Below are 115,343 nucleotides of genomic sequence, written 5' to 3' on the forward strand. Positions count from 1 at the left end.
AGCAGTGGCAGTTCCGTTATTCACTGTGCATCCGCTTTGAGTGGAAGTAGCGGTTACGCTCAATGTGTTAACAGAATTTACTGTTACGGTTTGTGTTTGCGTGCAGCCGTTGGCATCGGTAACAGTAATGGAATAATTTCCTGCTACCAATCCTGTGGCGGTTTGTGTGGTTTGCGCGGAAGGATTCCATAAATAAGTATAACCTGTTGTTCCACCCGAAGCATTCGCGGTAGCAGTTCCTGTGTTTGCGCTGCAAGCGGCAGCAGTGGCAGTGGCGGTTGCAGTAAGAAGGGCGGGTTGTGTGATGGTAACAACAGCCGAATCAGCGCTGCCGAGAGAATCAATTACAGTTACCGAATAAGTTCCTGCGCAAAGCCCGGTGGCGATTTGAGTGGTTTGACTGTTACTCCAATTATAAGTATAAGGACTTAGTCCTCCTGATGGCACTACTGTAGCAGTGCCAATGCATTGACCGTTGCAAAGAACATTAGTGGCTGTAACAGTTACACCTAGCGCAGAAGGTCCGCATCTACATGTTCCTGTATCTACTTCAATAGCAGTGATTGTATTATTATAGGAATCTTTAGACCAGAGAGCCAACTTGGGAGCAAAGTTAATATTATCGCAAGCCAAATCTTCATCCCTGCCACCCGGGGTAAAAAAAGAACTAATGAAACTTCCTGTAGTTTTGGTAACCTTTACAATCTGACCGTTTCCATCCTGTCCGAGAAAAAGAACACCATTACCCGCTACCACACCACTTATAGAACTGCCTACAGCCGGGTATAAAACTCCCAAATAAGTTCCATTATCCCGAAAGTGGTCAATGCCCATGTTTACATCGTCACTAACCCAAACAGTACTATCGCTGGGGTCATAAGCAATGCCATCTATAAATCCTATAGGAGAATTAGGGGATGTAAACTGAAAAGTAGACATTCCGGTAGCAGGGTCAATCAAATAAACACTTGCCGGAGAGCCGCTATTATCGGTTCCGGCCCAAAACTTCTGACGGTTATTATCCCAAGAGATAGCGCCAAAAGAAATGGGTGCTCCGCTTGAAACATCCGTCAAAGGCACAGTACCTAATAAAGTTCCATACATATCTATCTTATAAAGAAAAGCCGAGTAAGTGTTTGTGTAATATAAATTTCCATTGCAGTCCACCTCAACCCCGATTCCGCAGCAGGAAGTGCTCAGAACAGGAACGGTGATTTGCGCTAACTGCGTTCCGACTTGTCCAATAACCATAGAACTCGAAAAAAAACAAAAGGCAAAAATTCTATAGCCCAGACAAAAATTTCTAAAAGCGCCAAGAGAAAATTTAAGAGAGTATAGCATTGTAATTTCTTTTATGTTATTTTATGAGAATAAGTTTTGTTACTGTTCGGGTTATTTGTCACTGGAAATATACACATTATTTAAATTAACAAGTGGTTATTACTATTTTATTTAACCATTTGATTATTCCTCATCATGTCCTTTGGACGGTTTTCCGGTCTTCCACATTTTTTCAGTTTCTTTTTCAGCGGTCTTGAGTGAATCAGAAACTTCTTTGGTGAGCAGGCGGTCGAGGTTGGGTTTGCCTGCATTCATCCAGGCGGTGAACCAGAAACTTCCCACATCAATGATTGACTGGCGCATTCTTCGCTCCACCATTCCGTTCAGTTTTTTTTCATACGCATTTGAATATTCTTCGGAATAAACTTTAGTCATCATGTTTCCTTTGTTCTCGAAAGAATATTTTTTATCTGCGCTCCAATACGCGTTGAGATCGGCTTCAAACTTCAGCACCGAATCTTTTTCAGCATTGCTCTCTTTCACGATTTGCCAGATTCTGTCATTTATTTTATCTACAAACTGCGCCTTGCCGGTAAACAAATCCCACTTGTCTGCAAATAATTCCGGAATGCGCGATTCCCAAAAAGCGTGAATGCCTTTTTGATTGGTGAACTGCCCGTTATAGTTTTCCGTTGTGTGAAGCGGCACGTGTGCATCTTCTATATAATGTCCGATATTGGCAGAGAGATAAAGAATCCTGTCCACATTTTCTTCCTTGAATGCTGCCGTGAGGCGATACATCATTGTTTCGACATACCAGGGAACGATGCCATACGCATTGAGCGTATCTTCAGAATATTTTTTCACCGCGTCTTTCCAATGATGTGGAACTGAATCAAAAGGACTTTTTCCGTAATGGTCAATGTCAATGTAATGGCGTGCCGCTTCATCGGGATTGGAATGCCTGCGCCTGTCAGGGTCAACGGCATGGGCTGTGATGTAATCAATATTTTTTTTGTAGAACGTAATCATCTCAGGCGGAAGCGTGAACACCGCCAGCTGATTTATTTTTTTATGGGCGAAGAAACCCCAGGGGGAAGCAGAAGTAGGCAACAGGCAGTAGGCAATTGGCAAAAGGAAATAAAGAAGAAAAAACTTTTTGCGTGACACAGAAAATTATTTTCCGTAAAGATAGAATTACTTCACAACAGCAAGTTGTTTTGTAATTGAGTATTTATCGGAATGAATGCTGAGATAATAAATTCCAGCCGGCTGAGAAGAAAGGTCAATTTGAAAATTTGAGGATGTGCTAATGTGCTGATAAATGCATTCTCCAAATACATTATATATTTTTATTTGCACATTTTGGAATTGTCTCAATTGCATACTAAAGATTCCACTTGATGGATTGGGGAAGATGGAAATACTATTCTCTGCGGAATTATTTTGAACTCCGGTAGGAGGATTTCCTCCAATAGAAGTTTTTAATGATGAACGGCAGCTATTGATAGAATTCCACATAACTGCTTTTTGTCCGGAAGTGAAAAAACATTTATTCCCATCATCACTGAATGTCATATAGTTCAGGCAAAGCAGGAATTGAGCCAACCCGCTGCAAGTATCAATGAATAATGGTGAACAAATGCCATCCGCTGTATAAGTATCTGGAATGCCATCTACATCAACTGCACAGGAATTTCCAACAGTATGAAATAATCCAAACCAATGACCCAGTTCACTGCTTGCTGTTCTGCCATATTGATACGGAGCACAAGTTCCCGGTGAAGTCAAACTTCCTGCAGTGCAGTAATGTATTACCAATGCATCTGTACCAGCAGCTCCGCATGGAAATTGCGCATACCCTAACAATCCTCCGCCAAGGTTGCATACATATATATTAAGGTAACTATCCCTGTCCCAAATGTCGTCTCCGCCAGATGCATTAGACATCATTGCATTGTTAGTTGTGAAAGAAGCAACAGTCGTCTGCTTGTGAATAATTCCATTTGTAGCATTTCCATTCGGGTCTTGCTGTGCTAAAACAAATTGTATTTCTGTATTTATATCCTGCGCATACGTGCCAGCGCAAGTTGTGTCTGAATAATCAGAATTCAATTGCTGAAGCTGCTGTAGAACCTGCGAATTGGAAATATTCTGTGCAGCACTATTGTAAATCACATGAAACACGGTTGGAATTACAATCGGCTGAGAAAATAGTTTCCCGCAGAGAGCAATAAAGAGAAGAGTAAATATTTTTTTCATGTTGATTGAATTATAAAGTCAAAGGTATGTAATAGGATTGTATTCGCCAAATCAGCTTTTTAACTGCTGTTTCAATCCATTAATCCCGCAGGATTCTCCATCCAACGGGATTAATTACTTTTGAACCTCAAAATATTATCTATGAAAAAACTTTTTTTCAGAGCCCATCCTAAATCCTTCCCTAAGGGAAGGACTTTGTATATATTACTTTTACTTTTCTCCCTTCCCTTCGGGAAGGGCTGGGGATGGGCTCTTGCTCAACCCACCTTCGTCAAAGATAGTTTAGATAAATACGTTGAGCGCGAAATGAAACGTTGGAATGTTCCCGGTTCGGCAGTCGCAATTGTGAAAGACGGAAAAGTGGTGGTGATGAAAGGGTATGGAGTGCGTGCAATTAAAGTCTCCTCCAATGAAGGGGATTTAGGGGAAGCTGTAGATGAGAATACGTTGTTCCAGATTGCATCCAACACAAAAGCATTCACTGCTACATCACTTGCTTTGCTTGATGTTCAAAAAAGAATTGCGCTGGATGATAAAGTCACCAAATGGCTTCCCTACTTCAAATTGAACGATGAACTTGCATCACGTGAAGTAACTGTAAAAGATTTGCTCTGCCACCGAATCGGCTTCCAGACATTTCAAAGTGATTTACTGAACTGGAACTGCAATCTCTCCCGCAAGGAACTCATCACGAACATGCGCAACGTGAAACCGGTTTACAGTTTCCGTTCTCATTACGGTTACTGCAATGCCGCATTTCTCACAGCGGGAGAAATAATTCCGGCTGTAACTGATACGAGTTGGGATGATTTTCTGAAATATCATTTCTTCATTCCGCTGAAGATGAATCATACTTCCACTACCTACAAAACAATTATTGCCGATAACAACGCTAGCAAACCTTACACGATTGTTGACGATAAATTAGTGCTTCTCCCCTATGCCAACGTGGATAATCTTGGTCCGGCTGCGAGTATAAATTCCTGCGTGAAGGATTTAGCGAACTGGCTCCTTATGCAATTAGACAGCGGAAAGTTTGAAGGCAAACAAGTTGTTCCGTTTGAAGCCTTGCAAATGACACGCGCTTCCAACTCAATTGTTTCGGATATGAATCCGAGAATGGGTTCTAACTTTCAGATGTATGGGCTTGGATGGTTCACGCTTGATTATTACGGAAAAAAAATCATCCGACATGATGGAGGCGCGGATGGTTTCGTTACAACAACTTGTTTTGTTCCTTCTCTGAATCTTGGAATTGTTGTATTGACCAATACGGATGCAAATGCGTTTTATGCAGCATTGCGCACACAAATTATTGACGCCTTCATGAATCTTCCTTACCAAAATCACAGCGAACGAATTTACAAAGCAGTTTCGGCAAATACAAAACTGGATAATGCGGAAATAAATAAAATGCGTGAGGTCGCTGCTAAAAAACCGAAACCTGCAATAAAAAATGAAGATTACTCAGGGAAATATAGAAATGAGGTGTATGGAGAAATCGAAATTACCTCATCCCCTAACCCTTCTCCTAAAGGAGAAGAGAGTTTAACTGTTCACTTTTCACATCATCCATTTCTCACAGGAAAACTGGAGCCGATGGGAGAGAATGATTTTCTCTGCACTTACAGCGTTGCCACTTATGGAATAAAGAAAATAAATTTTGTTGCCTCACCCTCTTATCCCTCTCCTCATGGAGAGGGAAGTAAACAGCCAGCACAAAAAGTAAAAAGTGTAATCATTCGCGTAAATGATTTTGTGGATATGATGGAGTATGAATTCACAAAAGAATAAGTTCCAAGTATCAAGTCCCAATCCCCAAGTCACAAGAAATCAAGAACGGGTGTATCCTTGGAACTTGGAATTTGGAATTTGGAATTTGGGGCTTTGTTTTTTCTCCCTTTAGGGGTGGGGAACCAGCGCTCCTTCCTTATATATAGGAATAACTCTTGTTTGATTTGGCGTAAGGCAGTAACGCACATCTTCTTTCAAGTTTAATTTTGCAAGACGTTCTTTGTGCGAAGATTCGGTCAGGAATTTATTGGGATTCTTTTTCGCCATTTGCGAAAGATATTTCAGTGCAAGGCACGCATCTCCAAAATCATATTTCTCCGAGCGTTTTGAAATCTCATCCGTTACTGCACCGGCAAAAACAGCGTCTTCCAGATTGAATTTATTTTTCCATCCCGAACAAAGAAGAAGAATATTTCTGTCTTCCGAAATAAGAAAATTACACAGAGCATCAATATTCAGAAAAGAACCAATAACAATTTTGTAAGCGTCTTTTGCAGCTTCAATTGCCTGAGTGCCATTGGTAGTGGTGAGTACAATGGTTTTTCCTTTTATATGTTCGCCCATGTAATGAAACGGAGAATTGCCAAAATCAAAACCATCTACTGGCAATCCGTTTCTTTCCGCTCCAACTAAAAAACCTTTCTGCTTATATGCTTTTGCTTCTTCAAGTCTTGCGACAGGAATAATTTTTTCCGCACCATTCTCAAAAGCTGTACAGATGGCTGAAGTTGCACGAAGGACATCAATGATAACAACTATATTTTCTTCGTCCTTGTAAACAGGATAGAGATAAGGAGAAAAACAGGCATCTATTTTCAATTTCTTTTCTTCCATTACTTTTTCAAAAACGGAATCTTAATTATTTTTGCTTTAAGATTTTTGTCGCGAATCTTAATAAAGATTTCAGAATCCGGTTTTGAGAATTCTGTTTTCACATAACCCATTCCGATTCCTTTGTTCAGTGAAGGAGATTGGGTACCAGATGTTACTTTTCCAAGAACATTTCCATTAGCATCAGTTATTTCATAATCATGGCGGGGAATTCCGCGGTCAACCATTTCAAAGGCTACAAGTTTTTTTGCAACTCCTTTTTCTTTTTGTTCTTTCAGATTTTTTGAATTGGTGAACTCTTTTGTGAATTTTGTTATCCATCCGAGACCTGCTTCCAAAGGTGAAGTGGTATCATCAATATCATTTCCATAGAGACAAAAGCCCATTTCCAATCTCAATGTATCGCGTGCTCCAAGCCCGATTGGTTTTATTCCGAATTCTTTTCCGGTTTCCATGATTGCATCCCACATTTTTTCAGCGTCCTTGTTCCATACATAAATTTCAAAACCTCCTGCGCCTGTATAACCAGTGTTAGAAATTATCACATCATCGCATCCTGCCATTTTTCCTGTGTCAAAAGCATAATATTCCATCTTAGACAAATCAATGTCCGTTAATTTTTGAAGAGTAGTAATTGCTTTTGGACCCTGCACGGCAAACAAACTCAAATCATCGCTAATGTTTTTCATTTCAACTCCAAATGTATTGTGTTTCGAAATCCAGTTCCAGTCTTTTTCAATGTTCGAAGCATTCACAACCAAATAATATTCGTTCGCATCCCAGCGGTACACGAGCAAATCATCTACCATTCCACCTTTATCATTCGGCAAACACGTATACTGAACTTTTTTATCTGTAAGTTTAGATGCGTCATTGGAAGTTACAAGTTGAATGAGGTCAAGCGCTTTTTCACCTTTGAGCATAAATTCTCCCATGTGGCTTACGTCAAAAATGCCGACAGAGTTTCTCACCGTTAAATGTTCATCGTTCAAACCTGAATAAGAAACCGGCATATTGAAACCTGCAAAGGGAACCATCTTTGCTCCAAGTGAAATATGCCTGTGTGTGATTGCTGTGTTTTTCATTTGCTCTACAAGAGTTTCCATATAAATATGATTAAAAGGTATCTGTGCAAAAGTAAAATTATTCAAGTATATAATCTGTGCGATGTTGCCTATCTTTGAGAAATAATTTTTACAGTTGAAAAAAATATTTCTTCTCCTGTTTCTTGGCTTCATTTCCATTCCTTTTTTTGGGCAGGAAGGTCTTTTAATCCGTAATCTCAAAAACGGAAAAGGATGGATGTATGAAAAAAATTCGCGGGTAACATATATTCTCTTTCACGAACAGGAATACACAACAGGAATATTGAATGCTTTGCTTGATTCTTCAGTTGTTTTCGGAAAAGATACGGTGCGGCTGAAAGACATTGCAGGCATCCGAAAAAAATCTCCGAGTCATAATATCACCCGCATAATAGGTTTGCCGCTTATGCTCATCGGAAGTTTATTTATGGGAGATGGTGTTGCAGGAATGATTTCAAATCCTGATTCTGATGGAGGAACAAAACTTTTTTTACTGGGAGCAGGAGTTTTTGCGCTTGGCTACATTCCTTATATGTTTGAAATGAAAGACCTCACTGTCGGATTTAAAGGAGAATGGTCACTTGAAATATGTAAAGGATGTGTGCTGCGTTAATATCATCGGGCAGGCAAGTTGTTTTTCTTCAACTATTTTTCTGACTATAATAAGTAAATAGGTATATGCACATAAGAATCCCAAGCATGACAGGACTTGTCCAAACTCTGCGGCTCTCTGCGAAAATCTCAGCGTTCTCTGCGGTTAGGTTTCCATCCCTTCGGGAAAAATTTTTAACCGCTGAGTTCACAGAGAAAAATCACGCTGAGAACTTTACCCCGTTGGATTCACCCCGTAGGTCGGACGACCAACGGGGCAAGGAGAAATACAAGAATTAACTATACGGCAACCTAAGTGCATATACCTATAAGTAAATTAACATTATGTTGTTTTCAAATCCCAAATCCTCTTTCTAATTCCTGAATTGAATTGTTCTATCTTTGAACACAAATTACATCTATGCTCCTATTCGAACGAACGGTTCCGCGATGGACAAAACTTCTGGCTGACCTGCTGATTTGCCTTTTCTCCCTCATCCTCGCTTATTTGCTCCGCTTCAACTTTGCCGCCATCCCGCAGGATGAGATAGATAGGTTTCCTGTTATTTTTCCTTTTGTCATTGGAATACGTGCGCTTAGTTTCATTCTTGGAAGAACCTATAAGGGAATTTTCCGCTATACCGGCTCACAAGATGCTCAGCGGATTTTTATTGTAAATGTAATAACAAGTTTTTTTTTCGCTGCGGCAAATGTAGTATCCTACTATTTCATCACAACAACATTTATTGTTCCGTATTCTATTGTTGTGATTGAATTTATGTCCTGCACATTCCTGATGATAAGTCTGCGCCTTGCTTATAAATCCATTTACATGGAATGGAAAAATCCGAGCCGCACCAAAACAAGTGTCATTATTTTTGGAGCAGGCGAATCAGGTATCATTACAAAAAGAACGCTGGACCGCGATGCGGGAATGAAATACAAAGTGCTTGCTTTCATTGATGACGATGAAAATAAATTGGGAAGCAAACTAGAAGGAATTACTATTCATCCGTTCAATAAGATGGAAGAACTACTGCAGAACGGAAATGTGGCGCACATGGTAATTTCCGTTCAGCATATTTCCGCAAAAAGAAAAGAAGCCATCGTGGAAGCATGTTTAAAATATAATACAAAGATCCTGAATGTTCCACCCGTCAGCAGCTGGATAAACGGAGAACTCAGCTTCAAGCAAATCAAAAAAATTCAGATTGAAGAATTACTGGAACGGAGCCAGATACAACTGGATATGGAAAACATAAAAAGACAGACACTTGACAAAGTAATTCTTGTTACAGGTGCAGCCGGCTCCATCGGCAGCGAAATCGTGAAGCAATTGTCAAAATTCAATCCTAGAAAAATAATTCTGGTTGACATTGCCGAATCTCCGCTCTATGAAATGGAAGTGGAACTCAAAAATATTTTTCATCTCCGCTCTTTTGAAATTGTTATTGCTGACATTCGAAATAAAGAACGGATGGAAAGTATCTTTTCAAAATATTCTCCGCAAGTTGTTTATCACGCTGCTGCCTATAAGCACGTGCCAATGATGGAATATCATCCCATTGAAGCGGTTCAAACCAATGTGCTCGGTTCAAAAATCATTGCTGACCTTGCAGTAAAACATGGTACTGAAAAATTTGTGATGATTTCTACTGATAAAGCTGTGAACCCAACAAACGTGATGGGGGCTTCAAAAAGAATTGCGGAAATGTATGTTCAATCATTAGGCAAAGAATCAAAAACAAGATTTGTCACAACAAGATTTGGAAATGTGCTCGGTTCCAACGGCTCAGTGATTCAGTTTTTCCGTCATCAGATTGAAAAAGGCGGACCGATTACCGTAACGCATCCAGACATCACAAGATACTTTATGACAATTCCTGAAGCTTGCCAACTAGTTCTCGAAGCTGGTTCCATGGGGAAAGGCGGAGAAATATTTTTGTTTGATATGGGAGAGTTGGTAAAAATTTCTGACCTGGCAAAAAAAATGGTACAGCTTGCAGGATTAACTTTAGGAAAAGACATTCAGATTATTTACACTGGACTGCGTCCTGGCGAAAAACTCTTTGAAGAACTTCTTGCCACGAAAGAAAATTCCATTCCAACTCATAATCCTCAGATCATGGCAGGAAAAATGAGAGAGTACGATTACAAAGGAATTTCTGAAAAAGCAGACGCACTCATTTCTCTTCTACACAATCAAAACAACAAAGAAATTGTCAGAAAGATGAAAGAAATGATTCCTGAATTCAAAAGTGAGAATTCCGTTTACGAGGAGTTAGACAAAGCTTCAGTTTAATTTATGGAAGGATTCAAACACAAAACTCCGATTCAAATCCGCTTCAAGGATGTGGATATGATGGGACACGTAAACAATGCAAACCATTTCACCTATCTTGAAATTGCGCGAGCGAAATACTTTGACGATGTTGTGGCAGAAGAAGTAAATTGGTCAAAAGAAGGAATTATACTTGCGAAATTGCTTTGCAACTATAAAATGCCGATTTTATTCAAAGACAAAGTTTTTGTCTATACGAAATGCGCCAAAATAGGAAATAAAAGTTTTGAGCTCGATTATAAAATCATCAAAGAAGAAAACTCAAAAGAAATTATTCTGGCCGAAGCTTCTTCTGTTCAGGTTTGTTTTGATTATGAGAAAAAAGAAAATATCCTGATGCCTGAAAAATGGAGAAAAAAAATTGAAGCTTTTGAGAAATGAAAACTCAAATTCTTGCTCTTGGTTTTTCTCCCTGCCCAAACGACTGTTTCATCTTTGACGCACTCCTTCACAAAAAAATTGATACCGAAGGATTAAAGTTCAAACCATTTATTGAAGATGTCGAAACGCTGAACAAAAAAGCTTTCCAAAATAGATTAGATATTTCGAAGCTCAGCTTCTTCACGTTCGCACAAGTTCAAAAAAAATATTCTCTTCTTGATTCGGGCTCGGCTCTGGGTTTTGGCGTTGGCCCGTTGGTTGTTGCCAAACCCAATTTCAAACTCCCTTCCCTTGGGGAAGGGTTGGGGATGGGCTTCAGAATTGCTATCCCCGGGAAAAACACAACCGCCAATCTTCTTTTCTCACTCGCCTACCCTCTTCTTAAAAATAAAACCGAAATTCTTTTCTCAGAAATAGAAAATGCTGTACTGAAAGGAAAGTTTGATTTAGGGCTTATCATTCACGAGAGTCGTTTTACTTACGAGCAACAGGGATTGAAGAAAGTAATTGATCTTGGCGAATGGTGGGAGAAAAAAACAAAACTTCCTATTCCGCTGGGTGGAATTGCTATCAAAAAAACCTTTTCGAAAGAAATTCAGGATAAAGTCAACCGCGTCATTAGGAGAAGCGTTGAGTTTGCTTTTGCGAATCCTGATTCAAGTAAATCATTTGTAAAAAAACACGCGCAGGAAATGGATGATGACGTGATTAAACAGCACATTAATCTTTATGTAAATAAGTTTTCCATCTCACTTGGAAAGAAAGGAAGGGAAGCTGTAAAGATTTTTCTGAAAAAAGCTACTTCTTTAAATGATTCCATCCCTGCGCGGTAAGTTGAGTAAGCATTTCGGTTCCGGTGAGGACTAAATTGGTTCCTTCGGATTGTTCGGTGATGTGCCCTATGACTGTAATATCAAGCCCCCTCCCGACCTCCCACATTAGGGGAGGAGAAATAGATGAAGGTTTAGGCGGGGCTTTTAATTTTTCATAATCATTAATATCAATGGTAAAAAGCAATTCATAATCTTCGCCACCATTCAGCGCGCAAACGGTTGGATTCATATTAAATTCTTTCGCCCGTTGAATAGCAATATCATCAATCGGAATTTTATTTTCATACAATCTGCAACCCACACTTGATTCCGTGCAGAGGTGAAGTGTTTCAGAAGCAAGTCCGTCAGAAATATCAATCATCGCAGTGGGCTTCACACCAATTTCTTTTAACTTCTTTATAATATCTTTTCTTGCTTCAGGTTTTAACTGACGCTCTATCAGGTAATCATTCCCGCTCATGTCAGGCTGAATGTTGGGATTTTCCAAAAATATTTTTTTCTCTCGCTCAAGAATCTGCAAGCCAAGATATGCCGAACCCAAATCTCCCGACACACAAAGCAGATTGGTGGGCTTGGCACCACTTCGATAAACAATTTCATTTTTATCTGCTTCTCCGATAACCGTAATATTTATTACCATTCCTGTTTTTGAAGAACTTGTATCTCCTCCGACTAAATCAACATCAAAACGTTTGCAGGCAAGAAGCATTCCTGCATAAAGTTCTTCAATCGCTTCAAGTGAAAAACGATTGGATATAGCAATGGAAACCAAAATCTGTCTCGGCATTGCGTTCATTGCATAAATATCTGACACATTCACTGAAACTGCTTTGTAACCAAGATGTTTCAGCGGACAATAGGTCAGATCAAAATGTACTCCTTCAATCAGCATATCAGTGCTAACAACCGTTTGCTTCCCCTCAGAATATTTTATCACAGCAGCGTCATCGCCTATGCCGCAAACAGAAGATTCATTATGGAGCAGAACGTGTTTAGAAATATGTTTTATCAGGCCGAATTCTCCAAGTGAAGAAAGTTCAGTACGTATGTCTTTGTTGTCAAACATGATATTCAGCTAAAAATATTTCGAACTTTTATTAAAGAAACGCAAAGATGTAAAAAATTACTTTCTCATGACATTTCTCCATTCACCAGCATTAATTTTGCGAATTAATAATTATTTATGAAAATTGTTATTACCATAGCAACTGCCAGTGTATTATGCTTGGTTTTTTCATTCGGTAAAATTCCGCCTGTTCGCAAAACCTCTACTGCCATTTCTGATTCCCTGATTCAGTATCCTGAAGAAAAACATTTCAAGAATATTCGTCAGTTGACCTTCGGAGGAGATAATGCAGAAGCGTATTTTAGTTTTGACGGCACGCAGATATCGTGGCAGAAAACTAATCCGAAAGAAAATCTTCCATGCGATCAGATCTTTATTTCATCTATCGAAGGATTCCTTTCTCCAAAACTTATCAGCACCGGAAAAGGAAGAACCACCTGCGCCTATTTCATGAAAGGCGACAAAGAAATTTTGTTTGCTTCCACACATCTTGCCGATACCGCATGTCCTCCTGTGCCCGATAGAAAAAAGATTGGCAAATACGTCTGGCCTATCTACCCGAGCTACGATATTTTTGTTGCTGATGTAAACGGAAAAATTAAAAAGCAACTCACCAATTCTCCCGGCTATGACGCAGAGGCAACTGTTTCACTGCAGGGTGATAAAATTGTTTTTACTTCCATGCGCAATGGCGATATTGATCTTTATGTGATGAATACTGACGGTTCAAACGTTAAACAGATTACCAGTTCACTCGGGTACGATGGTGGCGGGAGCTTTTCTCCCGATGGAAAAAAAATTGTGTTCCGCGCTTCTCGTCCAAAAACCGAAGAAGAAATAAAAGAATACAAGGATCTTCTATCGCAAAATCTTGTCGCTCCCACTCACATGGAACTTTTCACCTGCAATGCTGACGGAAGCGATATGAAACAGATCACTACTCTCGGGGGCGCTAACTGGGCTCCTTTCTTTCATCCTTCCGGTAAAAAAATAATCTTCTCATCGAATCATCAATACGAGCGGGGTTTTCCCTTCAACTTATACCTTATAAATACTGACGGGACAGGTCTTGAAAAGGTCACACACGATGGAACTTTTGACGCCTTTCCGATGTTCTCTCCCGATGGGAAAAAATTCATCTTCTCATCCAATCGGAATAATAAAGGAACGCGTGACACCAATCTTTTCATTGCAGATTGGGTGGAGTGATTCGATGGTATTCAGTTCTGAATTATCTCTATCTTTGAATCTAAATTTTATCATCGTTTATTTGTGCAATCATTAGTTTCATTTCCAGACATTAATAAAATTTCGCGCATTGACCAGATTGGTGTTGAAGAACGCGTTGCAAGATTTTGTTCGCGAAGCATTAAGAATGAAAGTAAAATGCAAGGACTGAAACTTGCACTGAGCATGATTGATTTAACAACGCTGGAAGGAAAAGATACCGAAGGAAAAGTAAAACAGATGTGTTACAAAGCAGCTCACCTTCACAATGAAATTGAAAACCTTCCAACTGTTGCGGCAGTTTGTGTTTATCCGACTTTCGTGAAAATTGCGAAACAATCTTTGAAGGGGACAAATATTAAAGTTGCTTCAGTCGCCACAGGTTTTCCAAGTGGACAAACAACAACTGAAATAAAAATCTCCGATACAAAATTTGCTGTTGCAAACGGAGCCGATGAAGTGGATATGGTAATTTCCCGCGGAGAATTTCTTGAAGGAAATTATAATTATGTGTTTAACGAAATCTCTAGAGTGAAAGAAGCCTGCGGAAATGCAAGATTGAAAGTTATTTTGGAAACTGGAGAACTTTCAACACTTGATAACGTCCGCAAGGCAAGTGAAATTGCCATGCATGCGGGAGCAGATTTCATTAAAACCTCTACAGGAAAAATATCTCCTGCTGCTACAATGCCCGTAACTTTAGTTATGCTGGAAGCAATACGTGATTTTTATTATAGTACCGGCAAAATGATCGGCATGAAACCCGCTGGCGGAATTTCCACAGCGAAAAATGCGTTACAGTATTTAGTGATGGTGAAAGAAACTTTAGGAAACGATTGGCTGAGCAACGAATGGTTTCGCTTTGGCGCGAGTAGTTTGGCAAATGATTTATTAATGCAGATTGCAAAGCAAACAACAGGAGTTTATCAGGGCGCAGAATATTTTTCAAAAGATTAAAAAAAGATTACAGTGATTTGAAAAGAGATTACATGATGCCAAAATTTAAAAACGATACTCTTACTGAAAAAATAATTGCTTGTTGTTTTAAAGTTCATACTGAATTAGGCGCTGGGTTTCCAGAGAGAATTTACCACAATGCATTGGCAGATTGTCTTGCAGAATCAGAATTTAAAGTTATATCTGAAAAAGAATTTAATGTATTCTTCAATAAGAAAAAAGTTGGAACTTTCAGATGTGATTTGCTTGTAAACGATAAAGTAATAATTGAAATAAAAGCCGTAAGCGGTAAAACACCAATTATCTTCGAATATCAATTATTATCATATTTGAAAGCTTCAGGAATTAAAACAGGATTATTAGTTAATTTCGGAAATAAGAGTTGTGAACTAAGAAGATTAAATATGTAATCACTGTAATCAGAAAGAAAAAATCATTGTAATCACAGATGAAATTAAAAGAATCAAAACTGAATTTTAAAACGGATTGGGAGTATTCTGCTTCTCCCGAAGGTACTTCGCATGTTAATCTGAAGAAGCAATATGATTTGTTTATCGGAGGAGAATTTGTAAAACCGAATTCAAAAAAATATTTTGATACAATGAATCCGGCAACAGAAGAAAAAATTTCTGAAATAGCTGACGCAGATGAAAAAGATGTGGATAGCGCGGTGAAGTCCGCTCGTAAGGCTTTCAACATATGGAGCAAAATTTCTAAGAAGGAAAGAGGAAAATATATTTACCGAATTGCGCGCATGCTTCAGGAACGTGCGCGCGAATTTGCTGTGATTGAATCAATGGATGGCGGAAAACCCATCCGAGAATCACGCGACATTGATATTCCGCTTGCCGCAAATCATTTTTTCTATTACGCAGGTTGGGCAGATAAACTGGAATATGCTTTTCCAAACAGAAAACAAAAACCGCTCGGTGTTGCCGGACAAATCATTCCTTGGAATTTTCCTTTACTAATGGCTGCGTGGAAAATTGCTCCTGCACTTGCCTGTGGTAATACGGTCGTGCTCAAACCTGCAGAAACTACTTCTCTCACCGCTCTTAAACTTGCTGAACTCATTGCAGATTCAGGATTGCCCGATGGAGTTGTAAATATTATCACCGGTGCCGGAAGAACTGGCGCTGCCATTGTAAATCATCCGGATATAGATAAAATTGCTTTCACCGGTTCAACGGATGTCGGAAAAATAATTCAGAAAGCAATTGCGGGAACAAAAAAGAAAGCAACACTCGAACTCGGAGGAAAAGCTGCTAACATTATTTTTGAAGACGCACCGATTGACCAGGCGGTTGAAGGAATCATCAACGGAATATTTTTTAATCAGGGTCATGTTTGCTGTGCGGGTTCGCGATTGTTTGTTCAGGAAAGCGTGGCTGATGTTGTGATTCGCAAACTGAAAGACAGAATGGAAACTTTGATTGTCGGAAATCCTCTCGACAAAAACACAGACATCGGTGCAATAAATTCTAAATCGCAATTGGAAACAATAAATAAATTTATTGATATCGGAAAAAATGAAGGCGCTGATTTTTATCAGTCATCTTGCACAATTCCTTCAAAAGGATTTTTCTGCAAGCCGACTTTATTTCTGAACGCTTCGCAATCGCACCAAGTTGTGAAGGAAGAAATATTTGGTCCTGTTCTCACAGTTCAGACCTTCAGAACTATTGAAGAAGTGATTGAAAAAGCAAACAACATTCCTTACGGACTTTCAGCAGGAGTGTGGACAGATAAAGGTTCCAAAATTTTTAATCTTACTAGCAAGCTTAGGGCAGGAGTTATCTGGGCAAACACTTACAATAAGTTTGACCCGACTTCTCCTTTTGGCGGATACAAAGAAAGCGGTTTCGGAAGAGAAGGCGGATTGCATGGACTTTCAGCATATTTAAATATTTAGAAGATGGAAAGAATAGACGTACAAAAAACTTACAAGATTTATATCGGAGGGCAATTCCCCAGAACCGAAAGCGGAAGATTTTATCCTCTGAAAAATAAAAAAGGTGAATTGCTTGCGAATATTTGTCTGTCATCAAAAAAAGATTTTCGTAATGCAGTTGTTTCCTCTCGCGGAGCGTTTGCAGGTTGGAGTTCTCGAAATGCTTTCAACCGCTCGCAGATTTTGTACCGAATAGGTGAAATGCTAGAAGGAAGAAAATCACAATTCATTTCCGAAATAATTTTGCAGGGAGGAAACAAAAAAGACGCAGAGAAAGAAGTTTCGCTTTCCATTGACAGATTGGTTTATTATTCCGGCTGGTGTGATAAATATTCCCAGATTTTCTCTTCGGTTAATCCTGTTTCATCTTCACATTTTAATTTTTCTGTTCCCGAGCCGACCGGAGTTGTTTCAATCATCGCTCCGGAAGAAAATTCTTTAATCGGCTTAGTTTCTGTAATTGCTCCTGTAATCGCAAGCGGAAATGCTTGTATTGTTCTTGCTTCAGAAACAAAACCTCTTTGCGCTGTTTCGCTTGCTGAAGTTTTGAATTCTTCGGATGTTCCGGCAGGAGTTGTAAATATTCTTACGGGAAAATCCTCCGAACTTCTTCAAGATTTTTCTTCGCACATGGACGTGAACTCAATTATCTATTGTAGAAAAAATCTTGATGAAATAAAAAAAGCACAGGAAAATTCATCTCTGAATGTGAAACGTTGCTTCATCCGAAATCAAAACTGGATGAGCGAATCTTCACAGAATCCATATTTCATTCTCGATACAACAGAAATAAAAACCACCTGGCACCCGATAGAAAATATCGGCAGTGCAAAAGCTGGTTATTAATTAAACACTATGTCAAAAACTGCACTCATCACAGGAATAACAGGACAAGACGGAGCGTATCTTGCAGATCTTCTTTTGAAAAAAGGATATACCGTTCACGGCATCAAGCGCAGAAGTTCGCTCTTCAACACGCAGCGTGTTGACCATTTGTATGAAGATGTACACGAGAAGGGGGTGAAATTTTTTATGCATTATGGCGATTTAACTGACAGCACGAACCTCATTCGAGTAGTGCAGGAAACACAACCGGATGAAATTTATAATCTCGCAGCTCAGTCACACGTACGTGTTTCATTTGAAACACCAGAGTACACTGCGAACGCTGATGCTATAGGAGCGCTTCGCCTTCTGGAAGCAATTCGTATTTTGAAATTAGAAAAAAAAACTAAATTCTACCAGGCATCCACTTCAGAACTTTATGGTAACGTTTTAGAAATTCCGCAGAAGGAAACAACCCCTTTCAACCCGAGAAGTCCGTATGGCGCTGCTAAAGCATACGCATTCTATATCACAAAAAATTATCGTGAAGCATATGGTATGTTCGCCTGCAATGGCATTCTTTTTAACCACGAAAGTCCTGTTCGTGGAGAAACTTTTGTAACCAGAAAAATTACTCGTGCGGCAGCAAAAATTTCTCTCGGGCTTCAGAAAAAACTTTTCTTAGGAAATTTAGATGCCAAGCGTGACTGGGGACACGCGAAAGATTACGTAGACGGCATGTATTTGATGCTCCAGTATAAAGAAGCTGAAGATTTTGTCCTGGCAACCGGCAAAAAAATATCTGTAAGAAAATTTGCTGAGATGGCTTTTGCTGAAACAGGAATAAAAATTGCATGGAAAGGGAAAGGAGAGAACGAAAAAGGAATAGATGTTTCATCGGGGAAAATAATCATAGAAATTGACAAAAAATATTTCCGTCCTGCTGAGGTGGATTTGCTTGTTGGCGATGCATCCAAAGCAAAAAAACTACTCGGCTGGAAACCAAAATATACTGTCGAGGATTTGGTGAAAGAAATGGCAGCAAGTGATTTAAAACTTTTTGAAAGGGATAAATACCTGATGCAAGGCGGACATAAAATTATGAGCCAGAATGAATGATGGAAAAAAATTCAATAATATATGTAGCAGGTCATCGCGGAATGGTTGGCTCCGCCATTGTAAGAAAACTTCATAAGGAAGGATTTAAAAACATTGTCCAGCGCACATCAAAAGAACTTAACCTCTGCAATCAGCAGGCGGTTAAAGATTTTTTCTCATCTGAAAAACCGGAATATGTTTTCCTTGCGGCCGCACGTGTTGGAGGAATTCACGCTAATAATTCCTTCCGTGCGGAATTTATTTATAGCAATCTAATGGTTCAGAGCAATGTGATTCATTCTGCATACGAAAATAAAACGAAAAAACTTTTGTTCCTCGGCTCATCCTGCATTTATCCGAAACTTGCTCCCCAGCCGCTGAAAGAAGAATATTTACTGACCGGCACTTTGGAAGAAACTAATGAGCCTTACGCGATTGCAAAAATTGCCGGCATTAAAATGTGCGATGCTTACCGCGCGCAGTATGGATGCAATTTTATTTCAGTGATGCCTACCAATCTTTTCGGGCCGAACGATAATTATGATTTGAATACTTCGCATGTGCTTCCTGCCCAGCTCAGAAAATTTCATGAAGCTAAAAAAAATAGCAAACCGTATGTGGAACTATGGGGAACAGGAATACCGAAAAGAGAATTTCTGCATGTTGATGATTGCGCAGAAGCCTGCTTATTTCTTATGGAAAAATACAACGATGCAGGACAAATCAATGTAGGAATGGGCGAGGACATTTCCATTATAGACCTGGCTCGGCTCATAAACAAAATAACAGTATATAAAGGAGAAATGAAATTCGATTCTTCAAAACCCGATGGCACTCCACGTAAACTCATGGATGTTTCAAAAATCCATGCTCTCGGCTGGAAACACAAAATTGGCTTGGAAGAAGGAATAAGAAAAGTGTATGAGGAAGTGAAAACACAATTCTAATCGTCATTGCGAGCGAAGCGAAGCAATCTCACAGAAATGAAAGTCTCAAGTTCCAAGTTCCAAGTTTCAAGTTTCAAGAATTTTATCCTGCTTCCTACTTGCTATTTGCTACTTGCTGCTTCTCTTCAAGCCCAGCAAAAAAATCTGCCGCTGAATAGGGAATGGTCTTTAAAGCCCGAAAGATATTTTATTAAATATGACTCTCTCTCCCTTTCAAGCTTTAAACCTGTTATAGAATCGCAAGGAACTACTATGGATAAATACTATTTTTATAATAATTATGTTCGAGAATCTCCCTATAGAATTACTCATAAATTGTTGAGAAGAAAATTAACGGATGAAAATCTAATAATCATCCATGATAGCACTAACAAATTCCATCTCGCCATTGACCCTCTCTTTAATTTTGAATTCGGAAAAGATTATGCAGATTCATCAAAATCATTTTACAAGAACACCCGTGGAGTTTTAGTGAGAGGAGACATCGGCACAAAATTTTCTTTTGAAACCTCTTTCCTTGAAAACCAGGCGACATTTGTAAAATACATAGATGATTATATCAAAAACACCAACAATCTTTTTTCCAACTCAACAAATTATCCTTACAACGCAATTCCGGGACAAGGGCGGGCAAAATCATTTAAGAAAACAGGATATGATTTCGGATTTTCATCCGGCTATATTTCCTATTCTCCAAGCAAACATTTTAATTTTCAACTCGGTCATGGAAAACATTTCGTGGGTGATGGTTACCGCTCGCTTTTGCTGAGTGACAATGCCTTCAATTACCCGTTTCTTCGAATAACTTCTTCTTTCGGAAAATTTCAGTATACAAATCTTTATACATCATTTATGAATCTTACTGACGGAGGTGTAAAAACTCCACCCGGCACAGAAAGATTATTTCAGAAAAAATCCGGTGCCTTTCAGTTCCTCAGCTGGAATGCGAGCAAAAGAATTCAGTTGGGTCTGTTTCAGGGAATGATATGGAAAGCTTCTGATTCAAAAAACCTTCAGCAACTGGATATGTTTTTCTTCAACCCTGTGATTGGAGTCAGTGCTGTAAAATTTGGTTTTGGCAGTACAAATAATGTTTTGCTTGGTATGACCGGAAAACTAAAAATCACCAACTCGTTCCTGATATACGGTCAATTCATGATGGATGATTATGATAAAGATTTTTTCGGAGGTGGCTCGATCCATAACAAACATGGATTTCAAGCAGGAATAAAGTATTTTGATTTTCTCCGCCTGAAAAATCTGCATCTGCAGTTAGAATATAATGAAACCCACCCTTATTCCTATGCACATAAAAAGCCAGCACAGAGCTATACTCACTACAACCAGCCTCTTGCCCACCCGCTTGGCGCAAATTTTAGCGAAGCCATCGGATTCATAAATTACCGGGTGGGAAATTTTTTTGCTGAAGTGAAATCCAGTTTCGCAATAATTGGAAAAGATTCTTTGGGAAAAAATTACGGAAATACTGTTTTTAATTCGGATAACGATGCGGTTTACGGAATTAATTCAAATGAACATTCATGGCTTCGGGGAATCAAAACAATTTTAACTCACAACAATTTTCATATCGGATATCTCATAAATCCAAGCACAAACCTTAATGTTGTAATTGGCGCGAGTTTGCGAAATGAAAAAAACAGTTACACTTCTTCAAAAACTGAATTTTTTTATGTAGGAATCCGCACGTCATTAAACAATATTTATTACGACTTTTAGCATTAATTACGCAAATTTCAACTAATTGAAATCTCATTGTAACCTTTGGAGACATTTTCCGTAAATTTGTCCAAGATTCAGTAAATGGAACTTCTTCTTCTTACATTTATCACTGCTTTTGGTGTGGTGTTGCTTTCAACACCATCGCTCATCAAAGTTGCCATTCTTAAGCGGCTGTTTGATGAACCGAGTGAAGAAAGAAAACTCCACAAGCGGGTAATTCCAACCATTGGAGGCGTGATTATTTTCGCGGGAACATTTTTTTCTTTTGTTCTTTGGTTTCCTTCCGATAATCTGCTCGACATTGATGTAGGCAGTTCTACTTACCTGAGGAATGCACTCGCGCTGGAAGTCACCAAATCCGCTCTCAACGATTTCAAATATATTCTCGCTACAGTTTTTGTTTTGTTTTTTGTCGGAGTGAAAGATGACATCATCGGAACTTCCCCGATAAAAAGATTAGCCGCACATGTGCTCGTTGCATTGATGATTGTGCTCATGGCAGACATTCGCATCAAAAGCATGTATGGAATTTTTTCCGTGGATGAAATTCCTTTCTGGTCGAGCATATTCATTTCTCTTTTCGCCATTATCGTTATTATCAATGCCGTCAATTTCATAGACGGAATTGACGGGCTTGCAGCCGGAATCGGATTCATCGCCTCCATGATTTTCGGAATTTGGTTTTATATGGCGCATGACATTGTAATGTCTCTTCTTTCATTTTCTCTTGCTGGATCCTTGTTTGCTTTTTTGTTCTTTAATTTTTCTCCCGCACATATTTTCATGGGTGATTCGGGTTCCACTACCATTGGTCTGATGCTTTCTGTACTCGCTATCAAAGCAATTGGAACTCCAAATGCAGACGTAAGCGACTCTATTATTGGAGAAATTCACCGTCCTGTTTTTGTCATGGCGGTTCTCTCCTACCCGCTTATTGATACGCTGCGGATTTTTGTCTACAGAACCGTTAAAGGCGTTTCTCCTTTTGAAGCCGATAAAAATCATATTCATCACGCGTTGCTTGATTCCGGAATGAGCCACCGTATGATTTCTCTTTCTCTTTACGGTGCAAATTTACTCATCATCACTCTTGCCGTTCTGTTAAGGGGAATGACTCCAACCACTTTATTTATCGTAATTTTTTTCTCAGCTGTGGCATTAGCTCAGGTTCCGTTTATGCTAAAAAAGAAAAACCACGCTAAATTAAATGGCGATAACGCAAACGGTCACGGAAAAGTTAGCGATGAAGCAAAGAAAAAATTATTTCACGAAGAAGATTTTTAGGTTACCAATAACTAATCTTTACGAATTTTACGAATGAGAATACACTGCCTACTGCCTACTGCCTACTGCCTACTTTCTTTTTTCTTCTCTTTCTCACAATCCAATCAAAACATTCCTTTATACAGGGAAAAACTTCTTCTTTACGAAAAACAGTTGAACAGCAAAGAATGTACTATTCATACTTCGATTAAGCCATTTAACAATACAAAGGAACTTGATGCCCTAAGTGATTCAATAATCTTTTGCAAGGGACGAGGGGCGAAGGGCGAGGGACGAAAAAAATCATCAAACATTATTTCAGCAAATGGAATTTTTTCTTCTGAGTTTGGATACGAATCCCGAAGGGATGGATACCCACAAGCAACTACAACAGAAAGCAAACTTCATCTGGATGGAGGATTGTCACTGGAAGGAAAAGTAAAAGACAAACTTTCCTTCAATGCGGCTTTTATGTCAGGAAATTCTTCCTTTCCTTCTTATATTGATACATTCATTTCAAAATCCAATGTCGTTCCCGGAATGGGTTCCGCTTATACTTCTCCCGAAGGGATGGATACCCACAAGCAAGGATACTCTTATCACTATTACTCGGGTTATCTTTCTTATTCTCCCAACAAGATTTTCAATTTCCAAATCGGCAAGGACAAACATTTTTGGGGAGACGGCTACCGTTCTCTTTTTCTGAGCGATGTTTCAAATTCATTTCCGTTTCTTAAACTATCAACCACGATTTGGAAATTCAAGTACGTGAATTTATTTGCCTGGATGAAAGACGTGACAAATCCCACAGGTTTTAAAAAAGATTTCCTCAACAAATACGGAACTTTTCATTACCTGAGCTGGAACGCAACCAAGAGAATCAACGTTGCGTTGTTTGAATCCATCATCTGGCAGGGAAGTGATAATAACCGTTCAAGAGGTTTTGATATAAATTATTTAAACCCCATTATTTTTTACCGCCCTGTGGAATATTCTCTCGGCTCATCCGATAATGCTTTTCTTGGTTTTTCTTTCAAACTCAAAGTGGCAAAGAAACAGCAATTCTACGGGCAGATTATTCTTGATGAGTTTTTACTGAAAGAAATAAAAGCAATGAACGGCTGGTGGGGAAACAAGCAGGGATTTCAGTTCGGCTTTAAGAGTTTTGATTTGTTCACCTTGAAAAACCTATCCTTTCAAACAGAAATAAATGCCGTGCGTCCGTACACATATTCTCACGGAAGTGTGCAGCAAAACTATGCAAACTACAATCAGCCCCTTGCACATCCGCTTGGAGCCAACTTTGCCGAATCAGTTTCATTCCTTAATTACCGCTACAAAAAATTTGTCCTTCAAGCAGAATTCCTTTATGCCAATTACGGAAAAGATAAAGACACTTTAAACTATGGGGGGAATATTTTTATATCCTATATCAAAAACAGACCGAATGATTACGGAAACAAATTTTTTCAGGGATTGAAAACTAATTTGCTTTATACCAAATTGAAAGTTTCGTATTACCTTATTCCCTCGGCTGACTTGCTTGCTGAAGCAGGAGTTGCGCTAAGGCAGGAAAAAAACTCCGCATCCGCTCTTAGTTCAAGTTTCTTTTTCATCGGCATTAAAACAGGGATTATGAATCGGTATTCTGATTTTTAAAATCCTCTTTTCTACAGTGTCAAGTTTAGTATATTCGCCCTGCTAAAAAAAAATTGTGTTAAGCAAATCCTCGCAAACCATTTCTAAACAAATTACCATTCCGGGGAAAGTCGCGGATTACGCCATGTTCCTCAAACTGCGCCTCGCAAGTCTGGTAGTTTTTTCTGCCGTGCTTGGATTCATGATTATATCAAAAGGAAATATTGATTGGGTGAAAGCCGCCTGGCTTACGCTTGCCGGATTTCTTGTAACAGGTTCCGCAAACGGTTTCAACCAGATTATTGAAAGAGAGTATGACAAAATAATGAATCGCACCATGATGCGTCCGCTTCCGCAAGAAAGAATGAGCATGCCGGAAGCAATTCTTCTCGCATCAGTTTTAGCAGTCACAGGGCTTATCATTCTCTGGTTTTTTCTGAACCCTCTCAGTTCTCTTCTCAGCGCTTTATCCATAGCTCTTTATGTTCTCGCTTACACACCTCTGAAAAGAAAAACCGCTTTTGCTGTTATGGCGGGTGCGTTCCCTGGCGCGTTTCCTCCTTTGCTCGGTGCCATTGCCGCCACCCAAAATTTCGGGCATGTTCCGTATTTCGGATTGCTTCTCTTTGCCATTCAATTTATGTGGCAGTTTCCGCACTTCTGGGCAATCGCCTGGGTGATGGATGATGATTATAAAAAAGCGGGCTTTCGTTTGCTTCCTTCGGGAGAAAGAAACAAAGCAAGTGCCTTTCAGATTGTGGTGTACACGCTTTTTCTTTTGCTCATGAGCATGGTTCCTGTTTTCTTCGGAATGACGCATACTGTTATTTCTCCGCTTATCATCATTGTTTCCGGACTTTTATTTTTTTATCAGGCAGTGAAATTATATCGCGAATGTTCTGTTAAAACTGCACGCGAAGTAATGTTTGGTTCGTTCGCCTATTTACCAATAGTTCAGCTTGCTATATTATTAGGATAAAAGTATGAATATTTCCGCTGAAGAAAAACAATCCATCAAAAACAAATCAGCCAAGCCCATGCTTTGGCTTGCCATGGTTTCCATGTGCATGATTTTTGGCGGGCTCACCAGTGCCTATGTGGTGCGAAGCGGAGATCCGGGGTGGTTGTCATTTGAACTTCCTCAACTATTTTTTGTAAGCACGGCAGTAATTATCGCCAGCAGTTTCACGCTATTGTTCGCCTATCGGTCAGCACAAAAAGATAATTTTTCAGGAGTGAAGATTGGTACGATGCTTACACTTTTTCTGGGAATCACTTTTATCGTTTGCCAATTTTTGGCGTATGATGCGTTGGTCAAGCAAGGAATTTTTTTAGGAGGGAACAAAAGCAATCCGGCCGGCTCTTTCCTCTATGTTATTTCAGGCGCTCACCTGGCGCATTTTGCAGGCGGAATCGTCATGTTAATAGTTGTTTGCATTAAATCTTTCAACGGATTTTATCATTCAAAAAATTTATTAGGTTTGCAACTCTGTTCAATTTTCTGGCACTTTCTTGATTTGCTTTGGGTATATTTATTTTTGTTTATGCACTTCACGCACTAACGTTAAACTTTAGATTTTAAACTTATATATGTCTTCACACACAGCAGCAAAACCGCAAGGATGGGGAGGAGGAACCTCACCGCTGGGAATCAGTACCGGAAAAATGTTCATGTGGTTCTTCCTTATTTCTGATGCGCTCACCTTTTCAGGACTTCTTGTTGCGCTCGGATTTTTTCGCCACAAATTTGCCGATGTGTGGCCCGTGTCAACCGAGGTATTCACCCACTTTCCAGGCACACATGCCCATTTGCCTCTGGTCTATGTAGGCTGGATGACCTTCGACCTTATTTTAAGTTCCGTCACCATGGTTCTTGCCGTTGAAGCAGGCCATCGCTGCGATAAGAAAGCAGTATTATTATGGATGGGACTTACTATCCTTGGCGGTGCAATATTCCTTGGCTCACAGGTGTGGGAGTGGTGGGTTTTCATCGAAGGTTCTGAAACAGGCGCCATGAGAACGATGTTTGTTGACGGGCAATGGGTGCAACAGGTTTTTCACGGAGCCAATCTTCAGTACAATGAATATTCTGTTACACCCCACTACGCAAATTTCTTTTTTGGAATAACGGGCTTTCATGGTTTCCACGTTTTCAGCGGAGTGGTCATCAACATCATTACATTCCTCATGGCATACAGAGGAGTTTTTGAAAGAAGAGGTCATTACGAATGGATTGAAAAAGTCGGACTATACTGGCACTTTGTAGACTTAGTTTGGGTATTCGTATTTACTTTCTTCTATTTACTGTAATCTGTATTAATAATCAAAGTAATCATTTTATTTATGGAATTTCAAGACAACTTTCCCAACTACGAATTTCTCGCACAGCACAACAACGAAGCGGGAGTAGGTGTAAGAAAAAACCTGATGAAAGTATTCTGGCTTCTGCTCGTGGTCACGCTCATCGAACTCACCATCGGCTGGTTCTGGCATGACATTCACAATTCATTGCACGTTTCCAAAACATACCTCATCATCTTCTTTGTTATGTTCACGCTCGTTAAAGCAGGATATATTGTAATGGCGTTCATGCACCTTGGTGATGAAAACAAATGGATGCGATGGATAGTGCTCGCACCTTACTGTTTTTTCATTGTATACCTTATCTATATGACTGCTGTTACTGAAGGCAGTTACTCAAAAGGTTTCCGCAACCCCATTGACCCTGTTTCTAAAACGCAGACCGAAATTCCTTCCCATCACGAATAATAGTTTCAGGTTTCAGGTTGTTCACCTTTCAATTGTTCAATAGGAGGTTAAATAAAAAAAATATGAATCTTCTTCAACTTGATGCTTGCTGAGAATCAGAAGATGAAATCTCTTCCAGTTTTTTCTTGTCAAGAATTTTTATTCTTCTTCCTTGCACTTCAATGATGCCTTCTTTTTCAAAAACAGTGAGTGTGCGGCTTACGCTGGAAGCTGTCATTCCGGCAAGCGCGGCAAGATCATCTCTTCTCAACAATGTGTGAATGCTGACTTCATCGTTTTTGTTCACGCCATATAAATTGCAATACTCAAGAAGAGCTTCAGCAAGGCGGGCATCCAGATTTTTTTGAGTGAGCGATATTATTTTGTTCTGCATTCTGGACAGTTCTTCTGCGAAATACAGATTGATGCGAGAAGCAAATGCATTGTTTCCGCCAAGCACTTTGAAAAAATCATTTTGGTCAATGACACAAACTGCCGAATCCTCCAGTGCAACTGCGTTTGTTTCATATCTTTTATGGGTAAGCAGCTCTGTGAACCCGATAAAATCAACGGGCTTCTTTAATTCCACAATCAGTTCTTTACCGTCATCATGACTTCGCTTCGTAATCTTTGCTTTGCCTTTGCTGAGGCAGAGCAATCCATGCGGTAAAAGTCCTTCTTTATAAATGGTTTCTCCTGCATGATAAGATACTACCGTTCGTTTTTCCTCAAGTAATGCCAATTCATTGTCATTCAGCCCTTCAAGAAGAGATAAACATTTTTTTCCGCAGGTAACGCAATTACTTCCCCCTTTGTTCACTATAAATAAATTATTTATGACAAAAGTATTGCCTGTCGGCAGAATAAATTATGATATGAAACATATTTTTTTATGATTCAAGTCATTGCTCAGAAACAAGAACATACTTTTCTTTACATAAAATTTGATGAAGCGCAGAAAAATTTCTGACCAATAACAAAAATAAATACTAATATCTTTAAAAGTATGAAAATCCGTAGTAAAATTTTCCTCTCCTTGGTTGGCATCGCTGCAATGAGCGTGCTGAGTAATTGTACTCAGAGCGGAGGTAATAATGACAGCGCAGCAACCGCAACAGAATCTGACCCGATGAAGGATAAAGGAATTGGTCCGGTAACGAGTTTGACTCTTGGTGTGATTGATACAACGATGGCTGCCGAAGGAAAAACTATTTACAACTCTAAATGCACTGCCTGCCACAACCCCACTCAAAAACTGATTGGACCTCCGCAAAAAGGAGTGTTGGACAGGCGAACTCCTGAATGGACAATGAATATGATTCTGAACCCGCAGGAAATGTTAGACAAAGATCCAATCGCGCAAAAGCTGCTGAAGGAGTTTAATAATGTTCCGATGACAAATCAGAATTTATCGCAGGAGGATGCAAGAAAAGTTCTTGAATATTTGAGGTTACTATAAAAACCAATAAACAGCAGGCAGGATGAAATCAGCAACCAATACGTATGAGAAAATAACTAACGGGATTCGGCACGAAGGACTCTCAGATAAGTTTCATTATACTCTTTCGGAGCAAAGTATCTTTTGCTTTTTGTTGCTCACAGGGAGTTCCTGTAACACAAAGGATGGCTTCTATACAACTAATGATACCTTCTATATGACTAAGAATGGCTTCTATAACACCAACCATGGCTCCAGGGTTGGTCATCTAAGAGCCAGGGTTGGTTATCCAAGAGCCAGGGTTGAGCATCCAAGAGCCAGGGTTGGTCATCTGAGAGCCAGGGTTGAGCATCTAAGAGTCAGGGTTGAGCATCTAAATTGAATTTTTGAACTAAAAACAACAAAAATAACAAAAAAAAGAAAAAAATGGCACAAAGAAACGTTAGCGTAGAAATACCCATCGAAAGTCCTGATGACATGGAAACATTAACCGATGCCGCATTAACAAGGCATGCTGTTCTTGGAGCAGGCAGCCCGCTCACAGGAGAAGTGGACATGGTTTTGCTGGCAACCAAGCATGGCATAACGGTTGCCAAAAGAGCGCAGGGCAATGCCGCGCAAGCAAATTCGGAAGCCGACATGCTGGAAGCAAACACGGCAATGGGAACCGCGCCCGGGCAAAATGTGGATACTGCCGGCACGGTGTATCACTTAACCGCTATGATACGCGACCGCCTGCTGTTTGTTCATGCCGATTTAGAAGAAGAACTTGAAAAATACGGTTTCAATGTGGTCATCAGCAATGCGGGCGGAATAAAAAACGTATCGGTTGAAATACCCATCTTCGAATATCAGAAAATGGAAAAGTTAGCCAAGAATATTCTTGACCGCCACGCTGCGCTGGGTGCAGGCAGCCCGCTCACCGGGCAGGTGGATATGACCTTGTATTCAACCCAGCTTGCCACCGCCAAAACCAAACGCAAGAGTTCGCAGCAGCAGCACGGAAGCGCCCAGCCCCTCATGCAGGCAGCCGACACCGCGCTGGGAACTGAAGCAGGGCAAACGAGCAAAACCAAAGGAACGGTTTACAACCTCATTACCCGTGTGCGCGACCGGCTGCTGTTTGTTCACAACGGCTCGGAGGAAGAACTCAGCACCTATGGTTTTAATGTGGTAATCACCGAAGGGCGCGATAACAGCGTGCCGCCCACCGGAACGTTTACGGCAAACCCAACGGCTATCACGGCAGGGCAATCATCTACACTAACAAGAAACATCAGCGGCTCGGTGAGCCAGAGCATTGAACCCGGCATTGGCGAAGTAACTCCCGTGGGCACCACGCAGGTAACTCCTGCTGTAACCACCACCTATACGCTCAAAGCCATTGCCGAAGATGAATCCACCTTAACCATTACCGCGCCCGTGAGCGTGGGCGATGTGCAGCCACCGCCTGCCCCGTAACGAATGTATCGGGGACACAACCGTAAAAAAAAATAAGCCCTAACCCTAATCATTTTTATATGAAAATATTTCCAGATAATATCAGCACCTACGGGCAGGAGATAGATGATTTATTTTATCTCATATTGATTTTTGTCAGCATAGCATTTTTAATCAGCATTATTGCGCTGCTCATTCCTCTTTTCCGAAAAAGAGAAAAGGCAGCTTATTTTACAGGAGACAAATGGGTTCATTTGAAATGGGTGGCACTGCCGTTAACGCTTCTCGCCATCAGCGATTTTATCATTCTTGCAAAAGAGCACGGCACATGGGCAAGGATTGAAGAACAAATTCCTCAGGCAGATGTTCACATTGGCATAATCGGCAGGCAATGGAATTGGGTTTTTGTTTATCCGGGGCAGGATAATGAACTGAATACTTCTGATGATATTGTGGTGGACGAGCAGAACAGCGAACTGCACGTGCCGGTGAATAAAAATATTGTCATTGATATTAGGGCAAAAGATGTGCTTCACACTGTTACCATTCCTGTTTTGCGATTTAAGCAGATGGCAATTCCCGGCAGAACTATTATGAAATGGTTTCAGGCAACAAAGCCGGGGAAATATGAAATTCAATGTTCAGAAATCTGCGGGCTGCTTCATTCAAGGATGAGAAACTTTTTGGCAGTGGAAGATGAAAATGATTATAAAAAATTTCTTTCAGAATTGTATCAGCAAAATAAACAGCTCGAAAATTCATTAGTCAGTTCAAAATAATTTTTATATGAATCATACAAAACAAAACTTCTGGACAAAATATGTTTTCGCAACCGATCATAAAGTAATCGGTAAGCAATACATCATAACCGGATTGATTATGGCTCTGGTGGGCGGTTATCTCTCCTATGTTTTCAGAATGCAGCTTGCTTATCCGGGGCAATCCATTCCGCTCTATGGAGACATGGGACCTCAGCAATACAACGCATTTATCACCCTGCACGGAATGATTATGTTCTTTTGGTTTGCAATGCCGATTCTTCTCGCAGGTTTCGGCAACCTGTTTATTCCACTGATGATAGGAACAGACGATATGGCATTCCCTACCGTGAATATGATTTCGTTCTGGATATTTTTTGTCTCCACCATTGTTTTGATGGTTTCCTTTTTTCTTCCCGGAGGCGCAGCAGCGGGTGGGTGGACCATGTATCCTCCGCTTTCCATAACGGCACACCAACCTACCTTCTGGGGCTCTTTTTTTACAGGACAAACATTTCTCCTTCTTGCAGTTGCGCTTGAATTTGTTTCCATGCTCATGGGAGGAATAAATTTTTTGACCACCACCATTAACAAACGCGCACCGGGAATGACGGCATTTCGTTTACCTATTTATGTATGGTTTGCAAATCTTGCAGGTATAATTTTTATGTTTTCTGTGGGACCTCTTATTGCAGGAGCTTTTATGATGCTGTTGGATATTAATATGGGAACAGGATTTTATGACCCTTACCGCGGAGGCGACCCGATTTTATTTCAGCACCTGTTTTGGTTTTTCGGGCACCCTGAAGTATATGTTTTACTGCTCCCTTCGCTGGGAGTAACAGCCGAAATCATTTCAACATTTTCACGCAAACCGATTTTCGCTTATAAAACTATTATCTACATGGCGCTGATTGCTTCTGTTCTTTCTGTGATTGTTTGGGCGCATCATCAGTTTATTTCAGGCATTGACCCAAGGATGGCGACATTTTTCAGTGTGGGAACAATTTTGATTTCTATTCCGTTTGCAGCAATAATTCTTTCTTACTTAGCCACCCTTTGGGGCGGTTCCATCCGTTTAAAAATGCCGATGATATGGACCATTGCTGGCATTGGTTCTTTTTTAATAGGAGGATTGACAGGACTTTTTCTTGGTTCCGATACGTTTGACATCTATGCACACGATACCTACTTCGTAATTGCGCATTTTCATTATGTGCTGATTCCTGTTGTGATATTCGGAACTTTCGCAGCTATTTATTATTGGTATCCGAAATATTTTGGCAGAATGCTCAACGAGAAGATTGGAAAAATCCATTTCTGGCTGACCTTCCTTTCATTCCATGCGTTTGCTTTTCCGCTTTTCTTTTCAGGGCTTCAGGGCGAACACAGAAGAATTGCCGACTATTCCAGTTTTGATTCGCTCATGACTCTTCCTATTCAACATATTCGGATTATATCCACCATTGCAACCATTATACTTATTTCTTCTCAACTGCTTCTCATCATCAATGTTTTCTGGAGTTACAGAAAAGGAAAAGTGGCAGGCAGAAATCCATGGGAGGCAAACACGCTTGAATGGCAGACAGATTCTCCTCCACAGCACGGAAACTTTGAAGTGTATCCGGAAGTGTATCGAGGCGCTTATGAATACAGTTTGCCTGACAGGACAGAAGATTTTTATCCACAAAACGAAAAATAAAAAACTATGAGCACAACAACTATTTCCATTCCCTCCATCAAAGATGTTCCGCAAGGGCGGCTCGGTGTATGGGTTTTGATTGCAGGCGAACTGATTATTTTCGGAGGCCTTATCGCCTGTTACATTTTATACCGCTTGCGCTATCCCGAATGGGGAGAGCAGGCAGCGCATACTTCCACTCCGCTGGGAGCATTGAATACCATCGTGCTTCTCACGAGCAGTTTTACAGTTGTTATGTCGCATACGGCATCTATCAAAAAGCAGTTGAATAAAATTGTGCTCTGGATGAGCGCCACCATCGGATTAGGATTAATGTTTCTGGTTGTGAAATCAATTGAATACACCAATGAAATCAGTCATGGTTTTACACTCACAAGTCCATCGCTTGTCGCAAAAGGAGAATCGGTTGGCGCAAACTTCTGGTCATTTTATTATCTCGCAACAGGATTGCATGCGTTACATGTGATAGTGGGAATGCTCATTTTGTTTATCGTTATGATGGGAGCGCGCAAAGGAAAAAACCTTCACCGCGTGGAACTTGGAGGAATGTACTGGCACATGGTGGATATTATATGGATATTTCTGTTTCCACTATTGTATCTCGCAAAATAAAAAGCCCATCCCTACCCTTCCCAAAGGGAAGGGTAATTAGATTGGAATTAAAAAGTAAAAACTATAAAAAAGTAAAAACATAAGAAACAACACCCCTTCATTCTCCCCCTTTGGGGGAGTTAGAGGGGGCTAAACAAAAAACTATGAATCACTCAATCACAAACCAGCCGCCCGGAAAAGCATTTCCTGATGAACAGGATTATCACGGGCATCCTAATTACGGAAAAATATTTTTGTCTCTTCTTGTACTGATGGGGGCGAGTTTGGTAGTAGGATATTTTACTTCTCCCATGATCGGAGTAAGCTTAATATTTCTTGTTGCGCTGATAAAAGCAGGGCTTGTAGTAGGAAATTTCATGCATCTTAAATTTGAACCAATACTGATTTTGGTAGTGGTATTGGTTGTGGTTTTTATTCTTGCTTCGTTTTTCTGGGGAGTGTTCCCCGATATTACATTAATAACCCGTGATGTTGTAAAATAAAAGCCCATCCCTAACCATTCCCAAAGGGAAGGGGAAACAAAAACAAATTGAAAATGCAAACGGAAATAGTTACAAAAAATAAATTATACTCTCTCCCCTTTGGGGAGAGGCGGAGAGGGGCTTTAATTTCTGACGGAGCAATAGGAATGTCTTTGCTCATTGCAACAGAGTTAATGTTCTTTGCGGGATTAATCAGCGCGTATCTTGTGAACAAAGCGGGTGCCTCGTGGCCCCCATACGGGCAGCCAAGATTACCGATTGAAATAACTGCAATGAACACATTCATTCTGCTTCTTAGTTCAGTTACTCTTTACTTCTTTCGAAAAAAATATGCAGAAGGAAACGAAAAAAAATTATTGATAGTTACCCTGTTGTTAGGATTTGCTTTCGTTACCATACAGGGAATAGAATGGGTAAAACTTTTACAATTCGGGCTGACCACCACCTCCAGTTTATACGGTGCATTTTTCTATACGCTGATAGGCGCACATGGATTTCATGTAATTGTTGGACTTTGCATTCTTCTTTACATTTTACTTTCAGTCAATAAAAAATCGCCCAACGAAAAATTACTCAATAGAATATCAGCATGCAGTATGTACTGGTATTTTGTTGTTGGAATTTGGCCTGTGCTTTACATACTTGTTTATTTAAGTTAAAAATGGAAACAACCATCTCCATAAAAACTCCTATACAAATTCTGAAAGCAAAACTTTCTGATTACGCGCAACTGATTAAAATGCGTTTGTCATTTCTCGTTGTGTTTTCTGCTGCGATGGCATATTTGTGGGCAACTCACAGAAATGTAGATACGTTATCAATATGGATGCTTTCCATAGGGGGATTTTTTATCACAGGTTCGGCAAATACGTTCAATCAAATTATTGAAAGAGAATCAGACAAACTGATGAAGCGCACGGCTAACCGTCCGCTTGCGACAGAGCGTATGCAAGTAAGCGAAGCGTTGATACTTGCTCTTATTCTTGGAATTTCCGGACTGTATATTCTTTCTCAAATAAATTCTATCTGTGTTGTTCTTGGCGCTGTCGCAATGTTCATTTACATTTGCATTTACACGCCACTAAAAAAAATCACCTGGTTATCTGTAGTTCCCGGTGCTATAGCGGGTTCGCTGCCTGTTGTCATCGGCTGTGCTGCGGCAACAGGTGCAATTTCTCGCGAAACATTATTCTTGTTTCTGATTCAGTTCATCTGGCAATTTCCGCACACTTGGTCTATTGCATGGCTGCTCAGTGATGAATACAACAAAGCAGGAATAAAAATGCTGCCCACATCTGAGAAAAGTAAAACATCCGCCATTCTTATACTGCTTTCAACATTTCTTATTATTCCTACTGGACTTCTGTTATATATGTATGAGTCATCTGGCATTCATGTAACATGGATGATTGCCCTTGCAGGAATCATCATGCTTTTGTTTGCCTTCCGATTTTATAAATTAAGAACCGATAAATCAGCAGTGAGTTTAATGCTGAGCTGTTTTGCTTATTTGCCTATTGTGTTAATCATTCTTGTTGCAGAAAATTTTTTATGAAAAAAAAATTCATACTTGTAATTTCTTTGCTGTTCTTTTTTCTGCCTGAAGCTATTTTCGCTTGCAGTGTGTGTAAAGGAGGAGCTTCGCAGGAAAAATTAGATGCTTATATCCTGACTACAGGTATACTTGCAGGGCTACCGATTTTAATGGGCTTGCTTTTTTTCTTTTTATTTCGCAGGGCATCCAGAGCAACAAAATTGAATCCTTGAACAATAGATAAAAAATCTTTCAAGATAAATTAATAAATGTGCTGATGGAATGAATTTCTTTTGTTCTCTTTCGTACATTCGTCCACATTCGTATTTTGTAAATCATGAAAAAGCCCGTTCTTCTTCTGGTAATCCTACTTTTCCCAGCGCTTGTTTACATTTTTTTCTCCACAGGCAAACACCGCATGATGCACCTTTCCATTTTTTACCCCGAAGATGTAAAGACAACCGTTGTGGATGGAAAAGAAAAAACCGATACCATCTACCACACCATCCCCCCCTTCCGGTTTATTAATCAGGATGGCGATACAGTTACAGACAAAAACTTTGCTGACAAGATTTATGTGGCTGATTTCTTTTTCACCACCTGTCCTACCATTTGCCCCAAAATGATGTTCCAGATGGAGCGCGTGAACGCAGTAACACAGAAAACTCCTGACTTTCTTATCATTTCACATACTGTAAATCCAGCGCACGACAGCGTTCCCGTTCTTGCCGAATACTCAAAATTGGTTCATGCCGATTCAAAAAAGTGGATGCTGGTAACAGGAAACAAAAAAGATATTTATGACATTGCGATTGACGGTTACAAACTTGCCGTGGAGGAAGACCCGCGTGCACCTGGAGGGTTTCTTCATAGCGAAATGTTCGTTCTTGTGGATAAGGATAAAAGAATACGCGGTTATTATGACGGCACCGATTCTGCCCACGTTAACAAACTGATAAATGATATAAAAATAGTATCCGCTGAATACCAATCCAGAAATTCAAAACCAAAAATTTATCAGAAGCACGAATGACGGATAAGAAAATTTTTATTCTGAGTGTTATTGTTTCATTAATTGTCTTTACTGTTGTTGTCATATTAAATATTATTCCGAAACCTGATTTTGTTCCTGATTTTGTCAGGCATTTACCCTTTCTTAATGCAGTAATTAACGGAACGTGCTCGGTATTACTGCTTGCTTCCCTCTACTTTATCAAAAGAAAAAATATTCCGGTTCACAAGAAAATAAATCTCACTGCATTTCTTCTTTCTTCTCTATTTCTTGTTTCATACATTCTCTACCACTACTTTTCCGAAGAAACTAAATTCCCAGTCGATAGTTCTCTTCGTCCTCTCTATTTAGTAATTCTTCTTTCGCACATTCTTCTTGCCAGCCTTGTGCTTCCTTTTATTTTAATTTCTTTTTATTTCGGATTGAACATGAAAGTTCCCCAGCATAAAAAAATTGTCCGATGGAGTTATCCTGTCTGGCTATATGTTACCATCACAGGAGTTATTGTTTACCTTATGATTTCCCCCTATTATTCCTTCTGAATTTTTCTTCTTATATTTGTTTCATGAAATTCAAAGGCACTCGTATTTTCTTAATGCTCTTTATTATCGCACTGGTAATTTTTCTGGCAGATGATTCCATTGCGCAGTGCTCTATGTGCCGGAAGATTGCAACTGACGGAGCAAATTCAAAAACGGTTGGCAACGCATTGAATCATGGAATTCTTTATTTACTTGCACTTCCTTATTGCATGATTGCGTTTATCTTCCGCAAACAGATCCTTGGCTTTATGCGCTCCTTTCTAGCCAAGAAGTAATTTTTGCCTGTTTGCTCATCTTGCTTATCTTTGCACTAGTTCTTATAAATTACTTATCGCGAAAGGTGGAGGGAGACGCCCAGTGAAACCTTGACAACCGCCTCCGATTTATCGGAGGAAAGGTGCCAAATCGTAAAAAAGATAAGTCGGAGGTAATTGAAATAAAACACAATTATATATAATCCCTTCCGACAAAACGGTAGGGATTTTTTTTTAAAATGAATGACATAAGAAAAATATTAGAAGAGCGCATCCTCGTCATTGACGGGGCAATGGGCACGATGATTCAGCAGCACAAACTGAGTGAAGCGGATTATCGTGGCTCTCGATTTAAAAATTTCCCAAGTGATTTGAAAGGAAATAATGATTTGCTTGTTCTCACGCAACCCGATATCATTAAAAACATTCATCTTGAATATTTAAAAGCAGGTGCAGATATTATTGAGACGAATACTTTCAATGCGCAGAAAATTTCTCTGGCGGATTACAAGATGGAAAGTTTGGCGTATGAAATTAATTTGGAAGCCGCGAAGATTGCAAAATCTTCGGTCGAAGAATTTCATCAACAAAATCCTAAATCCAAAATCCTTAATCCTAAATTCGTAGCTGGCGCACTTGGTCCCACCAACAAAACTCTTTCTCTCTCTCCCAATGTAAATGACCCGGGTTTTCGCGCTGTGACCTTTGACGAAGTCGTTGAAGCATATTCTGAACAAGTCAGAGGTTTGATGGACGGAGGTGTTGATTTGCTTTTGGTTGAAACTATTTTTGATACGCTGAATGCGAAGGCTGCTCTCTTTGCAATTCAAAATATATTTGAAGCAAAAGGAATTGAATTGCCCGTGATGGTTTCGGGAACCATCACTGATGCAAGCGGAAGAACCTTGAGCGGACAAACCGTAGAAGCTTTTCTAAATTCTATTTCGCACATGAACTTATTGAGCGTTGGTTTAAACTGTGCGCTTGGAGCAAAAGAGATGAGGCCTTACCTGGAAGAACTTTCCTCGAAAGCTCCTTTCTTCATCAGCGCCTATCCGAATGCCGGTTTGCCCAATCAATTTGGCGAGTACGATGAAACACCTGAGACCATGTGTCAGCAGATTGATGATTTTCTGGAGAACGGTTTTCTGAATATCGTTGGCGGCTGCTGTGGAACAACACCTGACCACATCCGTCATATTGCGGAACACGCACGTAAAACTAAACCGAGGGAAATTCCGAAGACAGAACCCTATCTGCGCCTGAGCGGATTGGAAGCAGTCACTTATCGTCCTGATTCTAATTTCATGAATATTGGTGAACGTACAAACGTGACTGGCTCGCGTAAGTTTGCCAAACTTATTATTGACGGAAAATATGATGAAGCACTTTCCGTAGCCCGCGATCAGGTGGAAGGCGGTGCACAGGTGATTGACATTTGCATGGATGAAGGAATGCTGGATGCCGTGGAAGCGATGACAAAGTTCTGCAACCTCATCGCGGCTGAACCCGATATTTCGAAAGTTCCGATCATGCTCGACTCCTCCAAGTTTTATGCGATTGAAGCCGGGCTGAAATGTATTCAGGGAAAAGGAATCGTGAATTCCATTTCGATGAAAGAAGGGGAGAAAATTTTTATTGAGCAGGCGAAGAAAGTAAAAAAATATGGCGCTGCTGTGATCGTAATGGCGTTTGACGAAAAGGGACAAGCCGATACTTACGAGCGAAGAATTGAAGTATGCGCGCATGCCTACAAAATTCTCACCCAAGTGGTGAAGTTCCCTCCGCAGGACATAATTTTTGACCCCAATGTTTTTCCCATCGCAACAGGAATGGAGGAACATCGCAAGAATGCGATAAATTATTTTGAAGCAACAAAATGGATCAAGAAAAATCTTTCGTTGGCAAAAGTCAGCGGGGGTGTGAGCAATGTATCGTTTTCTTTCCGCGGAAATGATCATGTGCGTGAAGCCATTCACTCTGCATTTTTATATCACGGAATAAAAGCCGGAATGGATATGGGGATTGTGAATCCGTCACAGCTTCAGGTGTACGATGAGATTCCGAAAGAACTATTGGAATTGGTGGAAGATGTTCTCCTCGACCGAAACGATGACGCAACCGAACGGTTAATTAATTACGCAGAAAAAGTTAAAGGAGCGGGAAAACAAAAAGAAGTTAAGGACGAAGAGTGGCGCAGAGGAACTGTAGGTGAACGGCTCACTCATTCACTCGTGAAAGGAGTTACCGATTTTATTGAATCGGATGTGGAAGAAGCTCGCAAAACTTTCCCGAAGGCATTGCACGTAATCGAAGTCCCTCTGATGGATGGAATGAATGTGGTGGGGGATTTATTCGGAAGCGGGAAAATGTTTTTACCCCAGGTAGTGAAAAGCGCACGCGTGATGAAAAAAGCGGTAGCGTATCTGGAATCCTATCTGCAAGTTGAAAAGGTTGCAGGTGAAGAAGGAAAGTCTGCCGGAAAAGTTTTATTGGCTACCGTGAAAGGCGATGTGCACGACATCGGTAAAAATATTGTGGGCGTTGTACTTGCCTGCAACAATTACGAAGTGATTGATCTTGGCGTAATGGTGCCTTGCGAAAAAATTCTTGCCGCAGCGAAAAAAGAAAAAGTGGACATCATCGGCTTGAGCGGACTCATCACTCCTTCATTGGATGAAATGGTGCATGTGGCAAAAGAAATGGAGCGAGAAGGATTTAATATTCCTTTACTCATTGGCGGTGCAACCACTTCGAAAGTTCATACGGCTGTAAAAATCGCCACAAACTATTCTCATTCTGTGGTGCATGTAAATGATGCATCGCGCAGTGTTCCTGTTGTGGGAAATCTGGTTTCTAAAGCATTGCACAAGAATTTTATGAAAAATGTTCAGGATGAATACCACCTCATCCGTGAGCAAAACAAAAAATCACATTCACAGAATATTTATTTATCGCTGGAAGAGGCAAGGAAAAATAAATTCCTGCTCAGCGAATCCGCCATACCTGTGAAGCCCTCTTTCATCGGCAACAAGACATTGAAAAATTATCCACTGGAAGAAATCGCAAAGTTTATTGACTGGACTCCGTTTTTTCATAGCTGGGACATGAAAGGAACCTATCCGAAAATATTTGATAATAAAGAAAGAGGAGCAGAAGCCAAAAAGCTTTTCGATGATGCTCAAAAAATGCTGAAGAAAATTATTGAAGGGAAGTGGCTTCAGGCAAATGCAGTGATTGGATTTTATCCTGCACATTCTGCAGATGATGATATTCATATTGCGAATGGCAAGAAAGAAGTTGTTCTTCACACGATTCGGCAGCAAACAAAAAAAACAAGCGGACAGTTCAATGTTGCGTTATCTGATTTTGTGAAAGCAGAAAATGATTTTATCGGGGCATTCGCAGTCACCACCGGAATCGGAATAGAAAAAAAATTAGCCGAATTTGAAAAAGACCACGATGATTATTCTTCCATCATGCTAAAAGCGCTCGCTGACCGGTTAGCCGAAGCATTCGCAGAACATCTTCATGCAAGGGTGAGAAAAGAATTCTGGGGTTATGCAAAGGAGGAAAATCTTACGGGTGAAGAAATCATACAGGAAAAATATATTGGCATTCGTCCAGCACACGGTTATCCGGCACAGCCCGACCATACTGAGAAAAAGATTTTATTTGATTTGCTTGAGGTGGAGAAGAACACAGGCATCACCCTGACTGAAAGCATGGCGATGTACCCAACTGCTGCCGTATGCGGTTTATATTTTTCACATCCTGAATCTCATTATTTCGGAGCGGGAAAAATCAGAAAAGATCAGGTGGAAGATTACGCAAAGCGGAAAGGAATGAAGTTGGAAGAAATGGAGAAATGGTTAGGTCCAATACTCGCGTATTAGTTCATCGGCACTTCTATCACAAGGATTTCTGAATCAGAATTTGCTTTGATGCTGACCTTATTTGTATCCCAAATGCCCATAGCATCTCTTCTTGATAATTTTTGTCCGTCAATTTCAATTTCTCCTTCCACCACCATTACGTAGGCGCCATTTCTTTTATGCCGGATAGAATAATCAGAAGTTTTTCCTTTGTCGAAATTTCCGAGAGCGAAAAACGCGTCCTGATTGATCCACATCGTTTTATCTAACTTCTCCGGAGAGACAATCGTATGAAATTTATTTTTTCGTTCTTCAGCAGAAAATGATTTCTGTTCATAGCGAGGTTCAACGTCTTTTACTTTCGGAAAAATCCAGACCTGAAAAAGTTTTGTCTCTTCAGTTTTTGAGCCGTTATATTCGGAATGAAAAACTCCTGTGCCTGCGCTCATCGCCTGTATTTCGCCAGGTTTTATTTGCCCGGTATTTCCCATAGAATCCTTATGCTCGAGAATTCCTTTCAGGGGTATCGTTACGATCTCCATATTATCGTGCTGGTGCATCCCGAAACCCATAGCGGGAGCAATGGTGTCATCGTTCAAAACTCTCAGCAAACCGAACTGAACTTTCTTTGCGTCATACCAGTTTGCAAATGAAAATGAATGATAGGCATTCAGCCATCCGTGATCGGCATGGCCGCGTTCATCAGCAGGGTGAAAAATTGTTTTCATATCAAACACCCCTACATTCCACTTCCAGGGAGAGTTCTATCCGACAAAATTATTCTGCTTATGCGCTCCATCACAGTACGGCTTATTGGAAGAGTGTCCGCACCGGCACAAAAATGATTTCTCTTCTTTTACTTCTGTTGTTCCGTCCGTTTTTATGACAATGATGTTTCCTTCCACCATGAGTGGTCCGTTTGCAAGCGCTGTAACTTTTGTTGTTTCCATAAAGATTATTTAAGATTATTATTAATAGTTATTTTGAAGCAACAACATTAAATTTAACAGTGAACTCATCGTAAATTATTTTATCTCCTATTTCAGGGAAAAAAGATTTTGAACCATACTTGATGTCAAACTTGGAGCGGTCAATGGTAGCTGTTCCGACACAGGCAATATTTTCACCTTTCATTTTTATCACAGCGTCAAACTCAATTAGGTTTGTTATTTCCTTTATTGTCAAATTGCCTTTTACGTGATGCGTAAAGTCACCTTCTTTTGCATCTTTAATCGGGGTGGCAGATATAATTTCAAACTTTCCTTTCGGGAATTTTACCGGATCAAAAAAATCTGCCGACTTTAAATGTCCATCCATCTTGGTTTTCCATTCTCCGGATAAATCTTTGTCTTCGATACTGGTCATATCTATTTCAAATTTTCCTCCTGTAACAACGTCTTTCTTCATCGTTATTTCTCCAGATGAGAGCAGGATGGTTCCGTTGTGTTCGCCAGTGAGTTTTTTACCAGTCCATTCCAGGGAACTTGCTTTTGTGTCTACCTTGTAGATGTCATCATTCATTGTGAAAGCGGAGAGGGCAATCATTCCGATCACTGTAACTCCATAAATTGTTTTTTTCATTTTTGTTTTTGTTTTTGTTTTTAGTTGTTTTTAATTTGTTCTGACCTTTGATATATATATGAATCATTCTAAAAAATTATTTTCTCATTTTGTCTAATATGCCATTTACCATCTTCGCTTCTTTTTCTGATAGATGAGAAATTAATTTATTCCATTCTTTTTCCGCTTTATCAAGTTCCGCGAGCAGGGTTAAACCTTTTTTTGTAATAAGCACGTCACAAGCCCTGCGGTCATTTATAGAAATTTTCCTTTCTATAAGTCCTTTCTTTCTCAGCTTTTCCACCAACCTTGATGCGTTAGACATTTTATTCAACATTCTTTCGATCAGAAGGTTTACGGTTGCAGGATTCGGAAATTGCCCGCGGAGTATTCTCAGGATATTAAACTGCTCGGAAGTAATGTTATGCAGACGACAATGTTTCGCATGATGATGCGTCAGCCAGTTAGCCGTATAAACAATATTTATCCCGAGCTTCTGGTATTCGCTTTTGAATTTGTTTTGTTTTATTTCATCCTCCAGCTTCATGGATCAAATATATGCATAAACATTATATGTATGTACATATATTTTTGCATAACTCATAACTTACTGAACTTCAGGGCAGAAAAATCTGCAGATTAACTCTTTTCGATGAAACTGATTGGAATAGTAAGCCCTTGGGCGAACTCATATTCAAATTCCTCTTTGGCACTTTCATCATCATAATACCAGTTCACGGTCATCTTTACACCTTTCTTATGGAGGTTTTCCAACTGGTCAAGGATTTCGCGGAGTACGCGCGCAGAAGGTGTGTTAAAATATTCTATTTTGAAATTTATCGTTGCACCATTCAATTGTTTTTCTCCGTTCTCCTCTATCCATTTCATCACAGGATCGTAAAACTTAGAGGGACTTTCAGGGCGCGACCATCCTGAAATAGAATATTTTTTATCACCAGGACTCATGATAACTTCCGGAGATACATCCGTTGCTTTAATGAAAATTGCTTCCATAGGAGTATATTAAAATATTATTGTTTTTTTTCTATGTACTTAATCGGAAAACCCAATCCTTGTGCGAACTCATACTCAAATTCTTCTTTAGATTCCACATCATCATAGTACCAAACCACATTCATCTTCACGCCTTGCTGATACAGCAAATCTAATTTTTCAAACATATGACGAATCATTTTAGCCGAAGGGGTGTTGAAATATTCGATCTTGAAATCTATAGTCGCGTTGTTCAGAAACTTCACGCCTTTATCTTCAATCCATTTAAAAACCTGCTCATAAAACTTGAACGGACTTTCCGGACGAGACCAGCCGGAGATAGAATACGTGCTGTTCTTCGGGCTAAAAACAACTTCGGGGGAGTAGTCTGTTCCTTTAATAATCAGTTCTTCCATGGCGCTGGCTTACACAGGCAAAAGTAAAAATTAATTCAAGATAACCACAAGGTCATCCGCACTTACACGGACACCCTCTTTAAGCGAAATATTTTTTACCTCCACATCTGTTTGAGCAGTGACTGTTGTTTCCATTTTCATCGCTTCAATAACGAAAAGCGGTTCGTTCTTTTTTACTGTCTGTCCTTTCTTCACAAAAACTTTTGAGAGGAGTCCCTGCAACGGAGCACCGATATGTTTTGAGTTTCCATTCTCCACTTTTTGGTTTTCTTCCTTTTTAATATTGAGCGAGCGGTCTTGCACTTCAATGTTGCGGGTTTGTCCGTTTACTTTGAAGAAGACCGTTCTCATTCCGTTTTCATTCGGTGGACCGATGGAAAGCAATTTCACGATGATGGATTTTCCAGCCGTGAGTTCAATAATCGTTTCTTCGTTTAAATTCATTCCGAAGAAAAAATTTCTTGTTGGTATGCGAGAAACAAACCCAAATTCTGTCCACTTCTTAAACGTATCTTCAAAGACCTTCGGATACATTTTGTATGAAAGAAAATCGGTGATATAAATAGGTCTGCCTAAATCGCTTTCCCTGAACTTCTTTTTAAACTCTTCAAACTCTTGTTCAAAATCAACCGGCTCAAGATGTGCGTTAGGGCGATTGGTGTAGGGTTTTTTATCTTTCAAAACCAACTTCTGTAATTGCTTTGGAAAACCTCCTGGCGATTGTCCCAAATCTCCTCTGAAAAATCCATGCACGGATTCGGGGAAAGAAAGTGTACCACCTTTTTCCAGCACATCTTTTGCCGTGAGCCCATTTGAAATCATGAACAGAGTCATGTCGCCTACCACTTTTGAACTTGGAGTAACTTTCACAATGTCTCCGAACAAAAGATTCACATCACGATAGGTTTTCTTGATTTCTTCAAACTTCTCCCCTACTCCAAGCGCACTTGCCTGCTGAACCAGATTGGAATATTGCCCGCCCGGCATTTCGTGGTAGAAAACTTCTGCAGTACTTGCTTTCAATCCCGATTCAAAAGAATAATAATACTCACGCACGTCTTCCCAGTAATTTGAGAACTGATTTAATTTATCTACATCAATCTTATTTTCCCGCTTGTGAAATTTCATCATCTCAACGATGGAATTAAAATTGGGCTGGGAAGTCAAACCCGACAATCCGCCAAGCGCAACGTCAATCACGTCCACTCCCGCTTCAATCGCTTTGAGATACATGGCTGATTGAAGTGAAGAAGTATCATGCGTGTGAAGGTGAATCGGGATTTTTATTTTTTGTTTCAGTTCGGAAATAAGTTCGTAAGCAGAATATGGCTTGAGCAAACCAGCCATATCTTTTATCGCAAGAATGTGCGCACCTGAATTTTCTATTTCCTTCGCTAGTTTGAGATAATACTTGAGATTATATTTTTTCCTGCTTGTATCGAGAATCTCTCCTGTGTAACACATCGCCACTTCCGCGATACTTTTGGTTTTTTTTCGGATGGCGCTAATGCTCGGCTCCATCGCTTTCAGCCAGTTAAGCGAATCAAACACACGAAAAATGTCTATGCCATGCTCATATGATTTCTCGATGAACTTTTCCACAAGATTATCAGGATACGCAGTGTAGCCCACTGCATTTGAGCCGCGGATGAGCATCTGCAAAAGAATATTAGGAACTGCTTTGCGGATGTCTATCAATCTGCGCCATGGATTTTCATAGAGGAAACGCAGGCACACATCAAACGTGGCGCCACCCCAAACCTCCATGCTGAACACCTGCGGGTGGTTCTTTGCGAAACTTTCAGCCACTTTCAGCATGTCATAGGTTCTCATACGAGTTGCAAGAAGTGACTGATGCGCATCGCGGAAAGTAGTATCGGTGTAATGAATCTTTTTTTCTTTTTTCAGCCACTCGCAGAATTTTTCAGGACCTAATTTCGTAAGAAGGTCTTTTGTTCCTTCAGGAAATCTATCATAATGATTGTACGAAGGAACATTCGGTTTCTGAAATATTTTCGTCTTATCCACTACTTTTACATCCGGATTTCCGTTCACAATAGTATCTCCCAAAAACTTCACTACCTTGGTTGCCCTGTCTAATCGTTTCTGAAAGATAAAAAGCTCTTTGTGATTCGCAATAAAAGAAACTGTTGCTTTGCCATCGTGAAAATCTTTGTGGTTAACGATGTTTTCAAGAAAAGGAATATTCGTCTTCACTCCACGGATGCGGAATTCAGAAAGCGCACGGTGCATTCTTCTGCAAGCGCCATCGAGCGTGCGGGAGTGCGCGGAAATTTTTACCAGCATGGAATCAAAGAACGGGCTGATGGTTGCTCCCTGATAAACACTGCCGGCATCCAAACGAATTCCAAATCCGCCAGGACTTCGGTAAGTAATCACCGTTCCGTAATCGGGTTTGAAATCCTGCTCAGGATCTTCGGTGGTAACACGGCATTGAATTGCATAACCGTTTGTTTTTATCGCATCCTGTGATAAAATTTTAATCTGCGTATCGCTTAGTTTGTATCCTCCCGCAACAAAGATTTGTGTTTTCACGATATCAATTCCAGTTACCATTTCAGTTACAGTATGCTCTACTTGAATACGGGGATTTACTTCGATGAAGTAAAGAGACCATGAAGCCCCACCTAAATCCTCCCCCAAGGGGAGGACTTTTTTTTCACGCTTTCTGTTCTCAGAATTTTTTTTCTCCCTTCCCTTGGGGAAGGGCTGGGGTTGGGCTTCTTCTCCATCTCCCTTCCTTTGGGGAAGGGTTTGGGCGCTCACTAGAAATTCCACCGTCCCGACATTATTATAGTTTACTGCTTTGCAAATCTTCAGGGCGTAGTTATAGAGTTTTTGCCTTACTTCCTGCGGCAAACCAAACGAAGGGGCTACTTCTACCACCTTCTGATACCTGCGCTGAACGGAACAGTCGCGCTCAAAAAGATGAACAATGTGTCCGAAATTATCAGCCGCAATCTGAACTTCAATGTGTTTGGGATTTTCTACAAACTTTTCAAGAAATACGGTGTCATCACCAAAAGCATTTTTTGCTTCGCGCCTTGCTTCATCAAAAGATTTTTCCAGATCTTCCGAATTGCGAACCACACGCATTCCTCTTCCTCCACCTCCGGCTGTTGCTTTCAGCATCAACGGAAATCCGATTCTATCCGCTTCCTCCAGAGCGACTTTTATATTCTTCAAATCCTTGTTACTGCTTTCAATGATGGGAATATTATTTGCCTGCGCAATTTTCTTGGCAGAAATTTTATCGCCCAGTGCGAGCATTACTTCAGGTTTGGGACCTATGAAAATAATTCCGTTCTCTGCACACTTGCGCGCGAATTCTGCATTCTCGGAGAGAAATCCGTAGCCGGGATGAATGGCATCTACTTGTTTTTCTTTGGCAAGATTTATTATTTCGTCCATGTTCAGGTAGGGCTTGAGCGCTTCGTCATCTTTTCCGACCTGATAGGACTCATCGGCTTTGTAGCGGTGCTGGGAGTAGCGGTCTTCGTAGGTATGAATTCCGACCGTCTTCAAACCAAGTTCAAAGCAGGCGCGGAAAACCCGGATTGCGATTTCGCCACGGTTGGCGACCAATATTTTTTTGATTTTCATTTAAACGATTACACAGATTATGAAAAATGATTACACCGATTTTTTTACCGCGCGAAAATAGATAGGAAACGAAACGGAAACAAGCAATTCAATTAACAAACAATTAACGATGGGTGTTATTTGGGCGCGTCCCCAAGCGAAACGCAAGGGATCAGGCTATCCGCTACAATCTTTGGCTTTGTCATTCTGAGCAAAGCGAAGAATCTTCTCGCCAAAGGATTTTCGCTTCTATCCTTCGCGCAAACAGCCGTGTGAGGTGTGGGCATTTCGTTTTCCCTCCGATAAATCGGAGGACTATTAACATATCGCTCCTATGGAGCGAGGAAAAACTCCTTAGGAGTTTAATATTAATAGCCCCGACATTCATGTCGGGGTAAAATGATTCACCAAAAAATCTCCCCTCCTTTTGAAGGAGGGGAAGGGGTGGTAATTTTTTTGCGCGAAGGATTGAGCCAATTGTCTGAGCTCTTTTTGTGTTTCACAAAAAAGCGAGTGGCGAAAGCCTGACCTGAGTCTTCGAAGGACGCGCCCTAACTAATCCTTCCCCAATACGGTTTTGCTTTTTTGATTCGGGTGAGTTCGGTAAGGATGGGCAGGTTTTCAGGGAGGGAGAGGTCGGGGTCAGCTAGTAAAAGTTTTTCTGCAATGTCGCGGGAGAAAGTGAGTATCTGCGAATCTTTTATCAGATCGGCTATGTGCAAATCGGTGATTCCGCTTTGCTGTGTGCCCGCCATGTCGCCCGGACCGCGGAGGTGCAAATCCACTTCGGCAATTTCAAAACCGTTGTTGGTGCGCACCATCGTTTCCATACGCACTCGCGCTTCGGCAGAAAGTTTATAGCCCGTCATGAGAATGCAAAATGATTCTTCGGCACCGCGCCCTACTCTTCCACGCAGCTGGTGTAACTGTGAAAGACCGAAACGTTCAGAACTTTCAATCACCATCACACAGGCATTGGGAACATCTAAGCCCACTTCAATCACTGTGGTGGCAACAAGGATATTTATTTTCCCTTCGGCAAATTCTTTCATGTTGTGGTCGCGTACATTATTTGGAAGTTGTCCGTGAACCATTGCAACACGAACAGGAGCCCCACCCCTGCCCTCCCCCAAGGGGAGGGAGATTAATTCCATTTTTATTTTCTCCAATACCGCTTCTGCATTACCAATCACCTCTTCATTTTTAAAACGAATAATTTTAAAACCTAAATTTTCTAATCGCATTGTTCGTTCTTTATCTGCTTGCACAATTTCTGGTCGAAGATGATACCCACCATCCACTTCTATAATCAGGAGTTTTGATAAGCAAACAAAATCAACAATGAATTCATCAATGATGTGCTGTCTTCTGAATTTGTATTCCTCAAGATTTTTCTTTCTCAAACATTGCCAAAGAACTTTTTCCGCTTCTGTTGTAGCCCCTTTTCTTTCTTCCTGAAGTTCTTTGAACAAATGGTACATGGAAGGTCTTGCGGTCTCGTAGAAAGGTTTTTCATCTCCACTTCCTTGGGAAGGGGACGGGGGTAGGCTTCCGAACTCTTTTGTAATTCTTTCCCATCCTTCTCTAAGATTTTCATAATCCAAAACTTTTGATTCTTCTATAATCGGATACACAACATAAACCTGTCCGCCTTTTGCAATCTGTTCTTTCATAAACTGAAAAACTTTCGGGCGGTGCACATCTATGCGATGAGCTGTTTTGATGGGTTTTCTGCCGGGAGGGAGTTCATCAATAGTAGAAATATCTAAATCTCCATAGAGAGTCATTGCTAATGTTCGGGGGATTGGGGTGGCGGTCATTACTAATACATGAGGGGGTGCCCATGCCCCCTCCCTACCTCCCCCATTGGGGGAGGAAGAACTTTTTTTCCACAGACGGGAGCGATGAGCAACTCCGAATTTATGTTGCTCGTCAATTACGGCAAGCCCTAGATTTTTAAATTGAACCACTTCTTCTACAAGCGCATGTGTGCCGATGAGAATATTAAGTTCTCCACTTTGCAATTGTTCATGAATTATTGTTCTTTCTTTCTTTTTTGTTGAGCCGGTTAGCAAAGCAATTTTCACATTCGTATTCTGCAATAATCGTTCAAGATTTTTATGATGTTGCATGGAAAGAATTTCTGTTGGAGCCATCACGCAGGCCTGAAATCCGTTATCAATCGCAATGAGCATGCTCATCAGCGCGACAATTGTTTTTCCACTTCCCACATCACCCTGCAAAAGGCGGTTCATCTGCTTGCCAGTTGCCATATCAGTGCGAATTTCTTTGATGACTCGCTTTTGTGCGTTCGTTAATTCAAACGGGAGATGGTTCCTGAAAAAATCATTGAAGTGATTTCCAACAGAAGAAAAATTAAATCCTGAATATGTTTTCTTGCGAATTGCTTTCATCTGCAAAAGACGGAGTTGGATGAAAAACAATTCGTCAAACTTCAGCCGAAACTCAGCACGCTTCAGAATTTCTGGATTTTGCGGAAGATGAATGTTCTTGATTGCTTCTTCACGGGAAATGAATTTATTTTTTTCAATCAGCGAAGCAGAAAGAATTTCAGGAATATTATTATTGATCTTAGGAACAAGTGCGCGCTGAAGTTTCCATATTCCATTGCTGTCAAGCCACTTTCGTTTCATCTTTTCAGATGTATGATACACTGCCTGCAATTTGCTCATGAACTTTATATTCTCTTCGGAGGCTTCTTCCATTTCAGGGTGGGAAATACTGAAGGTGTTTTGAAATCGCGCGGGCTTTCCGAATACAATGAATTCAGCCCCTGGTTTTAGTTTGGGCGCAATCCATTTTATTCCCTGAAACCAGACCAGTTCAATAACCCCTGTGTCATCAGCTAACTTTGCGACCAATCTTTTCTTTCCTGTGGAAATAACTTCTGCGCTTTTTATTTTTCCGTGCAACTGAACAAACGGTAAATCAGTATTCAGTTCTTTTACTTTATAAAATTTTGTGCGATCTACATAGCGGAAAGGAAAATGATGAAGCAAATCACCAAATGTCTGAATGTTCAATTCGGCTTTCAGTAATTTTTCGCGTTCAGGACCAACGCCTTTAAGAAATTTTATCGGAGTATTGAGAAAAGATTCCAACTCAAATCAGATTGCCTTGCTATCAGAAGGGAGAAGAGTTTTAAGTTTATCGTAACTCACATTCACAAGTAAGTCATCTCCGTGAAACATAGTTATCGAAGTTCCTTTCCCTTTTCTCGAAATCGAACGGATGTTTTCCTGGTGGATAAAATATTTTCCAAGCTTCCACCAAACAGGAGTTTTAGTGCTTTTCAGAGACGCATCAAGTACGATGATTTTCTTAGACATGATTAAATCAAATTTGAACGAGCGAAATTACATAATTCCTATATCTTTGAAACTCTTATGACCAACTTAGAAATAATTCAAAAGAAAATTGTTCCGCTGGAACAGCTCAGGCGCAATGTAGCCGTGTGGAAAATGAAGGATTTGAAAATCGTTTTTACCAACGGTTGTTTTGATTTGCTTCACCACGGACACATTGATTATCTCAGCAAAGCAGCAGATCTTGGCGATGTACTTGTCATAGGAGTTAATTCGGATTCTTCTGTAAAAAAATTGCATAAAGGTGCAAATCGTCCGATACAAAATGAAAACGACCGAGCGCTTATTCTTTCCGCGTTTCAGTTTGTTGAAGCCATCACAATTTTTGAAGAAGAAACTCCCCTTGAACTCATAAAAATTATTCAGCCGGATGTTTTGGTGAAAGGCGGTGACTGGAAAGAAAATGAAATAGTTGGTGCTGACATGGTTAAAGCAAAAGGCGGAACGATTGCTGTCATTCCGTTTGTGGAAGGATACTCAACCACGAATATTGAGAATAAGATTAAGTCTTCATAATATTTTCTCAGCAAATGATTGAGCGAATGAAAATTCTCTGGGAAGAAAAACCTCTCAGATTAATTTTATTTTCTGCTGTTTTTTTTCGATTGCTTGCCGTAATTTTCTCCAAAGGCTATGGCATGCACGATGACCATTTTCTTGTAATTGAATCCGCTCAATCATGGGTAGATAATTTTGATTACAACAATTGGCTTCCCTCTTCTTCCTCTTCCCCGCAACCAAGCGGGCATAGCTGGTTTTACTGCGGGCTTCATTATTTTCTTTTCAAAGGTTTGCAGGTAATCGGCATTTATGACCCGCAGATAAAAATGTATATCGTGCGGTTGCTGCATGCTTTGCTTTCATTAATCACTGTTATTCTAGGCTATAGAATTGCCCAGTTAGTTTCTGATAAACATTCAGCCCGCATGGCTGGAATCCTTCTTGCTGTTTACTGGTTTTTCCCAAATGCAAGTGTGAGAAATTTAGTAGAAGTAGCATGCATTCCTTTCCTGATGATTTCAACCTGGATGTTAGTGAGACCATCTCGGATGAATTTTTTTCTACATTTTTTTCTCGCAGGAATAATTGCAGGCATTGCCTTTTCCATTCGTTTTCAATCCATTCTTTTCGTAGGAGGATTAGGACTCGCTCTGTTGTTTCAGAAAAAATGGAAAGAAACCGTTTTCTTTGGAATCGGGGCATTGATCTGCATGGCTTCTTTGCAGGGAATTATTGACGAAGTAATCTGGGGACATCCATTCATGGAGTTTAAAGAATATGTGCGATATAATATTGAGAATGCAGAAACTTATTTTGTACAGCAATGGTATATGTACTTCGGGCTTTTGCTGGGGCTATTAATTCCTCCTATCAGCCTGTTTCTTCTTTTTGGATTTTTCAGAAGCTGGAAAAAACATCTCCTGCTTTTTCTTCCCGGTTTTATTTTTCTTGCTTTTCATTGTTACTTTCCGAATAAGCAGGAGCGGTTTATTTTACCTATCATTCCCTTTGTAATTATTCTCGGAGTAATAGGATGGAATGATTTTGTTAAAAAATCTGAGTTCTGGAATAACCGAAAAAAACTTCTTCGCGCCTGCTGGATTTTTTTCTTGACGCTGAACCTTTTGCCTTTGCTCGTAGTGTCCGTTGCCTATTCAAAAAAAAGCCGTGTAGAAGCCATGGTTTATTTGTCAACGAAAAAAGATTTTAATCGTCTTCTGGTGGAAGAAAGTTTTCGCGATGAGTTTACCATGCCTCCGTTTTTCTATCTTCGAAAATGGTACCGCGATGGCTATGTGCAGGGGGTTACGAGTGTTTACACAATTGATTCCCTCTGCGCGTGCATTCAAAAAAATTCCTCCATGCGTCCCAACTATGTAATTTTCTTTGACGAGGAAAATTTAGATAACCGTATAAAGAAGTTCAAAACATGTTTCCCGAATATAAAATATGAAACTACTGCTGAATCGGGATTCCTTGATAAATTACTATTTTGGCTCAACCCTATAAACCGGAATTATGATGCGTACATTTACAAAATAGAGAAATAGGATCATGAGCAAAATCAAAACATCTTTCTTCTGTCAGAATTGCGGAGCGCAATCCGGAAAATGGATTGGCAAATGTCCTTCTTGTAATGAGTGGAACACCTATGTGGAAGAAGTCATTCAGAAAAGTGGTGACGAAAAGAAAAAAGGAATCGGAAGCAGCAATCAACGCGCAACAAAACCTCTGCGCATTTCTGAAATCGAACAAAGCGGAGAAATCAGGATCGCTCTTCCCGATAAAGAATTGAACAGAGTGTTGGGCGGAGGAGTTGTTCCTGGCTCGGTGGTTTTATTCGGAGGTGAACCGGGAATAGGAAAATCAACATTGATGTTGCAGATTGCTTTGCAACAGAAAAAAATCAAAACACTTTACATTTCAGGAGAAGAAAGTGAACAGCAAATAAGAATGCGTGCGGACAGAATGGGAGGAAAAAATGAGGACTGTTATATTCTTTCCGAAACGAGCATGCAGAATATTTTCAAGCAGATTGAAATGCTGGAGCCAAATCTGGTGATTGTTGATTCCATACAAACCATGTATAGCTCGCATATTGATTCTTCGCCAGGAAGCATTTCTCAGGTGAGAGAATGCACGGCAGAACTTTTGCGCTATGCGAAAGAAAGTTCTACGCCTGTGTTTCTTATAGGGCACATCACCAAAGACGGAATGCTCGCAGGTCCAAAAGTTTTAGAACACATGGTGGATACAGTTTTGCAGTTTGAAGGCGACCGGCACCATATATATAGGTTGCTCCGCACATTGAAAAATCGTTTCGGCTCCACGAATGAATTAGGAATTTACGAGATGACAGGAATTGGTTTGCGCGAAGTGAGCAACCCATCTGAAATTCTCATCACCGCACGCGAAGAACCCGTGAGTGGAGTTGCAATCGCTACAACAATGGAAGGAATCCGACCGATGCTCATAGAAATTCAAACGCTCGTTAGTTCTGCAGTATACGGAACTCCGCAACGAACCGCAACAGGTTTCGATACAAAAAGATTATCCATGCTTCTTGCCGTATTGGAAAAAAGATGCGGTTTCAAACTCGGATTGAAAGATGTTTTTCTGAATGTGGCGGGCGGAATAAAAGTAGAAGACCCGGCTATTGACCTTGCCGTGATTTGTGCGGTACTTTCCTCCAGCGAAGATATTCCCATCTCACAAAAGTTTTGTTTCTGTGCGGAAGTCGGATTGAGCGGAGAGATTCGTCCTGTCAGCAGAATAGAAAGCCGTATTTCAGAAGCGGAAAAACTCGGCTTTTCAACTATTTTTATTTCCAAATACAACCTGAAAGGGTTGAATCAAAAAAGTTTTGGAATAAAAATCACTTCTGTCGGAAAAGTGGAAGATGTGTTTCGGTTACTGTTCGGCTAATTTCACGGAGGCAATTCCATATTTCCTATCAATCGTTTCACATCATTAATGTTAATGTAATGTGCCGGAATGATATTCGTGTGCAGGCGGGGATTGCGGAAAATTTTATCAAGCCAGGGCAATGTAATTCCTCCGCGGGAAAGGCAGGTCAGTCCTCTCTTCGGATGCATCAGAATGGTGATGACGCGTTTGTTGAGAGCATCCACAAGCATGGTGACTTTCCCGTCAGCCGAAGTAAGCAAAAAATCATCTGCGGTAAAAATCATTATCTCATTCTTCCTGCCTGAATACTTCCACCACCATTTGCGTGCGAGCAACTTGGAACAGTCAATCATATATTGCAGATTAATGACCCGTGTGCTTTTATTTTTCTTGCTCTCCCTCATTTAAAATAGTTTCAAAAGCAATTACCATGCTAAAACGAGAACCAAGTATAAAATATTTGATTTCATTACGAGAAATTAGACGAGTGCTCTGTTTTCAGCAGACGAATTTCAGAAAATCTTAGATGAAAGAAAAACCCTGAAATGATAGAATCCCATAGCACTTATTACCGCAATCAAAGGCATTGCAGGAATTCTCAGTCGGGCTTCGGAAAAGGGGGGAACTGTCATGTTTGCGAAATAGAAGATGAGAAGTAAAAAAAAGAGAAGAAAAATCAATTGCTGTTTCATTGAAAATATTCCTTTTAAAAAAGCCGCATATATGATTGTAAGCAAAATTATCTGCAATACAACCAGAATCTTAGTCAGAATACTTGTATTCTTATTCCCAATCTGAAAATCAATGTAACTTCTGATTGGTTTAGCAAAAAAACCAAAAACATTTTGCACATGCTGTTTGAGGAAAATACCAAAATCATTGAAAATTATTTTCATTGATTCATTTCGAATGAACCCGGCAAATTCTGCAGGTTGTTTGAGGGCGTCACCACTGAATTGCTTTATCATTTTGGTTCTGAATTTGACCTCCGCATCCATGTATGAAATATTTTCCTTCTCAGCAATAACATTTGCCGCATGATGATTCATCAGGTTGTGACTTGGCAAATAGCTTATGGAAAATTCTCCAAAAGCAATTTTATTTCGGATAAGCCAGGGCGAAATAATAATCAAAGGAAGAAAAACAGAAATTGTAATTCGTATGAATATTTTTTTTCTTCTAAACAATAAAACAGCTGCTTGAATCACCGGAATAAAAACAGCAATAGGTCTGCATAGAATAAGTAATCCGCAAAAAAAAGAAGCATAGAAAAGAAATTTTCTTTCGTTAGATTTTAAAAACCTGACAAAGAAAAGACAGTAAACTGAAAATAAAAAACTAAAAAGTGTTTCCGTGAGTATGAAATTTGAAAAAATGATAGAAGAAAAATCAAGGGCTATAATTAATCCTGCAATAAAAACAATTTTTCGGTTCTGAAATATTTCTTCGCAGATGCGCATTGTAAAATAGCAGGTAAAAGCAGAAAGAATTGCCTGAGCAAGCACGATAAAGAAATTATTAAGATGCAATAATTGAAAGAGAGAAATTAAAATCGGATACAAAGGAGTGCGAAAATAATCGGGGTCGAAAGGAAGAGAAGCACACTGGCTGAACACTCCATGCTCCAATAAATTTTTTGCCAGATACCAGTAGCCGTAAGAATCATATACCCAAATACCATCGGGGTTGAGAAACAAAACCGCCAATGCCCAGCCGAGGCGCAGAAGAAAAGCAAGCAATACTATTTTTCTGATTGTCATTCGCTTTTTTCCGGTTCAACATTTTTTCTTACGCTGCAGCTGCTTTCTTTTCGATACTCACTAAATAAACACCTGTAAATATCATCAGCGCAGAAAAAATCTTTTCCCATGTTAACGTATCATTTTTAAAAACAAAAATAGAGATGAGCGCTGTGAGAAACGGTTGCGTATAAATGTAGGCACTTACGATGGAAGGAGAAAGTTCTTTCAGCGCAAGGGTGTTGAGCAGATAGGCCACAAAGGTAGTGAACACAATTACAAATCCGGCATAGAACCAAACATGCATAGATAAATTTTGCCACTCTAAATTTATTCCATCAGCAATGCCGAAAGGGAGAACAAGCGGTAATCCGAAAAGAAAAACCCATTTGAGTATGGTGATGCTGTGGTATTTTTTCATCAGCGGTTTCACCAGCACGAGAAATGTTCCCCACGAACAGGCATTGATGAACACAAATACATCTCCGAGAAAAGAAGCTTCTTTTTGCTCCCCGCCCATATTCTGGTAAACTAAATAGGCGGCACCTGAAAAACCTATTGCAATACCCACCGTTTTTAAAAGAGTGATTCTTTCTTTGATGATCAAACTGGCGATGATGAGCACAAGAATAGGAGTGGTAATCATCATAATGGCGGCATCTATGGGAGAGGTGAGGTGAAGTCCTTTCAGAAAAAGCGACTGATTGATTGCCACACCACAAATTCCCAACGCGAACAATCTCAAAAAATCCTTCTTATCAACCTTTTCATTAATGATGAATGAAGATGTCCAGAATAAAATAATTGCTCCTGCCACGCGCATAATCACCAGCACGTTGTAAGGAATATCTGCCATCACGATTTTCGCTATAGGAAAACTTGCCGCATACAGCGCCTGCGAAATAAAAAGAAAGATGTGGGCCTGGAGATTTTTGTTCATGGTAAATTGCCAATATACAAATGATACAAATCGGACTAATGGAGAAAAATTTACCTTTGTTCACATCGCAAATCTCACTACTCACTACTCAAGACTCAAGACTATGCGTTTCGCAACCAAAGCTATTCACGCAGGGCAGGAGCCCGACCCGACCACGGGCGCCATCATGACTCCCATTTATCAGACTTCCACTTATGTACAGGAAGCTCCCGGAAAAAACAAGGGCTACGCTTACGCTCGGGGAAAAAATCCTACACGCATCGCTCTTGAAAAATGTATTGCTTCTCTCGAGAACGCAAAACACGGCTTGTGTTTCTCCAGTGGAATGGGCGCAAGCGATGCGATTATTAAATTACTCAAGCCGGGCGATGAAGTGATTGCCACCAATGATTTGTACGGAGGAAGCTACCGAATGTTCGAAAAAATTTATTCCGGCTACGGAATAAAATTTCATTATGTGGATATGAGTTCTCCGAATACTATTTCAAAGCAGGTAAATGCGAAAACAAAAATGCTTTGGGTGGAATCTCCCACCAACCCGATGATGAAGATCATTGACATCTCCGCCTGCGCAAAAATCGCGAAAGATAAAAACCTGATTCTTGTTGTGGATAATACATTTGCCTCACCTTATCTGCAAAACCCTCTCGGCATAGGCGCATCCATTGTTATGCATTCAGTTACAAAATACATTGCCGGGCATTCTGATGTGGTGATGGGCGCCACCTGCACCAACGATGACAAACTTCATGAACAGCTTGCTTTCATTCTAAACTCTTGCGGGGCGAATCCCGGACCGATGGATTCATTCCTTGTCCTCCGCGGAATAAAAACCTTGCATGTGCGGATGGAAAGGCATTGCGAGAACGGGAAAAAGATTGCCGAGTTCCTGAGAAATCATCCGAAGGTGGATAAAGTGCATTGGCCCGGATTTCCTGATTCTCCTAATCACAGCATCGCAAAAAAACAAATGAAAGATTTCGGAGGCATGATGTCGTTCACATTAAAAGGAAATAAACTGGAAGATGCGTTCCGCATAGCGTCAGGCACAAAAGTTTTTTCACTGGCAGAATCGCTGGGCGGTGTTGAATCGCTCATCAGCCATCCCCCTACCATGACGCATGCTTCCATTCCTAAAGAAGAGCGCGCAAAAATAGGAATAGCGGATTCATTTCTCCGTATCAGCGTGGGAATTGAAGATGCAGAGGATTTAATCGAGGATTTGAAACAAGCACTGGGATAATATTTCTAACGTTTTCTCTTGGCAATCTTAAATCTTTAATGTACCTTTGTTTTTCCTTCTAAATAAATCAATATGAAAAAACTATTACTTTCCTTCGCGCTGATTACCATCTGCCTTCTCCCCTCTTACTTCTTACAGGCACAAGAAGTTCATCCTGTTTCTGGCGAGCCGCTTAAATACTGCGGTGCCACTGAAGCCATGCAGGAGCTTTACAAAAACAATCCTTACCTGAAAAATGTTCAGGACATCATTGACCTTCAGGATGAGGAAAACAGCAAGACCAATCCTGTTCCACACGGAGTTGTTTATACCATTCCTGTTGTAGTTCATGTGTTGCACAACTACGGACCAGAAAATATTTCTGACGCCCAGGTGAAAGACGCTGTAAATATTCTTTTACGCGATTTCAGAAAACAAAATGCTGATACCGCTACGGTTGCCACACCCTTTAAAGCTCTTATTGCTGATTGTGAAGTTGAATTTAAACTTGCCCAACTCGACCCCAACGGCATCTGTACAAATGGCATTGACCGAATAGCAACCCAGTTAACCTATAATGCAAGTGATGCTTCAAAGCTGAATCAATGGCCCCGAAATAAATACCTCAATATATGGACCTGTTCCAGCATAGCAAGCGGAGCCGCGGGATATTCATATTATCCTTCTGCTACTGTAAGCAATCCGGCAATTGATGGTGTAATGATTCTTCACAGTTATGTGGGAAGCATTGGCACCAGCAGCGCTACCACGTCAAGAGCATTAACGCATGAGGTTGGGCACTGGGCTAACCTTCAGCATTGCTGGGGAAGCACCAATCAGCCGGGCGTTGCCTGCGGGGATGATGTTGTTACCGATACACCCGTTACCATGGGCTGGACTTCCTGCAATCTCTCCAGTAATGATGTATGCACTCCGGGCACAGATGAAAATGTGGAGAACTATATGGAATATGCCTACTGCCAGAAAATGTATACTTCCGGACAAAAAACTAGAGTGAGAAATGCTTTATTCTCTTCTACTGCCAGCAGAAACAATCTGTGGTCTGCCGGAAATCTTACCGCCACCGGATTAAGCGGTTCAGCCCAGTTATGCACAGCAGATTTTTCGGTGAACAAAAAAGTTGTCTGCGTGGGCACATCCATAACATTCACTGATTTATCATGGAACAACCCTCCCACATCATGGCAATGGGATTTTGATAACAATACCACCATAGATGCAACTACACAAAATCCTACATACATTTACAACACGCCCGGAACTTACAGCGTTACACTTACTGTAAGCGATGGCATATCAACCAAAACAACTACTAAAGCATCTTATATTATTGTTTTAGGTAATACCGCAACAGGCATTGCACCTTATTCTGAAGGATTAGAAAACGCAGGGTTTCCTTATAATGATTGGTATAATAATTTAGTGAGCGGCAGTACTTCCCCAACCTGGAACAGAACAACATCTGCAGCATATACAGGAAGTGCTTCTTTAACTCTTAATAATTACTCCTCAACCCTTCCTTATGTGGAGGAAACCATGGGACCGTCTGTTGATCTTTCACAAATTACAAGTCCTACTCTCAATTTCCGGGTGGCCTATGCTCAAAAAACTTCAAGTGATGCAGATAAATTAAGAATGCTCGTTTCAACTACTTGTGGTGCCGCATGGTCGCAGAAATATTCAAAGTTCGGGGCAAATCTCGCAACAGCAGGCGTTGTGTCAAGTTCCTTCACTCCCACTATTTCAAGCCAATGGAGATTGGAATCTGTAAGTTTGGCAAGCTATTCCGGCAGTAATAATTTCAGATTTAAGTTTGAATTTACCGGAGCTGGCGGAGCAGGAAACAATGTGTATATTGATGACATCAACATTACCGGAACTCCTCTTGGCATTGCTGAAGAAACCGCCAATGAATTCGGATTTTCTGTTTTTCCAAATCCCTTAAATGAAAACACAACGGTTTCTTTTTCTATAGCCAACAAACATACTGTTTCCATTGGCATTTATGATGTGATAGGAAAAGAAATAACGCCCGTTTCAACTACCGAATTGGGAGCAGGCACTTATGAATTCCCAATAAGCGGAAAAACCCTCAACGCGGGAGTTTATTTTGTGAAACTAAATGTGGATGGTTATTCGGTGATGAAGAAAGTAATCGTTGAGTAAATCAAACTCCTTCCTTTTTAAAAAAGCCCTGACCGTATTTACGCATCAGGGCTTTTTATTTTACCTCAGCACCACCACCTTTCCCGAAGGGATGGATACCCGCCTGCTCACTATATCTTGCACGGTTTCTATCTTTATAAAATAAATTCCTTCGTGATTATTTGTATCTTTGTGTAGAAAGTAAATTCAACCGTTGAAGACAACAAGGTATTTTGAAGAACAAGTTCTGAGAAAAAGAACTTATATTAAACGAGAATGGTGCATACAAGTAATGAAAAGCCCGGCAAGGAAAGAAACACAACCCGATGGAAGAATCCGCTATTGGGGTTTTATTCCTGAACTTGATAGGTTTCTTCGGATTGTTGTTTTAGAAGATGGCGAAACCATACACAATGCATTCATTGACAGAAATTTTAAATTAAAATAAATATGAAACTCCATTATTATTCAGATACCGATTCACTCTATATTGATTTTAGCGCAAAGCCCAGCGTGGAATCAGAAGAAGTAAGAGAAGGAGTGGTGATTGACTTTGATAAAGAAGGCAATATTGCAGGCGTTGATATTCAGCATGCTTCAGAAAAATTAGATCTTACAAGTATGGAAATGATTGCTCTGCCTACACCCATTACCAAAATCGCCTCGTAAATTTTTTCATGTTTTTATTTACCAACCTCCATCTTTCCCCAGTTGGTCGGGATTTATCCTAAAGGTGGTTACCTCATCACCACCACCTTCTTTGAAATCATTCCCTGCTCGGTTTCAATCTTTACAAAATAAATACCATCAGGCGCTTCGCGCAAATCAATTTGCTGATGTGCGGATGTGCTGATATGCTGATGAATACATTCTCCAAATACATTGTATATTTCTAAACCGTAAACTGTAGACTGTAAACCAGAAACCGAAAACAGCCCGCTGGTGGGATTGGGGTAAAGAGAAATTAAATTTTCTAAACCATATTCATTTACTCCAGTGATAATGGATGAACAAAGAAAAGAATCAGGCATTTGCCATGTACCTATAACGAGCGGACCTTCATTGGTAATGATGCCGGGTGTTTCGGAAGAATCTATTCCTCCTGCTCCTACAATAATGTTAGGTACTAATACTGTTGGCGAAGTACTAATTTCATTGCAGCCGCTCACTCCGTTCACATCTGTTTTTATAAGCCAGCCATCCCAATCTCCTGCACCCATAGTTTCAGTGCCGCCTGATAACACAAAACCACCATTGTTTGTATTTTCTACAATGCTAGCCCAATCATTTCCAAGTGGATTAGTTGCAACAGAGCCATACATTTTTGCCCATGTAAGATTTCCAGTACCATCCAGCCTTGCTAACAAGGTTCTATTATCAGATTGAACTGTTTCAACACCGCGTGTTATTCCCAGAAGAATATACCCTATTGCTCCTACAACCTGTCTGATGTTAACTCCCAGATCTACTCCTCCAACTCCTCCTCCGTAAGTTTTTGACCATTGTAAATTTCCGGAGGAATCAATTTTTACAACAAGAATATATGGTATAGACGCCACATCAGTAGTACCAGTAAAAATATATCCTTTGTCATTGGTTTGCTGAATGCATTTATTTCCCCAAGCGAGGTATTCCATATTAGTTGTACCATAAGAATGTGACCATTGAACAGAACCCATCGAATCAGTTTTTACAACATACAAATCCCTATCACCCGCTCCGCCAGAGGCATAAACCTGAGAATTTCCGTATATAATATATCCTCCATCTTCAGTTGGTTCCATCCATTTCATCTGGGAGTATCCATAATATTTCTTTCCAAAAAGAATGTTGTTAAAACCGGAATCAACTTTCCAGAGATCATGCATTCCAGCCATCACTGTATAAGTTCCATCTGCATTTTCATACATAACATTTCCCGGAACAACCCTTTTCGCCCAAACCGTATCTCCGTTTGAATCGGTTTTTATTAAACAGTAATGGTCCGGCTGGCCAATATTTCCACCAATAAAAAAACCAACCGGAATGAAATACCCTCCATCTTTAGAAAGAAATACACCTAAGTTTGATTTAAGATTCGGATTAGGGCTTTCATACGTTTTTGTCCAAAGGCTGTCACCTATAAAATCTGTTTTCATAATAAAATTTTGTATAATGATGGGAGGCACCATAATGCCTCCGCTCATAATATACCCTCCATCAGGAGTAGGAGGGCCTCCCACACCATCATACGCTGAAGTTCCGAATGTTTTTTGAAATTTTATTTGTTGGGAATAAGCATGAAGATAAAAAGATAGAAATAGAAAAAATAATATTTTATTTATTGCTTTCATTTTTATTTGATAATAAGATATGATAAAGATAATACAAAGCGAGGCAATTTTATTTTTGAAATTGCCTCGCTTTGTAAATACTTTATTGAACAATTATTTTTTTGTAAAACAGAACTTTTTCATTGCTTTTCATTTCAAGATAATAAACACCTTTGCTCTCTTTTGAAATGTCAATGATTTGTTTGGTTTCCACATTAGTTTCGCCCCATACTGATTCACCCTGCATATTGTAAACATGAATTGTCATATTCGGCAATATATCTTCTACTTCAAGAGTAAAAACCCCGGGATTAGGGTTCGGATAGAGTTTTGTTTTTACATCGTTTATTTCCGGCTGCCTGTCGGGATTTAGGCGCGCGCAGCAAGTCTGAGTACTTTTAGTTACTTTTACTACATCTGTTCTGTTTTGTGTTCCGGAACAATAGGGTGATGTGGTACAGGTGCTGCCGCTGCATCCATCAAGGCAACAATCGTAGGGTCCTCCAGCACCCGGACAAGTACTAACATGACCGCAGGTATAAGTTACAGTTAAAGTATAATTTGTTGTTGCAGAAGGTGTAGCAGTTGGATTGCAAATATTCGGATTGCTTAATCCTGTAGTAGGCAGCCATGAATAACTTATCTGACAGGGTCCGCATGCCTGGTTGCCCCCAGCGCAGCCAAGTGATGTTGTTCCGCCAATTGTAGGAGGCGTGCAGCAAGGGCCTGTTGAGTAAACTTTATCCGGTCCGGCATCCGCACCTGCTGTTGCACTACACGAACCTTGTCCAAATATAAAATTCGTGTTTAGCGTCATCGCCACTATGACAACAACCGCTTTTGTTAAAATAATTGTTTTCATTTTCGATTTGTATTACGAAGTTAAACATAAAAGGTTACATTCTGCCTGTATAATAACCTTGTTATTTACAGGGCGGTGTTAGTTTTGTTTTTTTTGGTTGTTTTGGTTTTAGTTGTGTTTATTGTTACTATATTTTAATTTGAAAAAATATTTTAATCAGCGAGATGAAATCTTGTTTTTACCTCATTATAATTACTCCAATCTAAATCAGGATTTGCTTTTCTTGCTCCTGCTGAAACACAAACAACTTTAAACATAGCAGTTACTCCATATACTGTATTAGGGTCAGAACCCGAGGATAGCGAAGAACTATATGTCCATGTGGGTTGAACATTGCCAACAGAAGTATTATAACCCCAATAATAATCGCTAGTTCCAATATATTGTGTAAAAGGCAACGCTCGCCATGTTGTTCCTCCATTAGAGCTGAAAAACAAATCAACCGTACCTGAATTTTGAACAGTAGAAGTTATATCTGCATCGGAATAATTAGCATAATAAGAAGGTGAAGAATACGCCCAGCTTGTTACTGAAAAAGTTTGAGCTTTTACATTCGCATCCTTTCCCGCTGCTCCTGCGGGTCCTTCTTTTTTTTTGCATCCGATGGATGTTACTAGTGCTGTAATTATAGTAAACACAAAAAGTAGTTTTGATTTCATTGTTGCGGTTTTAGTTGATATTGTTTTTTGATTTATTTATTTCGAACTGTTACACCGCCATGTGTAGGAGGTGTAATTGTCGGATCGTTACAGGATTTAATTATAAATCCTCCTCCAAATAGAATTGCAAAGGCTATGGTCGCTGCTTTGACACCAGCGTAATTACCCATCGCTTGCCAAAAGCTATCGAAGAAGTTGCTTTTCTTTTTTGCTGTCATGGCTTTTTATTTTTTACTTGATGGTTTTATCACTTCAGATTTTTTTACAGTTAAAGTATCGTGGTGATGTTGCTCTTTTATTTCTTCTAACATTTGCTTGCCCATTTCACCTTGCGTTTTTATATATGTCTCGGCAAGATTTGCTATTCGATTGCCATCAATGGACGGAACTATTTTTGAAAGAGCGAGAATTATTATTATTCCTGCCGATGCTTTGCCAAGCGCATCAAACAATGCAGAGAAAAATTTTTCTTTATGTTCGTGCCAAAGTTTTTTCATATATGCTTTTTAATTAGTTTTTGAATTTCAGAATCTGCATTTAATAAGTCATTAGGCAAGACAAACCAAACAGGATACCCATGTGAAGAAGGCATTCCCACACACATTTTTTTTCCATTCTGTTTTTCTAAATCATCCCATTCGCGTCTTGCCACATTCCATCTTATAGCAAAACATTCTGTTCCTTCCCAAATAATCTTTGCCAAAGAAAAAGAGTCCTTTCCTCCATCATAAATCACTTGGACATTTTCAACATAGTCACTTGGACTTGTTACTTTATCTGGTTTAAAATATTTCATAGATTAAATTATTAGCGACAAGTTTCTATTTTGTCTTTTACTACATGGAGAGTTTCACGAACATCAATAAAATCTTTGTCCCATAAATGCACTCTTATAACACTAATATTTCCTGAAGTATAGGGACCTGTTAATTCTCTTATTTGATCAACATTAATTGTTCGTTTTCCTCCTGGTCTGTTAGCCATAATATCATAATGGTCTAATTCAATAAATTTTGCCATAACTTTTATTTTTATTTTGCCTACTCTCTTTTGGCTTTTCGGCTTCCGCCATTTTTTTATTTTAAATCCTTTATCCTATCTTCTACATTCGTTTCATCCTGTATTACATTCTCTCGAACAGTAATAACAGCCGTTGCTTTGTGCAAATATTTTTTTTGCTTCGCGCACTGCATCCTGACAGTTTAAAAAATCTCCCAGATATCTCTTATGATTTTCATGCGGCATCCAGGCGCATCCTTCTTTATGCACTTCATGGTCTCCATTGGCTTGCGCGTGTGTGTTTACATAATATTTGCTCATGGTCTTTTCTTTTTTAAAAGTTTCTTTATTACTTTTCCTATCAACTCAAACCCCGTACCCGCGAAGGTCTTTCCTTCGTGGGAAAGTAATTCGTAAGCTCTGCTTATGATTTTTCACCCTTCCTTCCCGGCAATGTCTCTCCGCTTTGGGAACATACTGATGAATATTGCACAGTTTCCCTCACCTGCCAGCCGATAGTCACCGCCTGAACGCCTTGTGTTCATTCAGTAAAGTCGTAATCCCATTCCGTAATACCTAAACCCGGCATATGAACGTATTGAGCCGGCATCTGAAATCCGAAATCCCATATCTGAACACCGAAATCCAGCAGCGTAAAGCCGCAATCCCGCATCGTAATACCCAAATCCCATTCTGTAAAGCCGCAATATGGCACCGTAACACCGAAATCCTATAGTGTAAAGCCGAAATCCTATACCGTAACGCAAAGCATAGTAAAATTTTCTCCCTTTAGGGTTCGGGCATCTTGTTTTCCCTTAATAATTTTTTCTGGCACACTCTTTGCAATACCATACACCAACAGACAATAATCAATAATAAACAATCAATAGAAAACATGACATAACAACTACTCTTTTTTTAAAGTTCATTTAACACTAACAATTAAAAAAGAAAAGTTATGTCAAACCAAAACTACCACTGCAAGCAGTTAGAACTGTACGCAGCAGCCAGGTTCTCCTGGAGAAAATTCATCGCCTTCATTTCACAATTTAACGCGTTCAAAGGGTTTTACAATGTACCCTACGCAAACGCGCGCCTCGCTGAAATAGATGCAGCACAGGCGATCCCCGATGAGCAGGTGCGGGGCGAAGCCGCAGAAACCCTTCACATCACCCTCAATCAAAAAGCGGAAACTGCCCTCAACCGCTGGCAAGATTTAAAAAGATACATTGCCGATGCCTTCACCGAAGAACTGCAGATTACAAAACTTCAGGCAGCCGGTTCCGAGTTATACGAACCCGCCCGTCAGCACGATTGGGAATCTCTTCAGGGATTAATGAATGATGGATTAACTTTCATTGCAAACCATTTTGCCGACCTCACCGCAGGCAACAATATGCCTCCCGCATTTCAAACAACATTCAATACCGCAAAAACTAATTTCGAACTTACTTACAATCAATTTCTCGATGCCGAAACCGATGAGCCTGTTTCAACTCAGGCAAAAGTAGATGCAAACAATAACGTGTTTGACAAACTCATGAAAATGCTCCTCGATGGTCAGCAAATCTTCCGTACAAACGATGCAGTCAAAAACCACTTCACGTTCACTCACACTCTCGGCATCATCAGCGCCCCCGGTGATTGCACTCTCAAAGGCAGATGCGTTAAAGGCATTGCCCAGACTCCTGAAGAAGGTGTTCGCGTAACCATTCCCGAACTCGGCCAAACCGTTTTCACCGATGCAGAAGGCAAATACAACATCTCCGGATTTGCCAGCGGAAACTATTCCGCCATCCTTGAAAAAAATACTCTGCAAACACAAACATTCACCGATCTCAGTTTTGACCCCGGAACGTCCATCACCCGAAATGCAACTATGATTCCAAATGCATAAAAACTCCCCTCCTTTTTTTAAGGAGGGGACACAGGGGTGGTAATTACAAAAGCCAACTAATCGAGTTGGTCGGCTTTTGTATTTTTGCATGATGCCCCGCCACACCTTCAAAAAAGCAGAACGCCTCACAAACAAAAAAACGTTTGACCAACTCTTCAAATCAGGCAAAAGCATAGTGGTTCCTCCCTTCAGATGGGTGTGGATAGAAATAGCAAGCCCCAAGCATCAAGTCCAAAGTCCAAAGTCCAAAGAAGCAGCCAGTATCGGCTGTTCCCTTGGAATTTGGAGCTTGGAATTTGAAACTTGGAATTTGAAACTCGGCATCTCCGTTCCCAAAAAATCATTCTCAAAAGCCGTTCAGCGCAACCGGATTAAAAGAAGAATCCGCGAAGCGTACCGAAAAAACAAGCACCTGCTTTACCCCGAGGGACAAAAAAAAATGTCCAACGGGGTTTATGAAGTATTATACCGAAGGTATGGAAACCCACAAAAAAAGAATCTATCTATTGCGCTGATGATTATTTACACTGAAAAAACGGAGCTGCCCTACAGCGAGATAGAAAAGAAAATGCTTGTATCTTTACAAAAACTGGTTGAGTCAATAAAATAATTTCATCCTGCATCGTTAACATAAATTAACAGAGTGAGCAAGATAATCGGCACAATAATGGTTACCTTTATTAAGTTGTATAAAATAACTTTATCACCCTTCATCGGAAATTCATGCAGATACCAGCCCACTTGTTCGCAATACGGAATGGAAGCCATACAAAAACATGGCGGCTTCAAAGGAAGCTGGCTCACCATGAAAAGAGTTTGCTCCTGCCATCCCTGGGGCGGACACGGATATGATCCTGTTCCCTAATGACCAATGACTAATGACTAATGACTAATAAAATATGAAACTCACACAAACACTTCTGAAACGCGCAAGGAAATTTGTCCTCATTGTTTCTGTTTCCTGCGCAACTATTTTCTCCTTCGGATTCGTTGACAATTATTTTGAACTGTCAAAGAACCTCGACATCTTCGCCACGCTGCTGCGCGAACTCAACACCTATTATGTAGATGACATCAAGCCGGGCGACCTCATCAAAAAAGGAATTGATGAAATGCTCAACACGCTTGACCCGTACACTGAATTTTATGCCGAGTCCGATATTGAAGATTATAAAATGATGGTGACCGGTCAGTATGGCGGCATCGGTTCGCTCATCCGTCAGAAAGGAGATTACGTTATGATTGGAGAACCGTATGAAGGTTTCCCCGCACAAAAAGCAGGGCTGATGTCGGGCGATGTGATAACGGAAATTGACGGCAAGCCCATCAAAGGAAAAAATACTGCTGAGGTGAGCAAACTGCTGAAAGGACAGGCAGCCACCTCCGTAAAAGTTTTAATTGAGCGCGAAGGAGAGAAAAAGCCCTTTGAAGTAACGCTCGTGAGAGAAGATATTAAAATCAAAAACGTTCCTTATTACGGAGTGGTGGGTGATGGAACTGTTGGATATATCAAACTCACCGGCTTCACTGAAAATGCGGCAAAGGAAGTTAAAACCGCCTTTCTGGAACTGAAAGAAAAAAATCACATCAAAGCATTGATTTTTGATCTGCGCGATAACGGGGGCGGACTCCTGAAAGAATCGGTTGACATTGTAAATACGTTCGTAAATAAAGACCAGACCATTGTTGAGCAAAAAGGGAAAGTGAAAGAAATGAACCGCAGCCACAAAGCCATGTATGCCCCCGTTGACACTGCCATGCCGATGGTGATGCTCGTTAATAAAAATTCTGCTTCCGCTTCTGAAATTGTAAGCGGCTCCATTCAGGATTTAGACAGAGGCGTGATTCTCGGGCAGCGCTCATTCGGAAAGGGATTAGTGCAACAAACCATCCAGCTTTCTTACGGAACACAAATGAAAGTTACCACTGCAAAATACTACACGCCCAGCGGCAGGTGCATTCAGGAACTGGATTACTTTCATAAAAATAATTTAGGAAAAGCCGAGCACGTTCCCGACTCGCTCATCCGTGAATTCAAAACTAAAAACGGCAGAAGCGTTTATGATGGAAGCGGAATTTTTCCTGATGTAAAACTTGAGCCAAGGTCCTATGCCCTCATAACAGGAGCCATCATTTCTAAAAATCATGTTTTCGATTACGCTACAAAATACCGTTTGGCTCATACTTCTATTGCAGCATCAAAAGATTTTTCTCTTACGGAAGTTGAATACAATGATTTTATCAAATACCTCTCGGATAAAACCTATGAGTATACCACCAAGAGCGAAAAATCTCTTGACGAACTGAAGAAAAACACGGAAACCGAAAAGTATTTTGAAAGCATCAAAGTTGAATATGACAACCTGAAGGATAAAATAAAAGCAAACAAAAAAGAAGACCTCGCAAAGTATAAGCCCGAAATAAAAGATTTTCTGGAAGAAGAAATTGCTTCGCGTTATTACTACCAGCGCGGGCGCCTCGAATCTTCGCTGCGCGATGACAATGAATTGAAAGAAGCGGTAAAACTGCTGAATGATAAATCTCTTTATGAGTCCATACTCTCCGGCAAAGGTCAGTACAAAGTGATTGGAAAACCGGGCGATGTGCAGGCAAAAGCAAATCCTCCTGATGATGAAGATGAGTTTGGAGGAGCAAATGTAGTGGAACCTAAAAAAGATTCCAAAGACGAAAAGAAACCGGAGGATAGCAAATCTCCTAAGTAAAAAGGCGAATAGCACCGTATTTGCTGAAAACATTTTCATCCCTCTCTGAAGTATCAGAGGGGGATTTTTTATTTTTACACAAATAATCTGAACCTCTTTGCGTTCAGAAAGCATCCCGGTTAATCCCTATGTATAAAACTTCCCTGAAAAAATATTCTTCCTACGCCTATTTATTCGGAGTTTTTCTTCTTGCTGTTTCTCTTCCCTGGTCAAAGTTTTTAATGAGCAACGCTCAGATTATTTTACTCGCCTCCTGGTTATTGGGAGGAGACCTGCCCTCCAAACTGATACGGTTCCTGAAAAATAAAACCGCCCTGGTTCTCAGTTCTGTTTTTATTCTTCACGTGATTGGGCTTTCCTATACAACCGATTTTACATACGGATTAGAAGATGTGCAAAAGAAAATTCCGCTCCTGCTGCTGCCACTCATTTTTTCAACCTCTGCTCCGCTCTCAAAGAAAATGCTTGAAAATGTTTTATCGTTTTTTGTCCTTTCTGTAATTACTGCATCGCTGGTTTGTTTTTATGTTTTACTTGGATATACGCACAAACAAATTCTTCAGCCGCAGCAGGCATCCGTTTTTATTTCTCATATACGGTTTGGGTTATTGATAAGCTTGTCCATTTTTATTCTTGCCTATTTTTTCTTTACGAAAAAAATTCTGATTCTCAAAATAATTATTCCTGCGCTGATGGTCTGGTTAATTCTGTTTCTTCTGATGATGGAATCGGCCACCGGATTAGTCTGCACTGCAGTAATTTCAGTTCTGCTTATTCTTTATTTCATTTTTACTTCGAAAAAAATCGTTGTTAAACTTGCCTTAATTGCAATTTTAATTCTGCCTGCCGCTTATTTCGGAAACAGTTATTTATCTGCTTCAAAAGATGTTTCAAAATCTCTTAGTGAAACAAAACAGCTTCCTCTTCTTACAAAAAACGGAAATTCATATTCACATGACACCATCAGCAAAGAAACCGAAAACGGAAATTATGTATGGCTGAATGTTTGCGAGAAAGAACTTGCTGATGAATGGAATAAAAAAAGCAGGATTGGTTATGGCGAAAAAGATTTGCAGAGAAATGAAATCAAATACACGCTCATCCGCTTTCTCGCATCGAAAGGGTTGGCAAAAGATTCAGAAGGAGTGAACACTCTTTCTGAAAAAGAAATTCAATCCATTGAAAAAGGAATTCCGAATGTCAATTACATAGGACTATTTAATCCTAAAGCAAGGGTTGAAAAAATAATCTGGGAGTTTAATATATTCTTAAAAGGAGGAAACCCAAGCGGTCATTCAGTCATTCAGCGCTTTGAATTCTGGAAAGCATCCATCGGAATCATAAAGAAAAATATTTTATTTGGTGTCGGAACAGGAGATGCGGATATTGCGTTTGCAGATCAATATAACAAAATGAATTCTCCCTTAACAAAAGAATGGCGCTTGCGTTCTCACAACCAGTTTCTTGCCATCGGTGTTGCTTTCGGCATTATTGGAATAATGTGGTTTTTGATTTCTTTATTTTATCCGCTTATTAAAGAAAGAAATTACAAAGATTATCTCTATGTTACATTTTTCATAATTGCTTTTCTTTCGATGCTGACAGAAGATACGCTGGAAAGCCAGGCAGGAGCCACCTTCTTCGCTTTTTTCAATTCGCTATTTCTGTTCTGCCGTGAAAAGACAGTAGTTAATCCGGAATCTTAATACAAATTAAAATGCAATAGCTTATTTCAACCATGCAAAAAAGATTTATACTGGTTCTGCTCTTGCTTTTTATTCTACGCACTATGTATGGTTTGTGCAATGAATTTTGGTTTGAAGACGAGTTGCAGATTTATCTTATTGGCTTAAAATATTATACAACAGGAGCCTGGCCTTATTTTGGTCCTGATCTGGTTTATACCAACACACAAATTCCGGGCGCCTTGCAAGCCTTGCTTGTTGCCATACCACTGTTCATTGTACATGAGCCTGAATCGCCAATTATTTTTCTGAACATCCTGTCATTTTCCACTCTGTGTTTTCTGGCATGGTATATTTCTAAAAGGATAAAAATTGTTCCCTATTGGTTTATATGGATATGGGTATTGACAGCGCCATGGGTGATGTGTTACAGCACAAGAGTGGTCAATCCATCTTATGTTCTGCCCTTTTCCATTCTATTCTTCATCGGCTTTTTTGAAATGTTTCCTGTTTATAAAAGCAGACTGCTTCACCTTAATCTCTGTGCATTCTTAATGGGATTAACCACAACCTGTATCATGCAATTACATTTATCATGGGTATTGTTATTGCCTCTGACTGCTGCTGCGTTTTATTTTAGAATGAAAGAAGATAAATTCAGGATATTAAATCGTTGTGGATTTTATTGTTTAGGTTTTATTCTCGGATTGCTAACACTTCTTCCTACTTTAATGAATCATACTGTTGCTGCAAGCGGTGGAACAGAAAAAAATATTGTCTTTAATCTGGATAATATCAAAAATATCATCACCATTATTACAAGATATTTATCTTTTGCAGCTTATGAAGTTCCCTATATGCTAGGCGGAAACACTCCTGCAAGATTAGAGGTTATCAAATCCGAAATATGGATGAGCCCGTTTGCACTGTTTCTTCTTGTAATTGGCTGGTTACAGGTAATATTTTTCATCACCTGTTTCTTTTTAAAAAACAAATCGGAAGGATGGAAAGCGATTAAATGGATCAATGCACTTACCTGCCTGCTTCTTTTCCTGAGTTTCTTTTTCTCCATCAAAGGTCCGTCCTCACATACATTCTATCTGCTGCTGCCTTTAGTTATGTTATATTCTTTTTATTGTTATGAATGGCTGCTAGAGCGCAAACCGGAAATGAAAAAATTATTGCTGACCATCCTTATTGCAGGATTTTTATTTCATATTGGTTTAGCTTTGAATAATTATACTATCAGGTCATTATACATAAACAGAAAATTAGTTAAAGAAGCCTTTGACAAAAAAGATTATAAAATTCTCGGTAAACGCAGAGCCGATGATTGGGGCTATGGGTATTGAAACAATATCACTTATTATTAAGACTATAAAGCTTTGAGTACTTCAGGTAAGTCTCCCATGCAGTAAGCCTGCAAATAATATATCCATATCTGCCATCGAGGAATCCAAGGTTTAATATATAATTTCTGAAAAACTTGAATGCCGATTTAAGATAAATCATAGGAAATAATATTTTCATGCCTTGCTTTTTCAGTTCATTCGCAGAAATATCCGCAAACTTTTCTGCTTGCCTGTAATGTTCTTCAACAGAATAATAACTGTAATGTAAAATATCTCCTTTCAGCATTCCGACAGATTTATCACCATCAATCAATTCATATTTATCATGTGGGTTCACTCCACCCCATTTTCCTCTTCGCAAATCAAACAAGCGAAGTTTTTTGTCAGGATACCAGCCACAGTGATGAATCCATTGTCCGCAATAGTTGGTGAGACGATTGGTATAATAACCATCATATTTCCAATTTTGCTTTGCTTCAAGAATAGATTTTTTCAATTCATCCGAAAGCGCTTCATCAGCATCAAGGGAAAGTACGTAAGGGAATTTTGCCTGAGTGATTGCCCAATTCTTTTGTTCAATATATCCTTCAAATTTATGCTGGACAAAACGTGCTCCTTTTGATTTACAGATTTCTTCCGTTCTGTCTGTAGAAAAAGAATCAACAACTATAATGTCATCCGAAATATCTTTCACAGAATCCAGACAACGATTGATGTTTTTTTCTTCGTTGAATGTGATTATGACAACAGAGAGCTGAATCATGGGGCAAAGTTACAATTCTCATCCTTTGGCTGTTCTCTGCGCTCTTTGTGTGTCTTTCCTCTGCGACCTTTGCGGTTAAGGATGTTAAATACATTAACCGCAAAGAACACGAAGATACAGCCCGCAAAGTCCACCATGAACCACAATGACGAACAATTATTTACCTTTGAATATGTCCGAAACGAAAGACATCCTAAAGAAATTTGAATCAGGCGATATAAAAGCGCTTGCACGAATTATTTCCATTGTTGAGAATGAAACGGACGGCTACGAAGAAATATTATCCTCGCTGAAAATAAAAAATGTTCCTGTTGTTGGAATTACCGGACCTCCGGGTGCAGGCAAAAGCACGCTCATCAATGCAATTCTCAAAAAACTTACAGATAAAGGAAAAAGAATCGGGGTGATTGCCATTGACCCGACTTCTCCTTTCAATTACGGCTCTTTGCTTTGCGACAGGTTAAGAATGGCTGAGCATTTCACGAATGAAAAAGTATTCATTCGCTCGCTGGCTACACGCGGTTCGCTGGGCGGACTTTCAGCAAAAACAATTGAGGTGATAGATGTCCTGAGAGCGTTCGGTAGCCCATCCCTAACCCTTCCCCAAGGGAAGGGAGTTGCACGCGCAAGTTCTCCCCCTTGGGGGGAGTTAGAGGGGGCATTTGATTATGTATTTATAGAAACCGTTGGGGTTGGACAAAGCGAAGTAGAAATTGCAGGGCTTGCCGATACCACCGTTCTGGTTCTCGTGCCCGGCTATGGAGATGAAGTGCAAACGCTGAAATCAGGCATTATGGAGATAGGGGATATTTTTGTGATTAACAAAAGCGACCAGCCGAATGCGGAAGGGTTTGCAAAAAATGTGGAGCAGTTAGTTCACAGCAGAGAAAAAAGTAACTGGACAACTCCTGTAATAAAAGCAGTAGCAACCGAAGAAAAGGGAATTGAAGAAATTATAAATAAGATTGACGAACACGCCAGCCACAGCAACGACAAAAAATTATTTCTCGTGACAGAAAAAGCATTTAAACTAATACGGAACAAGCGAATGAAAGATGTGGACAAGAAAAAATTGCAGAAAGAGATTGAAAAGGAAATGAAGAAGAAGGATTTTAATCTATACAAATTTGTTGTGAAATATTAATTATGAGATTAGTTTGGGTCATAGTAGTAATCTATTTAGTTTATTCAGTATTGATAGTTCTTATTCCCTTCTTTTGGGGAATAATAGTTTCATATGTTATTAAAACATCTGAAAAAGGATGTGTTGACCGCCAAGATGAGATAAATAAGGAACGAAATATTAAATATTATGAAAGCAATAAAGGCATATGGCCAGGATAATATCAATTGGCTGTTTGCGTGAGGGGTAAACTAATCACATGTCACTCCTACGGAGTTTTAATTTCTATTTATCTGTGCTTCTATAAATAGTTCACCCCTTTGGGGTTCAATACAAAAATATTTTTCAATTCAAGTTAACCCCGAAGGGGTGGTCTGATTATAGAAAAAAGTTTCATCATCATTCTAACTCCGTAGGAGTGACATGTTGGCTGTTTGCGTTAGCGATTGCAGTGAAAATCCTTTTTTGCGCTTCGCAAAAAAGATTGGAACGGAAAGCGCGACCGCGCTTCGCGGGAACGCCCAAATAAAAATACAATGGGGTACAGATAACGGATACTTTTCAGATTTTCAGATAACAGCCATTTGTAAATCTGTATAAATCTGTTATCTGTACAACAAATATTTACTCGTGAAAATAAACGCGCTTCACTCTTCGTGAAATTCCGGTGAACACTTCGTAGGGGATTGTGTCCATATCTTTTGCGATGAGCGAGATGGGATTTTGCTCACCGAAAACAATTACTTCATCTCCCTCGGAGCATTGAATGGCGGAAATATCGAGCATGCACATGTCCATGCAAACATTTCCGGTAATGGGCGCGGGCTTGCCTGTCCGAATGGATCCCTTCGGGACGATAATCATTTTTCCTTTTCCGTTGCTGAGGCGCCTGCTGAGCCCGTCTGCGTAGCCGATGGGAACGGTGGCGATGCGCATTTCTTTTTTCGCTATGAATTTCCGGCTGTAACCCACCGATTCTCCTGCGGGAATATTTTTTATCTGCGAAATGGTTGTCTTAAGCGTGGAAACATTTTTCAGTTGCGCCTGCTCGGTTTCGTTGGCACCAATTCCGTATAAACCGATTCCGAGCCGAACCATTTCAAATTGCGCGCCCGGAAAGCGTACTATGCCTGCAGAATTTAATATGTGACGAAGAATGGGGTAATCAAACCGCGAACGAATCACTTCGCTCATCTCTCCGAATTTTTTTATTTGCTGACGCGTGAATTCATCGTGTGCGGATTCATCGCTTCCTGCGAGATGAGAAAATACCGAGCGCACTTCCAGAAATTTGCTGTTGCCGATTCTCACTGCGAGTTCGTTCACTTCTTTTTCTTCGAAGCCGAGGCGGTGCATTCCTGTGTCTAATTTCAAATGTATCGGGTACGGAGAATCTTTTCTTCCTGAACGGCTTACTGCGTCTTCAAAAAGTTTCAGCACGCGAAAAGAAAAAATTTCAGGCTCCAAATCATTTTTAATCATTGCGTCATAACTCGCTTCTTCGGGATTCATCACCATAATCGGCACGGTGATTCCTGCTTTGTGAAGTTCAATTCCTTCATCGGCATATGCCACCGCGAGATAATCCACATGATGGTGCTGAAGAATATTCGCAATCTCAAAACCTCCGCTTCCATAGGAGAATGCCTTCACCATCGCCATCATCTGCGTTCCGGGCGCGAGTTTGGAGCGATAATAATTCAGGTTGTGAATGAGTGCGTTGAGATTTATTTCAAGAACGGTTTCGTGCGCTTTCTGCTGAAGAACCTGCGATATCTTTTCGAAACTAAATGCTCGTGCGCCTTTTAGCAGAATAGTTTCGTTGGAAAATAAATTTCCGCTGTACTGTGAAAGAAATTCATCCGTTGTTTTGAAAAATATTTTCTCTGTTTCAAATTGTTTTTGCTGTCGGGAAATTGCTTCACCGATTCCGAAAATCTTATTGATACCTTTTTCTTTTACAAGTTGCGCTACTTCTTTGTAAAGTTCATCTTCATTTTTTCCGCTTTGAAAAATATCCGATAGAATTAAAGTGCGCTTGGGATATTGCTTTTGCTGATTCAGAAAATCCAGTGCAATAGCAAGCGAACCTAAATCAGAATTGTAGCTGTCGTTGATGACAGAACAATTATTAATTCCTTCTTTCAGTTCCAGTCGCATTGCAACGGGACTCAGGCGAGTCATTCGTTCGGCAATAATTTTATTCTGATAGCCAAGAAGCAGCATCACCGCCCAGCAATGAATGGCATTCTCAATGCTGGCTTCATCCGTAAAAGGAATTCTGATCCGGATGAACTCATTGTTATAAACACCCTGAAGTTCGGTTTCACTTCCATCTTTGGTAACTTTTCCTACCTGAAGATTCGCTTTTGATTTTCTGGACCATGTAAAGAGATTTATTTTTTTGATGACAGGGTTGGAAATAATTTCTTCGTTGAGCTCGAGATTGTCACGGTTATAAATCAAAGTATTTGAGTGCACAAACAGTTTCAGCTTCTCGCGAATTTTTTGTTTCGGATTCAGAAAATTTTCATCGTGCGCCTGCCCGATATTTGTTAAGAGCCCGACAGTTGGAGAGATTATCGGCTCCAGGTTTTCCATTTCATCAGGCTTGGAAATTCCCGCTTCAAAGAGGGCGATGTTGTGTTCCTCGCTCGTAAGCCAGACCGAAAGCGGAACTCCTACCTGGGAATTATAACTTTTCGGGCTTCGCACCACGCTTTTATCTTCCTGCAAAAGATGATAAAGCCATTCCTTGACAATCGTTTTTCCGTTGCTTCCGGTAATTCCGATAACTGGAATGTTAAATTTCTTTCGATGATTTGCCGACAAATGCTGAAGCGCGGATAAAGTATCTTTTACAAGAATGAAATTCGCTTCCGGATAGACCTCATCCCCTCGCTCTTCTCCTACAGGAGAAGGGAGCGAAGCCACAACAAAGTTCCGAACTCGTTTCTTGTAGGCGTCACCAATAAATTTATGTCCGTCATTGCGCTCGCTTTTTAGCGCGAAGAAGAGGGAAGTTTCAGGAGAGGAAATGCTCCGGCTGTCAATCAGCAAATGACGAATCTGTGCATCAGGATTTCCATTTCCGCTGAACGTTCCTCCAAGAATTCTTGCTATATCTTTTGCGAAGTAATACAAGTTTTTATTTTTTCGTTTCGTCCCATAGGGACGAACTGTTTGTAGAAAAACGAATGTATCCAATTGGAGTCCCATCGGGACGACCTGTTGTTATTCTATCCATTCAAATAAATATTTATCATCATATTTCACATCATTGTTGTTCAGCATTTCCAAATATTCTTCCTTAAATGATTTCGCTCCATGATGTTCTTTCTGATTGCGAATATACTTCACAACAGAATCAATCTGAGAATGTGAATGAGAAAAAGCTCCATAACCTTCCTGCCAGTTGAATTTGCCTTTAATCCATCTTTTATCATTGATAAATTTTGAAGACACTGCTTTTATTTCACGAACCAAATCCGAAATGCTCATCACGGGTTTAAATCCTACAAAAATATGAATGTGGTCGGGCATGCAATAAATGGCAATTAATTTTTGTTCACGGTTCTGAACTATTCCTGTAATATATTTCTGCAATTCCTCTCGATGAGATTCTGAAATCAGGTTTTGTCTTCCCTGAACTGTAAAAACAATGTGAATATAAATTTGCGTGTATGTGTTCGGCATTTTACAGGTCGTCCATACGGGACTACATTTTCTTTTGAATTCCTTTTTTATAAATAGTTCGTTCCTACGGAGCTGATTTATTAAAACATTCCCGGCACAACGGCTCGTAATTATTTTTTTCTCCGAGCACAATCAACGAATCATCTTCTGAAATGCGATGAGAAAAATTCGCGAGCGCACCGCAACGCATGCATACTGCGTGAACTTTCGTCACGTATTCCGCACTCGCCATCAGCGCGGGCATCGGTCCGAAAGGTTTTCCCAGATAATCTTTATCAAGCCCTGCTGTGATAACACGAATTCCTTTATTCGCCAGCGTAACGCAGACATCCACAACACCTAAATCAAAAAACTGAACTTCGTCAATCGCAATCACATCTGCATCTTTCATTCGTTTCAAAATTTCTGAAGAAGAAGCAACCGGCACGGAATGAATTTCATTGGCATCGTGCGACACCACTTTTTCTTTTGAGTATCGATTATCGATAATAGGTTTGTAGATCTCTACTTTCTGTTTCGCAATCTGCGCGCGCCTGATTCTGCGGATGAGTTCTTCCGTCTTGCCGGAAAACATACTTCCGCTGATGACCTCAATCCATCCTTTGCGCGGGTTGGTATGATTTTCAGGAAACATGATGGGAGAAAGAAGAATTTATTGGATTAAACTTTATCGTATTTTTATCACAACAAATCTAAACAAAAAGCGTTCACACTTTAAATGGAAAGAGAGCACCTCATAAAAGAAATTCAAGATCTTGCCGAACGCATACGAACCAACACTTCTGACGCTGATTCTTTGCTGACGGATGTCTCACATCTCTATGAAATGGTGATTCTGCTTAAACACTTGCCCGAAGAAGTGAAAACGAATGGAGAAATAAAGGAGACAAAGGAAGTGGTTGTGGCTGAGGATAAAACTGAAAAAGAAAATACAGAACCTCTTGATTTATTTTCATCTACGTTGCCTGCAGAACCAGAAAAAATTGAAACTGCCCCGCCTGCTCCAAAAATCGAAACTCCAAAGGTCACCACAGCGAAGAAAAAAATTGATGAAAGCGTTGTAGAGAAACTCCAGCACAATAAAATTACTGACCTCAAATCAGTGATCGGAATCAATGAAAAGTTTCAGTTCATCAATGAATTGTTTGACGGCAACATGAAAGAATATACTGTAGCCGTTGACCAGATAAATAGTTTCTCTTCCAACACTGAAGCCGAATTCTACATTGCCAACCTGAAAGAAATCTATAAGTGGAAACCCGATAACCACATTGCGGATAATTTTAAGGAGCTGGTTGAAAGGCGCTTTGCTTAATCCCTAAAAAATACGAAATGAAAAATCGTATTCTGCCATTTGTCTTCAGTATTTTAATTTCTCACTTTACTTTTTCTCAATCAGAAGTTCTCAAGTACGCTCATCAAATAGTTGATACTCTTGCTTCTCCCACCATGCATGGTCGCGGTTATGTGAACAAAGGAGACAGCATTGCAGCCGATTACATCAAAAAAGAATTTGAAAAGTTTGGATTGAAACCGATTGGGAAAGAGTTTGAGCAGAGGTTTTCTTTTCCGATGTATACATTTCCAGGAAATATGGAAGTTAAACTTGATAAGCAAATATTAATTCCAGGAAAAGATTTTATCGTAAAGTCTATAGGCAAAAGCCCTTACTTAACTAGAAAGATAATTTATTTAAATAAGGGTGATAGTTATTGGGATAAAGTAGGTAAGAAATCACAAAATAAATTAGAGAAAAAATTTGCTTTTATTGTTGATTCCGGTGCAGTACATGAAGTTGATTCTCGTGTTATTTTGGATATAAAAACAAAATTAACTTGGGGTTTTGAATATATGAAAGAAAATAGCGAAAGAGATTGGACAATCTTTGAAATAAAAAAAGATGTAATAAAAAACACTCCTAGAAAAATTTCAATTAAAATAGATTATAAGTATTACCCCAACTACCAATCCCAAAACATTCTCGGCTATATCAAAGGCATCCAATATCCCGATTCATTTATTGTCTTCTCTGCGCATTATGACCATCTCGGACAAATGGGAAAAGATGTGTACTTCCCCGGAGCAAATGACAACGCCAGCGGTTGTGCCATGCTGCTCAATCTTGCAAAATATTATTCACAGCATCCGCCAAAATATTCTGTTGCGTTCATGGCATTTGGAGGAGAGGAAGTCGGTTTGCTCGGCTCAAAATATTATGTTGAGCACCCGCTGTTTCCGCTCAAGCAGATAAAATTCCTCGTGAACATGGATATCATGGGCACGGGCGATGAAGGCATTAAAGTGGTGAACGCCACTGAGCATAAAAAAGAATTTGATGAACTCGTAAAAATAAATTCGGAGAAAAATCTATTACCTGTTGTTTCTCCTCGTGGCAAAGCTGCGAATAGCGACCATTATTTTTTCGAGGAAGCAGGCGTGAAGACTTTTTTTATCTACACGCTCGGAGGCATCAAAGCGTATCACGATATTTATGACAGACCGGAAACTCTTCCTTTGACTAAGTTTGAAGAAGTATATAATTTACTTTTGCAGTTCACAGATTATTTGCAGAAATGAATTTCCCCCTTATAAAGGGGGCGCACACGAAGTGGCGGGGGATTCTGGACTCAAATGAAAGCAAAAAAGAAAATAGGTTACATTGAATATGATAAAGACCACAAATTACTTTCCAGAGAACTTAGAAACAACAGCACTCTCGGAGAAATTCTTCTCTGGAATCAACTTAAAGCAGGAAAAATGCTTGGCCACAAATTCAACCGACAAAAACCTTTGGGAGATTATATCGTTGACTTCTACTGTAAAAAATTAAATTTGGTGATTGAAGTGGACGGATATAGTCATCAGTTTAAAACAAAAAAAGATTTGAAACGAGATAAAGACTTAAATGAAATGGGATTGAGTGTTTTGAGATTCATTGAACAGCAATGCAAAAAAGATATGTTGAATGTGGTGAGAGCAATTGAAACTTGGATTGAGGAAAATCAAAATACAAATCCCCCTGCTTCGCTTCCCCCTTTATAAGGGGGAGAAATCCAAATGAGCAAACTCTTCATAGTCCCAACCCCCATCGGCAACCTCGAAGACATCACCATTCGTGCGCTCCGCATTTTGAAAGAAGTGAAAGTTATTTTGGCAGAAGACACACGCAACACGGGAAATTTACTGAAACATTTTTCGATTGAAAATAAATTACAGTCGCACCATTTGCACAACGAACATAAAATGGTTAAGCAGATTGTGGAGCAAATTAAAAACGGAGAAACCGTTGCTCTTGTGAGTGATGCTGGTACACCATCCATCTCTGACCCCGGCTTTTTGCTCGTGCGCGAGTGCATCAAAAATGGAATTGAAGTGGACTGTCTGCCGGGCGCGACAGCTTTTGTACCCGCGCTGGTAAACAGCGGATTGCCAAGCGACTCATTTGTGTTCAATGGCTTTCTCCCTCAGAAAAAAGGACGTAAGACAAAACTTGAATCACTGAAAGAAGAAGAGCGCACGATGATATTTTATGAATCCCCTTTTAGATTAGTAAAAGCATTAGAAGAATTCGCGGAGGTTTTTGGTGGCGAACGCAGAGCCAGCGTTTCGCGCGAACTCAGCAAAATGTTTGAAGAAACCAAACGCGGAACGCTTGCTGAACTGAAAGAATATTTTTCCGGCAAAACCGTGAAGGGAGAGATTGTGATTGTGGTGGAAGGGAAATAATTTTCTTTTGCGCGAGGGATAGTAGCGGAAATCCTTTTTGCGCCAGAGTTCTCGATACGCTTCGCTACTCGAACTGACAAAGGCGCAAAAAGATTGTAGCGGATAGCCCGACAGCGCGCCTCGCGGTGGCGCGCCCAAACTAAATTAACAATTATCAGTTCGCAACTCATTGCTGAACTTTTCATTTTCATTTTCTTCATTCGTACATTCGTAAAAATTCGTATTCGTAGATGTCCCCCGCTATTGACACAATCGGTCTTCCCCCCGGCACCGTGGTTTACTCAGGCGATGAGCAAACCGCCAAAGTAAAAATCACGCTCATGCAGTTCAACGAAAAAGAGTTGTTTGAAAAAGAATTTTACGATGTGGACGAATGCCTTTCGCAAACGGTTGCGGATAAAGTTTCGTGGATAAATGTGGACGGCATTCACAACACCGAACTCATTCAGAAGATTGGCGAAAAGTTCGGCATTCACTCCCTCACGCTCGAAGACATTGCCAGCCATGAACAGCGCCCCAAGTTTGAAGATTATGAAACCTACCTCGCCAGCATCATGAAAATGATTTCGTACACAGGCGAAATTCATTCCGAGCAGTTGTCCGTCATTCTTCTCGACAACAATTCCGTTCTCTCTTTTCAGGAAGCCGATGGCGGAGACGCGTTCGACATCATCCGCACACGCATTCGTCAGGGGAAAGGGAGAGTACGGAAAATGGGAGCTGATTATCTCGCCTATTGTTTGATTGACGCAGTGGTAGATTTATATTTTGTAATCCTCGAAAAAATTGGCGACCGCATCGAAGTACTCGAAGAAGAACTCATCCGCGACCCATCCAAAAAAACCATGAAGCACCTGCACGCCATGAAGCGCGAAATGATTTTCCTCCGCAAAGCCGTGTGGCCCATGCGCGAACTCATCAACAACTTCGAGCGCTGCGAAAGCAAGCTCATCAAAAAAGCCACGCGCCTTTTTCTGCGCGACCTTTACGACCACACCATCCGCGTGATAGACACCGTAGAAACCTTTCGCGACCTGCTCTCCGGCATGATGGATATTTACCTCTCCAGCGTGAGCAACCGCATGAACGAAATCATGAAAGTGCTCACCATCATCACCACCATCTTCATTCCGCTCAGCTTCATCGTTGGAGTTTACGGCATGAACTTCAACACCCAAATATCTCCCTACAACATGCCCGAACTCCACACCCGTTACGGTTACATCATCCTCTGGGCAGTCATGATCGGCATTGCCGTAGGAATGGTTTTCTATTTCAAGAAACGAAAGTGGTTGTGATGAATTAGTGCGTGTAAAACTTCTTGCTTAAACTCGTGTCTTTACGAGAAATACATTTCTAAATTTGAATCCAAAATAATTTTATATGAACGTTTTCTTATTAGGATCAGGCGGACGCGAACACGCCCTTGCATGGAAAATGGCACAAAGTGAAAAACTGGGCTCTCTCTTTATTGCACCCGGCAACGCAGGCACTTCTGATTACGGAGAAAATGTAAACATTTCCCCTGCTGATTTTCCTTCCATCAAAAAATTTGTTCTTGAGAATAAAATAAATATGGTAGTTGTCGGTCCCGAAGAACCGCTGGTGAAAGGCATTCACGATTTTTTTCTTGCGGATGATGAATTGAAAAACATTCCTGTCATTGGTCCTCAAAAAGATGGCGCGCAACTTGAAGGAAGCAAAGATTTCTCCAAACAGTTCATGATAAAGTACGGAATTCCCACTGCTAAATATCAAACCTTCACCAAAGAAACTATTTCGGAAGCTTTTTCTTTTCTTGAAACACTTTCCCCACCTTACGTTCTCAAAGCAGACGGACTTGCAGCCGGAAAAGGCGTGGTTATTCCAAGCACTATTGAAGAAGCAAAAAAAGAACTCGAAGAAATGTTAGGAGGGAGATTTGGTGCTTCAAGTGCCAAAGTCGTGATTGAAGAATTTCTGAAAGGCATTGAGCTTTCAGTTTTTGTCCTTTCAGATGGAAAGAGTTATAAAATTCTTCCCGAAGCAAAAGATTACAAACGTATAGGAGAAGGCGATACAGGTTTGAACACAGGTGGCATGGGCGCAGTTTCTCCTGTTCCCTTTGCCGATGAGGTCTTTATGAAAAAAGTGGAAGAGCAAATCATCATTCCAACTGTTGAAGGTCTGAAAAAAGAAAATATAGTTTACAAGGGCTTCATTTTCATCGGGCTAATTAAAGTTGGTGATGAACCTTTCGTAATCGAATACAACTGTCGCATGGGCGATCCTGAAACAGAAGTGGTTCTTCCAAGAATTAAATCTGACATCTTAAATTTGTTTGAAGCAGTCGCTAATCAAACTTTAGACAAAATGAAAATTGAATTTGACGAACGCACTGCCGTAACAGTAATGCTTGTCTCAGGCGGTTATCCTGGAGATTATGAAAAAGGAAAAGTAATTATCGGATTAGAATCAGTAAAAGATTCCATTCCCTTTCACGCAGGCACATCCGAACTCCCAACTCCCAACTCCCAACCCCAAATTGTAACAAACGGGGGAAGAGTAATTGCAATTACTTCTTACGGAAACACAATGGAAGAAGCATTACAAAAAAGTTTTGCAAATGCCGAAGCAATAAACTATGAAGGAAAGTACTATCGCAAGGATATTGGAAAGGATTTGATTTAAAGTCCTTCCCTTTGGGAAGGATTTAGGATGGGCTTGAGTTCTTTATTTAATAGTTCCGTTCTGCTCTGCTTCTTGATTGTACTTAGTTTGCCGGGTAAGCCAGTAAATAGCGCCAATTGCTCCTATGACGATGAAACAAATATTCATGTTGCGGTTCGGACCATCCATCATGCGAAATGACCACTCAAAACAATGTTGAAATTTTGTCATCAAACCAGTCCATGTAAATAGTAACATAGTAATAGGATTAGATGAACAAATGTAAAAAGATTCCTGAAACATGCTAATAGGATTTATAAAACACAACCGATCCCTTTCTGTAGTCGTCCTCCCGATTGCACTGATTGCGCTGTGGGCTTACGGATTTTTTCATCCTGTGGTTCCACTCACAGAACATTCTGCACCGCTCTACAAACTAATCATCACAGGAATTGAAGGATTTCCTTTTCTCATCACGCTGATTTCATTCATACTCATTTTTTGCGAAGCTCTTCTCATCAACTACATTATTCAGAAAAACGAAATTATAAATTCCAATTCTTTTCTTCCAGCACTGGTTTATATGGTACTCATGAGTCTTCAGCCCGAGATGTTTTCTCTTCACCCAATTGTCATTACAAATCTTTTCATGCTCTTTGCACTTCACACACTGATGCAGTCGTATAAAAAAGAAACTTCCTATGCGCAGGCATTTGACACGGGATTATTCATTTCTCTTAGCGCTATGTTTTACATTCCTTCTATTGTTTTTATCCTTCTTCTCTGGATTGGACTCCTCCTCCTACGCCCTTTCATTTGGCGCGAATGGGTGATTTCATTTATAGGATTAATCGTTCCATGGATTTTTATTTTCTTCTATTATTTCTGGAACGGCAAACTGGATGCGCTTGAATATGATGCGGTATACTATACACTGATTACTCCTAAAAAATCTTTCAACTCTTTGAATTTTTCTTATGCGGAATATACGCAGATAGGAATTCTTCTTCTTGCTTTATTTTTTTCATCAGGCAGATTCCTTTCCGATCTCAGCAAAGGAACGGTGCGCACGCGAAGCAATCTTTTTCTGTTGATGTATTTTTTCCTACTTGCATTTGTTTCCATTTTTATTGCACCCGCCTATTCAATCGCCTATCTTTCCTTTCTTTCTGTTCCGTTCACGGTTTTCTTTTCAAGTTTTCTTTTGTTTGTCAAGAAACAATGGATGGCTGATTTACTTTTTTTATTGTTAATTATTTCTGTATTTCTCAACCAGTTTATTAATTAAATTTGTCTATGAAATTTGGCGTTGTAATATTCCCGGGTTCTAACTGCGATCAGGATATGATTTATGTCTTGCGGAAAATCATGAGGCAGGATGTAGTTGAACTCTGGCACAAAGAAACAAACCTTCAGAACTGCGATATGGTGATTCTTCCGGGCGGATTCTCTTACGGAGATTATTTGCGCTCGGGAGCGATAGCTCGTTTTTCTCCTATTATGGAGAAGGTGCAGGAGTTTGCCGATAAAGGCGGATATGTATTTGGCGTGTGCAACGGTTTCCAGATTTTATGTGAAGCGAGATTGCTTCCAGGCGCACTTCTTCATAACTCAGACAGAAAATTTCATTGCAAAAATGTTTTCATTAAAGCACAGAACACCGATACACTTGTTACTTCTTCCATTCCAAAAGACAAAGCCCTGAAAATTCCTATCGCGCACGGTGAAGGGAATTATTTCAACGACACTGAATCACTGAAAAAGATGAATGCAAGTGGACAAATTCTTTTTCGATACTGCGATGAGCAAGGAAATATTACCGATGAATCCAATCCCAATGGCTCAATAGAAAATATCGCAGGCGTTTGTAACGAAAAGAAAAATGTTTTCGGCATGATGCCTCATCCCGAGCGCGCCTCAGACATTGAACTTGGAAATACTGACGGAAAATTTTTGTTTGAATCTATACTGAGCTTGGTGCAGGCGTAATGTTAATTTTTTTTAGAATGAAACTCAAATATTTTTTGATTCTATTGACTTGTTCTCTTTCCACATTACACTCTCAAGATTTTTCAAAAGTTGATAAGCTTGCTCTGCAAATTCCCGATTCACTTACTCAATCTTCCCAAGGAATTGCCAACTATATCAATTCAAAATTCACCAACAATAAAGATAAATCAAGGGCAATTTTTATTTGGATTGCAAAGAACATACAATATGATATTGATAATATGTTTGCTATTAATTTTTACCAAAGCAAAAGTGAAATAATTAATAATATTTTAAAAAACAAAAAAGGAATTTGCATGCATTATGCAGAACTGTTTAATGATATTGCAAATAAAACAAACATCAAATCATTCGTAATAACTGGTTACACAAAACAAAATGGATTCGTTGGATTCATTCCTCATGCATGGTGTGGCGCACAAATTGATTCTGCCTGGTTTTTCTTTGACCCTACATGGGGCTCTGGTTATGTTGAGAATGGAAAATTTATTAAGCAAGTCAATAATTATTATTACAAAACAAAACCCGAACAACTAATAAAATCTCACATGCCATTTGACCCACTATGGCAATTTCTAAACTCTCCAGTTACTCATCAGAATTTCTATGATGGAAAAACACAGGTTGATAACAAAAAATCATCTTTTAATTTCACTGACACCTTAAAATTGTATGAAAGCCAAAGTGAGATTGAGCGATATGTTTCCGAAAGCAATCGAATAGAAAAAAATGAGGTAAAAAATTCTTTATTATTTGACAGACTTCAACACATAAAAAGAGAAATTGAATATTATAATAATAAGAAGCATACAGAAGAACAAAATGCAAAAGTAAAAGATTACAATTCAGCTACTGTCTCTTACAACGAAGGGATTAATTTATTGAATGCTTTTATTCAGTATAGGAATACTCAATTTAAACCAAAAAAATCTGATGAAGAAATAAAGAATATGATTCCACCTGCTGAAGAAAAATTAATTGAATCAAAATTAATTCTTGATGGAATAAAAGAACCTGAAGTAACTATTTTAGGGCTTATTAAAGCACTAAATAAGTCTACAGATGATGCGATTAATAACTTAAATGAACAAAAAACTTTTTTAAAAAAATACTTCAATACTGCAAAGCCATTTAGAAAGTCTTTGTTTTACAAATACACTTGGATGGGAATTCCAATTAACTGAAAACACAATCATCCTAATAATTTCTTCACATTCTTTCTTCTCATCATCTGCTCACGGATAAAAGTGGAGGAAACATCAATAAGGGGAGCATTAAAAAATGTGACATTCGGATATTTCCACAATCGGCTCAGAATATTTTTATTAAAGGAAGTTTTCCTAGGATAAACATACACCTCGAATTTTTTTAGAATTTTTTTATAGTCCTTCCACTTGTGAAAAGAAATCAGGTTATCCAATCCGATGATAAGCGTGAATTTTTTTTTTGAATATTTTTTGTTCAGAAACTCAAGCGTATGGATTGTATAAGAAGGCTGAGGAAGTCCAAACTCAATATCACTTACTTTGATTTTCGGATTCCTGCCAATTGATTTTCTTACTTGAGTTAATCTTTTTTTTGCGTCCGCTAATGATTTTTTTTCTTTCAAAGGATTGTGAGGTGAAACCACAAGCCAGACTTGCCCTAAATCGGTATTCTCAGCCATATACTTGGCAATAGCAATGTGACCAATATGAATAGGATTAAAAGAACCAAACAACAAACCAACTTTCATGATTCGTAAATTCGTAACGATTCGTTTTTCGTAGATTTCATTTTTTTAGAAATTCAGAAACTAACTTCTCTGCGTCAGCACATGCCTTATCCAGGTTTTCATTCACAAGAATTTTATCAAACTGATCAGCGACATGAATTTCTTCTTTTGCTTTTGTAATTCTCTTTGCCAGACTTTCAGGAGTTTCTGTTTGCCGCTGCTTGAGGCGCAGTTCGAGTATTTCTACAGAAGGAGGCATTACAAAAATTGCATACGCCTGCCTGCCGGATTTTCTTTTCAGGTTAATACCCCCCTGTACATCTAAATCAAAAATTACATGCTTGCCTGAATTCCAGATCCGTTCTATTTCCGATTTCAATGTTCCATAAAATTGTCCTGTATAAACTTCTTCCCATTCTACAAACTCATTCTTTTTTATTTTTTGTTTGAACTCTTCAGTAGACATGAAATGATAATCCTTTCCGTCAATTTCATTTGGACGCATTGTGCGAGTACATGCAGAAATAGAAAATTCCAACTGGTCAGCAAACTTTTTCAGCACATGATGGACGATGGTGGTTTTGCCTGCGCCAGAGGGCGCGGAGAAAATTATAAGTTTTCCAGCACTCATAGAACATTATTGAGTTGCTCTTTTATTTTTTCCAGTTCGTCTTTCATTTGCACAACTATCTTTTGCATTTCTGCGTCATTTGCTTTTGAACCGATAGTGTTTATTTCCCTACCGATTTCCTGAGAAATGAAATTTAATTTTCTTCCGCACTCATTTTCACTCATAGTTTTTAGAAAATAATCACAATGTGTTTTCAATCGGACTTTTTCTTCTGTAATGTCAAGTTTCTCAGAATAAAAAATTATTTCCTGCTCAAATCGGTTTTGGTCAATTTTATCGGTGAGTTCGGCAACTTGTTTCCTTATTTTTTCTTTTATAAAAGGAATTCTTTCTTTATCTAATTTCTCAACAAACCCAAGAAGTTCTGCAATTATTCCTAGTCGATTTCTCAAATCCTTTTCAAGTGATTTTCCCTCTGTAGTTCTGAACTTGTCCAACTCGTTCACTGCTTTTCCGATTCCTGAAAGAATCTGCTTCCAATCCTTTTCGTTCAACTCTTCCTTTCCCGTTTTGAAAACATCAGGCATGCGTAGAATGGCCAGAAGCATCTCTGCGTCATCCAGCTTTAACTCTTTGCAAAGTGATTTCAGTTCTTTGTAATGCGACTTTGCGACAGTTTTATTCAGAAGAACTGTTTTTATTTCGGAAGAATTATCAGACGAAATAGAAATATCAACTTTCCCTCTTTTCAATTTATCCGACAAAAAATTTCTGAGTTCGGTTTCTTTTTCGCGGTAGATATTCGGTAAACGGAAATTCGTATCCAATCCTTTGCTGTTCACTGAACGCGCTTCAATAGATATTTTTTTACCTCTCAGCGATACATTCGCTTTTCCAAAGCCTGTCATTGATTTAATCATAAAGCGAATATACGAATGGATTTCTATGTGAATGTAATTTGTAAATTCGTATTCATTCGTAATTAGTAAGCGCATGCAAAATTTTATTGACCTCCGAAGTGATACTGTCACCCGCCCTTCCAAAGGAATGCTTGAAGCGATGATGAACGCTCAAGTCGGTGACGATGTTTTCAAGGAAGATCCAAGTGTGAATTTGCTTGAAGAGCGCACTGCAAAACTTTTCGGGAAGGAAGCCGGAGTTTATTGCCCTTCTGGAACAATGACAAATCAAGTTGCCATTAAATCGCACACTCAGCCGGGCGATGAACTGATTTGCGATACGCACGCACATATATATATAAATGAAGCGGGCGGAATTGCTTTTAACTCAGGCGTGCAGGTAAGATTAGTGCCGGGAGATCAGGGAAGACTTTCTGCGCAACAGGTTGCTGAAAATATTAATGCTCCTTTTGACTGGCTCCCAAGAACGACTTTGGTTTGTCTTGAGAATACTGTAAATCGAGCTGGCGGAAGTTATTATTCCTTGAATTCGATAAAAGAAATTTCTGAAGTCTGTAAGAAAAATAATCTCAAACTTCATCTGGATGGCGCAAGAATTTTTAATGCTCTGGCAGAAACAGGAGATTCTCCTGCTGAAACGGCAAAATACTTTGATTCTGTTTCCATTTGTTTTTCAAAAGGATTGGGTTGCCCAGTGGGTTCAGTTTTAGTTGGAAACAAAGAGTTTATTCAGAAAGCCAGAAGAGTGAGAAAAGTTTTCGGTGGAGGAATGCGTCAGGCAGGATTTATAGCAAGTGCCGGACTTTATGCACTGGACAATAACATCAAACGCTTGAAAGAAGATCACATGCGCGCAAAACAAATTGCTGATGTATTGAAAAGCGCTCCGTATGTTGATTCGCTTCTTCCCGTTACGACCAACATCATCATCTTCACAGTGAAAGAACCAATGACTTCACCCGAGTTAATAGCAAAACTTGCGGAGAAGGGCGTGAAAGGAATTGCGTTCGGAAAAAAGATGGTTCGTTTTGTCACTCACCTTGACTTTGACGATAAACAATTAGAAGTAACTCTTAATGCGCTGAAGCAATTATTCTAAGCAATCTCTTTTTGCATTTGCTCAAGCCATGCAAGCGCTGCAATTTTTGTTCCGAAAATATTAAGCGGATGTTTAGGTTTTGAAAAGTTCATGAAAAACTTTATTGCGATTCGGAATGCAGCCGACCTGATGACGTAAGCAGTGGCTCTGACATGTTTCTGATTTTCCGGTTTCCTTGCTTCAGCCATGGCATCATCGCTCATCGGAATGTATCCTTTAAAAGAAACGAGTGCAAAGACACCTTTTCCATCCCCGCCCCTTCGGAAACAATCATACATCTGCGCAACATCAGAAGAAGTTAGTTTCTTTATCCTCTTCATTTCAATGTGAATAAAATTATCTTGAATCCGGGAGGCGGTGAAAGCAGGAAAGTCGCACGTATTTTTCATTTGATGGTTTTTTGTAAAATAAAATACTATCGAACAAAAATCACAAATATTTTTTCAACCATTTGATGGCTTCTTCTTTCGAATTAAAAAGTTTTGTAGGTGTTTCAGGTCTAAAAAAAATTAAATAAAAATTGCTTCTAAGTCGTGATGCGAGAGAATCCACAACCACTGCAATAGCTTTTGCATATTTTAAATTTCCTTCTTTAGCAGCGTATTTCATACTTTCCTCATTCGGTCCATGATAAGAGGCAAATGTCAGCATCAAGGGAAATTTCTTTCCCTTGCTCTTCTCTGATAAAAATTGAATTTGTTCTTTGAGAATTTCCACTGTGTAGTCTTCAACATCCTTCATCTCAAAATGGACTATACCATCACTCCGGAAAAAAGCAGTGTAAGAAGGATGCTCTTTCGTTTCAAGTATAGAAATTTCTTTTGGCATTTTTTTCATAAAATAATTTTATAAAGATAATTGTTTTTCGGAAAGGGAAATCTATTTCTGCCTTCTCATCCAGTATAACTCATCTTCATTTTCCTTTTCCTGATTCCAGTAAGCGATAGAAGCCGGTTTTCCTTCTTGCGTGTAAAATGAACGTTCGTAAATAGCAAGCATAGGGTGAAAAGAAATAGTTGTAACGCCTACTGTAAAAGTATTTGGTGGAGTGCGAGTCGCACCTAAATCCTCCCCGTTGGGAAGGACTTGAGTTTTTTTCTCCTCCCCTAATGGAGGAGGCTGGGAGGGGGCAACAGGTTTTTTTGCCGGAGGCGGAGGAGTAGGAGAAATCATTACAGTGAACCCATTATGCTCCAAAAGTTTTTTCAGAAACCCAACACGCTCAGGAGAAACATTTTTTTCCACGATGGAACAGCGAATGTCATTCAACTCTTCCACAATATGTCCTTCTTTGTTCAATTTGTTCATAATCCAAAACTAAGTGAGTGGATATATTCAAAAATAAAACTGATAAACCCGGTAACAAGAATTCCTGCCACGCAAATTACCAAAGCAATTTTTGCCGGAGTATCGCTGATGAATTTTTCTATCGGAGTTTCATTTTTGTCTACAAACATTGCTTTCGCGATTCTCAGATAATAGTAAAGTGAAATAATCATATTCAATGAAGCAATGATGATGAGCGTTATTAATCCGGCAGACGCACCGGAAGTGAGTAAAAATAATTTTCCGAAAAATCCTGCCGTGGGAGGAATTCCTGCCAGAGAAAACACAGCGAGAAGCAACGCAACGCTCAGAAGAGGATTCGTTTTATAAAGTCCTTTATAATCATCTATATTTTCTTTGCCTGTCCTGTTCGAAATCAAAGCCACAACCGTGAACGCACCAATATTCGAGAAAGCGTAAATGAGCAGAAAATAAATCACCGAAGCCATTGACAGCGCGGAAGCAGAAGCAACGCCAATGAGAATATATCCTGCCTGTGTGATAGATGAAAATGCGAGAAAGCGTTTGATGTTTGTTTGACGGATGGCGAAAAGATTTCCGATCGTCATCGTAATGACAGAAAGTAAAACAAGAATGTGAACCCACGTTTCCTGAGCCAATGGAAAAACTTTATAAAGAATGGTCATGAAAATAAATACCGAAGCTCCTTTTGAAACGACAGACAAAAACGAAGTAATAGCAACGGGTGAACCTTCATAGACATCGGCTGTCCATAGGTGAAATGGCACTATAGAAATTTTAAAAGCAAAGCCAACGAAAATAAAAACGAGTGAGAACATCATCAATGGAGAAGAAGAAAAATTCATTGCCACTTCTGCAAAACTTAGTGAGCCAGTCATTCCGTACAGTAACGACAAACCAAAAAGCAATATCGCTGATGAAAACGCAGAGGATAAAATCATTTTGCCTGCACTTTCTGCCGAACGTATTCGGTTGAAATCAAAAGCAACGAGCGCAGTAAGAGGAATAGTCGCCATTTCAAGGCCAAGATAGAACATCAAAAAGTTTCCCGATGAAATCATGAAATACATTCCGTTGAGAATGGAAAACAGCAAAAGATAAAACTCTACATAACTCTCGTGCTTCTTCAGCCAGTTGTGTGCTTGTAAAGAAATAAGCAGAGTTGCGAATGTAATAATTGATTTTTCAAGCATTAGTGTGCCGTCATCCAAAAACATTCCTCCGAATGCGCTTCCATGAGGATGACCAATAAATCCGGACGCAACAATAACAAGCAGGCAGAAATTTACAAATCCAAGAATCAATGACACATTCAGTTTCTCTGAGAAAATTTTCATAAGCAAAAGCAATATGATCACACCGAGCGAAGCAACTTCAAAACGCATCAATGATATGTAATTCAATAAACTCATTTTATCACAGTTCCAAATAAAGTTTCTGTTGTTTTTGAAATTAAATCCGACAGCCACAACGGCATCGTTCCCATAATTACAATTGATACAACTAAAATTCCTGAAGCTAATTTTTCATTCCAAGCAGCATCTGAAAGTTTTTCAAATTCTTTTTTCGTGATTGGTCCCCAAAGAGAAATTCCAACAGCACGCAAAATATAAACTGCCGTTACAACAATGGAAGCAGTCGCAATAATTGTTGCCGAGCGATGAAAAAAATCCGCCACTTGCCATGAACCGACAAACACAGTTGCTTCGGCAACGAACCCGCTGAAACCGGGAAGCCCGAGAGAAGTTAATCCTGCAATGATAAATACAGTTCCGAGAAACGGCATTACCCTGAGCAGTCCGCCCATTTCATCTCCCATGCGCGTATGCGAACGCTCGTAGATCATGCCGATGACAGCGAAGAAAAGAGCCGTCATCACTCCGTGAGAAACCATTTGCAAAACTGCACCGGTCATCGCGGTTTTTGTGAGCATACCAATGCCAAGCAAAACAAATCCGCAGTGGCTCACCGAAGAATATGCATTCATCAGTTTTATGTCACGCTGTTTCAGTGTAACGAATGCTCCGTATAAAATTCCTATGCAGGCGAGAATAATAATGTAAGTGGAATATTCTCTTGCAGCATCGGGAAGAAGAACTGTCGCAACACGCAAACATCCGTATCCGCCCAGCTTCATAGAAATTCCCGCGAGGAACATGGAAGCAGCAGTAGGCGCAGAAGAATGTCCGTCAGGTGCCCAAGTGTGAAACGGGAACAATGCGCTCAACACACCAAATCCGATAAATAAAAATGGAAAGACAAATATTTGTTTTTCCGGAGACAAGCCAAGTTTAGAAATTTCCATTAAAGAAAAAGTCGGGGTTCCCGCTTGAACTGAGAAATAATACAAACTCAAAATTCCAATCAGCACGAGCGCAGAGCCACCCATCAGCATCAGCACCAATTTCATAGCGGAATATTCTTTTTTGCCGCTTCCCCAAATAGCGATGAGAAGATATTTTGGGACGACCGCCAATTCAAAAAAGAAAAACTGCGTGAATAAATCTACAGAAATAAAAAAACCAAAAGCACCCATCGCAAGCATAACGAGAAGAAAGAAAAATTCTCTCGGCTGATATTCAATATTCCATGAAACAAGAACGCCTGCGAAAAGAACAACCGATGTAAGTAAGATCATCGCGATAGAAATGCCGTCAATGCCGATGTGATAATTAATATTCCATTGAGAAAACCAGACATGATTTGATTCAAAGAGAAGCGCAGAAACATTTCCAATTTTTCTTTCATTCATATAAGAGAGCAAAAGAAAAAGAGAAAGTCCTAATTGTAACAACGAACCAACAAACGCGACAATGCGCACGTCTTTTCTTTTGACAAGAAACATTCCAGCCAGTGTGAGAGCAGGGATTAATATGAGTAATGACAAAATCATCTTACCATGCAAAAATTACTAACGCTGATAATAAAATTGCTCCTGCAAAAAACCACATCACATAATCTGCAATCTTTCCAGACTGCACTTCTTTTATTCCATCAGAAATATTTTCTGTCGTCACAGAAAGCAAATTCATAAATCCATCCACAATATTTTTATCAATCCAAGCAGCAGGAGCAGCAACAAATTTGAAAATTATTTTTTTAGTAACGAATAAATACAATTCATCTACATAGAATTTCCTATAGATAGAATGGTAAATACTTCCCAGTGCAGATGAAATTTTTTCCGACTTGTCGTTTTGCTTTGCATAAAGAATGATTGCAGTAAAAATTCCAATCAGCCCAGCAGTCACAGCAATAATGGCAGGAGTTAAATGAAATTCGGATTCAAAGGAAGTTCCGTCTGCAGAAATATATTTGCTGAAAGGGATGAAACCTGCAATAAGAGTCGCTATGGCGAGAATCAATAGCGGAAATTTCATAGTGAAAGGGGCTTCGCTTTTGTGTGAATCATGTTCGTGTTCTTGATACGGCTTATTCCAGAAAATGCTCAGATACAAACGGAACATGTAAAATGCCGTGAGACAAGCAGTAGCCAGTCCAGCCAGATAAATTATTTTATTGTGATGAAATGCAGCAGTGAGAATTTCTTCTTTGGAAAAAAATCCTGAAAGAGGCGGCACGCCAGAAATAGCAAGACATGCTATGAGAAACACAGCATTCGTCACCGGCATTTTCTTTCTGAGACAGCCCATATCTTCCATTTCGTTAGAGTGAACATAATGAATCACTGCGCCAACTCCAAGAAAAAGTAATGCCTTGAACATCGCATGCGTGAACAAATGAAACATGGAAGCAGAAAATCCAAGTCCGTGTTCGCCCCAATATCCGGAAACTCCAAGCGCGAACATCATGTAACCTATTTGCGAAATAGTTGAATAGGCGAGCACGCGTTTTATATCTGTTTGTGTGCAGGCGATAGCCGCTGCGAAGAACGCGGAGAACGCTCCCACATACATCACCACATCAAGCGCTGCAGGAATTTGCGAATAGACCGGAAATAATCTTGCTACAAGAAAAACACCCGCCACTACCATCGTTGCTGCGTGGATGAGTGCTGAAACAGGAGTGGGTCCTTCCATCGCATCCGGAAGCCAGATATGTAGCGGGAACATCGCGGATTTGCCTGCACCACCTATGAAAATCAAACACAGCGCCCAAGTGAGCGCTGAAATTCCCATGAAGGAAGCTGCGTTCGCATTCAGGAAGATAGTTCCGTTGTAATCCATCATGCGGTGAATGATAGTTTGAAAATCCAACGACTCGCTGTAATAGGAAAGAATTAAAATTCCAGCGAGAAATCCTAAATCAGCAAAGCGCGTGACGATGAATGCTTTTTTCGCTGCTGCGACTGCGGAAGGTTTGGTGAAATAAAATCCTACGAGCAAGAAAGATGAAACTCCTACAAGTTCCCAGAACATATACATCTGGAAAATATTTGTTGAAACTACTAATCCAAGCATCGAAAAACTGAAAAGAGAAAGAAACGCATAGTAAGTTGAATATCTTTCTTCTCCATGCATGTAACCAATGCTATAGAGATGAACCATCAGGGAAACCGTAGTGACTACCACAAGCATCATGGCAGAAATCGGGTCAAGCATGATTCCAAAATCAATGCTGAGGGTTGGAGAAAAATTTAACCAGGTTTGTTTGAATGCGATAATGGTCGGGTAAATTCCATCTACTCTTTCACCAGCAATGAAATATTGGTATGCGGCAAAATAAGAAAGTCCAGCGGCAGCCAACATTCCAACTGTTCCAAGAATTCCGGATAACTGCTGAAATTTTTTCCCGAATAATCCCGTGATAAGAAATACCACCAAAGGTATAATCAAGACAAATGATATGTAAGAAAAATTTACCATCGAGCCCATCCTAAATCCTTCCCCAAGGGAAGGACTTTTTATTTTTATGGTTATTGTTGTTCATTTGTTTTTGCCTTCTTCTTGTTCTCTCCCCTTGGGGGAGAGTTAGAGAGGGGCTTTTTACCATTTCAAAGTATCAATATCGTCTTCGTCAATTGATTTAAATTTTCTGTACAGGTTAATAATTATTGCAATTGCCACAGCTGCTTCAGCAGCAGCAATGGTGATAATAAAAATCGTAAAGAAGAGTCCGTCTAATTTATCAGCAAACAAATATTTATTGAACACTACAAAATTTATATTCACGGCATTGAGCATAAGTTCCACCGCCATAAGCATAGTGATCATATTTCTACGCGTAAGAAATCCATACGCTCCAATGAAAAAGAGTGCGAAACTTACGAGCAATATGAATTTCATTTCATTCATCAAGCTTTTGGTTTTGTTTTCATAGCAATTGCAATACTTCCAACTAATGCAGCTAACAATAAAATACTTACCACTTCAAATGGCAAAACAAATCCGCCTTCACCGTAATTCAGCATTGCTTTACCTATTGAATGCATGCTTATTGATGAACCAATTATTGCTGTTTCAGAAAATTCATGCGCGAGTAGCAGAAAATATGCAAACCCGAATCCAAACAATACAGCGAGAAACGTAAAAAACATTTTCAAATAAGAAGGAGCAGGAAGATCTGAACCCACGCGGTGTGTAAGGAAAAGTGAAAATATTATCAGCACAACAATTCCGCCTACGTAAACCACAATCTGAACAGCAGCAATAAATTCATACTGAAGATAAAAATACAACGCTGCCACATTAATAAGCGCGAACAGTAAATAAATCGCTGCGCGGAATATCTTATGAGAAGTCACAGTAAGTACTCCAAACACAAGAATCATTACAGATATAAGATATAGAAAAAAATGGCTCATATTATTTATTCTTCAACGCCTTTCATCAATTTAGAACCGGGTTTATTTAAAATTTTATTTAACGGCTTTCTATCGTATGTGCTATGTTCAAAATCATGTGACATAACAATCGCATCGGTCGGACAGGCGATAATGCAGAGATTGCAGAACGTACACATGCCCAGATGATAGACAAACTCATCAATAGCTTTTTTCTTTTTCTGAGTTTCAGGGACAATTTCAAACTTGCTGATGATTCTGATTGTGCCATTCGGACACGCTATCTCGCAGGCGGAACAACCTGTGCAGCGGTGCTCGTTGTTTGCATCGTGGGTAAGAATAACTTCTCCTCGAAAACGTTCACCGATAAACATTTCTTTTCTGTTCTCGGGATATTGTTGTGTAACTATGTTTTTGTGATGTGTAAAATAATATCCGGTCAGTTTCATGCCTTTGCGCAGCGAGTTGAGCGCCCGAAAAATTGATCCTATGTATGTTACTAAGTATTGCATATTAAAAATGCCAGCCCATAATTACTATTAGTGCAACTAAAATCATATTCACCAGACTTACCGGCATCAAATACTTCCATTCAAGCGTTAGAAGCTGGTCTATTCGCAAACGCGGAAAAGTCCACCTGAACCACATGATGACGAATATTAGAAAAAAAGTTTTTCCGAAGAACCAAACGATAGGTGGAACAAAATCCATAATGTGATTAAATGTTTCCAAATGCCCGACATGAAATGGCATCCATCCGCCAAGAAATAAAGTTGCGCCAATTGCACATACCGTAAACATGTTCACATATTCTGCCATAAAGAACATGGCGAAACGCATTCCGGTATATTCTGTATGAAATCCCGCAGTAAGTTCAGATTCTGCTTCTGCCATATCGAAAGGCGCGCGGTTAAGTTCGGCAGTTCCTGCTATGATAAAAATTACGAAAGCAATGATGGCAGGAACATGTCCTTTGAATATCCACCAACCTGTACGCTGGCTCTCAACAATATCGTTCAAGCTCATGCTTCCTGCAAGCGCCACAATAATGATGATAGAAAGTCCCGCAGATAATTCATAACTGACAATCTGCGCACCACTTCTCATAGCACCGAGCAAAGAATATTTACTGTTACTCGCCCAGCCTGCCATGAGAATTCCAATCACAGAAATAGATGAAACAGCAGAAATATAAAACACTCCAATGTTGATGTCATACATCTGCAATCCTTTTGCAAAAGGAATGGGAGCAAGGGCAAGCATGGCTACTGTTATTACGATAAAAGGCGCGAAGTTGAATAAAAATTTATCAGAAGTTCTGGGAGAAAATCCTTCCTTCAGTACAAGTTTAAGAACATCCGCAACTGCCTGAAATATTCCTTTGGGTCCAACGCGATTGGGACCAAGACGAATTTGCATGAACGCGGCAACTTTCCGTTCCATATAAACAAATAGTATTGCCAGCAAAACACAAATGCCAAGTACGCACACTCCAACAATAATAAACTCCAGCATCATTGTCCAGAAAGGACTGCAATGAGCAAAAAGCCAGTTGTGGATTTTAGCTGTGAGATATGTGAAGTCGTATAACATAGAGCCCCTCTCTAACTCTCCCCCAAGGGGAGAGAATTTATTTTATTTGTATTTGTTTTCATTTTGTTTCTTGCTCATCTCCCTTCCCTTGGGGAAGGGTTGGGGATGGGCTTTTTATCTATCTATATCCGGAATTACCAAATCCAATGTTGCCATTATTGCAACCAAGTCGCCAATCTTCCCACCAACCGCCATATTCTTGAGCGCAGAGAGGTTTGAAAAATTCGGTGAACGAAATTTTATTCTGTACGGTTTCATGCTTCCATCGCTGACGATGTACACACCCAATTCTCCGCGCGCAGTTTCCACACGCGAATAAAATTCTCCCTTCGGAAGTTTGAGCACCGCTTTTGTCTTTGCCTGAAAATCTCCATCGGGAATATTATTTATTACCTGCTCAATAATTTTTACTGACTCTCTCATTTCTCTCATACGAACTTTATATCTTGAATAGCAATCTCCACCTGTTTCAAGAATTTCTTCAAACTGAACTCCTTCGTATCCATCGTATGGAAACCATTTGCGAATATCAGAACTCACGCCTGAACCGCGGGCAACAGGACCAGTACATCCGTATGAAATTGCATCTTCAGGCGAAAGATAGCCAACTCCTTTTGTTCTGTTTTCAAAAATTACATTTCCCGTGAGCAACTGATCATATTCCGGAAGATGTTTTTTGAAATTAGCAAGGAACGTGAGAACGCGTTTTTGAAAGTTCGGATGAATATCGTACATCACACCACCCGGCACACTGTAATTCATCGTGAGACGCGCTCCGCAGGTCTCTTCAAAAATATCCATGATCTCTTCGCGGTCGCGAAAACTGATGAAGAAAGGAGTAGTTGCGCCAAGATCCAATCCAAGCGCTCCCCACCAAAGCGTATGCGAAGCAATACGGGTAAGTTCAGACATCAAAAGACGAATCGCTTTTGCACGCGCAGGAATTTCGAGAACCATTCCTTTTTCCACCGCCATCGCGCATGCCTGATTGTTCATGTGCGCAGATAGATAATCCATCCGGCTCGTGAGGTAAATAAAATTCCGGTAGGTGCTCGCCTCGCACATTTTCTCAATCGAGCGGTGAATGTAACCCAAATGCGGCACAACATCCAGCACCGTTTCTCCCTGCAGCTTCACTTTCAAATGCAACACGCCATGCGTTGATGGATGCTGCGGACCAATATTTACAATGAAATCCTCTTCTTTGGATTCCAGCAGTTCGTGTATGTCTTCGTTCTGCTTCAAAGCTGTACAATCGTTACATCATCCACATAATCTTTTCGCAGCGGAAATCCCCATGTATCATCGAGGAATAATCTTCTAAGATCAGGATGATTATTAAATTTTATTCCGAACAAATCAAATACTTCACGTTCGTGAAGTTCTGCTGTTCTCCATATATCACAAACGGTATCTACAGATGGATTTACTCTGTCAGCAATTTTTGCTTTCAAAACAAAAACATGTTTTGTTTTTCTGCATTGTAAATGATACGCAACAATAAAATGATCTTTCCAGTCAATTCCTGTAATACAAATCAAATAATCGTAATCAGCATTGCGAAGATGTTTCGCAAGTGCATAAAATTTTTCTGCAGGAACAATTACATTGAGGTATTGCGTCTCTTCAAAGACAGCTTCAGAAGTGTGAGCGGTAATGAATGCTTTTAATTCTTCGTTTGTCATAATACAAAGCTCCTCCTAAATCCTCCCAATCGGGGAGGACTTGTGATGATTATTATTTTTGTTGCAATTCATTTTTGTCTTTTTGCCTTTACCTTCTTCCTCCCTAACGGGGAGGGTTGGGGTGGGGCTTCAGATATTTATTTTTTCTCTCGGTCCGCCACCGCGAATTTTTTCCTGCAAAGTAATCAGCGCGTGTAACAGCGCTTCCGGTCTCGGAGGACAACCCGCTATGTAAACATCCACAGGAATCACATGATCAACTCCGCGCACCACCGAATAAGAATTATAGAAGAACGGTCCGCCAGAAATAGTACAAGCGCCCATGGCAATTACATATTTCGGATCCGCCATCTGATCATACAATCTTTTGAGAACGGGAGCCATTTTGTAAACGATTGTTCCAGCGCAAATAATTAAATCCGCCTGACGAGGAGTTGCGCGTGCCACTTCAAAACCAAAACGTGACCAGTCATGTCTTGCAGAAGCAGCAGACATCATTTCAATCGCACAGCAGCTTGTTCCGAACACAAGCGGCCAAAGCGAATTGGAGCGAGACCAGTTTGCAACGCCTTCTATTGTTGACATCACAATGTTTCCTCCACCTGGCAGGTTGTGAACCTGTCCCGGGAAATTTTTTATTGCTTCTTGTGTTTTCTCTTCTGTCATTTTGTATTTCTTGCCAATTGTCTACTGCTTACTGCCAACTTGCTGTTCATTATTCCCATTTAAGAGCGCCTTTCTTCCATGCATATAATAACCCGAGAAAAAGTATGAAAACAAAAACCAATATCTCAACAAATGCTACCGTTCCTACTTCGCGCAGTACTACTGCCCATGGAAATAGAAAAACTATTTCCACATCAAAAATCAAAAAGATAAGCGCGAACAAATAATATCCAACATTATATTGTACCCATGAACCGCTTTCGGCAGGAACACCACACTCGTAAGCTTCGAGTTTTGAAGCATTCTTAGAAGTCGGAGCAACCCACTTGGATATCAAAATACCCATTGCACAGAAACCTGCTCCACAAACGGCAAGAAGAATAAGTGATGCGATTCCCATAATGAATTTTGGTGGGTAAACTTAATGAAAATTTGACGTTAAGTGCTTTGAGATATTAACAAATTTGAAAAACTCTTTTGTCATAATTCATTTCTTATTTTCGCTGATAGTTGACTATGGCGAAGCAAAAAACGAAACCAGAAAAAAATATTTCTTCTCCGAGCAAAGTTACGGAGTCCGTCATTTTGCGGATTGGGAAGAAAACTGATAAATGGTTTTCGTTTGTCATTTTTATTTTCGCTTTCCTCCTCTATTCTAACACGCTTCATCACGGATTTGTGATGGACGATGGCGCAGTTATTTCCAATCACGAAACTGTGAAGAAAGGATTTGCAGGAATTAAAGAATTGTTCGGACAATCCTCCGTTTACGGAAGCACAAAAGAAAATTTCGGAACATATCGTCCATTAACGATGACTTTATTTGCAATTGAATGGAGCTTTTTCAAAGACAATTCTTCTGCCTATCATTTTGTTCAGATTTTACTCTATGCTATTCTGTGCGTTGTGATTTTTATTTTACTGAAGAAACTCCTGAAAGATTATCACCCCCTTCTTCCTTTTATTACTGTTTTGCTTTTTGCTGCGCACCCGATTCATACGGAAGTTACTGCCAACATCAAAAGCGCTGATGAAATTCTGAGCTTGCTGTTTTGTTCGCTTGGACTTTTGTTCTCGATAAAATTCTCAGAGACATCATCCAACAAATTTTTAGTAATTTCTTTTCTATTTTTTCTGTGTGCCCTTTTTTCCAAAGAAAGTGCTGCGACATTTATTTTAATAATTCCGCTTGCACTTTACTTTTTTACTTTATCATCACGGAAAAACATTTTAATACTCTTAGGAGTTTATGTTTTTGCCATTGCAATTTATTTCCTTGCCAGAAATTCCGCGCTGGATAAATCACCTGAAGGAGTTGCGCTCATCAACAATGCTCTTGCTGGCGCGCAATCTCTTGATGAGCGATATGCAACCATCTCAGTTACTCTACTTAACTATCTGAAACTTCTTTTCTTGCCTCATCCGCTTTGCTGGGATTATGGCTACAATCAGATCCCTCTTGTTGGATTTGGAAACCCAATGGCGATTGTTTCTGTTTTGATTTATGTTGCACTCGGAATATTCGCAGTTGCAGTATTATTCAAAAGAAAAATAGCAATACTCACTGCTCACTACTCACTACTGTTTTCCTTCTGCATTTTGTTTTATTTAATTGGATTATCCGTCAGCTCAAACATTTTTGTTCTCATCGGTTCCACAATGGCAGAACGGTTTTTATTTACTCCGTCATTAGCATTCTGCATTATGCTGGCATTTGCTTTGATAAAACTTCTGAAGATTGAATCCTTCAGCATAAGAACTATTCCTCTTGCAATTATTCTTGTTTTATTTTCTTACAAAACTTTTTCACGCACCAAAGATTGGAAAAACAATTTGACTCTCTTCGCAAAAGGAGTTGAAGATTGCCCGAACTCGTACCGCACCAACACAACTTTCGCATGGGAAAGTGTTCTTGCCGGTGAAAAAGAAACCGACAAAGAGAAAAAGAATATTCATTTGCAGAATGCAGTCATCTATTATCAGAAAGGACTTGCCATATATGATAAGGTAGAAGCCGACTGGTATAATTACGGAGTTTCACTGAGCAATCTCGGAAAAGTGGATGAAGCGGTGAAAGCATACCAGCGCGCGTTAGAAATAAATCCCAAGCACAGAAATTCTCTTTACAATCTCGCTACGGTTTATCTCTCACGAAAAGATTATCAGAACGCGCTCAGCTATTTTTTACGCATGTATGAAACCGAACCTGATTTTATGGATGTAAGTTTCAAAACAGGTTTGATTTATCATATGGGCGGGAACCCTCAGAAAGCCATTCCTTATTATGAGAGGTATTTAAAAAACAATCCGAATAACAAAGATGTCATAAACAATCTCTCCATGGCTTACAATGCAGTCGGAGAAAAAGAAAAAGCAAATCAACTTATGTTGCGCCTTCAGCAACTGAAGTAATAAAAAGCCCGTCCCTAACCCAACCCTTCCCGAAGGGAAAGGAATAAATAAAACCACACTCAACATAATTTTTACTTTTACAATCTTATTATATTCCTATGAAAAAAATTCTTCTCCTCCTTTTTGTCATGCTGAGCACATTTTCTTTCGCTCAAACAAAGTTAACTCCCAAAGACACCACCAAAAAGAAAGACGATAAAAAATGGGATGTACTCAATCCTCCCGGAACTTTCAAGGAAGTGGAGTTCACCACCACCGAAGGAACATGGATGAGCTTAGATGTTTCTCCCGATGGAAAAGAAATTGTTTTTGATATGCTCGGTGATATTTATTCCATGCCGATTACAGGCGGAGAAGCAAAACTTTTGCGCGGAGATCATTCAATGGATGTACAGCCGAGATATTCTCCTGACGGAAAGAAAATTTCTTTCGGAAGCGATGCAGCGGGCGGAGACAATATCTGGATGATGAATCGCGATGGCTCTGAGCCAAAACAAATTACCAAAGAAAATTTCCGTCTGACAAATAATGCAGTGTGGATGCCTGATGCCCGCCTGAATGGCGAAGTCGGGCAGGGGAATTATCTCATCGTAAAAAAACATTTCACCTCTACCCGTTCGTTGGGTGCAGGAGAATTGTGGATGTATCATTACACAGGCGGAGAAGGAATTCAGATTACAAAAAGAAAAAATGACCAGCAGGATGTTGGTGAGCCCTGCGTTTCTCCCGATGGAAAATATGTTTACTACAGCGAGGACATGTATCCGGGCGGAATGTTTCAGTACAACAAAGACCCGAACAATCAGATATACGTTATCAAGCGATACAATTTTGAAAAAGGAGAAACAGAAACTGTTACGGGAGGCCCGGGCAGTGCGATGCGTCCGCAGATTTCTAAAGACGGAAAAACACTTGCGTTTGTAAGAAGAGTTCACGAGAAAACAGTTTTGTATCTGAGAAATTTAGAAACAGGAGAAGAATATCCAGTCTATGACAAACTCAGCAAAGACCAGTCGGAAGCGTGGGCGATCTTTGGTCCATACACCGGTTTTCAGTGGCTTGACAATTCCAATATCATTATCTGGGCACAAGGAAAAATCTGGAAACTGACTTTAGGAGCAGCTTACAATCCTGCTACCGCTACTGAAATCCCATTTTCTGTTAAAGTGAAACAGAAAATTTATGACGCGCTTCATTTTGAAAATCTCGTTGCGCCTGATAAGTTCACTGTGAAAACCATCCGCAATTGCGTTACTTCTCCTGATGAAAAATATATTTTGTTCAACGCAGTCGGAAGTATCTGGAAAAAAGAATTACCAAATGGAGATCTTTATCAACTTACAGGAGCTGTTGTCAACACAAATAGCTCACCAAAAACAAAAGATTTTGAATTCGAACCTTACTTCTCCCCCGATGGAAAAGAAGTTGTTTATGTAACATGGAGCGATGAAGGAAGCGGAGCGATTATGAAAATGTCTATCCTAGACAAGAAGACAACAAAACTCTCCATCGAAAAAGGAATTTTCCGTACGCCACGCTATTCTCCCGATGGAAAATGGATTGCCTATCAAAAAGAAGAAGGCAACAACCAGCAGGGAAATACTTTCTGCGTGAATCCGGGAATTTATATTATGCCAAGTTCCGGAGGAAAACCAATCCTCGTCATTAAAGAAGGAAGCGATCCTCGTTTTTCTAAAGACGGAAAAAGGATTTTCTTTCAGTCAAACGGAGAAGGCAAGGATGAAAACTTTGCTTTAAAGAGCTGTGACCTCAATGGAAAGGATGTACGCACACATTTCACTTCCAAATACACTAACAACTTTGTGGTAAGTCCTGATAACAACTGGATTGCCTATTGCGAACTTTTCAAAGTGTATATCGCGTCCATGCCACAGGTTGGAAAAACACAGGATATCTCTGCTAAAATGGAATCTGTTCCTGTAACACAAATTGCAAAAGATGCAGGCATCAACATTCACTGGAGCGCGAACGGAATGAAAGTTCACTGGACATTGGGAGAAGAATATTTTACCACTGATTTAAGCAACCGTTTCGGTTTCATCAGAGGATTGCCCGACAGCGTTCTTCACATGGATACAACAGGAATAAAAGTAAATCTCGTTCTCGACTCTGACAAGCCGAAAGGAACCACCGCATTTAAAGGAGCACGTATTATCACGATGAACAACGGAAGCGATGTGATTGAGAATGGAACCATCATCGTGACAGAAAATAAAATCACTGACATTGGCGCTTCTGACAAAGTTCAGATTCCCCCGGGAGCAAAGGTTATGGACATGACAGGAAAAACAATCATGCCAGGAATGATTGATGTGCACGCGCACTTGTGGACTTTCCGGCAAGGACTTTCTCCTCAGAAAGAATGGACATACTTTTCCAATCTCGCTTACGGAGTAACAACAACGCATGATCCTTCTTCCAACACCGAAATGGTTTTCTCTCAGAGCGAAATGGTGAAAGCAGGAATCATGACTGGACCAAGAATTTTTTCAACCGGAACTATTCTCTATGGCGCTGACGGAGATTTTAAAGCGGTGATAAATTCTCTGGAAAATGCAAAATCCGCCATCGTGAGGACAAAAGCTTTCGGTGCGTTCTCTGTAAAAAGTTACAATCAGCCGAGAAGAGAACAACGACAACAAGTTATAACAGCGGCAAAGCAATTAGGAATACAGGTTGTTCCCGAAGGCGGCTCAACATATTTTTACAACCTCACGCACATTCTGGACGGGCACACGGGCGTGGAACACAATCTTCCCATCGCTACCTTATATAATGATGTGGTGCAACTCTGGAGCAAAAGCAAAACTCAGTACACGCCCACGCTCATCGTTTGCTATGGAGCCATGAGCGGAGAAACGTATTGGTATCAGCACACGAACATCTGGGAAAAAGAACGCCAGTTGAAATTCACTCCTAGAAATGTGATTGACACGAAAGCACGCCACCGCACTATGATTCCCGAAGAAGAATATAAAAATGGTTACATGCTTGTTTCACAATCGTGCAAAAAACTGGCTGATGCGGGAGTTAAAATAAATTTAGGCGCGCACGGACAACTTAACGGAATTGGCGCGCACTGGGAACTTTGGAATTTACAGCAGGGAGGAATGACAAACATGCAGGCGCTGCAATGCGCCACTATCAACGGAGCAATTTATCTCGGCATGGAAAAAGAAATCGGCTCGCTGGAGAAAGGAAAACTTGCCGACTTAATTATCCTTGACAAGAATCCGCTGGATGATATCAAGAATTCTGAAAGCGTAAAATATACTATGGTGAACGGAAGATTATATGACTGCGACACCATGAACGAGATCGGCAATTACGACAAGAAGCGCGGAAAGTTCTTCTGGGAGATTCCGGGATACAATACAAACTTTCCGTGGCATGAATTGACGGATGGGGATTGATGGCTGTTTATCCCCCTTTGGAGGGGGCAGGGGGAGGATAGAGTATTCAATCACTAACTCCTCCCCCGCCACTTCGTGTGCGCCCCCTCCAGAGGGGGACAGGTGCGCGGATTTTTCCTTACATTTGGTTAATGAAAAAAATCTTTTTCATATTCCTTGCCACGCTGAGCGTAGCGAAGCATTCTCAAGCGCAAATTACTTTTCAGAAAGCATATGGAGGAACTGCTTATGATGTTGGATATTCCGCTCAAGAAACTAATGATAGTGGATTTATTATTACTGGAGGGATACGTAGTTTTGGAGCAGGCAATGAAGATGTCTATTTGATAAAGATCTCCTCCGATGGTACATTGCAATGGACAAAAACTTTTGGTGGAACAAATAATGACGATGGGTATTCCATTCAACAAACCAATGATGAAGGATTTATTATTGCTGGAACTACGACTAGTTTCGGAGCAGGAAATAATGATTTTTATCTTTTAAAGGTCGCTTCTGACGGAACTCCACAATGGACAAAAACTTTTGGCGGAGCAGGGGATGATTTTTGCTCCTCCGTTCAGAAAACCAATGATGGAGGTTTTATTCTTATTGGAACAACAAAAAGTTTTGGATTAATAAATGAAGATATTTATATTATAAAGACTTCTTCTAATGGTTCATTAGAATGGGCGAAAACTTTTGGCGGAACATATCCTGACTATGGATATTCTGTTTCTCAAACTAATGATGGAGGATTTATTGCAAGCGGAGAAACAGTAAGTTATGGAATCGGATATGGTGATGCCTATCTTATAAAGATGACTTCAGACGGCAATTTGCAATGGTCGAAAACTTTTGGAGAATCTTCTACTAATGATCTTGGAAATTCCATTCAGCAAACCAACGATGGAGGATTTATTATTGGCGGTACTACTTCTCCGCCTTCTTCAGGAAATGGTGATGTCTATCTGATAAAAACCGATTCAGATGGAACTTTACAATGGTCAAAAACATTTGGAGGAACCAAACCTGATTATGGAAAATCAATTCTGCAAGCCAATGATGGAGGATTTTTTATTGGTGGCTATACTTCTAGTTTTGGGGGAGGTCCTCATAATTTTTATCTTGTAAAAACAATTTCTGATGGCACTTTATCTTGGTCAAAGACTTTTGGAGGTTCAGTTGATGATGAAGGCTTTTCCTTTCAGAAAACGAATGATGGGGGATTGGTTATTACAGGTTGGACTAATAGTTTTGGAGTTGGGAGTTATGATCTTTACTTAATCAAAACAGATTCAAATGGAAACAGTGGATGTAATGAAACTAATCCTAATACCATCACAACTACTCCAACAATTTTAACTACCAATCCTGCCACACAAGTTTCATCAGGTGGAATAATTGGAAATCTTGCTGCGCAAACAGGAAGCGGAGGAATTGAAACAACACTTTGCTTTACAAATGGAGTAAATGATTTCCAAAACTCAAAATCTGAAATAAATATTTTTCCAAATCCCTTCAGCACAGAAGCCACTATTGAAGTCTCAAGTTTCAAGTCCCAAGTTCCAAGTTCCAAGTTAGAGTTTAAACTGTATGATGTATTCGGGAGAGAAGTCAGACGTTTACTGTTTACCGATAACCGTTTACTGATTACGCGAGGAAACCTCGCGAGCGGGATTTATTTTTATAAGTTTTCCGACTCAACAGAAGTTATCGGCACGGGAAAAATTATTATTGAATAATATTATAAATAAAGTATGTCAACAAGAAAAGAATTTCTCATTAAGTCATCGCTTGCGGTGGGTGCGGGAGCATTGTTCAATTTAGGATTTAGGAATAAGGATTCAGGATTTAAAATCCCAAATCCCAATTCCCAAATCCTTAATCCGCAATTTCCTCTCGTGATTGCGACTTGGAATAATTTAGGCGCGACAGAAGCAGCGTGGCAATCCATTCAGAAAGACGGAACCGCGCTTGACGGAGTGGAAGCAGGCGTGCATGTTCCTGAAGCGGACCCTGAAAACAACAGCGTTGGTCTTGGCGGTTTGCCCGACCGTGACGGGCATGTTACGCTGGATGCCTGCATCATGGATAAAAGCGGAAACGCTGGCTCTGTATGCTTTCTGGAAAACATCATGCATCCGATTTCCGTTGCGAGAAAAGTGATGGAGAAAACTCCGCATGTGATGCTGAGCGGTGAAGGCGCATTCAAGTTCGCGATTGATAACGGATTCAAAAAAGAAAATCTTCTCACAGAAAAATCAAAACAGGCATGGGAGGAATGGAAAAAAACTTCCAAGTACGAACCGATTGTGAATTTTGAAAATCACGATACCATCGGTATGCTTGCGCTGGATAAGGATAATAATGTTTCGGGCGCCTGCACCACCAGCGGGCTTTCCTACAAAATGCACGGACGCGTTGGAGATTCTCCTATCATTGGTGCGGGAATGTTTTGCGATAATGAAGTGGGAGGTGCCTGCGCCACAGGAGTAGGCGAGTTCGTGATGAAAACGCTCGGCTCGTTTCTAGTAGTTGAATTAATGCGTCAGGGAAAAACTCCGCAACAAGCTTGTGAAGAAGCCATTCAGCGCATAACGAAGAAATATGATTACAAAAAATTTCAGGTGGGCTATCTTGCGGTGAATAAGAACGGAGAAGTTGGCTCCTATTCCATTCAGAAGGGATTTACATATTCCCTATATGTAAATAACGAGAACAAAATTTTTGATTCGGATTATTTTGTGCGTTAATAGGAGGGAAGATTGGAAGGATGGAATGATGGAAGAATGAGTTTTGTATTTCAATCCAACATTCCATTCTTCCATCATTCCGTTTCTTTTGTTTGTATATTCGCATTCCATTTTATTACGGATGAAAACACTGATTAAAAAATTTCCTAACCAGCTCCGCGAAGCGATTCATTTTGGAGAAGAAGCGAAACTTTCCAAACCTAAAAAGATTTCTAATGTTTTTATTGCAGGACTTGGCGGATCGGGAATCGGAGGAACAATTGTAAGCGAGTTAGTAGCGATGGAAGCCACTGTTCCCATTACAGTGGGAAAAGGATATTTCATTCCGAAGTTTGTTAATCAAAATACGCTTGTGATTATTTCTTCCTACAGCGGAGATACGGAAGAAACTTTAAACTGCCTGCATCTCGCTCTGAAAAGAAAAGCAAAAATTATTTGTATTACTTCAGGCGGAAAGGTTGCTGAAATTGCAAAGAAGAAAAAACTTGATTTAATTTTGATTCCCGGAGGAAATCCTCCGCGTGCTTGTCTGGGTTATTCGCTCACACAGCAGTTTTTTATCCTCTCGCATTTCGGAATCATCTCGAACAAATTCAAAGCGCAGTTAAAGTCCGCTATTGAACTGATTGAAACTGAAAAAGCAAATATTATTTCAGAAGCAAAGCAAGTCGCGGAAAAAATTCATGGCAAAACCCCCATCGTTTATACCACCACTTATTTTGAAGGTGTTGCCATCCGTTTCCGCCAGCAATTGAACGAGAACTCGAAAATCCTGTGCGGGCATCATGTGATTCCTGAAATGAATCATAACGAACTGGTAGGCTGGGCAAGCGGCAGCGAACGGGTTTCAGTGATTATTCTTCGCGATAAGGATGAGTACGCACGAAACAACGTGCGCATAGAGATAAATAAAGAAGTAATTAAAAAATATACGCCCTATATAACTGAAGTCTGGTCAAAAGGAAAATCGCAGATTGAAAAAGCGATTTACTTCATTCACCTGATTGACTGGGCGTCTGTCCTTCTTTCTGAAATAAAAGGAGTGGACGCCATGGAAATAAAAGTGATCGAGCATCTCAAGGGACATCTTTCCAAAATATAAGAAGCTCATCCCCAACCCTTCCCTAAGGGAAGGGAGAAAAATGAATACAACGGATACAACAAACTCGGTTTACTCTCTCCCCTTGGGGGAGAGGCGGAGAGGGGCTCAGGTTCTCTTCCGTGATTTAGGTTTGATTGACTACAAAGAATGCTGGGATTATCAGGAAAAACTTCTTACTGAAACCATTTCTATAAAATCACAGAACAGAATTCTTTCTCCCGACTCCCAGCTCCTGACTCCCAACTATTTTCTTTTCTGCGAACATCCCCACGTATACACACTCGGAAAAAGCGGAGATGAAAAAAATTTATTGCTGAATGAAACTCAGCTGAAAAATAAAAACGCGACTTACTACAAAATAAACCGCGGAGGAGATATTACCTATCACGGTCCCGGACAAATTGTAGGTTATCCCATTTTAGATCTGGATAATTTTTTTACAGACATTCACAAATACCTCCGCTATTTAGAAGAAACAATCATTCTCACACTGAAGGATTACGGAATTGAATCAGGAAGGATTGAAGGACTCACAGGTGTTTGGCTTGACTGGAAAAATCCAGCGAAGGCAAGAAAAATCTGTGCGCTGGGTGTACGCACTTCAAGATGGGTAACCATGCACGGATTTGCTTTCAACGTGAATTCTGATTTAAGTTATTTCAATAACATTATCCCCTGTGGAATACAAGACAAAGCAGTTACTTCCATGCAAAAAGAACTCGGCAGAGAAATAAATATGAAAGAAGTGAAGGAAAAAGTAAAAAAATATTTCGCTCAGGTATTTGAATGTGAAATTGTGTAAATCTCTGTAATCATGGGAAATTTGTTTTTTAAATATGATACAGATGTTAAGATGTTTGTGCTAATTATTATCTTCGTTATTGTTGTTGTGTATTTAATTTGGAAAGAAAGAAAAATGAATAAGTAAAATGAAACGTTTCCTCAAAATCCTAAAAAAGTTTTTCAAATGGCTTCTGATTTCTCTTGTGATTTTAATTGCTATTCTGGTGATATGGAAACCCTATCTTATCAAAGGATTCAGCAACACGTATCTGAAAGGCAGAGTCACAGCAGGCATTGATGAGTACAAAATTTTTGATAATCGAACTGTAAAAGCAGGAACAACTCACGAATGGGCGCTGGGCAAAGATTATAACACATCAAAAATCCCTTCGCAATACTTAAGCGACATGGAGCGGATGAAAACCATCGCCTACCTTGTTATTAAAGATGATTCCATCCGGCATGAGGAATACTGGGACGGCTACAGCGATACTTCCCACACCAGTTCATTTTCCATGGCGAAAACTTTTATCAGCATTCTGGTCGGCATTGCGATAGAAGAAGGGAAAATAAAATCGCTGGATGAAGCTGTCGGAGATTTTCTCCCTGAATACAAAGAAGGAGGCAAAAGCAAAATCACGCTTCGGCATTTGGTCACAATGAGTTCAGGAATTAATTTTGACGAAAGTTATATCAACCCTATCGGCTTTGCAGCGGAAGCTTATTACGGAGATGATTTGCGGAAGTTAATTTTCAAATATGATGCTGTAGGCGAACCCGGAAAACAGCTTGAATACCTCAGCGGCAACACACAATTGCTCGGTTTTGTTCTCAGCAAAGCGGTTGGAATGAGCGTAAGCGATTACGCTTCTGAAAAATTATGGAAGCCCGTTGAAGCGGAATACGATGCTTACTGGAGTTTAGACCACAAAGACGGAGATGAAAAAGCATTTTGCTGTTTCAATTCCAACGCGCGTGATTTTGCACGAATCGGTAAATTATATCTCGACAGCGGAAGATGGGATACAACCCAAGTTGTTCCTGAAAAATATGTTCTGGAATCCATTCAGCCCGCGCCAACATTGGATGGAAATGAAAAGAACAATCGATACGGTTATTCCTGGTGGCTCATGCCGGAATATAAAGGACATACTATTTTTTACGCACGCGGAATCCTTGGTCAATACATTATTATGATTCCTGATGAGAATATGATAATTGTCCGTCTGGGAAAGATGCGTGAACTAACCAGTATAAATAACCATCCTAAAGATTTATACTGGTATATTGATGCAGCACTGGAAATGTGCGGAAAGAAATAGTTTATTCTATTCTCCAGTCAATCTCTTCCAATCCTTCCTTTTTTAGCAATTCATTTGTCTTTGAAAAATGCTTACAGCCGAAAAATCCTGAATGAACTGAAAAAGGAGAAGGATGCGGAGCTTTCAGAATATGATGTTTCGACTGATCTATCAATATTTCTTTTGCTTGCGCGAATTTCCCCCATAAAATAAATACAAGCCCTTTTCTTTTGTCCGACAATGCACGAATCACCGCATCTGTAAAATTTTCCCATCCCTGTTTTTGATGAGAGCCCGCCTGATTTGCCCGAACAGTTAATGTTGCGTTAAGGAGCAATACTCCTTGCTTTGCCCAAGGTTCAAGATTGCCTGATTTCGGTATCGGGATACTCAAATCCGCATTGATTTCTTTGAAAATATTCTGTAAAGAGGGAGGTTGTTGGATTCCATTGCTTACAGAAAAGCACAATCCATTAGCCTGTTTTTCACCATGATAAGGGTCTTGTCCTATGATTACGACTTTCACTTTACCAAAAGGAGTATAGTTAAAAGAAGCAAAAATTCGGGAAGCAGGGGGATAGATAATGTATTGCTTTCGCTCTTCAATAATGAACTCTTTAAGTGCTTTGAAATAATCACTTTGAAACTCTGTTGAAAGAATTTCTTTCCAACTCTCATCAATTGTTGGATTTATTGTAACCTTTTCATTCATGCTGTCGTAATAGAGCGCAAAACTAACAAGTCTGCATTTCTGTTAATAAAAATGGAAACAAAAAATTTTGCTCATTTTCAGAAAAACACTACTTTTGCTTTCAAGTTAAGATTTGGTACGAAGATTGCAATTACACAATTAATCAAAATCAAAACATTAAACAACACTAAGTAAACCATGAAGAAAGTCCTCGCATTCATCGCCACCATCGCTCTTTTCGCATTAATCCTCTCTTCCTGCAAAAGCCATGAACTGTGTCCGGCTTATGGAAAGGCAGATACCAATGCAAAGACTGAAAAATCTGTTTAATTCTTTCTAATACTATTTTACCCGCTTTCAGTAATGAAAGCGGGTTTTTTGTTTTATATCAGAATGTAAACTTTTTGCAACCGGGCAGGTAATTGCTGCATGTTCCAGCAAATCTTTTTCTTTTGTTGTAAAGTTATTGGTTGGAAAAAACATATCGACACAGATTTCTGAAACCCTCCTTGGATTTTCTGCCATCACCTTCAGGATTTCAACTTTGGTTTGATCCATATTGATATTATGTCTTCTGGCAACAATTCCCATAACCGTGAGCATGCAGGTGCCAAGCGATGTAGCCAGCAAGTCGGTTGGAGAAAATGCTTCGCCTTTGCCGTTATTATCAGCAGGGGCATCCGTAATTATCTGCTGTCCTGATTTTATATGAGTGCAAATGGTGCGGAGTTCACCTTTGTAAAGAACTTCTGATGTATGCATGGTGGATTGATTTTTGCCGGACAAATGTATTATTAATCCATATGGTTTTGTACATTTGCTAAGAAGTTTTGAAATGAAAAACCTTTCGCTCATATTTCTTTTTTTTCTTTTTGCCTGCACCCTTTCCGCCCAGGAAATCGCCACAGGAATTACTCCAACCACAAAACAGAACGATGATGTTCAATTGCTCTATCGCAATGAGCAGGAATTTGGTGCACTCCTCCACTCTGCCGGATGGGGCATAAATTATCGCAGATGCAAACACATTACAGGATACAAAAAACGGATTCTGGAGGCAGAAATCGTGAGCATGAGGCATCCAAAAGAAATAAAAATTGAAGTGCCTGACATCGGAACCAAGGGATATTTTTACGGAAAACAATTTGCCGTAACTGTTTTACGCGGAGGATATGGCTATCATAAAGTG

The 115,343-nt window shown here is 39.9% G+C and carries 115 protein-coding genes and 1 riboswitch (1 of these 116 running past the window's edge); of the genes, 64 read left to right on the forward strand and 51 right to left on the reverse strand.

Annotation, left to right across the window (positions count from 1 at the left end; genetic code table 11):
• The 3 genes from HY841_14940 to HY841_14950 form a co-directional block, all read right to left on the reverse strand.
• The coding region (locus tag HY841_14940) for a hypothetical protein (protein MBI4932051.1) at positions 1-1,251 on the reverse strand (1,251 nt) is incomplete at its 3' end.
• Positions 1,252-1,464: 213 nt separating this feature from the next.
• Complete coding sequence (locus HY841_14945) at positions 1,465-2,451, reverse strand: zinc dependent phospholipase C family protein (GenBank protein ID MBI4932052.1); 987 nt, start codon at positions 2,449-2,451, stop codon at positions 1,465-1,467.
• Between the two features lie 27 nt (positions 2,452-2,478).
• Entirely contained in the window at positions 2,479-3,543 is a 1,065-nt protein-coding gene (locus HY841_14950) for a T9SS type A sorting domain-containing protein (GenBank protein MBI4932053.1), read from the reverse strand.
• A 141-nt stretch (positions 3,544-3,684) separates the two neighbouring features.
• Here HY841_14950 and HY841_14955 point away from each other — a divergent pair, with 141 nt between their 5' ends.
• Complete coding sequence (locus HY841_14955; GenBank protein MBI4932054.1) at positions 3,685-5,337, forward strand: serine hydrolase; 1,653 nt, start codon at positions 3,685-3,687, stop codon at positions 5,335-5,337.
• 108 nt (positions 5,338-5,445) lie between these two features.
• Here HY841_14955 and HY841_14960 read toward each other — a convergent pair whose 3' ends face one another.
• Together HY841_14960 and gcvT are read right to left on the reverse strand one after the other, a co-directional pair.
• Positions 5,446-6,171, reverse strand: a complete 726-nt coding sequence (locus tag HY841_14960) for a 2-phosphosulfolactate phosphatase (protein ID MBI4932055.1) — start codon at positions 6,169-6,171, stop codon at positions 5,446-5,448.
• Entirely contained in the window at positions 6,171-7,253 is a 1,083-nt protein-coding gene (gene gcvT / locus HY841_14965) for a glycine cleavage system aminomethyltransferase GcvT (protein ID MBI4932056.1), read from the reverse strand. The genes HY841_14960 and gcvT overlap by 1 nt, the downstream gene beginning before the upstream one ends.
• A 115-nt stretch (positions 7,254-7,368) precedes the next feature.
• Here gcvT and HY841_14970 point away from each other — a divergent pair, with 115 nt between their 5' ends.
• The 4 genes from HY841_14970 (at position 7,369) to HY841_14985 (ending at position 11,399) form a co-directional block, all read left to right on the forward strand.
• Positions 7,369-7,866: a hypothetical protein gene (locus tag HY841_14970; protein ID MBI4932057.1), complete on the forward strand. Its 498-nt coding sequence runs from the start codon at positions 7,369-7,371 to the stop codon at positions 7,864-7,866.
• Positions 7,867-8,265: 399 nt separating this feature from the next.
• On the forward strand, positions 8,266-10,146 hold the full coding sequence (locus tag HY841_14975; protein MBI4932058.1) for a polysaccharide biosynthesis protein: 1,881 nt from the start codon (positions 8,266-8,268) through the stop codon (positions 10,144-10,146).
• A 3-nt stretch (positions 10,147-10,149) separates the two neighbouring features.
• Entirely contained in the window at positions 10,150-10,566 is a 417-nt protein-coding gene (locus HY841_14980; protein MBI4932059.1) for an acyl-CoA thioesterase, read from the forward strand.
• The gene (locus HY841_14985; GenBank protein ID MBI4932060.1) at positions 10,563-11,399 is read left to right on the forward strand and encodes a 1,4-dihydroxy-6-naphthoate synthase; all 837 of its coding nucleotides are present in this window, start codon (positions 10,563-10,565) and stop codon (positions 11,397-11,399) included. The genes HY841_14980 and HY841_14985 overlap by 4 nt, the downstream gene beginning before the upstream one ends.
• Here the strand turns inward: HY841_14985 and thiL are convergent.
• The gene (gene thiL, locus HY841_14990) at positions 11,365-12,465 is read right to left on the reverse strand and encodes a thiamine-phosphate kinase (protein MBI4932061.1); all 1,101 of its coding nucleotides are present in this window, start codon (positions 12,463-12,465) and stop codon (positions 11,365-11,367) included. The genes HY841_14985 and thiL overlap by 35 nt on opposite strands.
• A 117-nt stretch (positions 12,466-12,582) precedes the next feature.
• Here thiL and HY841_14995 point away from each other — a divergent pair, with 117 nt between their 5' ends.
• The 14 genes from HY841_14995 (at position 12,583) to HY841_15060 (ending at position 26,880) form a co-directional block, all read left to right on the forward strand.
• Positions 12,583-13,674, forward strand: a complete 1,092-nt coding sequence (locus tag HY841_14995; protein ID MBI4932062.1) for a PD40 domain-containing protein — start codon at positions 12,583-12,585, stop codon at positions 13,672-13,674.
• A 177-nt stretch (positions 13,675-13,851) separates the two neighbouring features.
• Positions 13,852-14,649: a deoxyribose-phosphate aldolase gene (gene deoC, locus HY841_15000; GenBank protein MBI4932063.1), complete on the forward strand. Its 798-nt coding sequence runs from the start codon at positions 13,852-13,854 to the stop codon at positions 14,647-14,649.
• A gap of 32 nt (positions 14,650-14,681) precedes the next feature.
• Entirely contained in the window at positions 14,682-15,059 is a 378-nt protein-coding gene (locus HY841_15005; protein ID MBI4932064.1) for a GxxExxY protein, read from the forward strand.
• A 38-nt stretch (positions 15,060-15,097) separates the two neighbouring features.
• Positions 15,098-16,561, forward strand: a complete 1,464-nt coding sequence (locus tag HY841_15010) for an aldehyde dehydrogenase family protein (GenBank protein MBI4932065.1) — start codon at positions 15,098-15,100, stop codon at positions 16,559-16,561.
• A gap of 3 nt (positions 16,562-16,564) precedes the next feature.
• Entirely contained in the window at positions 16,565-17,446 is an 882-nt protein-coding gene (locus HY841_15015) for an aldehyde dehydrogenase family protein (GenBank protein MBI4932066.1), read from the forward strand.
• 9 nt (positions 17,447-17,455) lie between these two features.
• The gene (gene gmd / locus HY841_15020; protein MBI4932067.1) at positions 17,456-18,544 is read left to right on the forward strand and encodes a GDP-mannose 4,6-dehydratase; all 1,089 of its coding nucleotides are present in this window, start codon (positions 17,456-17,458) and stop codon (positions 18,542-18,544) included.
• Positions 18,544-19,470, forward strand: coding sequence for a GDP-L-fucose synthase (locus HY841_15025; GenBank protein MBI4932068.1), 927 nt, complete (start codon positions 18,544-18,546; stop codon positions 19,468-19,470). Before gmd ends, HY841_15025 begins: the two co-directional genes overlap by 1 nt.
• 36 nt (positions 19,471-19,506) lie before the next feature.
• Entirely contained in the window at positions 19,507-21,207 is a 1,701-nt protein-coding gene (locus HY841_15030; GenBank protein MBI4932069.1) for a hypothetical protein, read from the forward strand.
• A gap of 84 nt (positions 21,208-21,291) precedes the next feature.
• Complete coding sequence (locus HY841_15035; GenBank protein MBI4932070.1) at positions 21,292-22,494, forward strand: undecaprenyl/decaprenyl-phosphate alpha-N-acetylglucosaminyl 1-phosphate transferase; 1,203 nt, start codon at positions 21,292-21,294, stop codon at positions 22,492-22,494.
• A 33-nt stretch (positions 22,495-22,527) separates the two neighbouring features.
• Positions 22,528-24,132, forward strand: coding sequence for a hypothetical protein (locus tag HY841_15040; GenBank protein ID MBI4932071.1), 1,605 nt, complete (start codon positions 22,528-22,530; stop codon positions 24,130-24,132).
• Between the two features lie 124 nt (positions 24,133-24,256).
• Positions 24,257-25,090: a protoheme IX farnesyltransferase gene (gene cyoE / locus HY841_15045; GenBank protein MBI4932072.1), complete on the forward strand. Its 834-nt coding sequence runs from the start codon at positions 24,257-24,259 to the stop codon at positions 25,088-25,090.
• 4 nt (positions 25,091-25,094) lie between these two features.
• Positions 25,095-25,673: a cytochrome c oxidase subunit 3 gene (locus tag HY841_15050; protein ID MBI4932073.1), complete on the forward strand. Its 579-nt coding sequence runs from the start codon at positions 25,095-25,097 to the stop codon at positions 25,671-25,673.
• A gap of 28 nt (positions 25,674-25,701) precedes the next feature.
• Positions 25,702-26,421: a cytochrome c oxidase subunit 3 gene (locus HY841_15055; protein ID MBI4932074.1), complete on the forward strand. Its 720-nt coding sequence runs from the start codon at positions 25,702-25,704 to the stop codon at positions 26,419-26,421.
• A 33-nt stretch (positions 26,422-26,454) separates the two neighbouring features.
• Positions 26,455-26,880 (forward strand): cytochrome C oxidase subunit IV family protein, encoded by a 426-nt coding sequence (locus tag HY841_15060; protein ID MBI4932075.1) that lies wholly within the window; start codon positions 26,455-26,457, stop codon positions 26,878-26,880.
• A gap of 73 nt (positions 26,881-26,953) precedes the next feature.
• Here the strand turns inward: HY841_15060 and HY841_15065 are convergent, their stop codons facing one another.
• Entirely contained in the window at positions 26,954-27,679 is a 726-nt protein-coding gene (locus tag HY841_15065) for a Crp/Fnr family transcriptional regulator (GenBank protein ID MBI4932076.1), read from the reverse strand.
• A 186-nt stretch (positions 27,680-27,865) separates the two neighbouring features.
• On the opposite strand from HY841_15065, the gene HY841_15070 reads away from it, so the two are divergent.
• The 13 genes from HY841_15070 (at position 27,866) to metH (ending at position 40,529) form a co-directional block, all read left to right on the forward strand.
• Positions 27,866-28,318: a cytochrome c gene (locus HY841_15070; GenBank protein MBI4932077.1), complete on the forward strand. Its 453-nt coding sequence runs from the start codon at positions 27,866-27,868 to the stop codon at positions 28,316-28,318.
• Positions 28,319-28,723: 405 nt separating this feature from the next.
• Entirely contained in the window at positions 28,724-29,758 is a 1,035-nt protein-coding gene (locus tag HY841_15075; protein ID MBI4932078.1) for a hypothetical protein, read from the forward strand.
• A 59-nt stretch (positions 29,759-29,817) separates the two neighbouring features.
• A complete protein-coding gene (locus HY841_15080; protein MBI4932079.1) occupies positions 29,818-30,516 on the forward strand; it encodes a hypothetical protein in 699 nt (232 codons plus the stop codon).
• A gap of 7 nt (positions 30,517-30,523) precedes the next feature.
• Positions 30,524-32,197, forward strand: a complete 1,674-nt coding sequence (locus tag HY841_15085) for a cbb3-type cytochrome c oxidase subunit I (protein MBI4932080.1) — start codon at positions 30,524-30,526, stop codon at positions 32,195-32,197.
• A gap of 6 nt (positions 32,198-32,203) precedes the next feature.
• A complete protein-coding gene (locus HY841_15090; protein ID MBI4932081.1) occupies positions 32,204-32,809 on the forward strand; it encodes a cytochrome c oxidase subunit 3 in 606 nt (201 codons plus the stop codon).
• A 143-nt stretch (positions 32,810-32,952) separates the two neighbouring features.
• A complete protein-coding gene (locus HY841_15095) occupies positions 32,953-33,291 on the forward strand; it encodes a cytochrome C oxidase subunit IV family protein (protein ID MBI4932082.1) in 339 nt (112 codons plus the stop codon).
• Positions 33,292-33,344: 53 nt separating this feature from the next.
• A complete protein-coding gene (locus HY841_15100) occupies positions 33,345-33,950 on the forward strand; it encodes a heme-copper oxidase subunit III (GenBank protein MBI4932083.1) in 606 nt (201 codons plus the stop codon).
• 2 nt (positions 33,951-33,952) lie between these two features.
• The gene (gene cyoE, locus HY841_15105) at positions 33,953-34,846 is read left to right on the forward strand and encodes a protoheme IX farnesyltransferase (protein MBI4932084.1); all 894 of its coding nucleotides are present in this window, start codon (positions 33,953-33,955) and stop codon (positions 34,844-34,846) included.
• Positions 34,843-35,058 carry a hypothetical protein gene (locus HY841_15110; GenBank protein MBI4932085.1) on the forward strand — a complete coding sequence of 72 codons (216 nt, stop codon included), beginning with the start codon at positions 34,843-34,845 and terminating at the stop codon, positions 35,056-35,058. Before cyoE (HY841_15105) ends, HY841_15110 begins: the two co-directional genes overlap by 4 nt.
• A 104-nt stretch (positions 35,059-35,162) precedes the next feature.
• On the forward strand, positions 35,163-35,858 hold the full coding sequence (locus tag HY841_15115) for an SCO family protein (protein ID MBI4932086.1): 696 nt from the start codon (positions 35,163-35,165) through the stop codon (positions 35,856-35,858).
• Positions 35,855-36,379 (forward strand): DUF420 domain-containing protein, encoded by a 525-nt coding sequence (locus HY841_15120; protein MBI4932087.1) that lies wholly within the window; start codon positions 35,855-35,857, stop codon positions 36,377-36,379. The genes HY841_15115 and HY841_15120 overlap by 4 nt, the downstream gene beginning before the upstream one ends.
• Positions 36,380-36,402: 23 nt before the next feature.
• A complete protein-coding gene (locus HY841_15125) occupies positions 36,403-36,654 on the forward strand; it encodes a hypothetical protein (protein MBI4932088.1) in 252 nt (83 codons plus the stop codon).
• Between the two features lie 50 nt (positions 36,655-36,704).
• Positions 36,705-36,802: riboswitch (SAM riboswitch) on the forward strand.
• A gap of 70 nt (positions 36,803-36,872) precedes the next feature.
• A complete protein-coding gene (gene metH, locus HY841_15130; protein MBI4932089.1) occupies positions 36,873-40,529 on the forward strand; it encodes a methionine synthase in 3,657 nt (1,218 codons plus the stop codon).
• Here the strand turns inward: metH and HY841_15135 are convergent.
• The 9 genes from HY841_15135 to HY841_15175 form a co-directional block, all read right to left on the reverse strand.
• Positions 40,526-41,236 carry a pirin family protein gene (locus tag HY841_15135; GenBank protein MBI4932090.1) on the reverse strand — a complete coding sequence of 237 codons (711 nt, stop codon included), beginning with the start codon at positions 41,234-41,236 and terminating at the stop codon, positions 40,526-40,528. The genes metH and HY841_15135 overlap by 4 nt on opposite strands.
• Before the next feature lie 36 nt (positions 41,237-41,272).
• Positions 41,273-41,458, reverse strand: coding sequence for a CDGSH iron-sulfur domain-containing protein (locus HY841_15140; protein MBI4932091.1), 186 nt, complete (start codon positions 41,456-41,458; stop codon positions 41,273-41,275).
• A 28-nt stretch (positions 41,459-41,486) separates the two neighbouring features.
• Positions 41,487-42,089: a YceI family protein gene (locus HY841_15145; protein MBI4932092.1), complete on the reverse strand. Its 603-nt coding sequence runs from the start codon at positions 42,087-42,089 to the stop codon at positions 41,487-41,489.
• A 76-nt stretch (positions 42,090-42,165) separates the two neighbouring features.
• A complete protein-coding gene (locus HY841_15150) occupies positions 42,166-42,615 on the reverse strand; it encodes a MarR family transcriptional regulator (GenBank protein MBI4932093.1) in 450 nt (149 codons plus the stop codon).
• A 92-nt stretch (positions 42,616-42,707) separates the two neighbouring features.
• Positions 42,708-43,082, reverse strand: a complete 375-nt coding sequence (locus tag HY841_15155; protein MBI4932094.1) for a DUF1987 domain-containing protein — start codon at positions 43,080-43,082, stop codon at positions 42,708-42,710.
• Between the two features lie 17 nt (positions 43,083-43,099).
• A complete protein-coding gene (locus tag HY841_15160) occupies positions 43,100-43,477 on the reverse strand; it encodes a DUF1987 domain-containing protein (protein MBI4932095.1) in 378 nt (125 codons plus the stop codon).
• A gap of 30 nt (positions 43,478-43,507) precedes the next feature.
• Complete coding sequence (locus HY841_15165) at positions 43,508-46,357, reverse strand: pyruvate carboxylase (protein MBI4932096.1); 2,850 nt, start codon at positions 46,355-46,357, stop codon at positions 43,508-43,510.
• A gap of 1,274 nt (positions 46,358-47,631) precedes the next feature.
• Positions 47,632-50,202: a DUF559 domain-containing protein gene (locus tag HY841_15170; protein ID MBI4932097.1), complete on the reverse strand. Its 2,571-nt coding sequence runs from the start codon at positions 50,200-50,202 to the stop codon at positions 47,632-47,634.
• A 6-nt stretch (positions 50,203-50,208) separates the two neighbouring features.
• Positions 50,209-50,430 carry a hypothetical protein gene (locus HY841_15175; protein ID MBI4932098.1) on the reverse strand — a complete coding sequence of 74 codons (222 nt, stop codon included), beginning with the start codon at positions 50,428-50,430 and terminating at the stop codon, positions 50,209-50,211.
• 57 nt (positions 50,431-50,487) lie between these two features.
• Here HY841_15175 and rfaE2 point away from each other — a divergent pair, with 57 nt between their 5' ends.
• The 3 genes from rfaE2 to radA are packed head-to-tail and all read left to right on the forward strand — an operon-like array spanning position 50,488 to position 53,892.
• Positions 50,488-50,982 (forward strand): D-glycero-beta-D-manno-heptose 1-phosphate adenylyltransferase, encoded by a 495-nt coding sequence (rfaE2, locus tag HY841_15180; protein ID MBI4932099.1) that lies wholly within the window; start codon positions 50,488-50,490, stop codon positions 50,980-50,982.
• Between the two features lie 26 nt (positions 50,983-51,008).
• Positions 51,009-52,517 carry a glycosyltransferase family 39 protein gene (locus tag HY841_15185; protein MBI4932100.1) on the forward strand — a complete coding sequence of 503 codons (1,509 nt, stop codon included), beginning with the start codon at positions 51,009-51,011 and terminating at the stop codon, positions 52,515-52,517.
• Between the two features lie 4 nt (positions 52,518-52,521).
• Positions 52,522-53,892, forward strand: a complete 1,371-nt coding sequence (radA, locus tag HY841_15190) for a DNA repair protein RadA (GenBank protein MBI4932101.1) — start codon at positions 52,522-52,524, stop codon at positions 53,890-53,892.
• Positions 53,893-53,894: 2 nt separating this feature from the next.
• Here the strand turns inward: radA and HY841_15195 are convergent, their stop codons facing one another.
• The 3 genes from HY841_15195 to HY841_15205 form a co-directional block, all read right to left on the reverse strand.
• Positions 53,895-54,278, reverse strand: coding sequence for a hypothetical protein (locus HY841_15195; protein ID MBI4932102.1), 384 nt, complete (start codon positions 54,276-54,278; stop codon positions 53,895-53,897).
• A 108-nt stretch (positions 54,279-54,386) separates the two neighbouring features.
• Positions 54,387-55,634 (reverse strand): glycosyltransferase family 39 protein, encoded by a 1,248-nt coding sequence (locus HY841_15200; protein MBI4932103.1) that lies wholly within the window; start codon positions 55,632-55,634, stop codon positions 54,387-54,389.
• Between the two features lie 28 nt (positions 55,635-55,662).
• Positions 55,663-56,553, reverse strand: coding sequence for an EamA family transporter (locus HY841_15205; protein MBI4932104.1), 891 nt, complete (start codon positions 56,551-56,553; stop codon positions 55,663-55,665).
• 103 nt (positions 56,554-56,656) lie between these two features.
• Here HY841_15205 and HY841_15210 point away from each other — a divergent pair, with 103 nt between their 5' ends.
• The 4 genes from HY841_15210 to HY841_15225 all read left to right on the forward strand — a co-directional run bounded on the left by HY841_15210 (position 56,657) and on the right by HY841_15225 (position 60,610).
• Positions 56,657-57,796: a cystathionine gamma-synthase gene (locus tag HY841_15210; GenBank protein MBI4932105.1), complete on the forward strand. Its 1,140-nt coding sequence runs from the start codon at positions 56,657-56,659 to the stop codon at positions 57,794-57,796.
• Between the two features lie 72 nt (positions 57,797-57,868).
• Positions 57,869-59,962, forward strand: coding sequence for a PKD domain-containing protein (locus tag HY841_15215; protein ID MBI4932106.1), 2,094 nt, complete (start codon positions 57,869-57,871; stop codon positions 59,960-59,962).
• Between the two features lie 193 nt (positions 59,963-60,155).
• Positions 60,156-60,389 carry a hypothetical protein gene (locus HY841_15220; GenBank protein MBI4932107.1) on the forward strand — a complete coding sequence of 78 codons (234 nt, stop codon included), beginning with the start codon at positions 60,156-60,158 and terminating at the stop codon, positions 60,387-60,389.
• 2 nt (positions 60,390-60,391) lie between these two features.
• On the forward strand, positions 60,392-60,610 hold the full coding sequence (locus HY841_15225; protein MBI4932108.1) for a DUF2283 domain-containing protein: 219 nt from the start codon (positions 60,392-60,394) through the stop codon (positions 60,608-60,610).
• Between the two features lie 68 nt (positions 60,611-60,678).
• Here the strand turns inward: HY841_15225 and HY841_15230 are convergent, their stop codons facing one another.
• The 8 genes from HY841_15230 to HY841_15265 form a co-directional block, all read right to left on the reverse strand.
• Entirely contained in the window at positions 60,679-62,274 is a 1,596-nt protein-coding gene (locus HY841_15230; GenBank protein MBI4932109.1) for a T9SS type A sorting domain-containing protein, read from the reverse strand.
• Between the two features lie 82 nt (positions 62,275-62,356).
• The gene (locus HY841_15235; protein MBI4932110.1) at positions 62,357-63,115 is read right to left on the reverse strand and encodes a T9SS type A sorting domain-containing protein; all 759 of its coding nucleotides are present in this window, start codon (positions 63,113-63,115) and stop codon (positions 62,357-62,359) included.
• Positions 63,116-63,267: 152 nt separating this feature from the next.
• Positions 63,268-63,774, reverse strand: a complete 507-nt coding sequence (locus HY841_15240; GenBank protein ID MBI4932111.1) for a hypothetical protein — start codon at positions 63,772-63,774, stop codon at positions 63,268-63,270.
• Between the two features lie 32 nt (positions 63,775-63,806).
• Positions 63,807-63,992 (reverse strand): hypothetical protein, encoded by a 186-nt coding sequence (locus HY841_15245; GenBank protein MBI4932112.1) that lies wholly within the window; start codon positions 63,990-63,992, stop codon positions 63,807-63,809.
• 6 nt (positions 63,993-63,998) lie between these two features.
• Positions 63,999-64,271, reverse strand: a complete 273-nt coding sequence (locus HY841_15250) for a hypothetical protein (GenBank protein MBI4932113.1) — start codon at positions 64,269-64,271, stop codon at positions 63,999-64,001.
• Positions 64,268-64,570 (reverse strand): hypothetical protein, encoded by a 303-nt coding sequence (locus HY841_15255; GenBank protein ID MBI4932114.1) that lies wholly within the window; start codon positions 64,568-64,570, stop codon positions 64,268-64,270. The genes HY841_15250 and HY841_15255 overlap by 4 nt, the downstream gene beginning before the upstream one ends.
• Before the next feature lie 11 nt (positions 64,571-64,581).
• Positions 64,582-64,794 (reverse strand): hypothetical protein, encoded by a 213-nt coding sequence (locus HY841_15260; GenBank protein MBI4932115.1) that lies wholly within the window; start codon positions 64,792-64,794, stop codon positions 64,582-64,584.
• Between the two features lie 93 nt (positions 64,795-64,887).
• Positions 64,888-65,094, reverse strand: coding sequence for a hypothetical protein (locus HY841_15265; protein MBI4932116.1), 207 nt, complete (start codon positions 65,092-65,094; stop codon positions 64,888-64,890).
• A gap of 637 nt (positions 65,095-65,731) precedes the next feature.
• On the opposite strand from HY841_15265, the gene HY841_15270 reads away from it, so the two are divergent.
• The 6 genes from HY841_15270 to HY841_15295 all read left to right on the forward strand — a co-directional run bounded on the left by HY841_15270 (position 65,732) and on the right by HY841_15295 (position 72,430).
• Positions 65,732-66,670, forward strand: a complete 939-nt coding sequence (locus HY841_15270) for a carboxypeptidase regulatory-like domain-containing protein (protein ID MBI4932117.1) — start codon at positions 65,732-65,734, stop codon at positions 66,668-66,670.
• A gap of 91 nt (positions 66,671-66,761) precedes the next feature.
• Positions 66,762-67,280: a ribonuclease P protein component gene (gene rnpA, locus HY841_15275; protein ID MBI4932118.1), complete on the forward strand. Its 519-nt coding sequence runs from the start codon at positions 66,762-66,764 to the stop codon at positions 67,278-67,280.
• A 57-nt stretch (positions 67,281-67,337) separates the two neighbouring features.
• Positions 67,338-67,535 carry a membrane protein insertion efficiency factor YidD gene (gene yidD, locus HY841_15280; GenBank protein MBI4932119.1) on the forward strand — a complete coding sequence of 66 codons (198 nt, stop codon included), beginning with the start codon at positions 67,338-67,340 and terminating at the stop codon, positions 67,533-67,535.
• A gap of 34 nt (positions 67,536-67,569) precedes the next feature.
• A complete protein-coding gene (locus HY841_15285) occupies positions 67,570-69,393 on the forward strand; it encodes a S41 family peptidase (GenBank protein ID MBI4932120.1) in 1,824 nt (607 codons plus the stop codon).
• Positions 69,394-69,521: 128 nt separating this feature from the next.
• Positions 69,522-71,099 (forward strand): O-antigen ligase family protein, encoded by a 1,578-nt coding sequence (locus HY841_15290; GenBank protein ID MBI4932121.1) that lies wholly within the window; start codon positions 69,522-69,524, stop codon positions 71,097-71,099.
• 32 nt (positions 71,100-71,131) lie between these two features.
• The gene (locus HY841_15295; protein ID MBI4932122.1) at positions 71,132-72,430 is read left to right on the forward strand and encodes a hypothetical protein; all 1,299 of its coding nucleotides are present in this window, start codon (positions 71,132-71,134) and stop codon (positions 72,428-72,430) included.
• A gap of 7 nt (positions 72,431-72,437) precedes the next feature.
• Here the strand turns inward: HY841_15295 and HY841_15300 are convergent, their stop codons facing one another.
• Complete coding sequence (locus tag HY841_15300) at positions 72,438-73,193, reverse strand: glycosyltransferase family 2 protein (protein MBI4932123.1); 756 nt, start codon at positions 73,191-73,193, stop codon at positions 72,438-72,440.
• Between the two features lie 172 nt (positions 73,194-73,365).
• On the opposite strand from HY841_15300, the gene HY841_15305 reads away from it, so the two are divergent.
• Entirely contained in the window at positions 73,366-74,337 is a 972-nt protein-coding gene (locus tag HY841_15305) for an ATP-binding cassette domain-containing protein (protein MBI4932124.1), read from the forward strand.
• 603 nt (positions 74,338-74,940) lie between these two features.
• Here HY841_15305 and HY841_15310 read toward each other — a convergent pair.
• The 3 genes from HY841_15310 to HY841_15320 form a co-directional block, all read right to left on the reverse strand.
• Complete coding sequence (locus tag HY841_15310) at positions 74,941-77,535, reverse strand: bifunctional UDP-N-acetylmuramoyl-tripeptide:D-alanyl-D-alanine ligase/alanine racemase (GenBank protein MBI4932125.1); 2,595 nt, start codon at positions 77,533-77,535, stop codon at positions 74,941-74,943.
• Positions 77,536-77,550: 15 nt separating this feature from the next.
• Positions 77,551-78,012: an IS200/IS605 family transposase gene (gene tnpA / locus HY841_15315; protein MBI4932126.1), complete on the reverse strand. Its 462-nt coding sequence runs from the start codon at positions 78,010-78,012 to the stop codon at positions 77,551-77,553.
• 64 nt (positions 78,013-78,076) lie between these two features.
• Positions 78,077-78,646, reverse strand: coding sequence for a thymidine kinase (locus tag HY841_15320; GenBank protein ID MBI4932127.1), 570 nt, complete (start codon positions 78,644-78,646; stop codon positions 78,077-78,079).
• Positions 78,647-78,730: 84 nt separating this feature from the next.
• Here HY841_15320 and HY841_15325 point away from each other — a divergent pair, with 84 nt between their 5' ends.
• The 6 genes from HY841_15325 to purD all read left to right on the forward strand — a co-directional run bounded on the left by HY841_15325 (position 78,731) and on the right by purD (position 84,408).
• Positions 78,731-79,327: a hypothetical protein gene (locus HY841_15325; protein ID MBI4932128.1), complete on the forward strand. Its 597-nt coding sequence runs from the start codon at positions 78,731-78,733 to the stop codon at positions 79,325-79,327.
• A gap of 17 nt (positions 79,328-79,344) precedes the next feature.
• Positions 79,345-80,589 (forward strand): M28 family peptidase, encoded by a 1,245-nt coding sequence (locus HY841_15330; GenBank protein ID MBI4932129.1) that lies wholly within the window; start codon positions 79,345-79,347, stop codon positions 80,587-80,589.
• A gap of 54 nt (positions 80,590-80,643) precedes the next feature.
• Positions 80,644-81,054, forward strand: a complete 411-nt coding sequence (locus HY841_15335) for an endonuclease domain-containing protein (protein MBI4932130.1) — start codon at positions 80,644-80,646, stop codon at positions 81,052-81,054.
• A 15-nt stretch (positions 81,055-81,069) separates the two neighbouring features.
• Positions 81,070-81,738, forward strand: coding sequence for a 16S rRNA (cytidine(1402)-2'-O)-methyltransferase (gene rsmI / locus HY841_15340; protein ID MBI4932131.1), 669 nt, complete (start codon positions 81,070-81,072; stop codon positions 81,736-81,738).
• Between the two features lie 230 nt (positions 81,739-81,968).
• Entirely contained in the window at positions 81,969-83,036 is a 1,068-nt protein-coding gene (gene corA, locus HY841_15345; protein MBI4932132.1) for a magnesium/cobalt transporter CorA, read from the forward strand.
• Between the two features lie 85 nt (positions 83,037-83,121).
• Positions 83,122-84,408, forward strand: coding sequence for a phosphoribosylamine--glycine ligase (gene purD, locus HY841_15350; protein ID MBI4932133.1), 1,287 nt, complete (start codon positions 83,122-83,124; stop codon positions 84,406-84,408).
• A gap of 42 nt (positions 84,409-84,450) precedes the next feature.
• Here purD and HY841_15355 read toward each other — a convergent pair whose 3' ends face one another.
• A complete protein-coding gene (locus tag HY841_15355) occupies positions 84,451-84,645 on the reverse strand; it encodes a hypothetical protein (protein MBI4932134.1) in 195 nt (64 codons plus the stop codon).
• Between the two features lie 43 nt (positions 84,646-84,688).
• On the opposite strand from HY841_15355, the gene HY841_15360 reads away from it, so the two are divergent.
• Genes HY841_15360 through HY841_15370 form a run of 3 tightly spaced genes read left to right on the forward strand, consistent with a single transcriptional unit; the run spans position 84,689 to position 87,581 of the window.
• Positions 84,689-85,675: a hypothetical protein gene (locus HY841_15360; GenBank protein MBI4932135.1), complete on the forward strand. Its 987-nt coding sequence runs from the start codon at positions 84,689-84,691 to the stop codon at positions 85,673-85,675.
• A gap of 8 nt (positions 85,676-85,683) precedes the next feature.
• Positions 85,684-86,376, forward strand: coding sequence for a phosphoribosylformylglycinamidine synthase subunit PurQ (purQ, locus tag HY841_15365; GenBank protein ID MBI4932136.1), 693 nt, complete (start codon positions 85,684-85,686; stop codon positions 86,374-86,376).
• Positions 86,377-86,393: 17 nt separating this feature from the next.
• Positions 86,394-87,581: a hypothetical protein gene (locus HY841_15370; protein ID MBI4932137.1), complete on the forward strand. Its 1,188-nt coding sequence runs from the start codon at positions 86,394-86,396 to the stop codon at positions 87,579-87,581.
• An 8-nt stretch (positions 87,582-87,589) separates the two neighbouring features.
• On the opposite strand, the gene HY841_15375 is transcribed toward HY841_15370, so the two are convergent.
• From HY841_15375 to HY841_15385, 3 genes are read right to left on the reverse strand one after another with little or no spacing between them, the layout of a single operon-like run.
• Complete coding sequence (locus HY841_15375) at positions 87,590-88,132, reverse strand: nicotinate-nucleotide adenylyltransferase (GenBank protein ID MBI4932138.1); 543 nt, start codon at positions 88,130-88,132, stop codon at positions 87,590-87,592.
• A 37-nt stretch (positions 88,133-88,169) separates the two neighbouring features.
• The gene (gmk, locus tag HY841_15380) at positions 88,170-88,742 is read right to left on the reverse strand and encodes a guanylate kinase (protein MBI4932139.1); all 573 of its coding nucleotides are present in this window, start codon (positions 88,740-88,742) and stop codon (positions 88,170-88,172) included.
• Complete coding sequence (locus HY841_15385; protein ID MBI4932140.1) at positions 88,739-89,602, reverse strand: YicC family protein; 864 nt, start codon at positions 89,600-89,602, stop codon at positions 88,739-88,741. The genes gmk and HY841_15385 overlap by 4 nt, the downstream gene beginning before the upstream one ends.
• A 73-nt stretch (positions 89,603-89,675) precedes the next feature.
• On the opposite strand from HY841_15385, the gene HY841_15390 reads away from it, so the two are divergent.
• A complete protein-coding gene (locus tag HY841_15390) occupies positions 89,676-90,701 on the forward strand; it encodes an aminotransferase class I/II-fold pyridoxal phosphate-dependent enzyme (GenBank protein MBI4932141.1) in 1,026 nt (341 codons plus the stop codon).
• On the opposite strand, the gene HY841_15395 is transcribed toward HY841_15390, so the two are convergent.
• The 14 genes from HY841_15395 to HY841_15460 form a co-directional block, all read right to left on the reverse strand.
• Positions 90,698-91,090: a hypothetical protein gene (locus tag HY841_15395; protein ID MBI4932142.1), complete on the reverse strand. Its 393-nt coding sequence runs from the start codon at positions 91,088-91,090 to the stop codon at positions 90,698-90,700. The genes HY841_15390 and HY841_15395 overlap by 4 nt on opposite strands.
• A 40-nt stretch (positions 91,091-91,130) precedes the next feature.
• Positions 91,131-91,529 carry an STAS/SEC14 domain-containing protein gene (locus HY841_15400; protein MBI4932143.1) on the reverse strand — a complete coding sequence of 133 codons (399 nt, stop codon included), beginning with the start codon at positions 91,527-91,529 and terminating at the stop codon, positions 91,131-91,133.
• A gap of 51 nt (positions 91,530-91,580) precedes the next feature.
• Positions 91,581-92,009 (reverse strand): hypothetical protein, encoded by a 429-nt coding sequence (locus tag HY841_15405; GenBank protein ID MBI4932144.1) that lies wholly within the window; start codon positions 92,007-92,009, stop codon positions 91,581-91,583.
• A complete protein-coding gene (locus HY841_15410) occupies positions 92,006-93,421 on the reverse strand; it encodes an NADH-quinone oxidoreductase subunit N (GenBank protein MBI4932145.1) in 1,416 nt (471 codons plus the stop codon). The genes HY841_15405 and HY841_15410 overlap by 4 nt, the downstream gene beginning before the upstream one ends.
• Complete coding sequence (locus HY841_15415) at positions 93,418-94,902, reverse strand: NADH-quinone oxidoreductase subunit M (protein ID MBI4932146.1); 1,485 nt, start codon at positions 94,900-94,902, stop codon at positions 93,418-93,420. Before HY841_15415 ends, HY841_15410 begins: the two co-directional genes overlap by 4 nt.
• Before the next feature lies 1 nt (position 94,903).
• The gene (gene nuoL, locus HY841_15420) at positions 94,904-96,835 is read right to left on the reverse strand and encodes an NADH-quinone oxidoreductase subunit L (protein ID MBI4932147.1); all 1,932 of its coding nucleotides are present in this window, start codon (positions 96,833-96,835) and stop codon (positions 94,904-94,906) included.
• Between the two features lie 120 nt (positions 96,836-96,955).
• Positions 96,956-97,264, reverse strand: a complete 309-nt coding sequence (nuoK, locus tag HY841_15425; GenBank protein ID MBI4932148.1) for an NADH-quinone oxidoreductase subunit NuoK — start codon at positions 97,262-97,264, stop codon at positions 96,956-96,958.
• A complete protein-coding gene (locus HY841_15430; GenBank protein ID MBI4932149.1) occupies positions 97,264-97,773 on the reverse strand; it encodes an NADH-quinone oxidoreductase subunit J in 510 nt (169 codons plus the stop codon). The genes nuoK and HY841_15430 overlap by 1 nt, the downstream gene beginning before the upstream one ends.
• Positions 97,774-97,778: 5 nt before the next feature.
• The gene (locus HY841_15435; GenBank protein ID MBI4932150.1) at positions 97,779-98,264 is read right to left on the reverse strand and encodes a 4Fe-4S binding protein; all 486 of its coding nucleotides are present in this window, start codon (positions 98,262-98,264) and stop codon (positions 97,779-97,781) included.
• A gap of 1 nt (position 98,265) precedes the next feature.
• Complete coding sequence (gene nuoH, locus HY841_15440; GenBank protein MBI4932151.1) at positions 98,266-99,345, reverse strand: NADH-quinone oxidoreductase subunit NuoH; 1,080 nt, start codon at positions 99,343-99,345, stop codon at positions 98,266-98,268.
• Between the two features lie 114 nt (positions 99,346-99,459).
• Positions 99,460-100,527 (reverse strand): NADH-quinone oxidoreductase subunit D, encoded by a 1,068-nt coding sequence (locus HY841_15445; protein MBI4932152.1) that lies wholly within the window; start codon positions 100,525-100,527, stop codon positions 99,460-99,462.
• Between the two features lie 59 nt (positions 100,528-100,586).
• Positions 100,587-101,030: an NADH-quinone oxidoreductase subunit C gene (locus tag HY841_15450; GenBank protein ID MBI4932153.1), complete on the reverse strand. Its 444-nt coding sequence runs from the start codon at positions 101,028-101,030 to the stop codon at positions 100,587-100,589.
• Positions 101,031-101,159: 129 nt separating this feature from the next.
• The gene (locus HY841_15455) at positions 101,160-101,696 is read right to left on the reverse strand and encodes an NADH-quinone oxidoreductase subunit B (protein ID MBI4932154.1); all 537 of its coding nucleotides are present in this window, start codon (positions 101,694-101,696) and stop codon (positions 101,160-101,162) included.
• 49 nt (positions 101,697-101,745) lie between these two features.
• A complete protein-coding gene (locus HY841_15460) occupies positions 101,746-102,096 on the reverse strand; it encodes an NADH-quinone oxidoreductase subunit A (protein ID MBI4932155.1) in 351 nt (116 codons plus the stop codon).
• Between the two features lie 116 nt (positions 102,097-102,212).
• On the opposite strand from HY841_15460, the gene HY841_15465 reads away from it, so the two are divergent.
• The 7 genes from HY841_15465 to HY841_15495 all read left to right on the forward strand — a co-directional run bounded on the left by HY841_15465 (position 102,213) and on the right by HY841_15495 (position 113,484).
• On the forward strand, positions 102,213-104,108 hold the full coding sequence (locus HY841_15465) for a tetratricopeptide repeat protein (protein ID MBI4932156.1): 1,896 nt from the start codon (positions 102,213-102,215) through the stop codon (positions 104,106-104,108).
• Positions 104,109-104,206: 98 nt separating this feature from the next.
• The gene (locus tag HY841_15470) at positions 104,207-107,542 is read left to right on the forward strand and encodes a PD40 domain-containing protein (protein ID MBI4932157.1); all 3,336 of its coding nucleotides are present in this window, start codon (positions 104,207-104,209) and stop codon (positions 107,540-107,542) included.
• Between the two features lie 131 nt (positions 107,543-107,673).
• On the forward strand, positions 107,674-109,266 hold the full coding sequence (locus tag HY841_15475) for a T9SS type A sorting domain-containing protein (protein ID MBI4932158.1): 1,593 nt from the start codon (positions 107,674-107,676) through the stop codon (positions 109,264-109,266).
• Between the two features lie 15 nt (positions 109,267-109,281).
• The gene (locus HY841_15480; GenBank protein MBI4932159.1) at positions 109,282-110,277 is read left to right on the forward strand and encodes a N(4)-(beta-N-acetylglucosaminyl)-L-asparaginase; all 996 of its coding nucleotides are present in this window, start codon (positions 109,282-109,284) and stop codon (positions 110,275-110,277) included.
• 121 nt (positions 110,278-110,398) lie between these two features.
• Entirely contained in the window at positions 110,399-111,379 is a 981-nt protein-coding gene (locus HY841_15485; GenBank protein ID MBI4932160.1) for a bifunctional phosphoglucose/phosphomannose isomerase, read from the forward strand.
• A 40-nt stretch (positions 111,380-111,419) separates the two neighbouring features.
• Complete coding sequence (lipB, locus tag HY841_15490) at positions 111,420-112,181, forward strand: lipoyl(octanoyl) transferase LipB (protein MBI4932161.1); 762 nt, start codon at positions 111,420-111,422, stop codon at positions 112,179-112,181.
• A 127-nt stretch (positions 112,182-112,308) separates the two neighbouring features.
• The gene (locus HY841_15495; protein ID MBI4932162.1) at positions 112,309-113,484 is read left to right on the forward strand and encodes a serine hydrolase; all 1,176 of its coding nucleotides are present in this window, start codon (positions 112,309-112,311) and stop codon (positions 113,482-113,484) included.
• Between the two features lies 1 nt (position 113,485).
• On the opposite strand, the gene ung is transcribed toward HY841_15495, so the two are convergent.
• Complete coding sequence (gene ung, locus HY841_15500) at positions 113,486-114,157, reverse strand: uracil-DNA glycosylase (GenBank protein MBI4932163.1); 672 nt, start codon at positions 114,155-114,157, stop codon at positions 113,486-113,488.
• Positions 114,158-114,511: 354 nt separating this feature from the next.
• A complete protein-coding gene (locus tag HY841_15505; GenBank protein ID MBI4932164.1) occupies positions 114,512-114,916 on the reverse strand; it encodes an OsmC family protein in 405 nt (134 codons plus the stop codon).
• Positions 114,917-114,989: 73 nt separating this feature from the next.
• Between HY841_15505 and HY841_15510 the strand changes: the two genes are divergently transcribed.
• Positions 114,990-115,343, forward strand: partial view of a hypothetical protein gene (locus HY841_15510; protein ID MBI4932165.1) — the beginning only. The gene runs 423 nt beyond the window's last position; the window shows 354 of its 777 coding nt (coding positions 1-354); it begins with the start codon at positions 114,990-114,992; its stop codon lies off the right edge, out of view.

It is taken from the genome of Bacteroidota bacterium, assembly GCA_016213405.1.
In the GTDB taxonomy this organism is placed as follows: Bacteria; Bacteroidota; Bacteroidia; order Palsa-948; family Palsa-948; genus Palsa-948.

What these genes read in the sequence shown, in the direction of transcription:
- HY841_14950 (MBI4932053.1), bottom strand. Translation starts at nt 3,543, where the DNA reads ATGAAAAAAATATTTACTCTTCTCTTTATTGCTCTCTGCGGGAAACTA.
- HY841_14955 (MBI4932054.1), top strand. Translation starts at nt 3,685, where the DNA reads ATGAAAAAACTTTTTTTCAGAGCCCATCCTAAATCCTTCCCTAAGGGA.
- HY841_14960 (MBI4932055.1), bottom strand. Translation starts at nt 6,171, where the DNA reads ATGGAAGAAAAGAAATTGAAAATAGATGCCTGTTTTTCTCCTTATCTC.
- gcvT (MBI4932056.1), bottom strand. Translation starts at nt 7,253, where the DNA reads ATGAAAAACACAGCAATCACACACAGGCATATTTCACTTGGAGCAAAG.
- HY841_14975 (MBI4932058.1), top strand. Translation starts at nt 8,266, where the DNA reads ATGCTCCTATTCGAACGAACGGTTCCGCGATGGACAAAACTTCTGGCT.
- HY841_14980 (MBI4932059.1), top strand. Translation starts at nt 10,150, where the DNA reads ATGGAAGGATTCAAACACAAAACTCCGATTCAAATCCGCTTCAAGGAT.
- HY841_14985 (MBI4932060.1), top strand. Translation starts at nt 10,563, where the DNA reads ATGAAAACTCAAATTCTTGCTCTTGGTTTTTCTCCCTGCCCAAACGAC.
- thiL (MBI4932061.1), bottom strand. Translation starts at nt 12,465, where the DNA reads ATGTTTGACAACAAAGACATACGTACTGAACTTTCTTCACTTGGAGAA.
- HY841_14995 (MBI4932062.1), top strand. Translation starts at nt 12,583, where the DNA reads ATGAAAATTGTTATTACCATAGCAACTGCCAGTGTATTATGCTTGGTT.
- deoC (MBI4932063.1), top strand. Translation starts at nt 13,852, where the DNA reads ATGCAAGGACTGAAACTTGCACTGAGCATGATTGATTTAACAACGCTG.
- HY841_15005 (MBI4932064.1), top strand. Translation starts at nt 14,682, where the DNA reads ATGATGCCAAAATTTAAAAACGATACTCTTACTGAAAAAATAATTGCT.
- HY841_15010 (MBI4932065.1), top strand. Translation starts at nt 15,098, where the DNA reads ATGAAATTAAAAGAATCAAAACTGAATTTTAAAACGGATTGGGAGTAT.
- HY841_15015 (MBI4932066.1), top strand. Translation starts at nt 16,565, where the DNA reads ATGGAAAGAATAGACGTACAAAAAACTTACAAGATTTATATCGGAGGG.
- gmd (MBI4932067.1), top strand. Translation starts at nt 17,456, where the DNA reads ATGTCAAAAACTGCACTCATCACAGGAATAACAGGACAAGACGGAGCG.
- HY841_15025 (MBI4932068.1), top strand. Translation starts at nt 18,544, where the DNA reads ATGGAAAAAAATTCAATAATATATGTAGCAGGTCATCGCGGAATGGTT.
- HY841_15030 (MBI4932069.1), top strand. Translation starts at nt 19,507, where the DNA reads ATGAAAGTCTCAAGTTCCAAGTTCCAAGTTTCAAGTTTCAAGAATTTT.
- HY841_15035 (MBI4932070.1), top strand. Translation starts at nt 21,292, where the DNA reads ATGGAACTTCTTCTTCTTACATTTATCACTGCTTTTGGTGTGGTGTTG.
- HY841_15040 (MBI4932071.1), top strand. Translation starts at nt 22,528, where the DNA reads ATGAGAATACACTGCCTACTGCCTACTGCCTACTGCCTACTTTCTTTT.
- cyoE (MBI4932072.1), top strand. Translation starts at nt 24,257, where the DNA reads ATGTTCCTCAAACTGCGCCTCGCAAGTCTGGTAGTTTTTTCTGCCGTG.
- HY841_15050 (MBI4932073.1), top strand. Translation starts at nt 25,095, where the DNA reads ATGAATATTTCCGCTGAAGAAAAACAATCCATCAAAAACAAATCAGCC.
- HY841_15055 (MBI4932074.1), top strand. Translation starts at nt 25,702, where the DNA reads ATGTCTTCACACACAGCAGCAAAACCGCAAGGATGGGGAGGAGGAACC.
- HY841_15060 (MBI4932075.1), top strand. Translation starts at nt 26,455, where the DNA reads ATGGAATTTCAAGACAACTTTCCCAACTACGAATTTCTCGCACAGCAC.
- HY841_15070 (MBI4932077.1), top strand. Translation starts at nt 27,866, where the DNA reads ATGAAAATCCGTAGTAAAATTTTCCTCTCCTTGGTTGGCATCGCTGCA.
- HY841_15075 (MBI4932078.1), top strand. Translation starts at nt 28,724, where the DNA reads ATGGCACAAAGAAACGTTAGCGTAGAAATACCCATCGAAAGTCCTGAT.
- HY841_15080 (MBI4932079.1), top strand. Translation starts at nt 29,818, where the DNA reads ATGAAAATATTTCCAGATAATATCAGCACCTACGGGCAGGAGATAGAT.
- HY841_15085 (MBI4932080.1), top strand. Translation starts at nt 30,524, where the DNA reads ATGAATCATACAAAACAAAACTTCTGGACAAAATATGTTTTCGCAACC.
- HY841_15090 (MBI4932081.1), top strand. Translation starts at nt 32,204, where the DNA reads ATGAGCACAACAACTATTTCCATTCCCTCCATCAAAGATGTTCCGCAA.
- HY841_15095 (MBI4932082.1), top strand. Translation starts at nt 32,953, where the DNA reads ATGAATCACTCAATCACAAACCAGCCGCCCGGAAAAGCATTTCCTGAT.
- HY841_15100 (MBI4932083.1), top strand. Translation starts at nt 33,345, where the DNA reads ATGCAAACGGAAATAGTTACAAAAAATAAATTATACTCTCTCCCCTTT.
- cyoE (MBI4932084.1), top strand. Translation starts at nt 33,953, where the DNA reads ATGGAAACAACCATCTCCATAAAAACTCCTATACAAATTCTGAAAGCA.
- HY841_15110 (MBI4932085.1), top strand. Translation starts at nt 34,843, where the DNA reads ATGAAAAAAAAATTCATACTTGTAATTTCTTTGCTGTTCTTTTTTCTG.
- HY841_15115 (MBI4932086.1), top strand. Translation starts at nt 35,163, where the DNA reads ATGAAAAAGCCCGTTCTTCTTCTGGTAATCCTACTTTTCCCAGCGCTT.
- HY841_15120 (MBI4932087.1), top strand. Translation starts at nt 35,855, where the DNA reads ATGACGGATAAGAAAATTTTTATTCTGAGTGTTATTGTTTCATTAATT.
- HY841_15125 (MBI4932088.1), top strand. Translation starts at nt 36,403, where the DNA reads ATGAAATTCAAAGGCACTCGTATTTTCTTAATGCTCTTTATTATCGCA.
- metH (MBI4932089.1), top strand. Translation starts at nt 36,873, where the DNA reads ATGAATGACATAAGAAAAATATTAGAAGAGCGCATCCTCGTCATTGAC.
- HY841_15135 (MBI4932090.1), bottom strand. Translation starts at nt 41,236, where the DNA reads ATGAAAACAATTTTTCACCCTGCTGATGAACGCGGCCATGCCGATCAC.
- HY841_15140 (MBI4932091.1), bottom strand. Translation starts at nt 41,458, where the DNA reads ATGGAAACAACAAAAGTTACAGCGCTTGCAAACGGACCACTCATGGTG.
- HY841_15145 (MBI4932092.1), bottom strand. Translation starts at nt 42,089, where the DNA reads ATGAAAAAAACAATTTATGGAGTTACAGTGATCGGAATGATTGCCCTC.
- HY841_15150 (MBI4932093.1), bottom strand. Translation starts at nt 42,615, where the DNA reads ATGAAGCTGGAGGATGAAATAAAACAAAACAAATTCAAAAGCGAATAC.
- HY841_15155 (MBI4932094.1), bottom strand. Translation starts at nt 43,082, where the DNA reads ATGGAAGCAATTTTCATTAAAGCAACGGATGTATCTCCGGAAGTTATC.
- HY841_15160 (MBI4932095.1), bottom strand. Translation starts at nt 43,477, where the DNA reads ATGGAAGAACTGATTATTAAAGGAACAGACTACTCCCCCGAAGTTGTT.
- HY841_15175 (MBI4932098.1), bottom strand. Translation starts at nt 50,430, where the DNA reads ATGTCTAAGAAAATCATCGTACTTGATGCGTCTCTGAAAAGCACTAAA.
- rfaE2 (MBI4932099.1), top strand. Translation starts at nt 50,488, where the DNA reads ATGACCAACTTAGAAATAATTCAAAAGAAAATTGTTCCGCTGGAACAG.
- HY841_15185 (MBI4932100.1), top strand. Translation starts at nt 51,009, where the DNA reads ATGAAAATTCTCTGGGAAGAAAAACCTCTCAGATTAATTTTATTTTCT.
- radA (MBI4932101.1), top strand. Translation starts at nt 52,522, where the DNA reads ATGAGCAAAATCAAAACATCTTTCTTCTGTCAGAATTGCGGAGCGCAA.
- HY841_15195 (MBI4932102.1), bottom strand. Translation starts at nt 54,278, where the DNA reads ATGAGGGAGAGCAAGAAAAATAAAAGCACACGGGTCATTAATCTGCAA.
- HY841_15200 (MBI4932103.1), bottom strand. Translation starts at nt 55,634, where the DNA reads ATGACAATCAGAAAAATAGTATTGCTTGCTTTTCTTCTGCGCCTCGGC.
- HY841_15205 (MBI4932104.1), bottom strand. Translation starts at nt 56,553, where the DNA reads ATGAACAAAAATCTCCAGGCCCACATCTTTCTTTTTATTTCGCAGGCG.
- HY841_15210 (MBI4932105.1), top strand. Translation starts at nt 56,657, where the DNA reads ATGCGTTTCGCAACCAAAGCTATTCACGCAGGGCAGGAGCCCGACCCG.
- HY841_15215 (MBI4932106.1), top strand. Translation starts at nt 57,869, where the DNA reads ATGAAAAAACTATTACTTTCCTTCGCGCTGATTACCATCTGCCTTCTC.
- HY841_15225 (MBI4932108.1), top strand. Translation starts at nt 60,392, where the DNA reads ATGAAACTCCATTATTATTCAGATACCGATTCACTCTATATTGATTTT.
- HY841_15230 (MBI4932109.1), bottom strand. Translation starts at nt 62,274, where the DNA reads ATGAAAGCAATAAATAAAATATTATTTTTTCTATTTCTATCTTTTTAT.
- HY841_15235 (MBI4932110.1), bottom strand. Translation starts at nt 63,115, where the DNA reads ATGAAAACAATTATTTTAACAAAAGCGGTTGTTGTCATAGTGGCGATG.
- HY841_15240 (MBI4932111.1), bottom strand. Translation starts at nt 63,774, where the DNA reads ATGAAATCAAAACTACTTTTTGTGTTTACTATAATTACAGCACTAGTA.
- HY841_15245 (MBI4932112.1), bottom strand. Translation starts at nt 63,992, where the DNA reads ATGACAGCAAAAAAGAAAAGCAACTTCTTCGATAGCTTTTGGCAAGCG.
- HY841_15250 (MBI4932113.1), bottom strand. Translation starts at nt 64,271, where the DNA reads ATGAAAAAACTTTGGCACGAACATAAAGAAAAATTTTTCTCTGCATTG.
- HY841_15255 (MBI4932114.1), bottom strand. Translation starts at nt 64,570, where the DNA reads ATGAAATATTTTAAACCAGATAAAGTAACAAGTCCAAGTGACTATGTT.
- HY841_15260 (MBI4932115.1), bottom strand. Translation starts at nt 64,794, where the DNA reads ATGGCAAAATTTATTGAATTAGACCATTATGATATTATGGCTAACAGA.
- HY841_15265 (MBI4932116.1), bottom strand. Translation starts at nt 65,094, where the DNA reads ATGAGCAAATATTATGTAAACACACACGCGCAAGCCAATGGAGACCAT.
- HY841_15270 (MBI4932117.1), top strand. Translation starts at nt 65,732, where the DNA reads ATGTCAAACCAAAACTACCACTGCAAGCAGTTAGAACTGTACGCAGCA.
- rnpA (MBI4932118.1), top strand. Translation starts at nt 66,762, where the DNA reads ATGCCCCGCCACACCTTCAAAAAAGCAGAACGCCTCACAAACAAAAAA.
- yidD (MBI4932119.1), top strand. Translation starts at nt 67,338, where the DNA reads ATGGTTACCTTTATTAAGTTGTATAAAATAACTTTATCACCCTTCATC.
- HY841_15285 (MBI4932120.1), top strand. Translation starts at nt 67,570, where the DNA reads ATGAAACTCACACAAACACTTCTGAAACGCGCAAGGAAATTTGTCCTC.
- HY841_15290 (MBI4932121.1), top strand. Translation starts at nt 69,522, where the DNA reads ATGTATAAAACTTCCCTGAAAAAATATTCTTCCTACGCCTATTTATTC.
- HY841_15295 (MBI4932122.1), top strand. Translation starts at nt 71,132, where the DNA reads ATGCAAAAAAGATTTATACTGGTTCTGCTCTTGCTTTTTATTCTACGC.
- HY841_15300 (MBI4932123.1), bottom strand. Translation starts at nt 73,193, where the DNA reads ATGATTCAGCTCTCTGTTGTCATAATCACATTCAACGAAGAAAAAAAC.
- HY841_15305 (MBI4932124.1), top strand. Translation starts at nt 73,366, where the DNA reads ATGTCCGAAACGAAAGACATCCTAAAGAAATTTGAATCAGGCGATATA.
- HY841_15310 (MBI4932125.1), bottom strand. Translation starts at nt 77,535, where the DNA reads ATGGGACTCCAATTGGATACATTCGTTTTTCTACAAACAGTTCGTCCC.
- tnpA (MBI4932126.1), bottom strand. Translation starts at nt 78,012, where the DNA reads ATGCCGAACACATACACGCAAATTTATATTCACATTGTTTTTACAGTT.
- HY841_15320 (MBI4932127.1), bottom strand. Translation starts at nt 78,646, where the DNA reads ATGTTTCCTGAAAATCATACCAACCCGCGCAAAGGATGGATTGAGGTC.
- HY841_15325 (MBI4932128.1), top strand. Translation starts at nt 78,731, where the DNA reads ATGGAAAGAGAGCACCTCATAAAAGAAATTCAAGATCTTGCCGAACGC.
- HY841_15330 (MBI4932129.1), top strand. Translation starts at nt 79,345, where the DNA reads ATGAAAAATCGTATTCTGCCATTTGTCTTCAGTATTTTAATTTCTCAC.
- HY841_15335 (MBI4932130.1), top strand. Translation starts at nt 80,644, where the DNA reads ATGAAAGCAAAAAAGAAAATAGGTTACATTGAATATGATAAAGACCAC.
- rsmI (MBI4932131.1), top strand. Translation starts at nt 81,070, where the DNA reads ATGAGCAAACTCTTCATAGTCCCAACCCCCATCGGCAACCTCGAAGAC.
- corA (MBI4932132.1), top strand. Translation starts at nt 81,969, where the DNA reads ATGTCCCCCGCTATTGACACAATCGGTCTTCCCCCCGGCACCGTGGTT.
- purD (MBI4932133.1), top strand. Translation starts at nt 83,122, where the DNA reads ATGAACGTTTTCTTATTAGGATCAGGCGGACGCGAACACGCCCTTGCA.
- HY841_15355 (MBI4932134.1), bottom strand. Translation starts at nt 84,645, where the DNA reads ATGTTACTATTTACATGGACTGGTTTGATGACAAAATTTCAACATTGT.
- HY841_15360 (MBI4932135.1), top strand. Translation starts at nt 84,689, where the DNA reads ATGCTAATAGGATTTATAAAACACAACCGATCCCTTTCTGTAGTCGTC.
- purQ (MBI4932136.1), top strand. Translation starts at nt 85,684, where the DNA reads ATGAAATTTGGCGTTGTAATATTCCCGGGTTCTAACTGCGATCAGGAT.
- HY841_15370 (MBI4932137.1), top strand. Translation starts at nt 86,394, where the DNA reads ATGAAACTCAAATATTTTTTGATTCTATTGACTTGTTCTCTTTCCACA.
- HY841_15375 (MBI4932138.1), bottom strand. Translation starts at nt 88,132, where the DNA reads ATGAAAGTTGGTTTGTTGTTTGGTTCTTTTAATCCTATTCATATTGGT.
- gmk (MBI4932139.1), bottom strand. Translation starts at nt 88,742, where the DNA reads ATGAGTGCTGGAAAACTTATAATTTTCTCCGCGCCCTCTGGCGCAGGC.
- HY841_15385 (MBI4932140.1), bottom strand. Translation starts at nt 89,602, where the DNA reads ATGATTAAATCAATGACAGGCTTTGGAAAAGCGAATGTATCGCTGAGA.
- HY841_15390 (MBI4932141.1), top strand. Translation starts at nt 89,676, where the DNA reads ATGCAAAATTTTATTGACCTCCGAAGTGATACTGTCACCCGCCCTTCC.
- HY841_15395 (MBI4932142.1), bottom strand. Translation starts at nt 91,090, where the DNA reads ATGAAAAATACGTGCGACTTTCCTGCTTTCACCGCCTCCCGGATTCAA.
- HY841_15400 (MBI4932143.1), bottom strand. Translation starts at nt 91,529, where the DNA reads ATGCCAAAAGAAATTTCTATACTTGAAACGAAAGAGCATCCTTCTTAC.
- HY841_15405 (MBI4932144.1), bottom strand. Translation starts at nt 92,009, where the DNA reads ATGAACAAATTGAACAAAGAAGGACATATTGTGGAAGAGTTGAATGAC.
- HY841_15410 (MBI4932145.1), bottom strand. Translation starts at nt 93,421, where the DNA reads ATGAGTTTATTGAATTACATATCATTGATGCGTTTTGAAGTTGCTTCG.
- HY841_15415 (MBI4932146.1), bottom strand. Translation starts at nt 94,902, where the DNA reads ATGATTTTGTCATTACTCATATTAATCCCTGCTCTCACACTGGCTGGA.
- nuoL (MBI4932147.1), bottom strand. Translation starts at nt 96,835, where the DNA reads ATGGTAAATTTTTCTTACATATCATTTGTCTTGATTATACCTTTGGTG.
- nuoK (MBI4932148.1), bottom strand. Translation starts at nt 97,264, where the DNA reads ATGAATGAAATGAAATTCATATTGCTCGTAAGTTTCGCACTCTTTTTC.
- HY841_15430 (MBI4932149.1), bottom strand. Translation starts at nt 97,773, where the DNA reads ATGAGCCATTTTTTTCTATATCTTATATCTGTAATGATTCTTGTGTTT.
- HY841_15435 (MBI4932150.1), bottom strand. Translation starts at nt 98,264, where the DNA reads ATGCAATACTTAGTAACATACATAGGATCAATTTTTCGGGCGCTCAAC.
- nuoH (MBI4932151.1), bottom strand. Translation starts at nt 99,345, where the DNA reads ATGTTATACGACTTCACATATCTCACAGCTAAAATCCACAACTGGCTT.
- HY841_15450 (MBI4932153.1), bottom strand. Translation starts at nt 101,030, where the DNA reads ATGACAAACGAAGAATTAAAAGCATTCATTACCGCTCACACTTCTGAA.
- HY841_15455 (MBI4932154.1), bottom strand. Translation starts at nt 101,696, where the DNA reads ATGACAGAAGAGAAAACACAAGAAGCAATAAAAAATTTCCCGGGACAG.
- HY841_15460 (MBI4932155.1), bottom strand. Translation starts at nt 102,096, where the DNA reads ATGGGAATCGCATCACTTATTCTTCTTGCCGTTTGTGGAGCAGGTTTC.
- HY841_15465 (MBI4932156.1), top strand. Translation starts at nt 102,213, where the DNA reads ATGGCGAAGCAAAAAACGAAACCAGAAAAAAATATTTCTTCTCCGAGC.
- HY841_15470 (MBI4932157.1), top strand. Translation starts at nt 104,207, where the DNA reads ATGAAAAAAATTCTTCTCCTCCTTTTTGTCATGCTGAGCACATTTTCT.
- HY841_15475 (MBI4932158.1), top strand. Translation starts at nt 107,674, where the DNA reads ATGAAAAAAATCTTTTTCATATTCCTTGCCACGCTGAGCGTAGCGAAG.
- HY841_15480 (MBI4932159.1), top strand. Translation starts at nt 109,282, where the DNA reads ATGTCAACAAGAAAAGAATTTCTCATTAAGTCATCGCTTGCGGTGGGT.
- HY841_15485 (MBI4932160.1), top strand. Translation starts at nt 110,399, where the DNA reads ATGAAAACACTGATTAAAAAATTTCCTAACCAGCTCCGCGAAGCGATT.
- lipB (MBI4932161.1), top strand. Translation starts at nt 111,420, where the DNA reads ATGAATACAACGGATACAACAAACTCGGTTTACTCTCTCCCCTTGGGG.
- HY841_15495 (MBI4932162.1), top strand. Translation starts at nt 112,309, where the DNA reads ATGAAACGTTTCCTCAAAATCCTAAAAAAGTTTTTCAAATGGCTTCTG.
- HY841_15505 (MBI4932164.1), bottom strand. Translation starts at nt 114,916, where the DNA reads ATGCATACATCAGAAGTTCTTTACAAAGGTGAACTCCGCACCATTTGC.